Here is a 115,343-nt window from a genome sequence, read left to right as displayed (position 1 = left end):
GAGCGCGCTCAGCAGGAGCATCGCCAGCAGCATCGCCGCCGCGAGGAGGATGCCCGCGCGGCGCATCTTGGCCTGCATGTCGCGCAGGTCCTTGGGCGGGTTGTTCTCGGGGTCGGACCACAGCATGGGTCCGATGGTGCGGCCCGGGTGGGGGCGGCGCCTGAGTACGCGTACTCAATCACCCTGGCCAGGAGGTCCTGGTCACCCCGCCCGGAGGTCCTGCTCACCCCGCCGGGAGGCCCCGGTCATCCCGCCAGCGGGTCCTGCTCACCCCGCCAGCGGGTCCCGGTCACCCCGGCCAGTAGGTGCGGCTCCACGCCGCCGGGCCCGGCTGCGGCAGGCGCTCGCGGGCCACGCGCGCCGGGTCCGCCCAGGCGTCCGGCGTGCGGGGCGCGCCGGACGGCGCGCGCGCGGCCGCCGCGGCGCGGGCCTGGACCACCGCCAGGGCGGCGGCCAGCTCCTCGGGGGTCGGGTTGCCTCGTACGACCTTGATCACGAATGGACTCCTCGGGGGTCGGGACGCAGACGTGTGCGGTCGGGCTACAGCGGGATGTTGCCGTGCTTCTTCGGGGGCAGGGACTCGCGCTTCGTCCGCAGCTGGCGTAGGCCGCGGACCAGGTGCGAGCGGGTCTCGGACGGCATGATCACCGCGTCCACATAGCCGCGCTCCGCGGCCGTGTACGGGTTCAGGAGGGTGTCCTCGTACTCCTGGATGAGGCGGGCGCGGGTCTCCTCCTGGGCGGCCTCGTCGCCCGCGGCGGCGATCGTGCGGCGGTGCAGGATGTTCACCGCGCCCTGGGCGCCCATGACCGCGATCTGGGCCGTCGGCCAGGCCAGGTTCAGGTCGGCGCCCAGGTGCTTGGAGCCCATCACGTCGTACGCGCCGCCGAAGGCCTTGCGGGTGATCACCGTGATGAGCGGAACCGTCGCCTCCGCGTAGGCGTAGATCAGCTTGGCGCCGCGGCGGATGATGCCGGTGTGCTCCTGCTCGACGCCCGGCAGGAAGCCGGGGACGTCGACGAACGTGATCACCGGGACGTTGAACGCGTCGCAGGTGCGCACGAACCGGGCGGCCTTCTCGCTCGCGTCGATGTCCAGGCAGCCCGCGAACTGCATCGGCTGGTTCGCCACGATGCCCACCGGGTGGCCCTCGATCCGGCCGAAGCCGGTGAGGATGTTCGGCGCGAACAGCGGCTGGGTCTCGAAGAAGTCCGCGTCGTCCAGGACGTGTTCGACGACCGCGTGCATGTCGTACGGCTGGTTGGCGCTGTCCGGGACCAGCGCGTCCAGCTCGCGGTCCTCGTCCGTCGGCGCCAGGTCGGCCTCCTCGGGGAAGACCGGGGGCTCGCTCAGGTTGTTCGACGGCAGGTACGACAGGAGGGACTTGACGTACTCGATGGCGTCCTTCTCGTCGCCCGCCATGTGGTGGGCCACGCCGGATGTGGCGTTGTGCGTGCGGGCGCCGCCCAGCTCCTCGAAGCCGACGTCCTCGCCGGTGACGGTCTTGATGACGTCCGGGCCCGTGATGAACATGTGCGACGTCTGGTCCACCATGACCGTGAAGTCCGTGATGGCGGGCGAGTAGACCGCGCCGCCCGCGCACGGCCCGACGACCAGGCTGATCTGCGGGATCACCCCGGACGCGTGGGTGTTGCGGCGGAAGATCTCGCCGTACATCCCGAGGGCCATCACGCCCTCCTGGATGCGGGCGCCGCCCGAGTCGTTGATCCCGACCACCGGGCAGCCCGTCTTCAGGGCGAAGTCCATCACCTTCATGATCTTCTGGCCGAAGACCTCGCCGAGCGAGCCGCCGAGGACCGTGAAGTCCTGCGAGAAGACGGCCACCGGGCGGCCGTCGACCGTGCCGTAGCCGGTCACCACGCCGTCCCCGTACGGCCTGTTGCGCTCCATGCCGAAGTCGGTGGAGCGGTGCCGGGCGAACTCGTCCAGCTCGACGAACGAGCCCTCGTCCAGGAGGAGGTCGATCCGCTCGCGCGCCGTCAGCTTGCCCTTCGCGTGCTGCTTCTCCACGGCGCGCGCGGACCCCGCGTGCTTCGCCTCCTCGATGCGGCGCCGCAGGTCCGCCAGCTTTCCCGCGGTCGTGTGGATGTCGGCCCCCGGATCCGGCGGGCCCGCGGGCGTCTGCGGCTCCTTCGGCTGCGCGGAGGGCTGGTTGGGCTCGTGCGGCTCGGACATCGGGACGCGGCTCCCTGCCTGCTCAGAGGGGACGGTGAGGCTGATGACGCTGGCTACTGACTCGTAGCGTATCGGCGCCGATACGGCTGTGCAGTGCGGCGTTTACCACACCTAGGGTGGCTTGCATGACGCCGTCCCATGACTCCGCGAACCGCTTCAGCGACCTCGACCGCCCGCCCCTGAACGCCGCCGCGCTGCGCCGCGCCCTCGTCCGCGAGGGCGGGCTCTACCGCTCCCTCGACGTGGTCGCCGCCACCGGCTCCACCAACACCGACCTCGCCGCCCGCGCCGATGACCTCCCCGAAGGGGCGGTCCTGGTCGCCGAGGAGCAGAGCGCGGCGCGCGGGCGCCTCGACCGGCGCTGGAGCGCGCCCCCGCGCTCCGGGCTGTTCTTCTCCGTCCTGCTGAAGCCGGACGCGGTGCCCGTCGAGCGGTGGGGGTGGCTGCCGCTGCTCGCCGGGGTCGCCGTGGCGAGCGGGCTCTCCCGCGCCGCGGGCGTGGACACGGCGCTCAAGTGGCCCAACGACCTGCTGCTCACCGTGGACGGCGAGGAGCGCAAGGCCGGGGGCATCCTCGCGGAGCGGGCGGGCTCCGGCGTCGTCCTCGGCATCGGGCTCAACGTCACGCTGCGCGCCGACGAGCTGCCCGTACCCGGAGCCGGGTCCCTCGCCCTCGCGGGCGCGGCCTCCACCGACCGCGATCCGCTGCTGCGGGCCGTGCTGCGCTCGCTGGAGCAGTGGTACGGGGACTGGCGGGGCGCCCAGGGTGACCCCGCCGCCGGGCGGCTCCAGGAGGCGTACGTCGCGGGGTGCGCGACCATCGGGCGGCGCGTGCGGGTGGAGCTGCCCGGGGGGCGGCGGCTCGTGGGGGAGGCGGTCGCCGTGGACGGGGACGGGCGGCTGGTGCTCGCCACGGAGGGTGGGGGGCGGGAGGCCGTCGCCGCCGGTGACGTGGTCCACGTCAGGAAGGCGGAGTGAGTCACCCACCCGCCCACCCGTGACCGTCTCCTGGGAGGTGGGCGCCCCTAGTGAGGGCTGGGCGCCGTTGGCGGGTGCGGGTGGGTGGGGGTGTTGTCTCCCACCCGCCCGCCCGTTGCTCCCTGGTGAAGGGGTGGGCGCTCCTCGTGGGGGCCGGGCGCCGTTGGCGGCTGCGGGTGGGTGGGGGCTGGGCGCCCCCGCCAGTCAGCGGCGCGTGAGGAGCCAGGGCTCCACCACCCCGAGGCCCCGGACCGGGCGCTGCCACATGGGCTGGAGGGCGAAGCGGTAGGAGGGGGGCTGTTCGCCCTCCTTCGCGGCGCGTTCGGCGAGCGCCGCGGCCTCCGTCTCCGACGCGGGCGCGTCCCCGGTGCGGGTCAGCTCCTCCGCCAGCGCCCCGTCGACGAGCACGGCGTCCCGAGGCGCTATCGACGTGAGCCTGCTGGCCAGGTTCACCGTCGTACCGAAGACGTCACCCATGCGCGTGGTGACCGTGCCGAAGGCGATGCCGACCCGCAGCTCCGGCATGGTCTCGTCGTTGGCCATGGTCTCGATGAGCCGCAGGGCGATCTCCGCGGCGATCCCGGCGTCGTCGGCCGCGTACAGGACCTCGTCGCCCAGCGTCTTGATGAGCCGCCCGCCGTGCGCGGCCACCAGGTCGGCGGCGGTGGTCTCGAACGCCTCGACCAGCTCGCCCAGTTCCTCCTCCTCCAGGCGCCGGGTCAGGCGCGTGAAGCCCACGAGGTCGGCGAAGCCCACCGCCAGGCGCCGGTCCACCATCTCCTCGTCGTCCGCGGCCTGCACCACGCGCCCGGTGGCCGCCGCGAGCTGCCGCCGCCAGACGTAGACCAGGAACTCCTCCAGCTCCGGCAGCAGCAGCTCCACCAGCGGGTACGTCACCTCGGTACGGGTCATGCCCGGCTCCGGCGGCTCGGTCAGGCCCTCCAGGAAGGAGTCGATCTGCCACTCGGCGAGGCGCGCCGTGGTCTGCCCCGTCGAGCGGGCCACCTGCACCGCCATCGCCTCGCTCAGCAGCCCCGCCTCCACCAGGCCCGCCAGGCGGCGCAGCGCCAGCACGTCGGCCTCCGTGAGGGCCTTGGCCTGGCCGATGTCGGGGAAGCCCATGGCCCGCCAGAAGCGGGAGGCCAGCTCCATGGAGACGCCCGCGCTGCGGGCCGCCTGGAAGGGCGTGTAGCGGCGGTCGGCGCCCAGGATGAGCTGTTCGAGGCGGAGGGCCAGGGGGTCCTTGTCGTCACCCGGGTCGGGGTCGTCCGGCTTGTCCGACGCCGAGGGTGTGGGCTCCCCGGTGCCGTTCTCACCGTCGGGGGCGGGGAGTGAGCCCTGGCCGGAGCCGGTGTCGTCGACGGTCACGCCTGCTGCCCTTCCGATCTGCCGTGGTCAGATATCGACCGGCGCCAACTTTACGGCAGGTGTGCCGCAGCTCACTCCAGGCGGGCCGCCTTGACCGGTGTCCACCGCCGTCCCCGGCGCCCGGGGCGGGGTACGGGGGGCTGCGATAGGGTCGCGGTAACGATCGTTAACCGAGGGCTGGAGGGGTCATGGGTGAGCGGCGGTTCGGGGAGTTCGTGGAGGTGCGCCGCCACGGCCACGTGGCGGAGCTCGCGCTGGACCGGCCGGGCGCCATGAACGCCGTGTCCAGCGCCATGGCCCGCTCCCTCACCGAGGCCTGCGCGGCCCTCGCGGCCGACCGGGACGTACGGGTCGTCGTGCTCACCTCGACCCATGAGCGGGCCTTCTGCGTCGGCGCCGACCTGAAGGAGCGGAACTCGTTCACCGACGCCGAGCTGCTGCGCCAGCGCCCGGTGACCCGGGCCGCGTACACGGCCGTGCTCGACCTGCCGGTGCCCACGATCGCCGCCGTGCACGGCTTCGCCCTCGGCGGCGGCTTCGAGATCGCGCTCGCCTGCGACGTGATCGTGGCCGACCCCACGGCGGTCGTGGGCCTGCCCGAGGTGTCCGTGGGCGTGATCCCCGGCGGTGGCGGCACCCAGCTGCTGCCGCGGCGCGTGGGAGCCGCGCGGGCCGCCGAGCTGATCTTCTCGGCGCGGCGCGTGGAGGCCGCGGAAGCCCGCGAGTTGGGGCTCGTCGACCTGGTCGCCGGGGCGGGCGAGGACCGCGACGAGGCCCTCGCGATGGCCGCCCGCATGGCGGCGAACTCGCCGGTGGGCCTGCGCGCCGCCAAGCGCGCCCTGCGCCTCGGGCACGGCCTCGACCTGCGCGCGGGCCTGGAGGTGGAGGACGCGGCGTGGCGCTCGGTGGCGTTCTCCGGGGACCGGGCGGAGGGCGTCGCGGCCTTCAACGAGAAGCGGAAGCCGGAGTGGCCCGGAGAGTAGCCCCGCGCCGTCCGTCCGCTGTTCCTGCGCGGGTCCGCGTCGAATGTTCCTGCGCGGGTCCGCGTCGAACTCGGCGAGATCGCGGCGACTGGGCCGTCAGACCCGTGCCCTCCGTCCTCCGTCTCACGCCGTCCGGCGCCGTCCGTTCTCCGTCCGGTGCCGTCGGTTCTCCGTTCCGTGCCGTCCGTCCCGTGCTGTCGGTCCTCTGTCCCTGTGCCGTCCGTCCCGCGTCCTCCGTTCTCCGCCCCTGCTCCGTCCCCCTCCGTCCGCCCCGCGTCCGCCCCACCTCCGTAAAGGTGCGAAATGCCCCTAACCGTGAAATGTCCGTAACCTAGAGCAATGGGCGAGGACGAGCGGCTGCGGGCCGTCGCGGGACTGGCGCAGGGCATGGCCGCCGCGCTCGGCCCCCGCGACGCGTGGCGGGCTGCCGCCCAGGGGGCCCGGCGCGCCCTGGGCGGGAGCTTCGCCGCCCTCTCGGTGTGGGAGCGCGAGCGCGGGCGGCTCCGGGTCCTGGTGAACGCCGGTGAACGGGCGGTGGGGGAGGAGGAGTTCCCCGAGGACGAGGCGTATCCGGTGCACGAGTTCCCGGAGATCACCGAGTTCCTGCACGAGCGGTGGGGCGGCGGCCGGGAGCCGCGCGCCTGGGTGGAGACCGCCGAGGGGCCCGGCGGCGACGAGCGCGCGGGCTACTGCCACCAGCGGGTGGCCGCGCTGCGGCGCCGCGGGCGCGGCTGCTGCGTGGTGGCGCCGGTGGTGCTGCGCGGCCGGGCCTGGGGCGAGCTGTATGTGGCGCGGCCGGTGGGCGCGCCCGTCTTCGACCGGGGCGACGCGGAGTTCGCCACCGTGCTCGCCGCGGTCGTCGCCGCCGGGGTCGCCCAGACCGAGCGCCTCGAGGAGGCCCGGCGGCTCGCCTTCACCGACGCCCTGACCGGGCTCGCCAACCGGCGCGCCGTCGACGTACGCCTGGACGAGGCCGTGCGGCGGCACCGCGCCGAGGGCGTCGTGGTGAGCCTCGTCGTCTGCGACGTGAACGGGCTCAAGCAGGTCAACGACCGGCACGGGCACGCCGTCGGCGACCGGCTCCTGGAGCGGTTCGGGTCGCTGCTCTCGCTGTGCGGGGCGATGCTGCCGGGGGCGCTGGCCGCGCGGCTCGGCGGGGACGAGTTCTGTCTGCTGTCGGTGGGGCCCTCGTCGGACGACGTGGTGCGGGTCGCCGACGAACTGTGCCTGCGGGCGGGGGAGTTGGAGCTGGGGGACGGGGTGGCCTGCGGGGTGGCGTCCACGGGGGATCCCATCGGGGCGGTGCGGTCGGGGCGGCGGCTGTTCCGGCTCGCGGACGCCGCGCAGTACCGGGCCAAGGCCGCGCGGGCCGTGAAGCCGGTGGTGGCCGGGCGGGAGGGGGTCGACGACCCGGTGGTCCGGCTCGCCGACGCGGCCCCGGCGCCGGGGGATCGCCGCCGGTTCCGGGGGCGGTAGCCCTCGCGGGGGGGCGCCCCAGACCCACCCCTTCCCCGAAACCATGGGGCTCCGCCCCCTGGCACCCCCGTTGATCGGCCTTCGGCCTCGTCCTCAAACGCCGGACGGGCTTGGTTTTCGCGGCGGACCGCCGCGAGCCGACGGCGTCGCGTCAGCAGATCTCAGCCCGTCCGGCGTTTGAGGACGAGCCGCGGAGCGGCGATCAAGCGGGGTGCCAGGGGCAGCCGCCCCTGGTTTCGGTGAAGGGGCGGGTCTGGGGCGCCCCCGCGAGGACAGTGACAGCGGGAGTTTCAGTGCGTACGCTCCTGAATATGGATATGCACACGGTGGTGGTGGGGACGTCCGGTACGACCGCGCGGGACGTCGTGTCCGTAGCGCGCCGCGGCGCGAGGGTGGAGCTGGGCGATGACGCCGTCGCCGCCCTGGCCGCGGCACGCGAGATCGTGGACGCCCTGGCGGCCAAACCCGACCCGGTGTACGGCGTGTCCACGGGCTTCGGCGCCCTCGCCACGCGCCACATCGGCCAGGACCTGCGCGCCCAGTTGCAGCGCAACATCGTGCGGTCGCACGCCGCGGGCATGGGCCCGCGCGTGGAGCGCGAGGTCGTGCGCGCGCTGATGTTCCTGCGCCTGAAGACGGTGTGCTCGGGCCACACGGGCGTACGCCCCGAGGTCGCCCAGGCCATGGCCGACGTCCTGAACGCGGGCATCACCCCCGTCGTCCACGAGTACGGCTCCCTCGGCTGCTCCGGCGACCTCGCCCCGCTCAGCCACTGCGCCCTGACGCTGATGGGGGAGGGCGAGGCGGAAGGCCCGGACGGGGTCGTGCGGCCCGCCGCCGAGCTGCTCGCCGAGCACGGCATCACGCCCGTGGAGCTGCGCGAGAAGGAGGGCCTGGCCCTCCTCAACGGCACCGACGGCATGCTCGGCATGCTGGTGATGGCCCTCGCCGACCTCGACGTCCTCTACAAGTCCGCCGACATCACCGCCGCCCTCACCCTGGAGGCCCTGCTCGGCACCGACAAGGTCCTCGCCCCCGAGCTGCACGCCATCCGCCCGCACCCGGGCCAGGCGGCCGCCGCCGCCAACATGCTGGCCGTGCTCGCCGGTTCGGGCCTGACCGGGCACCACCAGGACGACGCCCCGCGCGTCCAGGACGCGTACTCGGTGCGCTGCGCCCCGCAGGTCGCGGGCGCGGGCCGCGACACCCTCGCGCACGCCCGCACGGTCGCCGAGCGCGAGCTGGCCGCCGCCGTCGACAACCCGGTGGTGCTGCCCGACGGGCGCGTGGAGTCCAACGGCAACTTCCACGGCGCGCCCGTCGCGTACGTCCTGGACTTCCTCGCGGTGGCCGCCGCCGACCTCGGCTCGATCGCGGAGCGCCGCACCGACCGGCTCCTCGACAAGAACCGCAGCCACGGCCTGCCGCCGTTCCTCGCCGACGACGCGGGCGTCGACTCCGGCCTGATGATCGCCCAGTACACGCAGGCCGCGCTGGTCAGCGAGATGAAGCGCCTGGCCGTGCCCGCGTCCGCCGACTCCATCCCGTCCTCCGCCATGCAGGAGGACCACGTCTCCATGGGCTGGTCGGCGGCGCGCAAGCTGCGTACGGCCGTGGACAACCTGACGCGGATCATCGCCGTGGAGCTGTACGCGGCCACGCGCGCCATCGAGCTGCGCGCGGGCCTCACCCCCGCCCCCGCCAGCCGCGCCGTCATCGACGCGGTCCGCGCGGCGGGCGTCCAGGGCCCCGGCCCCGACCGCTACCTGGCGCCGGACCTGGCGGCGGCCGAGGCCTTCGTACGCGAGGGGCGGCTCGTCGCGGCGGCGGAGACGGTCACCGGCCCGCTGGCCTAGGGGACTTACGGCACCGGCTCCGGCTCCTCCGGGGCCGGGTCGCCGCCCGTTCCGTCGCCCGCCCCGGAGGGCCGCAGGAAGTCCTCGCTGATCTCCTTCGGCCCGAACGGCCACACCTTCTCCCGGCGCGCCCACACCGCGAACGCCACGCACCCGAGCGCCACCCAGGCCAGGGACCACTCGATGGGGTGGCGGCCGGGCGCGTTCTTGTCGGCGTACCCGTAGATGACCAGCCAGCCCGCGAGCGCCACGAGGCTCGGCAGCGGGTACAGCCACATCCGGTACGGGCGGCGCAGCCCCGGCTGGCGGCGGCGCAGCACGCTCAGGGCGACGATCTGGGCGAGGGCCTGCACCAGGACCATCACCGCCGTCAGGAGCTGGATGAGCGTCGCCAGGTCGGTGTGGCGGCCCAGCAGGAAGCCCGCCGACGTCACCGCGCCCATCGTCGCGAGCCCGAGCACCGGGAAGCGGTGCCGGGGGTGCAGCCGGGCGTACGGGCGGAAGAACACCCGGTCGCGGGCCGCGTCGTAGGGCACGCGGGAGCCGCCGAGCAGGCCCGCGAAGACCGACGCGAACGCCGTGACCAGGATGAGGACGGTGACGGCGTCCGCCGCGCCCCTGCCCCAGGTCTCCTCAAGGACCGCCGACGCCACGGACGTCGAGGCCACGTCGTCGGGGTCCGTCATGCGGTGCCAGTCGACGACGCCGAGCGTGCCGACCTGGAGCAGCAGGTAGATCGTCATGATGCCGAGGATCGAGAAGACGATCGCACGCGGCAGGGTGCGGCCCGGGTCCTTGATCTCGGCGCCCAGGTACGCGGCCGTGTTGTAGCCCAGGTAGTCGTAGATGCCGATGGTCAGGCCGCCCGCGAAGCCGATCCAGAAGCCGTCGCTGGTCAGCGCGAAGGCGTCGGACGGGTAGGTGAACGCCAGGTCGGCGTCGAAGTGCGTGAGCGAGGCGACGATCACACAGCCCACCGACAGGATCATCACGACCCACATCACGGCGGTGATCCGCGCGATGTGCTCGATGCCGCGCCACAGCAGCGCGACGACCAGCGCGATGACGCCGAGCCCGATCAGGTCCCCGGTCGTCCGGTCCATGCCGGGCGCGAGATAGCCCAGGTACTGCACGAAGCCGACGATCCCGGTGGACATGCCCACCGGGATGAACAGCATCGCCGTCCACACGAACAGGAACGGCATCAGGCGTCCCGTGCGGTACTGGAACGCCTGGCGCAGATAGACGTAGCTGCCGCCGGACCCCGGCATGGCGGCGCTCAGCTCCGCCCACACCAGCCCGTCGGCCAGTGCGAGCAGCGCGCCCGCGACGAACCCGGTGACGGCCTGCGGCCCGCCGAACGCCGCGACCATCAGCGGGATCGTCACGAAAGGTCCGATGCCGCACATCTGGCTCATGTTGATGGCGGTGGCCTGGAAGGCGCCGACACGACGGACGAAGCCCTTCTCTGGCATGGGAGCCTCCTGGGCGCGGCGGTCGGGGCACGACCGGTCGTCCACGGTACGGTCGTTCGCCGCCGGGCCCAAGAGGTCCGACGTAAGGAGCGGGGAGCGGGAGGCGGCGCGCGCGGCATACTGCTGGCGTGGCTGAGCACGCACAGGGCCCGCCCCGCTGGCCCGCCGCCTGGGAGGCGGGTCCGGGCGCCGCGCTCGACGACCTCGCGGCCGTGAGCGTCCGCGCCCTCGGCGACCGCGGCCTGCCGCGCGACGTGATCGACGTGTACGCCGCCCACCGGTACTTCTCCGTGCCGGAGCTGGAACGGCTGGGCCTGCGCGGCGGCGCGGAGTTCGACCTGCGGGGGCTGCGGGACCGGCTGGAGGGCGTCGTGTGGGTGAGCGACGAGGAGTTCGCCGCCCACGGGCTCGCCGAGGAGGACATCGCCGCGCTGCGCGCCTGGGCGCTTGACTGGGAGACGGACCTCGGCCTGCGCCTCGCCGAGGACTACGAGGGTTACGAGGCGTACGAGAACGGCGAGGCGTATGAGAACGGCGAGGCGTACGAGGAGTAGGAGACGTACGAGGCGAGCAGTGGGAGGCGTACGAGGGCTACGGGACGCGCGAGGCGTGCGGTGCCCCGGCGCCGACGCCGGGCCGGGCCCCGCCAAGAGCCTCGCCCCGCCGGGCGCCGCCTCCCGCCCGGCTACGCCTCGCCCCGCTCCCGCCGCACCGAGTACGCCACGAAGCCCGCCCCGAGGCCCAGGAACGCCGCGCCGCCCGCGACGTACGGCGTCGTGTCCACGCTGCCGGTGTCCGCGAGGGTGCCCTCATGGGGCGTCTGCTGCGCCGCGCGCGCCGCGTGGCGCTGCTCCGGTGCCGGGGCCGCCTTGGCCGAGGGGACGAAGCACAGGGCGCTGAGCAGGGCCCCGGCTGCGGCTGCGGTCAGCAGCGTGCGACGTGCGGTCACGGGACGTGGATCCCCCTTGTGGAGCTGGTGAATTGGCCGCTTGGGCGATGCCAATGAGGCGATGCTAATGAAAGGCGCGGGTCGCGGGGAAGCGGAGCCGTGAGCGGGCCTTACTCTCCCTCGCATGAGCACAGACGAAACAGCACGGTTCGTACGCCTCCGCGTCGATCTGGTGGTGGAGGTGGACGGCTCCGGTGAGCTGACCGCCACCGCCCTGAAGCGCGTCGCGGACGACCCGCACATGCCGGTGGACGAGCGCGCGCACGCCGAGGCCGCCGTCAAGGAGGACGACGCGGAGGCGCTCGCCTATGTCGTCGACCCGGTCGACCTGGTCAGGGACCTGCCCGGGGTCGAGGTGACCCAGGCGTCGTGGAGCAGCGAGCTGATCGACTACGACCCCGATTCGCCGGAATGGGACCCGGACGGCCATGATGACGACGAGGACGGCGAGGAGCCCTAGGCACGGCCGCGGGGGCCTCGGGCCCACCCGAGGACACGCACCGTGAGCCCCGGGCGGCGACCGCCGCCCGGGGCTTCGCCGTGTCCGTGGGCACGGCCGCTCCGGCGGCACCGTACGGCGTGGTGTTCCCCACATCTTGGGCGGAAATGGAACGCGGCGGACGGGGGACGCGTTAGGGAGCGTGTCACGGGGGTCCTCGGGCGTTGGGTGATGTGGTTTTCGGCAACGATGGAGATTCGTGCAATGACGGAGAGTAGGCGGCGCAGAGGCCTGGTGGCCGTGTCCGCGCTGGTCGGTGGAGTCCTGGTGCTCTCGGCCTGCAGCAGTGACGACGGCGGCGAGGGCGGCTCCGGCGGCAAGGAGTCGCAGAGCCAGGTCGACGAGGCGGCGGCGAAGAAGACGTCCGCGGCCAGGATCGCGATCGCGCCGAAGAACGGCTCCGACAACGCGAGCATCAACAACGACGCCCGGGTCACGGTCCGTGAGGGCACCCTCACCAGCGTCCTCATGAAGGCCGAGGGCGGCGCCGCGGTCGAGGGCCGGATATCGGCGGACAAGAAGTCCTGGAAGCCCGCCAAGCAGCTGGAGCGGGCCACGACGTACAAGATCTCGGTGACCGCCAAGGACACCGAGGGCCGCAAGGCGCACGAGAACTCGTCGTTCACGACCGTCTCGCGGGCCAACAGCTTCATCGGCAGCTTCACGCCCGAGGACGGCTCCACGGTCGGCGTGGGCATGCCGGTGTCGATCAACTTCGACAAGGCGATCAGCGACAAGAAGGCCGTGCAGTCCGGCATCAAGGTGACGTCCACCAGCGGCCAGGAGATCGTCGGCCACTGGTTCGGCAACCAGCGCCTTGACTTCCGCCCCCAGGACTACTGGAAGGCCAACTCCACGGTCACGCTGAAGCTGGCCCTGGACGGCGTCGAGGGCGCCGACGGTGTGTTCGGCGTGCAGCAGAAGACCGTCCAGTTCAAGATCGGGCGCAACCAGGTCTCCGTGGTGGACGCCAAGACCAAGCAGATGAAGATCATGCGTGAGGGGAAGGTCGTCAAGACCATCCCGATCTCCGCCGGGTCGCCCGAGAACAAGACGTACAACGGCAAGATGGTGATCTCCGAGAAGTTCAAGGAGACCCGGATGAACGGCGCGACCGTCGGCTTCACGGACAGCGACGGCAAGGGCGAGTACGACATCAAGGACGTCCCGCACGCCATGCGCCTGTCCAGCTCCGGCACGTTCATCCACGGCAACTACTGGGGCGCCTCCTCGATCTTCGGGAACGCGAACACCAGCCACGGCTGCATCGGCCTGCGCGACGCCAAGGGCGCGAACGACAAGTCCACGCCGGGCTCCTGGTTCTTCGAGAACTCGATCACCGGCGACGTCGTCGACGTGCGCAACACGGGCGACAAGACGATCGCCCCGGACAACGGCCTCAACGGCTGGAACATGAGCTGGGCCGAGTGGAAGGCGGGCTCCGCGCTCTGATCCCCGCCGGATCGGCCGCGCACGCCCGCTGACCTGGGCTCGAAGGCCCGCACCCCGCCCGGGGTGCGGGCCTTCGCCATGTCCGTAACGTTGCGGAACCATGGTGAAATGGCCAACAAGCTCAACTATCCGTTTCTGTCACAGAGTTGAGCGGATATCGTCCCCCTCTACCAAGCGCGTGATCCCGCGCTACCAGCTAGCTAGAGGGGGAAACTTGCCCGGACACATACGGAAAGCGGCCAGACCGGTCGGCGCCCGCCGCGCGGGGGCGGCCGTCATCGCCACGGCGGCGGCCGTGGCGCTCGCGGCGGGCATGACCAGCCCGGCGCAGGCGGGGCCCGGCCCCGTCCAGCGGCCCCTGGCCGACGGCGGCGGCTCGCCGGAGCGCCACCACGTCACGCTCATCACGGGGGACCGGGTCACGGTCGACGCCAAGGGCCGCGTCATCGGATTCGCCGCCGCGAAGGGCCGCGCACACATACCGGTGCAGACGCGCCGCGCCGACGGGCACACGCTCGTCGTCCCGGCCGACGCCCAGCGTCTGATCTCCAACGGGACGCTCGACCAGCGCCTGTTCGACGTCACCGAGCTGACCTCGAAGGCCAACCGCACCGCCCAGAAGCAGGGCCTGAAGGTCATCGTCGCCTACAAGGGCGCGGCCGCCGGGGCCAGGTCCGAGGTGCGCGACGCGGGCGGCACCGAGGTCCGCCGCACCCTGAAGACCCTGAACGCCGACGCCGTCACCACCCCGAAGCGGGACGCCACCGAGCTGTGGCAGGCCCTCACCGACCAGCGGGGCGCCGCGCGCACCGCCGCGTCCGGCATCAGCCGCGTCTGGCTGGACGGCACCCGCACGGCCACCCTGGACAAGAGCGTCAAGCAGATCGGCGCCCCGAAGGCGTGGGACGCCGGGTACGACGGCAAGGGCGTCAAGATCGCCGTCCTGGACACCGGTGTGGACGCCACCCACCCGGATCTGAAGGACCAGGTCACGGCGGAGAAGAACTTCACGCCGTCGCCGGACACCAAGGACCGCATCGGGCACGGCACGCACGTGGCCTCGACCGCGGCCGGTACGGGCGCGAAGTCCGGCGGCAAGTTCAAGGGCGTCGCGCCGGGCGCGAAGGTCCTCAACGGCAAGGTCCTCGGCGACGAGGGCTCCGGCGACGACTCCGGCATCATCGCGGGCATCGAGTGGGCCGCGGCCGAGGGCGCCGACGTGGTGAACCTCAGCCTCGGCGGCGGCGACACCCCGGGCGTGGACCCGCTGGAGGCCGCCGTCAACAAGGTCTCCGCCGACAAGGGCGTGCTGTTCTCCATCTCCGCGGGCAACGAGGGCGAGCCCGGCAGCGTCGGCTCGCCCGGCAGCGCGGACGCCGCCCTGACCGTGGGCGCGGTGGACGACAACGACAAGCTGGCCGAGTTCTCCAGCCAGGGCCCGCGCGTCGGCGACGGCGCCATCAAGCCGGACGTGACCGCGCCGGGCGTGGACATCACCGCGGCCGCCGCGCCGGGCAGCGCGATCGAGAAGGAGGTCGGCCAGAACCCCGAGGGCTATCTGACGATCTCCGGCACCTCGATGGCGGCCCCGCACGCCGCCGGTGCCGCGGCGCTGCTCAAGCAGCAGCACCCGGGGTGGAAGTCCGCCGAGCTGAAGGGCGCCCTGACCGCCTCCACCAAGGGCGGCAAGTACTCCGTGTTCCAGCAGGGCTCGGGCCGCATCGCCGTCGACAAGGCCATCAAGCAGACTGTCATCGCCGACCCGGTCTCGGTGAGCTTCGGCACGCAGGCCTGGCCGCACAACGATGACACGCCGGTCACCAAGAAGCTCACGTACAGGAACCTCGGCACCAGCGACGTCACCCTCGACCTGAAGGCGACCGCGACCGACCCCAAGGGCAATGCGGCGCCCACCGGGTTCTTCAAGCTCGGCGCGAAGACGGTCAAGGTCCCCGCGGGTGGCACCGCGTCCGTCGACCTGACCGCGAACACCAAGCTCGGCGGCACCGTCGACGGCGCCTACTCGGCGTACGTCACGGCGACCGGCGGCGGCCAGAGCGTGCGCACGGCGGCCGGGGTGGACCGCGAGGTGGAGTCGTACGACCTGACGGTCAAGCACATCGGCCGCGACGGCCAGCCGTCGAAGACGTACAACACCACCGCCTTCGGCATCTCCGGCCTCGGCGCCGACCGCACCTTCGACGCCTACGACGAGTCCGGCACCGTCAAGATCCGCGTGCCCAAGGGCCGCTACGTCCTGGACTCCACGGTCTTCGAGAACCCGCAGGACCCGGCGGGCGGCCTCGACTGGCTCGCCCAGCCCAAGCTGACCGTCAGCAAGAACACCACGGTCACGGTCGACGCCCGCAAGGCCAAGCCCGTCGACATCACCGTGCCCGCCGCCGACGCCAAGCAGGAATTCGCGTCGCCCGGCTACCAGATCAGCACCGCCGAGGGCAGCTTCAGCGTCGGCTGGCTCCTCGACACGTACGCGGGCTTCCGCACCGCGCACCTCGGCCCGGAGGTGACCGACGGCTCGCTCCAGCAGCAGTGGGACGCGCACTGGACCAAGGGCGACAAGGCGCAGTACGACGTCGTGCCCGGCGGCAAGGTGAAGAAGCTCGGCACCGGCTTCACCAAGCACTACAAGGCCACTGACTTCGCCACCGTGAAGGCGGGCCTCGGCGCGTCCTCCAGCGGCAAGAAGGCCGCGGTCGCCGCGTTCGGCTGGCTGCCCGACTCCTTCTCCGGCTCCGGCATCCGCGTGCCCCAGAAGGCACCGAGCACCCGCACCCTGTACGTCTCCACGGGCGACAAGGTCAAGTGGGGCCTGGAGTTCGAGCAGCACGGCGGGACCGACCCCGACGGCTGGCCGATCGTCGACGCGTCGTACTCGCTGGGCGCGCCGCAGGCCCTCACCGCGGGCAAGACGTACGAGAAGGTCTTCAACACGGCCGTCTTCGGCCCGCGCGTCGGCGGCGACTACGGCGTCTTCCGCAAGGGCGACAACATCGTCGGGCGCGTGCCGCTGTTCGCCGACGGCAAGACCCACCCGGGCGGCTCCGCCTACACCTCGGTGAAGACCACCCTGTCGCGCAACGGCACCCAGATCGCCGAGAACGACGACCCGCTCACCGGCAAGCCCTTCAAGGTCCCGGCGGGCGAGGCCGAGTACAAGCTGACCACGTCCGTGAAGCGCACGGTCGCGGTCGCGGCGGCCTCCACGCGGATCGACGCGAGCTACACGTTCCGCTCCAAGAAGACCGCCGCCGAGACCCGCCTCGCGGCCTCCGGCGTGCGCTTCAACGCCGCCGTCGACCTCACCAGCCGCGCCCCCGCGGGCGCCGAGCAGTCCATCCCGGTGACCGTCCAGGGCGCCGCCGCCGGTGCCAACCTCAAGTCCCTGTACGTCTACGTCAGCTACGACTACGGGCAGACCTGGGACCAGGTGAAGGTGGTCAACGGCAAGATCAAGGTCAAGAACCCCGAGCAGGGCAAGGGCATCTCGTTCCACGCCAAGATCACGGACAAGAAGGGCAACAAGTCGACGCTGTCGATCTACAACGCGTACTACGGCAAGTGACACCTGCCTGAGTGAGGAGCGGCTCCCGGCGGCCACCGGCCCCGGGGGCCGCTTCGTCGTGTCCGGAGGGCCCGTGTCCGGAGGGCCCGCGTCCCGTGGGCCCGTTCCGGCGGGCCGGTCCGGAAGCCGGTCCGGAAGCCGGTTCGGAAGCCGGTTCGAGGCCCGTTCCGGCGGGCCCTACCGCGGTCCGCGGCCGCCGCCGAACGGGCTGTCGATCACGTAGCGCCAGTGGCCGTCGGGGCCGCGGCGGGCCACGTCCGTGGCTGTGGCGCGTACCTTTCCGGCGATCTCCCAGTCGACGATCAGCAGGGCCGTGTCCCCGGCGACGTGGACGTGCCGGGGCGTGACGGAGATCGGCAGGCCGAGGGCGAGGAACGGGGCGTTCTGGGCGGCGATCGCGGCGGCGCCGTGGACGGGGGCGCCGGACTCGGGGACGAAGGCGGCGTCCGGCTCGTACAGTTCGCGGACCGCGTCCGGATCGCCGCTGTTGAACCGCTCGGCGAACGCCGCGGGGACGTCCTCGGGGCGCTGGGGCAGGATGAAGGTGCTCATGCCCGGCACAGTAGGAGGCGCCCCCGTGGCTCACCGAACGGTAAGGCGGACCCCGTCGGCCCCCGGTCTGCCCGACGACCCCCGCGCCCGCGTTCCCGCGCCGGACCCCGACTGCCCGGTCGAGATCGCCCTGGCGGCGCTGCGCGGCCGCTGGACCACCCTCGTGGTGCGCGAACTGCTGGACGGCGCCACCCGCACGTACAGCGAACTGGCCGCCCGGCTCCCCCAGTTGTCCGACAAGGTCCTCACCGACCGGCTGGCCCAGCTCGCCGCGGCCGGGGTCGTCCAGCGCACCCGCACCCCCGGCTGGCCCCCCGCCGTCACCTACCGGCTCACCCCGCACGGCCGGGAGCTGGGCCCGGTGCTCCAGGCGCTGTGGGACTGGGGCGCCACGCGCCCCCGGCCGGGGGCGTAGAGCAGGCCTAGGACAGGCCCAGGGAAGTCGTCGGACCCGGCCGCTCCGCCTCCTCGGCGGTCCAACTCGCCAGCAGCCGCAGCGCCTCCGCCGACGGCGAGCCCGGCTCGGCGTGGTAGGTGACCAGGGACTGCTCCGTGCCGTCGGTGAAGCGGAGGTTCTCGAACGCCAGGGTCAGCTCGCCCACCAGGGGGTGGCGCAGCTGCTTGGTGCCGTGGGTCTTCTCCCGCACGTCGTGGGTGGCCCACAGGCGGCGGAACGTCTCGCTCTTCACGGACAGCTCCCCGACCAGGGCCGACAGGAGGGGGTCGTTCGGATAGCAGCCCGCGTCCATCCGCAGGAAGCTCACGATGTCCGACGCCTTCTGGTCCCAGGTGTCCGCGAACAGCTCGCGCACGGCCTGGTCCAGGAAGACGAGCCGCGCCCAGTTCCGCCGCTCGCGCGGCAGCGCCGCCCAGTCGCCGAAGACCGCGGCGGCCATGCGGTTCCAGCCGACGATGTCCGTGCGCCGCCCGACGACGTACGCCGGGACCGCGTCCATCGCGTCGAGGAGCTGCCGCACCGCGGGCCGCAGCGACTGCGTGGGCGGGACCCGCTTCTTCTTGTGGGCCGTGGGCCGCGCGAGGTGCGTGAGGTGCGCGTGCTCCGCGGCGGTCAGGCGCAGCGCCCGCGCGATGGCGTCCAGGACCTCCGTCGACACGTTGCGGCCGTTGCCCTGCTCCAGGCGCGTGTAGTACGCCACCGAGACGCCCGCGAGCTGCGCCAGCTCCTCGCGGCGCAGGCCCGGGACCCGCCGGTGCCTGCCGTAGCTGGGCAGCCCCACGTCTCCCGGCTTGAGCCGGGCCCTGCGGGTGCGCAGGAACTCGCTCAGCTCGGCGCGGCGGTCCAGGCCCTCGGCGGGAGCGGGGGTGTCGTCCATGTGTTCCAGTATTCCGGGCCGGACGCGGTCGTACGCCGCCGAGCCTGATACCAGCGGTGGTAGGCACACGGTGCGTAGGCACAGCGGAGGCCTGGGTAACGCTCCGCGCCGCTGCCAGCCTCGATGGCATGACCGCACAGACCACGACCACCATCGACGCCGACGCCGCCGGGACCCGGCACGTCCCCGCCTACGCCGCCCCCGCGGCCTCGGCGCCCCTGGAGCGCACCACCATTCCGCGGCGCCCCGTCGGCGCGCACGACGTCCTGATCGACGTCAAGTACGCCGGTATCTGCCACTCCGACATCCACCAGGCCCGCGACGGCTGGGGCGAGGGCATCTTCCCGATGGTGCCCGGCCACGAGATCGCCGGTGTCGTCGCCGAGGTCGGCCCCGACGTCACCAGGTTCACGGTCGGCGACCGCGTCGGCGTCGGCTGCATGGTCGACTCCTGCCGCGAGTGCGACGCCTGCCGGGCGGGCCTGGAGCAGTACTGCGCCCAGGGCAACATCCAGACGTACAACGCCCTCGACAAGAACGGCGAGCCCACCTACGGCGGCTACTCCGCGCAGATCGTCGTCGACGAGGCCTTCACCCTGCGCATCCCCGACGGCCTGTCCCTGGACGCCGCCGCGCCGCTGCTGTGCGCGGGCATCACCACGTACTCCCCGCTCGCCCACTGGAACGCGGGCCCCGGCAAGAAGGTCGCCGTCGTCGGGCTCGGCGGCCTCGGCCACATGGCCGTGAAGATCGCACACGCCATGGGCGCGGAGGTGACCGTCCTGTCGCAGACCCTGCGCAAGAAGGACGACGGCCTGCGCCTCGGCGCCGAGCACTACTACGCGACCAGCGACGACGCCACGTTCGAGCAGCTCGCGGGCACTTTCGACCTGATCGTCTCCACGGTGTCGGCGCCGCTGCCCTTCGACAAGTACCTGGGCCTGCTGAAGACGGACGGCGCGCTGGTGAACGTCGGCGCCCCCGAGGAGCCCGTCTCCCTCAACGTCTTCTCACTGATGCTCCAGCGCAAGACCCTCGCGGGCTCCGCCATCGGCGGCATCCGCGAGACCCAGGAGATGCTGGACTTCTGCGCCGCGCACGGCCTGGGCGCGGAGATCGAACTGATCCGCGCCGACCAGATCAACGAGGCGTACGAGCGGGTGCTCGCCAGCGATGTGCGCTACCGGTTCGTGATCGACGCGGCGACGATCTGAGCGGCCTCGCCCAGGGGGCGGGCCGGAACGCGGTGACCGGATTCCGACTGCGCCCAGGGGCCTAGGGCACATGGCGCAGCGGGCCCCGAACCGGTGGCCGATGACCGCCCGGATACCCGTCCGTAACGTGGTTCCTGTCAGGCACGGAAAGGTCAGACAGCCGCAGGGCCGGACCACACGGCCGGAAGTACGAGGAGGTCCGCACGATGACCATCGAGCTGAACCACACCATCGTCCACGCCACGGACAAGGCGGCGTCCGCACGGTTCCTGGCGGACGTCCTGGGCCTCGAAGTCGGCCCGCAGTACGGCCCGTTCATCCCGGTGGCGATCCCCAACGGCGTCACGCTCGACTTCTACGACGGCGACGGCCAGCCCTTTGTGGCGCAGCACTACGCCTTCCTCGTCTCCGAGGACGAGTTCGACGACATCTTCGGCCGCATCAAGGAGCGGGGCCTGGACTACTGGGCCGACCCGTACCACCGGCAGCCGCGGCAGATCAACACCAACGACGGCGGCCGCGGGGTCTACTGGAACGACCCCGACGGGCACAAGCTGGAGATCATCACCAGGCCGTACGGCTCCGGCGACGAGTGACCCGCCCCGGCCCGGCGCGGCCTAGGCGGGCCGCTCGTCCAGGAAGTCGAGCACCAGTGGCGTGGCCACGGACGCGAACTCCTCGAAGTACGCGTGCCGGGCGCCCGGCACCAGGTGCGTCCGGGCGCCGGGGATCCGCCCCGCGATCAGCGGGGCGTTGGCCGTGGGATTGAAGGCGTCGTCGCTCCCGTGCACCACGAGCGTCGGCGCCTTGATCCGGGGCAGGGCGTCCCACGCGTCGTGCCGCGCGCTGGCCCGCAGATGCCGCCGCCGCGCGTGGCCCGGCATCGTCGGGTCGCCGAGCGTGGTGAACTCCGTCCGCCCGGCGGCCTCCTGGGCGGCGATCCACGCGGGCGTGTACATCAGCTCGAGCAGCGCGCGCCGGGCGGCCGCCGGGTCGCGCTGGCTCAGCGCGCGCCGCACCTCGGGGCCGCGCTCCACGCCGTGCGGCGCCCCCGGGGACGTACACCCGAGCACCAGCCGCTCCACCCGCGCCGGGTGCTCCGCGGCCAGCCACTGCGCGACCCGCCCGCCCATCGACGTGCCGTACACCCGCGCGCGGTCGATGCCCGCGTCGTCGAGCACCGCCACCACGTCGTCGGCGAACCCCCTTGTGCTGTACGACTCGCTGTCCGGCCGGTCGCTGTCCCCGGTACCCCGCCAGTCGATCCGCACGACGGTGAACCCGGCGGCGAAGTCCTCCACCACGGGGTCCCACCAGCGCCGGTCGTTGGACTGCCCACTGAGCAGCACCAGCGGCTCACCGGCACCGCACAGCTCGTAGTGCAGAGCGGTGCCGTCGGGCGCGTACGCGTGGGGCATGGGGCCTGCTTCTCCTTGGCTGGTGGGGTTGTCCCGGCTGGTGGGAGGACGGCGGCGGCCGGTCATGTGGGGCGGCCGAGCAGGTCCCGCGCGGGGCGCACCCTGCGCACGGGCCGCAGGGGCACTCCGCCCCGAGGCTCCCGCCGCGCGTCGTGGTCCTGCCAGGCGTAGACGAACCGGTTGCGTACGGGGTCGAACGAGACGTCCGGCGGCACCTCCGGGGAGCCCGGGGCGGCCGTGGTGGCGGCGGTGGTGGCGGTGGTGGCGGTGGGCGTCGGAAGGTCGAACTCCGCCTCCGCCCACGCCATGATCGCCCCGGCGAGGCCCTCCTCCTGGAAGTCGGTCCCGGGGAACAGCACGCGGTGCACCGTCACCAGCGTGCGCTCCCCGGGCGGCAGCGCCGCCTCGATGCGCGCGGCCGTCAGGGTGAGCCCGTGCCGCAGCCAGTCGGCCTCGTCCGGGGTGAGCCTGAGGCCCGTGCGGTCGGTCGGCGGATGCCGCAGGACGGGCGCGACGTCGAGCGACACGCGCCCGCTGACGCGGCTCGGCCCGCCGCCCGCCTGGGCCGCGGGCAGCGGGGCCGAGGTCGCCGTGAGGTCGATGGCGATGCCCCAGCCGGGGCCGAGCACGCGGTAGGCGGTCGTACGGGGCTCCAGTGGCGGGCTCAGACGGCGTCGCCCGCCGGGGCGATGCCGGTGGGGCAGGCTCGGCCCCAGTTGGTTTCCGAGGGGCTGCTCAGCTCCACGCCCGTGCCGCCGATGCCGCAGTAACCGTCCGGGTTCTTGTCCAGGTACTGCTGGTGGTAGGGCTCGGCGGGCCAGAAGGGGCGGCCCTCGGCGGGGAGCAGCTCCGTGGTGATCGTGCCGAGGCCCGCGGCCGTGAGGACCTGCTGGTAGGCCTCGCGGGAGGCGGCGGCGGTCTCCTCCTGGACGGGGGAGTGGGTGTAGACCGCGGAGCGGTACTGCGTGCCCACGTCGTTGCCCTGGCGGAAGCCCTGGGTGGGGTTGTGCGACTCCCAGAAGACCTTCAGGAGCTGCGCGTACGTGACCTTGGCGGGGTCGAAGACGACGCGGACGACCTCGGCGTGGCCGGTCAGGCCGGAGCAGACCTCTTCGTAGGACGGATTCGCCGTGTACCCGCCCTGGTAGCCGACGAGGGTCGTCCAGACGCCGTCCGTCTGCCAGAACTTGCGCTCGGCGCCCCAGAAGCAGCCGAGCGCGAAGTCGGCGACCTCCAGGCCCTCCGGGTAGGGGCCCGCCAGCGGGTTGCCGAGGACCGTGTGGCGGGAGGGGACCTCGAACTCGGGGGTCTCGCGGCCCTTGAGGGCCTCCTCGGGAGTCGGGAGCACGGGCGTGCGGCCGAAGATCATCGCGGTCCTCCTGGAGGGGTGGTCGGCTCCTGTACAACGTGTGACCGCTGGCTGGAATTCCCTGGTGGCCGCGCGGCGGGGGAAGTGCCCGAAGGGGCGCGGGGAAGCACGCGGAAGGGGCGTGGGGAAGCACGCCGAAAGGGCGCGGCGAAGCACGCCGAAGGGGCGCGGGGGCCGTGCGGCCAGCCACAACGGCGCCGCGGTCGGCCACCGGCACCCCGCGGCACCCCCGAGCCCCGCGCCTATCGCGGCAGCGTGGCCGGGCTGCCCCCGTTGGCCTCGTAGCCCGCGACCGCGAGGGCGCGGTACACCGCGTAGTCCGCGGCCGGGTCGGCGGAGACGCTCCAGGGGAGCGCGCCCACGTGGCCGTCCACGTGCACCAGCTCGTTCATCGCCTCGCCCCAGCGCTCGCCGCGCACCAGGAAGAAGACCAGCAGGTGCCGCACATGCGCCAGCATCGGGTCGTCGGGGCGCGCCGAGTGCACCGCGAACTGGGCGCCCTCGATGGCCTTGGTCACGACCTCGCTCTCGTAGAACCCCCGCACCATGGTGATCTCCGGCAGGTGCTCGTACACCGCGAACAGGGGCAGCGCCGACAGCAGCGAGCCGCCGGGCGCGCGGGCGGCGGCGGCCTCCGCGAACGCGTACGCCTCCTCGCGGGAGCCGTGCCACTTCTCGCACGCGTAGTGCAGGGCCGCCAGGTGCGCCCCCATGTGCGCGGGCGCGCGGTCCAGGATCTTCAGCCAGAGCTGCTCGAACTCCGTGCGCTCATAGGCGAGGCCGCGGGCGATGGACAGCTCCACGATGTACGGAATCGGGTCCCCGGGGGACAGGAGCGCGGCCTGCGCGCACGCCTCCTTGGCCTCCTCCAGGATGATCCGGAACTCGTCCGTCCCCGGCGTCGCCGTGCGCCACGCCTGCTGCACCAGGAACTCCGCGTGCACCGCCGCGCCGCCCGCGTCCTTCGGAGCCTCGGCCCGCCACACGCGCAGCCACTGCCCCCGGGGGTGTCGCTGACGCCGCCGGGCCGCTGCTGGAGCTCCAGGGACGCCGCGCCCGCGAATGCCTGCACCCGCTGCCAGCGCCGCTCCCCGTGCACCTCGGTGCCCGCGAGCAGCTGGGACGCGGCCTTCCACTCCTGCGTGCGCTGCACCAGGTCGAGCACCTCGACCAGGTCCGCGTCCGGGCCCGGCATGCGGATGTCGAGGTCCTCCTGGCGCGCGAAGCCGTAGTTCGCCGGATCGGCGGCGTCCGGCGCGCCCGGGCTCACCTGGCGGATCCCGGCACGCCTGCGCAGCAGGAACGGCCCGAGCACCGCTCCGATCATGACCAGGGCCATCAGCACCCAGAGAATCTCCATACGTACAAGCGAACCAGACGCCTGTGACAATTGGCCAACCTGGGCGTCCCCGCAGGCCAACCCACCCCTCGCCGGGCCCCGCCGCCCGCTCCCGGTCCGGCCCGCGCCGCCGTCCCGCACTACGCTCAGGCCGCATGAGTGACTCGCACAGCAGCCACAGCTTCGAGACCGTCGCCATTCACGCGGGCAACACCGCCGACCCGCTGACCGGCGCCGTGGTCCCGCCCATCTACCAGGTGTCCACGTACAAGCAGGACGGAGTCGGCGGACTGCGCGGCGGCTACGAGTACAGCCGCAGCGCCAACCCGACGCGCACGGCGCTGGAGGAGAACCTCGCCGCCCTCGAAGGCGGCACCCGCGGCCTCGCCTTCGCCTCGGGTCTGGCCGCCGAGGACTGCCTGCTGCGTACGCTGCTCAGCCCCGGCGACCACGTGGTCATCCCCAACGACGCGTACGGCGGTACGTTCCGCCTCTTCGCGAAGGTCGTCTCCCGGTGGGGGTGGAGTGGTCGGTCGCCGACACCTCCGACCCCGCGGCGGTACGGGCCGCGCTCACCCCCCGCACCAAGGCCGTCTGGGTGGAGACGCCCTCCAACCCGCTCCTCGGCATCACGGACATCGCCGCGGTGGCGCAGATCGCGCACGAGGCGGGCGCGCGGCTCGTCGTCGACAACACCTTCGCGAGCCCCTACCTCCAGCAGCCGCTCTCCCTGGGCGCGGACGTTGTCGTCCACTCCCTGACGAAGTACATGGGCGGCCACTCCGATGTCGTGGGCGGCGCCCTCGTGGTGAACGACGCCGACCTCGGCGAGGAGCTGGCCTACCACCAGAACGCCATGGGCGCCGTCGCCGGGCCCTTCGACTCCTGGATCGTGCTGCGCGGCATCAAGACCCTCGCCGTCCGCATGGACCGGCACAGCGAGAACGCCACCCGCGTCGCCGACATGCTCACCCGGCACCCGCGCGTGACGAAGGTCCTCTACCCCGGCCTGCCCGACCACCCCGGGCACGAGATCGCCGCCAAGCAGATGAAGGCGTTCGGCGGCATGGTGTCCTTCCAGGTCGAGGGCGGCGAGGAGGCGGCCGTCGCGGTCTGCGACCGCGCGAAGCTCTTCACCCTGGGCGAGTCCCTTGGCGGCGTCGAGTCCCTCATCGAGCACCCCGGGCGCATGACGCACGCCTCCGCCGCGGGCTCCGCCCTGGAGGTCCCCGCCGACCTGGTCCGCCTCTCCGTGGGCATCGAGTCCGTCGACGACCTCCTGGCCGACCTGAAGCAGGCCCTCGGCTGAGTCGGCGGCGCCTCCTCGCGCCTGCCCGTGCCCCGCGTGCTGCCGCCGGGGGCACGGGCGGGCGGGAGAGCCCCGGGGGGCGCTACCAGCGGTTGAGCGGCGGCGTCGTCTCCGCTGGCGGGGACACCCACGGCTGCGCGGTCACCGCCCACACCGTGAAGGCGACCACGGCGGCGAGCAGCAGCAGCCACAGGATCCGCCGCGCCACCAGCCGCCGCCGCAGCGCTCGCGCCCCGCGCCGCACCGCCTCTCCGTAGAGGTCGGCGGGCACGGAGGCGGGCGCCCCGGAGTCCAGCAACTGCCGCACCGCGGCCTCGCGCCGCTCCTGCTGGCTCACGGCCGCCCCTCCCGGGGGCTCGCGTGACCGCGCCGGTGCGTGCGGCCGTTCATGAGGCCACCCATGGGGTCGTACACGACGTCGTTCGCAAGGCCGTACACGCGGCCGTTCATGAGGGTGCCGCCTCTCCGAAGGCGGGGGTTGCCAGGGGAGCGGGCCCCCGGGGCGGGTGGAGGACCGACGCCACGGCGCGGGCGCACAGCGTCCGGACGCGCTCGACGGGCAGCCCGAGCAGCGCCGCGGCCTGCTCCTCGGCGACGCCTTCGTAGAGCCGCAGTACGAGCACCAGCCGCTCCTGGGGCGACAGGTGCGACAGCAGCCCCCCGTGGCCGCGGCGCAGCCGCCACGCGCCGCGCGCGAAGCGGAGGGCGAGCGCGGTGCGCGTACGGTCGTAGGGGTCCTCGCCGCGCAGCCGGTCCCAGGAGGCGTACGTGGCGGCGAGCGTGGCGGTCAGCAGGGCCCGCGCGCGGGGATTGGCGTCCGGCGGCTCGCCGGTGAGCAGCGTCGCGGCATGCAGGAGACGCCCTGCCGCGCCCGCGACGAACGCCTGGAACTCCCGGGCACGGCGGGCCTGTTGGGCGGCCTGCCGCTCTCGCACCGCGCCTCCCGCCGTCCGGCGTAGGGGGACTCGGTCTCATCTGAGGCCAGGCACGGTGGCCGGGTCAAGAGCCCTGCGTGACCGGAAAGCGAACGTCCGGGCAACCGGACGACGGAAGGGACGGGTGGGGCGAACGGGACGGGTGAGAGCCGAGCCCTCGCGTGGCGAGGGCTCCGGCCGCGGTGGTCGGCGTACCGCGGCCGGGAGGCTCAGGAGTCGGTGGGGGCCACCGCGTCCGGCATCGCGTGTGCGCTCTGACGTGCGGAGAGCGCGGAGTTGAAGCGGGTGAGCAGGGCGGTGAAGCTGGCCCGCTCCTCGGGGTCCCAGTCCTGGGTCAGCTCGGCCATCAGCTCGCGCCGGGACGAGCGCACCTCGTCAAGCCGGGCCTGGCCGCGCGGCGAGAGCTGGAGCACCACCGCACGCCCGTCCTCCGGGTGCGAGGTGCGCTTGACCAGGCCGGTGTCCACGAGCGGGGCGACCTGCCGGGTCACGGTCGACGAGTCGATGCCCATGCTCGCGGCGAGCGCCTTGACGCCCATCGGGCCTTCCTTGTCGAGGCGGTTGAGCAGGAGGTACGCGGCGCGGTCCATGGAGTTGCGGACCTGTCCTACGCCGCCGAGGCGGGTCTGCTCGGCGCGCCGTGCGAACACCGCCACTTGGTGTTGCAGCGTGTCGAGGAGACCGGGATCGCTGGCGGTCGTCATGTCCGGAGTTGTGGGCATGGCCGGGGGCTCACTTCATGGGAAGGGTGATGGATTGGGGGACAGGGTACGCGGCCACGGCGGCACCCGTACCGGGGCTGCGCAAACCCGTCCCGCCGCGCGGGCACGGCGAGAAGCGGCGCGCGTGAACTGCGAGACTGCCGTTCATGAGCTACCGCACGACACGCTCCTTGCCGACGGTCACCCTGGACGACGTGCGCGGCGCCCAGAAGATGCTGATCGGCGTCGCCCGGGTGACACCCATGGAGGGCAGCCGCCACCTGTCCCGTCTCATCGGCGCGCCAGTGCACCTGAAGTGCGAGAACCTGCAGCGGACGGGTTCGTTCAAGCTGCGCGGGGCGTACGTGCGGATCGCCGGGCTGCTCCCCGAGGAGCGGGCCGCGGGCGTCGTCGCGGCCAGCGCGGGCAACCACGCGCAGGGCGTGGCGCTCGCCTCCTCGCTGCTCGGGGTGCGCTCCACGGTGTTCATGCCGGTGGGCGCGCCGCTGCCGAAGGTCGCGGCGACGCGCGACTACGGCGCTGACGTACGCCTGGAGGGTCAGGTCGTCGACGAGACGCTGGCCGCGGCGCAGGAGTACGCACGCGACACGGGTGCGGTCTTCATCCACCCGTTCGACCACCCCGACATCATCGCGGGCCAGGGCACGGTGGGCCTTGAGGTCCTGGAGCAGTGCCCGGAGGTGCGCACGCTGCTCGTCGGCGTGGGCGGCGGCGGCCTGGCCGCGGGCATCGCCGTGGCGGTCAAGGCGCTGCGCCCCGACGTGCGGGTGATCGGCGTGCAGGCGCAAGGCGCGGCTGCGTATCCGCCGTCGCTCGCGGCGGGCCGCCCGGTGACCGTCGACGCGCCGGTGACCATGGCGGACGGCATCAAGGTGGGCCGCCCGGGCGACGTGCCGTTCGCGCTGGTGCGGGACCTGGTCGACGACGTCGTCACGGTCGCCGAGGACGACCTGTCGAGCGCCCTGCTGCTGTGTCTGGAGCGGGCCAAGATGGTCGTCGAACCCGCGGGCGCGAGCCCGGTCGCGGCCCTGCTGAGCAGGCCGCGCGCGTTCGAGGGCCCGGTCGTCGCGCTGCTGTCCGGCGGGAACGTCGACCCGCTCCTGATGCAGCGCGTGCTGCGCCACGGCATGGCGGCCGCGGGCCGCTTCCTGTCGCTGCGCCTGCGCCTCACGGACCGCCCCGGCGCCCTGGCCACGCTGCTCGGGGTCCTGACGGTGGCGGACGCCAACGTGCTCGACGTGAGCCACGTCCGCACGGACCCCCGGCTCGGGCTCACGGAGGTCGAGGTGGAGCTGCACCTGGAGACGAAGGGGCCCGAGCACTGCGTCGAGGTGTCGGCGGCGCTGCGGGACGCGGGGTACGTGATCATCGGCTGACGCCGGGTCGGAGGACGGGGCGCGGGCCGGGCGGGGCGGGCGGGGCGGGCGGGGCGGGTCGGAGCGCGGACCGGGCTGGGCGCCGGGCCAGCGGGGGACCGGGCGGGGGAGCGAACGGGGCGCGCGGGCGGGGCCCGGTCAGGGCTGGGGCAGGGCTGGGGCAGGGCTGGGGCAGAGGTCGCACGGGGGGCCGAAGGGTTTTCCACAGGCTTGACAAACCCGCTTGAGGACTCGCGATGTATCGCGTTAGTGTGTGATGCGTGCCACCGGCTGTCGGGCGATGGGGGCCCAGCAAACCTAAGCTTTTCGGCACGCGTGGATTTTCCACCCCATAACCAGCCAAATCATAGGTAAGAGCCACCGCAGTCATCAGTCACCGCAGGCAACAGCCCCACCTTGGGAGACCCCTATGCCAGGCGCCATCTACGCCGAAGGCCTGGTCAAGACCTTCGGCAACGTCAAGGCTCTGGACGGCGTCGATCTCGATGTCCCGGAAGGCACCGTGCTCGGCCTCCTCGGGCCGAACGGCGCGGGAAAGACGACGACCGTCCGCTGTCTGACCACGCTGCTCACGCCCGACAGCGGCCGGGCCGTCGTCGCCGGGATCGACGTGCTGAAGCATCCGAACGAAGTGCGGCGCTCGATCGGCCTGTCCGGTCAATTCGCCGCCGTGGACGAGTATCTGACGGGCCGTGAGAACCTCCAAATGGTCGGCCAGCTCTACCAGATGCCCGCCAGGCAGGCCAAGGCCAGAGCGGGCGAGCTGCTGGAGCGGTTCAACCTCGCCGACGCCGCGGACCGCCCCTCCAAGACGTACTCGGGCGGTATGCGCCGCCGCCTCGACCTCGCCGCCGCGCTCGTCGTCTCGCCGCCGGTGATGTTCATGGACGAGCCGACGACGGGCCTCGACCCCCGCAACCGCCAGCAGCTGTGGGAGGTCATCCAGGAGCTGGTGGCGGGCGGCACCACACTCCTCCTGACCACGCAGTATCTGGAGGAGGCCGACCACCTGGCGCACGACATCTGCGTCGTGGACCACGGCCGCGTCATCGCCCGGGGCACCTCCGACCAGCTCAAGGCCCGCACCGGCGGCGAGCGCGTCGAACTCGTCGTGCACGAGCGCGAGCACATCGCCACGGCCCTCGACGTCCTCACCGGCTTCGGCAAGGGCGAGGCCACCGTCGACCAGCACACGCGCAAGCTCACCGTCCCCGTCACCGGCGGCGCGAAGCTGCTCGCCGAGGTCATCCGCGAACTCGACGCCCGCGGCATCGAGATAGACGACATCGGTCTGCGCCGCCCCACCCTCGACGACGTGTTCATCTCCCTGACCGGCCACATGGCGGAGGTCGAGGAAGAGCCCGCCGAGGACACAGGGGCGGCCGGGTCCAAGGGCAAGCACAAGAAGGAAGCCCGGCAGCAACCACAGCCCCAGCCCCAGCAGAAGACGGAGGACACCCAGTGAGCGCCGTCACCGACACCGCGCCCGCCCCCGCCCCCGGGGCGGCCTCACCCAGTCCGTGCGCGACTCCATGGTCGTCGCCCGCCGCAACCTGATCCGGATGACCCGCATCCCCGAGATGATCCTCTTCGGGCTCATCCAGCCGGTGATGTTCGTGGTGCTGTTCAGCTATGTCTTCGGCGGCTCCATGAAGATCGGCACCAGCACCAGCCCCGAGGACTACCGCAACTTCCTCATGGCCGGGATCTTCGCCCAGACCGTCACGTTCGCCACGGCGGGCTCGGGCGCGGGCATCGCCGACGACATGCACAAGGGCCTGATCGACCGCTTCCGCTCGCTGCCCATGGCGCGGGGCGCCGTGCTCACCGGCCGCACCATCGCCGACCTGGTGCAGACCGCCCTCACCCTGCTGGTGCTCGCCATTGTCGCCGTCCTGGTCGGCTGGCGCGTCGGCTCCCACGCCGACAGCAACGCGGGCAAGGCCCTGGCCGCGTTCGGCCTGCTCCTGCTGTCCGGGTACGCCTTCACCTGGGTCGGCGCCCTGATCGGCCTGTCGGTCCGCACACCGGAGGCGGCCACGTCCGGCGGCCTGATCTGGCTGTTCCCGGTGACGTTCTTGTCGAACGCGTTCGTGGACTCCAGCAACATGACCCCATGGCTGCGGCACGTCGCCGACTGGAACCCCTTCAGCGCCACGGTCCAGGCCTGCCGCGAACTCTTCGGCAACCCCGGGGTCTCCACATCCGACGCCTGGCCCATGCAACACCCCGTCTGGGCCTCAGCGATCTACTCCATCCTGATCATCACGGTCTTCCGCACGCTGGCAGTACGCAAGTACCGCTCGGCGGCGGCCTGACGCCTGGCGTGGCCCTGGGCCGGGCTGCGGGGGCGGCCCCCATAGGGAGGGGGTTCGCTGCCCCCCTGCGGGGCCACGCCGCGCACGCGCCGCGAGCCGGGCGCCAGGGCGGACCATGTTCGCGCTATCCGTGCTGGACGCGAAGCCGCTCCGGCACGACAGCGTGAGCGTATTCGTACAGGTCCCGCGCAGTGGAGTTCTTCAAGTGGGGCCGCAGGAGGGTGAAAATGCGCCGCATTCGCTCATCGGCCCGGCCGGACTTGACTTTGGGATAGTCCTCCAACGCCAACCTCCAGGTCTCACAGGCGGCTTCCAAGTGGCCCAGGTGCAACTGCCGTTCGGCAAGCAGCCCGCGCCGGTGGACGCGAGAGCGCTGGTACACGCTGTGACGTGTTCGGTCCGACAGCACCATGGCTTCTACGGCCCCGGCGGTATCGCCCAGCTCCCAGCGCACCTGGCTCACGTGGTAATGCAGCGAAGAAGGATCGTATGACCCCAGCGCTTTTCCGCGTGATTCAGCCCGCTCCATTGCTGTTTCCGCGTCCCTGATGAACCTCTTGGCAGCGCTGGTATCACCAGCTTGCGCCGCCGCGTGGGCCTGCTGGCCCGCCAGGAAGGCGCGCATGCGCGGACCTGCCTGAGGGGCGGCAGCCGCGGCGGCATCAGCTAGCCGGACCGCCTCTCTGCTGTGGCGTAGATCAACAGCTTGGACACTCATGCCCCGCAGGGTGGTGCAGTACGTCAGGTGATCATTTGCCGCGCCTGCGAGTTCCAGAGCCTTGAGGTAGTACCGCTGAGCGGTTCCGTGAAGCCCCTCATCCACTGCCATGTACCCGATCAGGTAACAGAGGTCGGCAGCAGCGGACCGCATGGCGTCCCTCACGGATTCAGCGCCATCGGTTCTCAGCGCGGGAGCGACGACGTTGACGAGAAAGTTGGATCCCATAGGGCGTGCGTAGCGTCCGCCGAACTCATCATCCAGGTCAGAGATGCGTTCGGTCATGGCGGTGACCATGTCTACGTCTGCCATGCCAATGCGGTGTGTCGTCCCCTTCTCCAGGGCCACAGCGCGGCCGACGACGTCTTGCCAATGGGGAACAGTCAGAGCAACGGAGAAGAGACTGGCACCGAGCACACCCCGCCGTGACGGGTCCATGTCGTCCCTCCCTAGCTCGATCAGCTCATCCACGGTATCTGGCTGGTGCGAGAACTGGCCGTGCTGAGGTTCGAATCCTGCCTCCGTATAGGTGACAGGGCGATTCAGCCTCCTGGAGAACGCCTCCACGATGTAACCGGGCACCCGTTCGCCCCGGGAGTCGTGCCGCGAAGCCAGTGGTGGACGGCGGAGGCGTTGTACTTCAACGGTGTGCCGTTCTCACCGCCAACGCGGTTCACCGCTCGTGCGCACTGGCTGAGTGTCCAGCCGCTCATTTCGAAGAGCCGTTGCAGGGCCTCGTTTGGCTTCGGCATAGCCGCCAACTCCCTGCGCCCGCAGGCGCTTTAAACGATTTAAAAACGTCGCTGCGTTGCCACCGTACCGCCGTCTGAAGCGGTGCGGTTACGTACAGGCAGGAGAGAGACCGCAAGGGATCGCGGTCGAGCAGTGAACGGAGTGACGCCATGACCGACGAGCGGCACGGCGCCCCCCGCGGGCGGCTGGGCGGCATGAAGGAGTTTGCGGAACTCACCGGAGAGCTGGAGGCCGTCATCAGGGCGGGTGGCTTCTGGAGGCTGGCGCCCTCCTGGGTGCCCCGCGGTGGCTACGCGACCCCGACGCCCGACTGCCTCAGGGCCGTCGAAGCCGGGCTGAGGAGGTTGGGGTGAGGCCCGCGCTGCACAGCACCGTCTATGACGCGGAGCGTAAGCGCGTGGGAGTGGTGATGGGGTTCGAAGGGCCGTACGTGCAGTTGCGGCCCCTCGGGGGCGGGCGGGAGTGGGACGCGCGGCCGGAGCGGCTGACGGAGGCCCCGGCCGATGCGGCTGAGCTGCGGCCGCCGGGCGGCAAGCGGGGTGGCCGATGACCGCGGGGCACGCGGGTGCGAACCGTGAGCGGCGTTACGCGTGCGGGGACGTCGTCTTCGACTCCTCGGTGAACGCGGCCGGGACGGTCGTGAAGGCGTACGCCCGTGCGCTGCGCCTGCGGGCCGCGAACGGGTACGAGTGGGGGGCGCTCGCCAGGCACTGCCTCCTGCTCGACAAGGAGGCGCCGCCCAACACCCGGCCCCTCCCCGGAACCACTCCCAGCGGCGTGGAACGGGGCGACTACGTGAGCGTCGAGGGCCGCCTGCTCAGGGTGGTCAACATGTGGAGCCCCCGCTCCGGCACCGGAAAGGTCCTCGTCCTGCGCGGCCGTCGACAGCCGTGGCGCCTGGACGGCCCCGTCACCGTTTACCGGCAGACCGGTCGCGAGGCGTCCTGACTCGGCCCGGTGGCCCGGGTGAGCCGGGTGGAATTGCGACCGAGGGCGGGGGCGACGCCCGACCCGCCGGAATCCGGCTGCTCATCGATCCGGCGAATCCACCGGCGTCGCGGCGGGGGTGAGTCGTCCTGCTCCGGAACGCGCACGGGCATGGGCTGATGGTCCGGCCCGCTTGCGAACCCGGCTGGCAGCTCCGGGTGGGCACGCTCGCGAGAACGAGCCCAGTGCGGACGCCGCCGCGCGTGCACTCCTGGCGGCCCATTTCCTCCGCCGAGCACGGAATGAGCATCCCGGTGCACCGGTGCACCGGCTCGGCAGCCCCGCCCCGTCGACCTCGCGCCCGGTTTCCCGGCACGGCCGGGAGGCCTGGCCCCGGCTTCAGCACTCGTAGGCCCCGGCTGGCTGCCAGCCGGTTTCTGTCACTGCCGCTGCTGCATCGAACCGAAAGGAGACGCGATGAACGCCCGCTCCCTTCCGCCTACGTTCGCATGGCTGGAGATCACAGGGTTCTGCAACCTGAAGTGCCGTCACTGCTATGCCGACTCCTCTCCTCAAGGAGGGCACGGGGACATGACGGACGCTGACTGGTTCCGGGTTGTCGATGAGCTGAATGAGCTAGGCGTACGGGATGTGCAGTTCATCGGAGGTGAGCCCACCTTCCACCCCGGTCTGCCCACCTTCATTCGGCACGCGCGCGAGCGAGCCATGCGCGTGGAAGTCTTCTCGAACATGACCCACATCAGCCCGGAGGTGTGGGACGCGCTGCAACTCCCCGGCGTACGGGTCGCCTTCAGCTACTACAGCGACATCCCGGGCGACCACGAGGACGTTACGGAAGGCCGCGGTTCACACGCACGTACGAGAGCCAATATCGCCCGCGCGCAGGAGCTGGGGATCGAGATGCGCGGGAGTGTCATCAACGTTCTCGAAGGGCAGCGCGCCGATTACGCGGAGCATGAGCTGTCGCGCCTCGGCATCCGAGACGTACGAACAGATGCCATCCGGCCCTACGGGCGAGGGGCCCAAGGGACGGCTCCCTCGATCAATCGCCTGTGCGGGCGTTGCGGAAGGCGCAAGTTCGCGATCTCGCCCACGGGAGAGGTATGGCCGTGCGTCTTCGCCAGGTGGATCTCCCTGGGCAACGTCCACACCCAGAGCCTTGCGGAGATCTACGACGGCGACGCGATGCGCAGGACCCGTAGTGTGCTTGAGGAAGCCTTCCCCCACACCAGGCCGCGAGCCCAGGGGTGTCCTCCTGACATGTGCCTGCCCAACTGCAACCCCAGCTTCGAGACCTGTAGTCCGCAACTGGCCTGCGCGCCGGACGCGGCATGCAACCCCACAGAAGACAGCCCGGCAGGGCAGGGACGCGCCGTCGTGCGACCAGGGCGCATGTCGCCGCGCCGGAGCGTCCGGTACCGCGACCCGGGGATCTCCGACACTGACTGTTGACGGTTGCGCTCACAGACCGGTGAATCACGCTATCCCGTGTGATGCAGCGGCGCTGAGCAGTAGCGTGTCGCATCCCAGCCAGCGTGTACCACTGGAGCACCAGGTATGGACGACACTTCGAAGATCACTCTCTACCTTGCCCGGCGCGACGCCTACGCCGAGTTCCTGAACGCGGTGGACGCGGAGCGGACCGTCATCTGGTATCGCGAAGCCGGAAGATACGAGGACGGCCGAGCGGCCGTCGCGGCTGTCGACCGCGCGTACGACGTCACCCGCGCCAAGTTCAATGTCATCGACCTTGAAGGCGTGGGGCCGGTCAAGGAAGGGCGCGCGCTCGTGGAGCGACTCAGGGAGATGGAGCGGGGCGACCCGTCTCGGCCGAACTGGGCCGACTTCAAGAAGGCCCGGGAGGAGTTCGTCAGCGCGGCCAGCCGGTACCTCAAGGGCCTTCTCCCCGAGGCCGCGGCCTGAGGCCCGCGCCCGCCCGCCCCCGGGCACAGCGCGGCCCCCGGTACCTCTCGGGTGCCGGGGGCCGGATGTCGCTGTGGGCGTGCCGCTGCGGGGCGGCGGGAGGGGTCAGCCCTGGTACGGCTTGGCGGCGAGGATCTTGACGGAGGCCAGCTTGCCGTTGGGCAGCTCGTACTCCGCGTTCTCGCCGATCTTCTTGCCGTTCACGCCCGTGCCGAGCGGGGACTGGGGCGAGTACGTCTCGATGTCGTCGCTCGCGTACTCCCGGGAGGCGAGCAGGAAGCTCAGGGTGTCGTCCTCGTCGCCGTCGAAGGCGATCGTGACGACCATGCCCGGCGCGACGACTCCCTCCTCGGCGGGCGCCTCGCCGACCTTCGCGTGCTCCAGGAGCTGGGTCAGCTGGCGGACGCGGAGCTCCTGCTTGCCCTGCTCCTCCTTGGCCGCGTGGTACCCGCCGTTCTCGCGCAGGTCGCCCTCCTCACGCGCCGCCGCGATCTTGGCTGCGATCTCGGTGCGCGCGGGACCAGACAGGTACTCAAGCTCTTCCTTGAGCTTGTCGTACGCCTCCTGGGTCAGCCAGGTGACGTTGTCGCTGGTCTGGGTCACAGGTGCTCCTCGTAGGTACTGGGAATACAAAGCATCGCCCTACCCAGAAGGATGTTCCCTTATGAGTGGGCGAAACCACGAGCCTAACAATTCCGGCGGCGAAGGGGGAGGACATTTGTCATCAGAGTTGCGTTAGCGCAGGTGGGGGCGGGTGAGGGAGGTGGGTTCCATCGAAGCCGGGGGTTGCCGCCCCGAGGCCCCCGAGGCCGAGGCCCCCTGAGACCGCCCCCGAGGCCCGCCCTCGTCGGTGCCGCGCGCTCAGTCGGTGTGGCAGCTCACCAGTTCCGCGCTGGTCGCGCGTTCCGTCGTGCGGAGGGTGACGGTCTTGTCGACGCGGGAGGCGTCCTGGTCGAAGCGGAAGTCGGCGCGGCCCACCTCGGCGCCGTTCTCGGCCTGGGAGCGCAGGGTGCAGTAGCCGTTCACGTCCGCGTTCTTGCGTACTTCCAGGTGAACCTCGACGGCCCGGTCGGAGACGACGTCGAACTTGATGACCTCGGCGCTGATCTTCGTACCCGCGATGGAGTCGTAGCCGAACCAGGCGACGACGGCCAGGAGGCAGGCGCCGAGCACCGCGCCCACGATCTTCAGCTTGCGGTCGGCGCGCTCGTCGGCCGTGCGCGAGCGGCCGTAGCGGCCCTCGGGCGGCCGCTTGGTTCCGCCGCTCACCGCGGTCATCATCGTCCTCCAAGGGAGTGGGGATGCCGGAATTTTCCGCCCCCGGTTCCGTCACTATAGAAGCCGCCCATTGCAGTGGATGACCGAGGGCGCCCAATTCACCGAGGATCGAGTCTTGACTGAGCAGCTTCGACTGATGGCCGTTCACGCCCACCCCGACGACGAGTCGAGCAAGGGCGCGGCCACCATGGCCAAGTACGTGTCCGAAGGAGTGGACGTGCTCGTGGTGACCTGCACGGGCGGGGAGCGCGGCGACATCCTCAACCCCAAGCTCCAGGGCGACGCGTACATCCAGGAGCACATCCACGAGGTGCGCAAGAAGGAGATGGACGAGGCGCGCGAGATCCTCGGCGTCAAGCAGGAGTGGCTGGGGTTCGTGGACTCCGGCCTGCCGGAGGGCGACCCGCTGCCGCCGCTGCCCGAGGGCTGCTTCGCCCTTGAGGACGTGGACAAGGCGGCGGGTGAGCTGGTGAAGCAGATCCGCTCGTTCCGCCCGCAGGTGATCACCACGTACGACGAGAACGGCGGGTATCCGCACCCGGACCACATCATGACCCACAAGATCACGATGGTGGCCTTCGACGGCGCGGCGGACGCCGAGAAGTACCCGGAGGCCGAGTTCGGCCCGGTCTTCCAGCCGCAGAAGCTGTACTACAACCAGGGCTTCAACCGGCCGCGCACCGAGGCGCTGCACCAGGCGATGCTGGACCGGGGCCTGGAGTCCCCGTACGGGGAGTGGCTCAAGCGCTGGGACGAGTTCGAGCGCGTCGAGCGCACCCTGACCACGCACGTGCCGTGCGGCGACTTCTTCGAGATCCGCGACAAGGCGCTGATCGCGCACGCCACGCAGATCGACCCCGACGGCGGCTGGTTCCGGGTGCCGATGGAGGTCCAGAAGGAGGTCTGGCCGACGGAGGAGTACGAGCTGGCGAAGTCCCTCGTCGACACGTCGCTGCCGGAGGACGACCTCTTCGCGGGCATCCGGTAGGGCGGGCACCCGGTAGGCGACCTCTTTGCGGGCATCCGGGAGGCCTGAGGGACAATGCCAGACATGAGCGTGAGCCTGGCAATGACGCACCTCGTCCCCCTCGCCAAGGAGGTGGACGAGAACAAGGTGACCCCCGGAGTCCTCGGCTTCATCGTTTTCGCGGTGATGGCCCTGGCCGTCTGGCGGCTCATGAAGAGCATGAACCGCCACATGGGCAAGGTGGACTTCAAGGAGGCGCCCGACCCGCGGGCGGCGGAGTCCGGCGACACCGAGCCGGTGGACACCGCCGAGGCCAAGGCCAAGCGCGGCTGACTCCGGGCGGTCCGGACGGTCGGCTTCCGGCGGTTCAGGCGGTCGGCTTCCGGCGGTTCGGACGGTCGGCTTCCGGTCGCCCGGACCGTCGGCTTTCGGCCGCCCGGACGGACCGCTTCCGGCCGTCCCGGCCGCTGGTTCCGGCCAGATGACCGCCGTCGCCCCCCGCTGTCACTGCCCCCGCCGTCACTGGCGCGTCACCGAGCGTGACCCTTCCGTGGCGGCGCGGGCCCGGCGTGCTCACGCCGTCCGCTCCAGGCGTGTGTCCATGCCGCTGTGCAGCGCGTACGCGAAGCCCAGCGGGTTGCGGCAGGTGTCGGCGAAGTGGCGGGCCAGGGCGTGGGCTATGGCGCCCGCGGTGTCCTCGCCGGTCAGATAGCGGGTGACGAACGCGAGCGCGTACTCCGCGGCGAACGGCTGCGGCATCTCCACCTGCGGCCCGAGGATCCCCGACGCCCCCGCCGCGAACAGCGCCCGCCCCAGATAGGCCAGGTCCGCGTTCCCCGGAAGCCCCGCGTAGCAGGCGTTGAGCAGCACGAACGGCCGGAACGGCACGCACGCGCCCGGCGGCGGCCGGTGCGCGCGCAGCGTGTAGGCGTCGATGGCGAGCTGATCGGTCAGCTTCAGGACGAGGTACGGGGGCTCGTCGCCGGACGCGGTGAAGTGGCCGTGGCACCAGAAGTACATCAGCTGCTCGTCCAGGCACGGGTCCCGCAGGGCGCGCTCGAGGTCGGCGCGGGTGGTGCGCTCCACGAGCGTGCCGCCGTCGGCGAGCGCGGCGGCGACGTCGGCGGCCCGGGTGCGGCCCTCCGGGTCGACGGCAGTGTCGTGGTTCAGGCTGACGGCGGGCGCGTCGCGGGGCGGCGGGTCGCGGTCGTCGGGGACCAGGGCGTAGGCGTCGCCGCCGGTCTGCTCGATCTGGTGGCGGTAGCCCAGGAAGCGCGCGAACACCTCCTCAAGCGAAGGCTCCCGCTCCTGCGGGGCGGCCGAGAGGCACAGCATCGGCCACGGCAGGTACAGGTCGGAGTGGAAGCGCACGCGCAGCGGCCCGGCCCCGCCCAGCGTGTCCGCGAGCAGCCCCCGGAACAGCTTCAGCGCCTCGTCCTCGCCGCCCAGCAGCACGTCGAACAGCAGCTGCGCGCCGTACAGCGCGAGCCCGTCCAGCGCAGCCCGCAGCTCGGCCTCAGGCCGGGCGGTGAGGTCGACGTCATCGGCGTACGGAAAGCCCTGCGCGAGCGGGAAGCCGTCGGCGTCGACGGGGCGCAGCGCCACGAACTCGTCCCGCCACAGCCGCCGCAGCCGCGCGGCGACGGACCGCACCTCGCGCGGCCGCACCCGCAGCGTCACCTCGTGCTCGTACCCGCTGACCGACGGCACCGCGGGCCCGTACATCCGCGCCCGCACGCACTCGTCCTCGCGGCGCGCGTCGATGCCGACGACCAGGTCGGGGTGCGGGACGAGCGATGTCCTCGGCAGCCGGGTGAAGCCGCGGCTGGGGTCGTGCACGATCCGGGTGGGAAGCTCGTGGGCCATCGCGGTCAGGCCCTCCGGGCGGCTTCGGGCGCGGTGTCGGACCGGGGCGCGCCGCCGTCGCCCTCGACGACGTCGATGTACGTCTCCACTTCCTGGAGGACGGTCGCGGTGTCGTGGTGCTCCACGGTGAACAGCAGCCGGTGCCGTCCGGCGCGGCGCGGCGTGAACAGGAACTCGGCGGCGTCCGTCGCGCGGGCGGAGGGGCGCAGGGTCATGGCGTGGGCGGGTTCGACGTCGGCGGGGGTGAGGGGGGTGGCGCGGACGGTCAGCCAGGGCAGACCGGCGGCGGGGCCCGCCGGGTCCGCCCAGGGGTGCTCGGGGCCCGGCTCCACGCACAGGGCGATGCGGGAGGCGGTGCCGGTGGTGGAGCGGTCGTCGAGGAGGAGAACGCGGATGCGGGAGTGGGTGGCGGGGGAGAGGGCGCCGGTGCGGAAGCGGGTGCCGGGTTCGGGGATGGTGAGGCGGGCGGTGAGGGGGATGGGGTCGGGGCTCCCGAGGGGGCGGATGGCGAGCCAGTGGGGGCCGGAGGGGTCGTCGATGAGGGTGAACAACCGGCCGGGGTCGGGATGTGCCAGGGCCGGGGCCGTGCGGCCCGTGCGTCCCGTGTGGCCCGTGCGCTCGTCCCACTGTTGCAGGTCGGACATTTCCAGGTGGCTCCAGGCGAAGCCGTGGGGGCAGTCGGTCTGGCGGAAGCCCGCCATCGACAGCAGGAGTCGGCTCCTGGCCCCGACAGTGGTCTGCCGCCCTCGTGCCGGGTGCGCCAGCAGCGCGCGGTAGTGCCGCGCCCAGGCGAGTCCCAGATGGTCGGGTACGTCGCGGAAGATCCGCTCCGCGTCCCGTGCCGTGCTGTCGCCGAACAGCGGGGCGCCGCTCTCCCCGGGGATCAGGGCGAGCCAGAGTGACGTCCAGGCTTTGCCCCGCGGGTCCAGGTTCGACGAGTGCAGCCCCAGTGCCGTCTTCAGGCGTTGCGCCGCGTCCTCGTGGCTGCCGTACAGCAGGTGCACCTTGCCGAGTTCCGTCTCGGTCCACGCCTGGCCCTGCTGGTCGCCGAGGTCGGCGAACAGGTGCCGGGCCGTCTCCAGGCGCTTCTGTGCCTCCTCCAGGTCGCCGCGGATCAGCCGCAGGCGGCCGTAGTGGTGGATCGCCCACGCCTCGCCGCGCCTGTCCCCGCGCACCTGGTGGGCCTCCACCGCGCTGCGCAACAGCCGGTCGGCGCCCGCCAGTTCACCCCGGTCGCACTGGACGGCGGCCCGCGTGTGCAGGACCCAGCCGTTCGGTACGTCGCCGGGGATGGCGTCGAGCGTGGTGGTGGCCTCGGCCAGCAGGCCCGCGCAGCGCTGGGCGACGGCCGTTTCGAGGGCGGCGCGGGGGGTGGGCACCGACGCCAGGGCCTCGATGGCCGGGACCGGGTGACCGGTGTCCCGGGCCACGATGGCGGCGATGAGCCTGACGGGCTCCCAGTCGCCGGTGGCGCGCCAGAGGGACTGCTTCAGGCGCAGCAGTCTGAACAGGCCCACACGGCCCGTGAAGTGGGGTTCCAGGAGTGCGAGCAGTTCCGTGGCCCTCGGCCAGGCGACGCACAGGAGGCGGCCCGCGAGATCGACGTACGCGTCGGCGGCGCCCTCAGGGCCCGCCGTGCGGTCGAGCAGCCCGTTGGCCAGGACTTCGTCCAGGCTCCACGCGACACCTGAAGGGGCGTGCCCGTGCGGTCGGTACCAGCCGAGCCGCGTCTGCTGGAGCAGCCCGCTGGCGCGCAGTTCGTGGAAGGCCTCAAGGAAGTGCGTGCGGGGGACGGAGCTGAAGGCGTTGAGGGCCGCGGCCACCGACACGTTGACCTCGTCGCCCCGCCACTGCTCCAGCGTCTCCAGGAGGTCTTCGGCGCGCTGGCTGACGGCCGTCGGGCGCGGATCCTCCCCGGCCGTGTGCTCGTACCGGACCACGAGCACCCGGGAGCTCGTGCCGTCGACGAGCCCGGTGGCCAGGCGCAGCAGGTCGTCGCCGCACGGCCCCTCGGGTACGCCGTCGAGCACCACCAGGAAGCGGCGCTGGGTGAGTTCCTTGCGGCACGGGAGCGTCAGCGCGTCGGCCAGCAGGTCCGGATCGGCCAGCGGCAGGCCGCGCAGGACGTCCAGGTGCTGGGTCCCCGGGAGGCTCTCCAGGAGCCGCAGCAGCACGAACTCGGGGGCCGTGTGGGCCCGCGCGACCGACACCCACCGCACCGTGAACCACTGCTGCGCGAGCCGCGCGACCCGGACCGCGAGCGCCCGCGACGCGGCGCCCGGCGGGCCGTGGAGGACGAGCCGCGTGGGCCCGTTCGCGGCCATGAGAAGGGACCTCAGGTCGGGCGGCAGCTCGTCCAGCGGCTCCAGTGGCACCGCCTCGTCCGGCAGCCAGTCGCCCGTCATCGCCTCACCCCCCGAAGCGCGGCCTCAACTCCCCACTATCCCCGCCCTATTCGCCCCGCGTCACCGAAACCCCCATGATCTCCCGAGCGTGCCGGTTCGGTGTCATCCCGAGCCGCCACGCCTGCCAGCCCGCCTCCAGCTCCGCGCCCCGCTCCAGGAACAGCGCGTACGCGTCCACGTACTCGTCGAGCTTGCCGTCCCGCGCCGGGTGCCCGGAGCGGCCGATCTGGGCCAGTTCCTCCTGGGCGACGGCGACGCCGATCTCCCAGCCGCCGGGGGAGGCGTACGGCAGGAGCGTGGCGCGCAGGAAGTGGGCCCAGTCCTCGCCGCGGCGGTCGCCGTACGAGGCGAACAGGGAGATCGCCTCGTCGCACAGGGCGAGCGCGGCCTGCGTGCGGGCGTTGCCCGCGTCGACGACGGCCAGCTCCAGGCACGTCCACGCCTCGCCGTGCGCGACGCCGATGCGCTGGAAGTCGGCGCGGGCGTCGACCAGGAGCTGCCGGGCGAAGCCGGAGTTGCGCAGCGAGCCGGTCTGGGTGGCGCGCTGGTCGCGGGTGACGCGGGCCGAGTGGTGGCGGGCGCAGGCCAGGCCGTAGACGTCCCGCATCCGGGAGAACATGGTGCGGGCCCGCTCCAGGTCGCGTACGGCCTGGTCGAGGTCGCCGGTCTCCTCCAGGGCCTGGCCCAGGTAGTACAGGGACCAGGCCTCGCCGCGGGCGTCCTCGTTGTCGCGGTGCCGGGCGACGGCCTGGCGCAGCCCGTCGACGGCGGGTTCCGCGTCACCGGCGACCAGGCGGGCGCGGGCGAGCTGGGTGAGGGCCCACGCCTCGCCGCGGGCGTCGCGGGTGCGGCCGTACAGGTCGAGGGCGCGGCGCAGCTCGGTCTCCGCGCGCGGTACGTCGCCCTTGCGCAGGCACACCTGGCCGAGCTGGAAGTGCGCCCAGGCCTCGCCGTGCACGGACTCGCTGTCGCGGTGCAGCTCCAGGGCGGTGGTCAGCATGGACTCGGCCTCGGCGAGGCGGGCGCGGTCGCGTTCGACGGCGGCGAGTGCGTGCAGTGTCCAGGCGCGGTCGCCCGCCAGCTCGTCGGCGACCTGGAGGTCCAGGGCCTCGCGGAGCCGGGCCGAGGCCTCCGTGAGGTTGCCCTGGTGGTGCAGGGTGATGCCGAGGGAGCCCAGCGCGCGGGCGGCGCCCGCGTCCTGGTGGGCCTCGAAGTACAGGTCGACCACGGACGTGAGCGTCGAGCGCGCCAGGTCAAGCTCGCCGAGCTGCCGGGCGGCTATGGCGGTGCGCCACTTCACGCTGCGGCCGAGCAGCCCTTGGTCCACGGACTGCGCCAGCTCGCTGATCTCGCCCAGGCGGTACAGGTCGCCGCGCAGCAGACAGTAGTCGCACAGCGCGCCGAGCAGGCCGAGCACGGTCTGCTGGTCGACGCCCTCGGCGTTGCGCAGGGCCGCCGTGATGAAGCTGGACTCGTCGTCGAGCCAGCGCAGGGCGGCGTCCAGGGAGGTGAAGCCGTGCTGCCCGAAGTGGTCGGCGCGGGTGGAGGTCTTGCCGTCGACGAGGCGGATCACGGAGTCGGCCAGCTCGCCGTAGCTGACGATGAGACGTTCCTGCGCGGCGCTGCGCTCGCCGGGCTCCTCCTCGTCGGCGAGGCGGGCCTGCGCGAAGGAGCGCACCAGGTCGTGCAGCCGGTAGCGGCTGCCGCGCACGTGGTCGACCAGGCCCGCGCGGGACAGGCGGACGAGCTGCCGGGTCGCCTCCTGCTCGTCGGTGGCGAGCAGCGCGGCCGCCGCGGCGGCGCCCAGCGAGGCGCGCCCGGCGAGCGCGAGGCGGCGCAGCAGGCGGCGCGCGGGCTCGGGCTGGTCGGCGTAGCGCAGCCACAGGGCCCGCTCGACCGGCTCGACGGGGCCGTACGCGGCGAGGTCCGCGACCAGCCGCTCCGGGGTGCGCGGCCCGAGCGCGGAGCCCGCGGCGCGCAGCGCCAGCGGCAGGCCCCCGCACAGCTCCCGCAGCCGGTCCAGGGACTGGGCGTCGTACGGCTCCGGCAGGTCCTCGGCGACCTGCCGGATCAGCTGCTCGGCGCCCGCGTCGTCCAGCTCCGCCACCGCCAGCTGGTGCACCCGGGCGGGCAGGTCGTCGGGCAGGCCCAGCGGCTCGCGGGTGGTGACGAGGACGAGGCTGTCGGAGCGCTCCGGCAGCAGCGCCCGCACCTGCTCGGCGTCGCGGGCGTCGTCGAGGACGATGGCCACCTCAAGGCCCGTCAGATGCTGGTGGTACAGCTCGCTGAGCCGCTTCACCTGCTGCTCGGGTGTGGCCCGCTCGCGGAACAGCAGCTGCTCGCGGGGCGCGCCCAATCGATTCAGCAGGTGCAGCAGCGCGTCCCGGGTGGACAGCGGCGGCGTGTCGGGGCTCTCGCCGCGCAGGTCCACCAGGCAGGCGCCGCGGAACTGCTCGCGCAGCGCGTGCACGGCCCGCACCGCGAGCGCCGACCGGCCCGAGCCGGGCGCGCCGTGCAGCACCACGACCGTCGGCTGCGTCTGGGTTCCTGCGCGCGCGGCGTGCACCCACTGGGCGATCCGGCCCAGCTCGGCCCGCCGCCCCGCGAACTCCCCCTCGGGCTGCGGAAGCTGCCCGAAGGACTGCTCGAGCACCGTGCGCCGCCGGGCCGCCGCGCTCTTGTCGGAGCCCCGCAGCCGCGGCGCCGCCTTCGCCGTCGCGGAGGTCCCGGCGCGGGTGCCGGTGGTGGTGCCGGTCGCGGCGGTGAGCACCCGCTGCTGGTCGAGGAACGGCCGGATGCCGCGCACCTCAAGGGCCGTCAGCCAGGCCAGGCGCAGCTGCTCGGGGCCGCCGGGCTGGCTGACCGCGCCCGCGTGCCGGTGCGCGGCCGGGACGTGCGCCGCCGTCACCTTCAGGACGGTCGCGGCCAGGCCCGCCGCCGCGACGGCGCCGCCCGCGCCGAGCGCCGTGGAGCCGTCCGTGCCCAGCACCAGGTCCGCGACGCCCGCGGCGACCGCCGCCACGGCCACGACCAGCAGGGGAGTGCCGGACGCCTCCTTCGCGTAGCGCTGGCCGAAGGTGAGCTGCCCGGCCGCCGCCTCGTCCAGGGCCCGCGTGTACGCCTCGTACTCCTCGGCCGCCGCCCGCTCCATGGAGTCCAGGGCGGCGCGGGCCCGCGAGAGCAGCACGCTCCCGTCGGTGCGGCCACCAGTGCGCCGGACCTCCTCCTCCACCGCCCGTGCCAACAGCCGCTCGGCTTCGGCCCGATGGCCGTCCCGCATGTGGTCCCCCTCCAAGAGCGACACGTTGCCCCTACGTCGTGGGGGTACGTGCCCGCCTGCCGCCGGTTTGCACGTGTCCCCCTACCCGAAGTGACATCCTGCATGTACGTGTCAGTGTCCTGCGTACACGCGGGCACCGCGAGCAAACCGGCACGGCGGACGGCGCGTGCGCGAGGATGGACCCCATGTCGAACCGACTGGCCCACGAGGCGTCCCCTTACCTGCTCCAGCACGCCGACAACCCCGTCGACTGGTGGCCGTGGTCGGCCGACGCGTTCACCGAGGCCCGCGAGCGCGGCGCCCCCGTCCTGCTGTCCGTCGGGTATGCGAGCTGCCACTGGTGTCATGTGATGGCGCACGAGTCCTTCGAGGACGAGGCGACGGCCGCGCTGATGAACGAGCACTTCGTGAGCGTCAAGGTGGACCGCGAGGAGCGGCCCGACGTCGACGCCGTGTACATGGAGGCCGTGCAGGCCGCGACCGGGCAGGGCGGCTGGCCCATGACGGTCTTCCTGACGCCCGACGCCGAGCCCTTCTACTTCGGCACCTACTTCCCGCCCGAGCCGCGCCACGGCATGCCGTCCTTCCGGCAGGTCCTCGACGGCGTGCGGAAGGCCTGGACGGACCGGAACGACGAGGTCGCCGAGGTCGCCGCGCGCATCACCCGCGACCTGTCGGAGCGTCAGCTGGCGTACGCGGACGACGAGCGGCCCGGCGCCGAGGACCTCGCCAAGGCGCTGCTCGGCCTCACCCGCGACTACGACGCGGCGCACGGCGGCTTCGGCGGCGCCCCCAAGTTCCCGCCGTCCATGGTCATCGAGTTCCTGCTGCGGCACTACGCCCGCACCGGCTCCGAGGGCGCCCTCCAGATGGCCGCCGACACCTGCGAGCGGATGGCCCGCGGCGGCCTCTACGACCAGCTCGGCGGCGGCTTCGCCCGCTACTCCGTGGACCGCGAGTGGGTGGTGCCGCACTTCGAGAAGATGCTGTACGACAACGCGCTGCTGTGCCGCGCCTACGCCCACCTGTGGCGGGCCACCGGCTCGGACCTGGCGCGGCGGGTGGCCCTGGAGACCGCCGACTTCCTGGTCCGGGAACTGCGCACCGCCGAGGGCGGTTTCGCCTCCGCGCTCGACGCGGACAGCGAGGACGCGGCGGGCACCCTGAAGGAGGGCGCCTACTACGTCTGGACCCCGGGCAGCTCAGGGACGCCCTCGGCGACGCCGACGCCGAACTCGCCGCCGCCTACTACGGCGTCACCGACGAGGGCACCTTCGAGGAGGGCGCGTCCGTGCTGCGGCTCCCGCCGGACAGTGGGGTCGTGGCCGACGCCGACCGCCTCGCCTCCCTGCGCGAGCGCCTCCTCGCCGCCCGCGCCGAGCGGCCCGCGCCCGGCCGCGACGACAAGGTGGTCGCCGCCTGGAACGGCCTGGCGATCGCCGCGCTCGCCGAGACCGGCGCCTACTTCGACCGGCCCGACCTGGTGTCCGCCGCCGTCGCCGCCGCCGACCTGCTCGTCCGCGTCCACCTCGACGACCGCGCCCGCCTCGCCCGCACCTCGAGGGACGGCCGCGCCGGGGCCAACGCCGGTGTCCTGGAGGACTACGCGGACGTCGCCGAGGGCTTCCTGACGCTCGCGTCCGTCACGGGCGAGGGCGTGTGGCTGGACTTCGCGGGCCTGCTCCTCGACCACGTCCTCGTGCAGTTCGTCGACGAGGAGACCGGCGCGCTGTACGACACGGCCGCCGACGGCGAGCAGCTGATCCGGCGCCCCCAGGACCCCACCGACAACGCCGCCCCCTCCGGCTGGACCGCCGCCGCCGGTGCGCTGCTGTCCTACGCCGCGCACACCGGCGCCGAGCCGCACCGCCGCGCCGCCGAGCGGGCCCTCGGCGTCGTCAAGGCCCTCGCCGCCCGCGCCCCCCGCTTCATCGGCCACGGCCTGGCCGTCGCCGAGGCCGCGCTCGACGGGCCGCGCGAGGTCGCCGTCGTCGGCGCGGTCGGCGGCCCCCTGCACCGGACGGCCCTCCTCGCCCCGGCTCCCGGCGCGGTCGTCGCCGCCGGTCCCGCCGACGGCGAACTCCCCCTGCTCGCGGGCCGGTCGGCGCAGGACGGCGAGGAGACGGCGTACGTGTGCCGCGGGTTCTCCTGCGACCGGCCGACGACCAGCGCGCGGGAGCTGGCGGCGGCGCTGGGGGAGTAGGGGGTCCCGGTGGTGGGGTGTCCCTCGCGGGTGCGCCCCAGACCCGCCCCTCCCCGAACCAGGGGGCCAGCCCCCTGGCACCCCCGTTCATCGGCGCTCCGCGCCTCGTCCTCAAGCGCCGGACGGGCTGGATCGTGGCGGGTGCGCGGAGTTTCGGCTGGCAGGGGCGGGTGGTAGTGGGGCGTCTGCGCGGGGGCCGGTGGCGGCGTGCCCTCGGTATCGCCGCTTCGCGGCTCGTCCTCAAGCGCCGGACGGGCTGAGACTCTGCCGCACCGGCAGAATCCAGCCCAGCCCGCGAAGACCCAGCCCGTCCGACGTTCGAGGACGAGCGCGCCAGTGCGAGGGAAGGGGCGGGTGGGTGGGGAGAAGAGAAGGGAGCGGTCAGCCGGGCGGCAGCGGGCTGTCTGCTTGGGTGCCCGCCAGGGCCTGGTGGACGATGGCCTGGAGGCGGTCGTGGTGGGCGCCCCGCCAGTACACGCGGGAACAGGCACCGCACTCCGCGAACACGTCGTACGTCCCCCGCGTCCCCCCTTCGAGCCGGTCCGCCACGTCCTCCTTGCGCGCCGCCCGCAGGGCCCCGTTGCACGCGGTGCACCGCGTCCACGGCCGCAGCGGCGGCGCGAACCGGTCGAGGACGTCACGGAGCTGGTCGTCGGGGCGGTCGCTGTAGATGTACGCACCGGCCCACAGCTCGCGCCGCCGCAGCAGCCCCCGGTCCCGGCTGAGCAGGACGCGCCGCTCGGCGGCGGACCGCGCCGCGAGCGCGGGATCGCCGATGTCCAGGCTCTCGTACGCGGCGTCGACGCCCAGCAGCCGCAGCCGCCGCGCGAGCGTGCCGAGGTGCACGTCGAGGAGGAACCGCAGCGGCTCGTCGGGCGCCTCCTCGCGCCGCACCCGCTGGGGCCGCGGCACGGACCGCACCTCGACGCGCTGCCCGGCGGCGGGCACGTGCGCCGCGGGCACCTCCCGGCCGTCCACCACGAGCGCGCCGACCTCGGTGAGCGGCACCCCGAGGGACTCCACGACGTGCCCGAGCGAGGACGAGCCGTCGGTGACGGCGGCCGTGGGCCCGCCCCGCCGCTCGCTGGGCACGAAGAGCGCGAGGCCGGGTGCGAAGTCGATGAGGATCTCCGGACCGTTCATCCGGCCAGCATGGCACGCGGGGTACGGGAAAACAGGGGGAACGAGGTCAGGCCGTGAAGCCGGTCGACAGCATGGCGAGCGTGCGGTCCACCAGGTCGCCCAGGTCGTCCTGGTGGCCGTGCTCGGCCCAGTACGCCGTCGTCTCCGTGAGCGCCGCGACCAGGCCCATCGAGAAGGCCCTGACCTCCAGGTCGCCCGCGTCGCGCCCGGTGCGGTCGGCGATGACGCGGCACAGCATGCGGCCGGTCACGGACATGCTCTCCAGCATCCGGGAGCGCACGGCGGGCACCTCGACCATGAGCGTGGTGCGCAGCCGCGACACCTCCGGCTCCTCGGTGAAGCCCAGGCCCACCGCGCGGCGCAGCACGTGCCGCAGCGACTCCACGATCGGCTCGTCGGCGGGCCGCGCGCGCAGCTCGTCCTCCAGGAGCGGGTCGTACTCGTCGGTGAGGACGATGTCCTCCTTGGTCGGGAAGTACCGGAACACCGTGGACGGCGACACCTCGGCGGCCTCCGCGATCTGCTCGACGGTCGTCGCCTCGTACCCCTGCTCGCGGATCAGCCGGTAGGTCGCCTCGCGGATCGCCACGCGAGTCTTGAGCTTCTTGCGCTCCCGCAGGCCGAGGGGGGCCTTGGACGCGCCGGGGGCGGCAGGGGCGACAGGGGCGGCGGGGGAGCGGTACGTGCGGCCGTCATGGGCCTATTGTCGGGCATCGGCGGCGGACCGGGCCATGTCGTCGGCCGTCCCGCCTGCGGCGTCGCGGGGCAGCAGGGCGGCCACGAGCAGCGCCGTGACCAGCGCGGCGACACCGCTGACGAGCAGCACGACGGCCATCCCGTGGACGTACGCGGAGTCGGCCGCGGCGGCCAGGCGCGGGGCGCCGAGGCGTTCGGCGACGAGGTGCGCGGCGACCACCGAGTCGCCCGCCGCGTCGGCGGCCCGCGCGGGCAGGCCACCGGTGTCGAGCCGGTCCTGGTAGACACCGGACAGCAGCGAGCCGAGCAGCGCGATGCCGATGGCGCTGCCCACTTGACGCACCGTCATCAGCAGCCCCGAACCGGAGCCCGCGCGCTCCGCGGGCAGCGCGCCGAGCGCCGTGTCCATCGCCGGTACGACGGCGAAGCCGAAGCCGAGCCCGGCGACGGACAGCCACAGCGCGGTGAAGCCGTAGCCGGAGTCCACGGTGGTACGGGTGCCGAGCAGCGCGGCGAAGGCGAGCACCACCAGGCCCGCGCTGATCACGGCCCGCGCGCCGAAGCGGCGTACGGCGGGCTCGGTGCCCTTGGCCGCGACGACGAGCCCGCCCATCATCGGCAGCAGCCGCAGGCCGGTGCCGAAGGCGTCGTTGCCGAGCACGGCCTGGAGGTACTGCGGCAGCACGAACATCAGGCCGGAGAGCACGAACATCACCAGCGTCGCCGTGAGCGTGTTCAGCAGGAAGCCGCGGTGGCCGAGCAGCGACAGGTCCAGCATGGGGCGCGCGGCCCGGCGCTCGCGCAGCACGAGCGCCGTGAGCAGAGCGGCGGACGCCCCGAGCGGCGCCACGACCAGCGGGTCGCCCCAGCCGCGGTGCGGGGCCTCGATGATCGCGTACACCAGCGAGGCGAGCCCGGCCGCGGTGAGCGCGGTGGACAGGGCGTCGACCTTCGGGGCGGACGGGTCGGTGGTCTCCGGGAGCAGCAGGAGGCAGGCCGTGATGCCGAGGGCGACCATCGGCACGTTGACCAGGAAGATCGAGCCCCACCAGAAGTGGTCGAGCAGGAAGCCGCCGAGGATCGGCCCGAGCGGCAGCCCCAGCGCGGACGCGGCCGAGACCACGCCGATCGCCTTGGTGCGCTCCCCGGGGCCGAAGAGCGCGGGCAGCACGGCCATCGCGAGCGGCATCACCAGCGCGCCGCCCACGCCCATCAGGGCGCGCGCCGCGACGACCAGCGGCACGGTGTCGACGAGCGTGCCCACGACCGAGCCGACCAGGAAGATCCCGAGGCCGGTGATGAGCATCCGGCGCCGCCCGAACCTGTCGCCGAGCAGCCCCGCCGGGAGCATCAGGGCGGCGAACACCACGATGTAGGCGTCGGCCATCCACTGCTGCTCACCGGTGCTCGCACCCATCTGGTCGGCCATGGTCGGCAGGGCGACGTTGAGGATCGTCATGTCGAAGCCGAGGACGAGCATGCTCGCGACCAGCGCGGTGAGCGCTAGCCAGCGCCGGGGGTGCGGGGGTGGGGCCGGCGGGGCTCCGGGTGAAGTGGCAGTCGGCATGAAATGAGAGTAGCTCTCAAAAGGTAGCTAGTGTCAATATGTGCCGGTGGGCTCGGTCGGCGTGGGTTCGCTGGCGTGTGCGGGCCGTGGGTGGTTGCTCGCGCAGTTCCCCGCGCCCCTCCGGGGCGCGCCCATAGGCAACGCCCATAAGCAACGCCCATAAGAGAGCACCCATAAAAGAAGGGAGCCGCGGCGTTGGCCGCGGCTCCCCTTGGGGACTCGGTGGGGGTCAGGCGTGCTGGTAGGCGACCAGGGAGATGCCTACGTAGTGGACCGCGAAGGCGGCCAGGGTGAAGGAGTGGAAGACCTCGTGGAAGCCGAACCAGCGGGGGAGGGGTTGGGGCGCTTGAAGCCGTAGACCACGCCGCCCGCGCTGTACAGCAGGCCGCCGACGACGACCAGGACGAGGACGGCGAGGCCGCCCGTGCGCAGGAAGTCGGGCAGGAAGAAGACGGCGGCCCAGCCCATCGCCAGATAGCAGGGCGTGTAGAGCCAGCGGGGCGCGCCGACCCAGAAGACGCGGAAGACGATGCCCGCGGCGGCCGCGGCCCAGATGCCCCAGAGCAGCCAGGTGCCCTTGGAGTCGGGGAGCAGCAGCAGGGTCAGGGGCGTGTACGTGCCCGCGATGATCAGGAAGATGTTGGCGTGGTCGAGGCGGCGCAGGACGCGGTCGACGCGCGGGCTCCAGTTCCCGCGGTGGTAGAGCGCGCTGACGCCGAAGAGCAGGCAGGCCGTCAGCACGTACACCCCGCAGGCGACGCGGCCGCGGGTGGAGTCCGCGAGCGCGGTCAGGAACAGTCCGGAGACCAGGACCGCGGGGAACATCCCGGCGTGCAGCCAGCCGCGGAGCTTGGGCTTGACCGGGTGGGCGGCGGCGGGCGCGTCGGGCACCGCGCTCACTGGATCGGGTGCGGGCGTCACCGGTTCGAGGGCCGAAAAGGGGCCGTCTGCCGGGGAGTTCGTGATCGCGTCGGGGACGGGAGCGGTCATGGGCCGCATCGTAGCTACGGAACCGTAAGTTAAGTATCAAAAGTGGTGGAACAGGAGCGTACAAGTGGCCATGCTCACGCCGCTCAGGTGTGAGGCCCTCTGGACAGATGCGCAACAGCGACGGATGATCAAATGAGTGCGGTCGGCACCGGATGAGCGCGAGAGCGTCCAGAATGTCCTGAACATCCAGGACGTCTCCGCGCAGTGCAGCGTCCGGGTCGCAGCCCCCACGGGGCCCCAACTCCACAAACCCCTCGTATAGGAGCAATCGTGGCGCGCGACATCGCGGCTCCCCCCGCCAGGGATTCCCTGGGCACCGTCCCCACCGACCACCAGGAGCTGATCTCCTGGGTGAACGAGATCGCCGAACTGACCCAGCCGGACAGCGTGGTCTGGTGCGACGGGTCCGAGGCCGAGTACGAGCGCCTGTGCGGGGAGCTCGTGGCCAAGGGCACCTTCAAGAAGCTCGACCCGGTCAAGCGGCCGAACTCGTACTACGCCGCGTCCGACCCGACCGACGTCGCGCGCGTCGAGGACCGCACCTTCATCTGCTCCGAGAAGGAGGAGGACGCGGGGCCGACCAACCACTGGAAGGCGCCCGCCGAGATGCGGGAGGTCTTCGCGGGGGAGAAGGGGATCTTCCGCGGCTCCATGCGCGGCCGGACCATGTACGTGGTGCCGTTCTGCATGGGCCCGCTCGGCTCGCCGCTGTCCGCGATCGGCGTCGAGATCACCGACTCGGCGTACGTCGCGGTGTCGATGCGCACGATGACCCGCATGGGCCAGCCGGTCCTGGACGAGCTGGGCTCCGACGGGTTCTTCGTCAGGGCCGTGCACACCCTCGGCGCCCCGCTGGAGCCGGGCCAGGCGGACGTCCCCTGGCCGTGCAACTCCACCAAGTACATCTCGCACTTCCCCGAGACCCGCGAGATCTGGTCCTACGGCTCCGGGTACGGGGGCAACGCCCTGCTCGGCAAGAAGTGCTACGCCCTGCGCATCGCCTCGGTCATGGCCCGCGACGAGGGCTGGCTCGCCGAGCACATGCTGATCCTCAAGCTGACCCCGCCGACCGGCGAGTCGAAGTACGTCGCCGCGGCCTTCCCGTCCGCGTGCGGCAAGACCAACCTCGCCATGCTGGAGCCGACGATCCCCGGCTGGACCGTGGAGACCATCGGCGACGACATCGCCTGGATGCGCTTCGGCGAGGACGGCCGTCTGTACGCCATCAACCCCGAGGCCGGTTTCTTCGGCGTCGCGCCCGGCACCGGCGAGCACACCAACGCCAACGCCATGAAGACCCTGTGGGGCAACTCGGTCTTCACCAACGTCGCGCTCACGGACGACGGCGACGTCTGGTGGGAGGGCATGACCGAGGAGACCCCGGCGCACCTGACGGACTGGAAGGGCAACGACTGGACGCCGGAGTCCGGCACCCCGGCCGCCCACCCCAACGCCCGCTTCACCGTTCCCGCCGCCCAGTGCCCGATCATCGCCCCCGAGTGGGAGGACCCCAGGGGCGTGCCGATCTCGGCGATCCTCTTCGGCGGGCGCCGCGCCTCGGCCGTGCCGCTGGTGACGGAGTCCTTCGACTGGAACCACGGCGTCTTCCTGGGCGCGAACGTCGCCTCCGAGAAGACCGCCGCCGCCGAGGGCAAGGTCGGCGAGCTGCGCCGCGACCCCTTCGCCATGCTGCCGTTCTGCGGCTACAACATGGGCGACTACATGGGGCACTGGATCGACGTCGCCAAGGACAAGGACCAGGCCAAGCTGCCGAAGATCTACTACGTGAACTGGTTCCGCAAGAACGAGGCGGGGCAGTTCGTGTGGCCCGGGTTCGGGGAGAACTCCCGCGTCCTGAAGTGGGTCGTGGAGCGGCTCGACGGCAAGGCGGAGGGCGTCGAGACGCCCATCGGCGTGCTGCCCGCGCCCGGGTCCCTCGACACGGACGGGCTCGACCTGTCCGCCGCGGAGCTGGAGTTCCTGCTCACCGTCGACAAGGAGGTCTGGCGGGAGGAGGCGGCGCTGGTGCCGGGGCACCTGGAGACGTTCGGCGAGCACGCGCCGAAGGAACTGTGGGAGCAGTACCGGGCACTGGTGGAACGCCTGGGCTGACCCTCGCGGGGGGCGCCCCAGACCCGCCCCTTCCCGAACCAGGGGCGGCTGCCCCTGGCACCCCGCCCACCGCCCCTAAAAGGGGCGGGTGGGCGGGGAACATCCGCCGCGAAGCGGCGGATCACGGAGAGCCGACGACGGCGAGAAGAACAACATCCAGCCTGTCCGGCGCGTGAGGACGAGCCGCGAAGCGGCGATTTACGCGGCGGTGAGCTGGCCCGCGGCCACGTGGGCGTCCACCCGCTCCGCCGCCAGGATCGCCGCCCGGGTGTCCGCGCGGGACGCGGCGACGACCAGGGCCCGCCCGGCGAGGGCGTGGGCGCGCTGGTGCAGGGCGGACACGTGCGGCTCGTGGATGGCGGTGGCGACGCCCGCCGCCCGCACCGGCGGCAGCCCGCCGCGCAGCCGGGCCACCTCGTCGGCGAGGCGCGCGGCGGCCGCGTCCAGGTCGGCGCCGGGGGTGAGCGCGCGCAGCTCGTCGGTGACGGCGAGCAGCGCCGCGAGGTGCCCGGCGAGCTGGATGTCCAGCTCCTCCTCGCGGCTGCGGTGCGGGAAGTCGCCAGGGTCGGCCATCGTGTGGACCGACTTGGTGCGGATCGGTTCGTACATGAGATGGGTCTCCAAGCTGTCGGACACCCATCCTAGCTTAGATCCTGTCTAAAGTTGAGCCCGATCCGAAAGATGTGGGGCCGAACGTGCCGGAAGGTGTGGGGCCGAACGTGCCGAAAGGCGTGGGGGCCGGGCGCACACCGCGCCCGGCCCCCACGCCTCCCCGCTCACGCACAGCGCGAGCGTCACGGCTGGCCGTAGCCGTCCAGGAACGTCCCGATCCGGGTCACCGCGTCCGCCAGGTCCGTGGCGGTGGGCAGCGTCACGATGCGGAAGTGGTCCGGCTCCGGCCAGTTGAACCCCGTACCGTGCACGACCATGATCTTCTCGGCGCGCAGCAGGTCGAGGACCATCTGCCGGTCGTCCTTGACCTTGAAGACCTTCGGGTCGAGCCGCGGGAAGAGGTAGAGGGAGCCCTTGGGCTTCACGCAGGTCACGCCGGGGATCTGGGTCAGCAGGTCGTACGCGGTGTCGCGCTGTTCGAGCAGGCGGCCGCCCGGCAGGACCAGGTCGTTGATGGTCTGCCGCCCGCTGAGCGCGGCGACCACGCCGTGCTGGCCGGGCATGTTCGCGCACAGGCGCATGTTCGCCAGGATCGTCAGGCCCTCGATGTACGAGGCGGCCCGGGTGCGCGGCCCGGAGATCGCCATCCAGCCGACCCGGTACCCGGCGACGCGGTACGCCTTCGACATGCCGTTGAAGGTGAGGGTGAGCAGGTCGGGGGCGAGGGCGGCGGTGGGGGTGTGCGTGGCGCCGTCGTACAGGATCTTGTCGTAGATCTCGTCGGAGCAGACCAGGAGGTTGTGGCGGCGGGCGATGTCGGTGAGGCCGCGGACCACCGCCTCGTCGTAGACCGCGCCGGTCGGGTTGTTCGGGTTGATGATCACGATCGCCTTGGTGCGGTCGGTCACCTTGCGCTCGACGTCGGCGAGGTCGGGCATCCAGTCGGACTGCTCGTCGCAGCGGTAGTGCACGGCGGTGCCGCCGGAGAGCGAGACCGCCGCCGTCCACAGCGGGTAGTCGGGCGCGGGGACCAGCACCTCGTCGCCGTCGTCGAGCAGGCCCTGCATGGCCATCACGATCAGCTCGGAGACGCCGTTGCCGATGAAGACGTGCTCGACGTCGGTCTCGATGCCGAGGGTCTGGTTGTGCATCACCACGGCGCGGCGCGCGGCCAGCAGACCCTTGGCGTCGCCGTATCCGTGCGCGTCGCCGACGTTGCGGAGGACGTCCTCCAGGATCTCCGGGGGCACTCGAAGCCGAAGGCGGCCGGGTTGCCCGTGTTCAGCTTGAGGATGCGGTGACCCGCGGCCTCCAGGCGCATCGCCTCTTCGAGGACGGGCCCCCTGATCTCGTAACAGACGTTGGCGAGCTTGGTCGACTGGATCACCTGCATGGCCACGAGACTACTCCGGGCACGCTGGAACGCCGGTCCGCTTGGGCGCCCCGAAGGGGCGCGGGGAACTGCGCGAGCAACCATGAACCCACCCGCACGTGACCCTCCGCGGTCTTGTCCCGCTGGCGAGATCCCCCAACAATGCGCATGACAAATCCGAGTCATCGGAGCATCAGAGCATCAGAGGGGACCCCCACATGAGAAAGCCTCTCGTCGCCGCCGCCCTCACCACCCTGCTGGTCGGCGCGACAGCGCTCCCCGCGGTGGCCGTGAGCGACCAGGCGCCCGTACCCGACAAGCGGACCGCGGCGGCGCGGCCCGCGGCGGGCGCCGCGGCCACAGCCAAGGCCGAGGTGAAGGCGAAGGCGGTGACCTTCGCGGGCACCGTGGCGCTGAGCAACTGTTCCGGCTCGGTCGTCCGCGTGCCCAGCTCGCAGCCCACCGACCGCGCGCTCGTGATGTCCAACGGCCACTGCCTGGAGACCGGCTTCCCGGCGCCCGGCCAGGTCATCGTCGACCGGCCCTCGTCCCGCAGCTTCACCCTCCTGAACGCCAGCGGCGGCAACGCGGGCACCGTGCGCGCCAGCAAAGTCGCGTACGGCACCATGACGGACACCGATGTCTCGCTGTACGAACTGACCAGCACCTACCGGGACATCGAGAGCCGCTACGGCATCAAGGCCCTCGAACTCGACGCCGCGCACCCGCAGGCGGGCCGGGCCATCACGGTCGCGTCCGGCTACTGGAAGCGGATGTACAAGTGCAATGTCGACGGGTTCGTCTACCGCCTCAAGGAGGGCCGCTGGACCTGGAAGGACTCCGTCCGCTACACCTCCGCCTGCCAGACGATCGGCGGCACCTCCGGCTCGCCGGTCATCGACGACGCCACCGGCAAGGTCGTCGCCGTCAACAACACCGGCAACGAGGACGGCCAGCGCTGCACGGACAACAACCCGTGCGAGGTCGACGAGAACGGCAACGTCACCGTCCGCCAGGGCATCAACTACGGCCAGCAGACGTACACCATCGTTCCCTGCGTCGGCCCCGGCAACAAGATCGACCTGAACCGGCCGGGCTGCACGCTGCCCAAGCCGTAAGCACGCCGTCCCAGCCGTAGGCACGCCGCGCGCCGCACCCCGCCGCTGCCGCGGGGTGCGGCACCGGCTCCCCTGGGGTGCGGCGCATGCGTGTACCGGGCACCGGATAGGGTCACCCGGTCTGCCGCACCACCAGGGGGAACATGAGGCCGCGCCACCGCGCCGCGTCCGCCGTCAGCACCGCGACGGCCGCCATCGCCGTCATCGCCGCGTCCGCCGTCCACGCACCGGCGTGGGCCGCACCGGCGTGGGCCGCGCCGCGCCACGCCGAGGAGCCGTCGGCGTCGGCGTCGGCGCTCGCGGACTTCTGGACGCCCCGGCGCATGGCCGCCGCCGTGCCCGTCACGCCGGGGAAGACGGCGTCGGCGGCCCCGGCAGCCGCGCCCCGAACGTCCTCGCCCTCGCACCCCTTCAAGGGCATCAAGCAGGTCGGCACCTTCTACTGGGTCGAGGGCGACGGCGCCGCGCGCTACCGCTTCTGCGGCGGCACCGTCGTGCCCTCGCCCGGCCGGAACCTGATCCTGTCCGCCGCCCACTGCTTCGACAACTGGCGGGCGGGCAAGAAGCTGGTCTTCGTGCCGAAGCACAGCAAGTCGAGCCCGCGCCCCTACGGGATCTTCCCCATCGACAAGGGCCAGGTCTACGCCGATCCGCGCTATCTGCGCCCCGGCGGCGTCAAGGCCGCGACCGGCCTGGACTTCGCGTTCCTCAAGGCCGGGCGGCGGGCCGACGGCAAGCGCCTCCAGGACGTCGTCGGCTCTCTACCCATCGGCTACGACACCGGGTTCCGGCACCCGAAGACCCGCGTCATCGGCTACCCCGGTTTCGCCGCCGGGCAGGACCCGCGCGAGTGCGTCACGCGGATGCGGAAGTTCACCACCCGCGACTCGGGCGGCTGGAAGGGCGGGACGTTCTCGCGCGTCGACTGCCGGGGCTATGTGTCCGGCACGTCCGGCGGGCCCTTCATCACCGCGGGCGCCGAACGGCCGCGCGTGGTCGGCCTGATCGGCGGCTGGAAGACCGGCGGGACCTCGCCGGACGTGTCGTACTCCTCGTACTTCGACCGGGACCTGAGGCGGCTCTACGACGCGGCCGTGGCGGGCCGCCCCCCGCGCTAGCCGACGCGTCGGCCGTGAGGGGCGCCCGCCGCGGCGCTCACGCGGGCGTGCGGCGCACCGCCTTGCCCGCGATGACGTCCGTGCGCCGCCCGTCCTCGATCACGAACCGGCCGTCGATCAGGACGTGCGGGATGCCCACGGGCAGGGTGCGCGGCGCCTCGAAGGTCGACCCGGCCGCGACCGTGTCCGGGTCGAAGAGCACCAGGTCGGCGCGGTAGCCCTCGCGCACGTACCCGCGGTCCGGCAGCCGCAGCCGGGCCGCGGGCCGCGAGGTGAGGTGGGCCACGCACTCCTCCAGGGACAGCACCCCCAACTCCCGTACATAGCGCCCGAGGTACTGCGGGAACGTGCCGTACGCCCGCGGGTGCGGCTTGAAGCCCTGGAGGATGCCGTCGCTGCCGCCGGTGTGCACGGGGTGGCGCATGATCGCCCGGACGTTCTCCTCGTGGCCGACGTGCTGGAGGATGGTGGAGCCCAGGCGGTCGTTGATCAGCAGCCGCCGCGCGGTCACCCACGGCTCCTCGCCGCGCATGTCGGCCGAGCGCTGGATGGTCTTGCCCACGCAGGAGGCGAGGCCCGGGTCGGACACCCCGGAGATCTCGATGGTGTCCCACTCGATCGGCACGCCGTGGCAGCCGTCGGCGCCGATGACCTCCATGTGGTGGCGGATCCGCTCGGCGGTCTCGTCGTCCTTCAGCCGGGCCAGGATCGCCTCGGGCCCGCCCTCGCTGGCCCAGCTCGGCAGCATCGCCACGAGCGTGGTGCAGCCCGGGGTGTAGGGGTAGGTGTCGAGGGTGATGTCGGCGCCGTCGGCGAGCGCGCCGTCGAGCAGCGCGAGCAGGTCGGGCGCCTTGCCCTTGTTCACGCCGAAGTTCATGGTGGCGTGCGCCAGGTGCAGCGGACACTCCGCGGTGCGCGTGAGGTCCACCATCTCCTTGTACGCCTCCAGGGCTCCGGCGCCGTAGCTGCGGTGGTGGGGGCAGTAGTAGCCGCCGTAGCGGGCCACCACGCGGCACAGCTCGGTGAGTTCGGCGTCCTTGGCGTACATGCCGGGCGTGTAGGTCAGGCCCGACGACATGCCGACGGCGCCCTGCTCCATGCCCTCCGCCACGAGCTGGCGCATCCGCTCCAGCTCGGCGTCCGTCGCCTCCCGGTCCTCCCAGCCCACCGCGAGCATCCGGACCGTGCCCTGCGGGATGAGGTACGCCGCGTTGACGGGGATGCCCCGGCCGCCGTGCGCCCGGTCCAGGCGGTCCAGGTACTCGCCGACCGAGCGCCAGTCGAAGTCGATGTCGCCGCCGTCGCCGTTCCAGCCGGTGATGGCCTGGCGGACTTGGGCGAGCGTGCGGTCGTCGACCGGGGCGTACGACAGTCCGTCCTGGCCGATGACCTCCAGGGTCACGCCCTGGGCCGCCTTCGCGCTGTGGTCCGGGTCGCGGAGCAGGGCGAGGTCGCTGTGCGCGTGCATGTCGACGAAGCCGGGGGCCAGCGCCAGGCCCTGGGCGTCGAGGGTGCGGGTGGCCGCCGGGCGGGGGCCGGGGTTCCCTCGGGGTGGATCGCCGTGATCCTGCCGTTGTCCAGGGCCACGTCCGCCGTGTACGAGGCTTCGCCCGTGCCGTCTATGACGCGGGCGCCGCGGATGACCAGGTCCATGAGTGTCTCCCTCCGGTAGTCCCTCACGGGTGCGCCCCAGACCCGCCCCTCCCCGAACCAGGGGCCAGCCCCTGGGACCCCGCTTTTCGGCGCTTCGCGCCTCGTCCTCAAACGCCGGACGGGCTGGGTCTTCGCGGGCTGGGCCGGAGGCCGATTTTCGGGGGTGCCAGGGGGCGGAGCCCCCTGGTTTCGGGAAGGGGCGGGATTGGGGAGCCCCCGGCAGGGTCAGAAGTACGTGCGGATGTAGTCCGTGACCGTCCCGTCCCCCTGCACCAGGGGAATGAGCTGCCACTTGTCGAACGACGTACAGGGATGGGAGAGCCCGAACCCCACCCAGTCCCCGACCTGGAGGTCCGCGCCGGGCTCGGTCCGGAGCCACCCGTGCTGGTCGGACAGCGCGTGCAGCTCGACCCCCGTGCCGGGCCGCTCCACCCCGTCCCGCCACACGGCCTGGACCTCCGGCAGGTCCAGGTCGTACGCGGCGTCCCGCTTGCCCGCGTTGACGAAGGCCTGCTCGGGCGTCGGCCGGGAGACGACCTGGGCCCACAGGCGGAAGGCGGGTTCGAGGGCCCCCTCGTCGGGGACGCGGTTGAACGGCGTCAGATGCCGGTAGTGCCCGTCGTCGTGAGACACGTACGCGCCGGAGCGCAGCAGCTTCAGGGCGGGCAGCGACAGCGCGGGCAGCTCCGCGAAGACGTCGGCGACCGCGTCGAACCAGGCGGAGCCCCCGGCGCTGACCACGATCTCGTCGAGCCCGGCGCCCTTGAAGCGGCCCGCCGCGTCGAAGTCCGCGGCGAGTGCGGTGAGCCGCCGCAGCCAGGCGCGGACGCGCTCGCCGGTGGCGTCGGGCACCTCGCCCTCGTACCCGGCGACGCCCACGAGCCGCAGCGTTCCGGTGGCGGCGACCGCGTCGGCGATCGCGGCGCACTCCGCCTCGGTGCGCGCGCCGGTGCGGGCGCCGTCACCGGCGGCCAGCTCCACGACCACGTCCAGCGGACGGCCCGCCCCGGCGGCGCGCAGCGCGGCGTCCATCAGCTCCACGCCGCGTACGGAGTCGACGTACGCGATGAAGCGGAACTCGGGGTCCGCGTCCAGCTCCGCCGCGAGCCAGCGCAGCGCCGCGGCGTCGACCACCTCGTTGGCGAGGAAGATCCGCTGGACGCCGAACGCGCGGGCCACGCGCACCTGGTGGGGCACGGCGAGCGTGACGCCCCACGCGCCCCGGTCGAGCTGCCGCTGGAAGAGCTGGGGCGCCATGGAGGCCTTGCCGTGCGGCGCGAAGGCGAGGCCGTGGCGGGCCGTGTAGGCCTCCATCAGCGCGAGGTTGTGCTCCAGGCGCTCGGCGGACAGGGCGAGGACGGGGGTGCTGAAGCCGCCGGTGAAGAGGTTGCGCCGCTGGGCCGCCAGCTCGCCGACGGTCAGGCCCTCGGCGTCCGGCGGGAGGGCCTTGAAGCGGTGGTCGACCCGTTCGGCGGCGAGCTGCGCGAGGGCGGTCGACGCGCGGTCGGCGGCCTTGGCCGCGGGAGTCACCGGGGTGTCTGTGGGCGTGTCGGCGGCCATGGGCGCCTCCTCAAGACGGTCGTTGCATATACTGCAACGTTCATTGCGTATGTCGCTTACTGCTGTCTAACATCCGAGCCAACGCCGGGTCAACGGATCCCTGGCCCCTGGGCCTTGAACCGGGGGCGGCGCCCCCGGGCCCTGAGTCCTGAGCCGGGGCGAGCCCCGGACCTGGGAACTTGAGGCAGAGGTGATCCCGGCCCTTGGATTCCGAGCTGGGGTGACGCCCCGGACCCCGGACCCGGGCCGGACCATCGGGTGACGAGTACCGAGCGACGAGTACCGAGCGACGAGTACCGAGCGACGAGTGAAGGGCTGACGACAGCGTGACCGGAGCAGACGCAGGCGCGATGGACCTTGTGGCCAACGACGCCGCCGGGGGTGCGCCCGCTCAGGGGTCTCGTGGAAGCGCCCCGGAGGGGCGCGGGGAGCCGCGCGATCAGCCAGGACGGGCGTCCGGCGGACGGGCGGCTCGCGCCGGGGGTGTCGCGCCTGCTCAGGGGTCTTGCGAAGGCGCCCCAAAGGGGCGCGGGGAACTGCGCGACCAGCCACGACGCACGCCCGGGGGACCGACAGCCCACGCCGAGGCCGGGGCCGCCGCGCCTGACGGCACCGAGTCTGGTGGCACCGCCCCCGACGCCACCCCGCACAAGGCCCCGCGGCCAGACGCCGCCGCGCCTGGCGGCACCCCGCACAAGGCCCAGGGGCCAGACGTCGTCGCGCTCGGCGAGTCCATGGTCACCTTCCTGCCCTCGCGGCCCGGGCGCCTCGCCGACGTGCCGTCCTTCGAGCGGGGCATCGGCGGTGCCGAGTCCAACGTGGCCTGCGTGCTGGCCGCCGCCGGGCACCGCGTGCGCTGGGTCAGCCGCGTGGGCGCCGACGGCTTCGGGGACCACCTGGTCGCCGCCATCGCGCGGTACGGCGTCGACACCTCCGCCGTCGGCCGCGACCCTCACCGCCCCACCGGCATCTACTTCCGCACCGCCGACGACCGCGCCACCGACGCCCACGAGGTGGTCTACTACCGGGCGGGCTCGGCCGCCTCCGCGATGTCCCCGGACACCATGGCGCCCGCGGACCTGTGGTGCGGACGCCTCCTGCACCTGTCCGGCATCACCCCGGCGCTCTCCGACGACTGCCTCGCCCTGGTCCGCGCCCTGTGCGACCGCAAACCCGGCCGCCGCTCCCTGGTGTCCTTCGACGTCAACTACCGGCCGGGCCTGTGGCGGGCCGCCGCCGACGGCGAGGGCCCCGCCGTGCTGCTCGACCTGGCCCGCGGCGCCGACCTCGTCTTCGTCGGCACCGACGAGGCCGCCGACGCCTGGGGCGTCACCGGCGGGCCCGCCGCGATCCGCGCCGCGCTGCCCGAGCCCGCCGTCCTCGTCGTCAAGCAGGGCGCGGACGGCGCCACGGCCTTCGCCGCCGACCACGCCACCGGCCGCGACACGGTCACCTTCGTCCCGGCGCTGCACGTCGACGTCGTCGCTCCGGTCGGCGCGGGCGACGCCTTCGCCGCCGGGTTCCTCTCCGCGACCCTGCGCGGCCTGTCCGCCGAACAGCGCCTGCGCCACGGCCACTTGGCCGCCGCCGCGGCCCTCACGGTGCCCGGCGACCTCGCCGAGCCGGTCTCCCGCGAGCACGCCGACGCGCTCGCCGCCCTCGCTCCCGCCGACTGGGAGTCCCTGCGTCTAGGCCCCGGCTGGACGGCCCGACCGCCGTCCGCCACGTCCGGGGCCGACGAGGAGGTACGTACGTCATGAGCCAGACCGTCGACCGCGCCCTGTCGATCCTGCCGCTGCTCGCCGAGGGACCCGCCGACCTGGGCCAGGTCGCCGAGCGCCTCGGCGTGCACAAGTCCACGGCCCTACGCCTGCTGCGCACCCTGCACGAACACGGCCTGGTCTTCCGCCAGTCCGACCAGCGCTACCGGCTCGGCGCCCGCCTGTTCGCGCTCGCCCAGGAGGCCGTCGAGAACCTCGACGTGCGCGAGATCGCCCATCCGCACCTGCTCGCGCTCAACGAGAAGTGCGGCCACACCGTCCACCTCGCGGTGTACGAGGACCACGAGGTCGTCTACATCGACAAGGTCGAGAGCCGCTACCCGGTCCGCATGTACTCGCGGATCGGCAAGCCCGTCGCCATCACCGTCGCCGCCGTGGCCAAGCTGCTGCTCGCCGACTTCCCCGAGCACGAGCGCCGCGTCATCGCGGAGAAGCTCGACTACCCCACGTACACGTCCCGTTCGACGCCCAACGCCGCCGCCTTCCTCAAGGAGCTGGCCCTGGTGCGCGAACAGGGCTGGGCCACCGACCTCGGCGGCCACGAGGAGTCCATCAACTGCGTCGGCGCGCCCATCCGCGGCGCCGACGGCCGCGTCGTCGCCGCCATGTCGGTGTCCGCGCCGAACGTGGTCGTCACGGCCGAGGAACTCCTCACCCTGCTCCCCGCTGTGCGCCGCACCGCGGAGGCGATCAGCCGGGAGTACTCCGGCAAGGCCCCTATCAAGGAAGACTGAGCACCATGAGTGACAACAACGGCACGGCGGCCAAGGTCGCCCTGACGCCCGCCACCCACACCACGCCGCCCGCGAAGTTCTCCCACGGCGTGAAGAAGGGCAACATCCTCCAGGTCGCGGGCCAGGTCGGCTTCCGCCCGGCCAAGGAGGGCGAGCCGCCGACGCCCGTCGGCCCCACCCTGCGCGAGCAGACCCTCCAGACCTTCGCCAACGTCAAGGCCATCCTCGAAGAGGGCGGCGCCACCTGGGACGACGTGATGATGCTGCGCGTCTACCTCACGGACGTCGACCACTTCGCGGAGATGAACGAGATCTACAACCAGTACTTCGAGGAGCAGCAGCTCACCGCTCCGCCCGCCGCCCGCACCACCGTGTACGTGGGCCTGCCCAAGGGCCTGCTGATCGAGATCGACGCGCTCGCCGTCCTCGGCTGAGCCTCCCTCTCTCTCCTTCCTCCCGGGCGGCCCACCCGCGCCCGCCCGGGAGGACCCTCCCTGAGGCCCCTCGCAGCGGGCCCTCCCGGAGGCCCCCCTCGCACGCCACCTGTCGTCACGGCACGACGCCCGACACCCCCTGCGGCGCCGCGCCGTGATCCCCCCTGCCCGAAAGCCCCATGCACTTAGCGCACTCACGAGTACGAGGTCAACGATGTCCCCGTCCACCACCTTCGTGCCGCTCGCGGCCCCCGCCCCTCCGCCCGAAGTCCCGCACACCGGCGGCCTGATGGCCCTGATCGACGGCACGGCGGGCCTGCTCACCGTCGCGGCGCTCGGCATCCTGCTGCTGCTCTTCCTCATCATCAAGGTCCGCCTCCAGCCCTTCGTGGCGCTGCTCGCGGTCTCCATAGCCGTCGGCCTCGCCGCGGGCCTTTCGGTCACCGAACTCTTCGGCACGGTCCAGAAGTCGAGCGCGACCTCGCTCATCGAGAGCGGCATGGGCGGCATCCTCGGCCATGTGGCGATCATCATCGGCCTGGGCACGATGCTCGGCGCGATCCTGGAGGTATCCGGCGGCGCCGAGGTCCTCTCCGCCCGCCTCCTCGACCTCTTCGGCGAGAAGCGCGCCCCCGTCGCCATGGGCCTCACCGGCCTGATCTTCGGCATCCCCGTCTTCTTCGACGTGGGCATCTTCGTCCTCGCGCCCATCGTGTACGCGGCGGCCAAGCGCAGCGGCAAGTCGATCCTGCTCTACTGCCTGCCGCTGCTCGCGGGCCTGTCCATGACCCACGCGTTCCTGCCCCCGCACCCGGGTCCGGTGGCGGCCGCGGGCCTGCTGAAGGTGGACCTCGGCTGGGTCATCCTCATGGGCGTCGTCTGCGGCATCCCGGCCGTCGTCGCCGCCTGGGTGTTCTCCGCCTGGATCGGCAAGCGGATCTTCGTACCCGTACCGCAGGACATGCTGGAGGCCTCCGAGGAGGCCCGCGCGGCGGTGCTCGCCGAGCAGGCCGCGCAGGGCCGCAAGCCGCAGGAGAACCCGGTGGCCCTGTCCACGGTCTTCCTGATCATCGGCACCCCGCTGGTCCTGATCCTGCTCGCCACCTTCTCCTCCATCGCCTTCGACCCGTCGACGGCCCGCAGCGTCATCGAGTTCTTCGGCAACCCCTTCGTCGCCCTGACGATCGCGCTGGTGATGGCGTACTACCTGCTCGGCATCCGCCGCGGCTGGTCCCGCAAGTCCCTGGAGACGGTGTCGACCGCGTCCCTGAAGCCGGTCGGCAACATCCTCCTCGTCGTCGGCGCGGGCGGGATCTTCGGCGCCGTCCTCAAGGGCAGCGGTATCGCGGACGCCCTCGCCGACACCTTCAACGACGTGGGCCTGCCCGTCATCGTCCTCGCCTACCTCATCTCCCTGGTGCTGCGCGTGGCCCAGGGCTCGGCGACGGTCGCGATCGTCACCACCGCGGGCATCGTCGCCCCGATCCTCGCCGACGGCGACTACTCCCACGCCTTCACGGCCCTGGTCATCATGGCCATCTCCGCGGGCTCGATCTTCGCCTCGCACGTCAACGACGGCGGCTTCTGGATCGTCGCCAAGTACTTCGGCATCTCCGAGCGCGACACCCTGCGCACCTGGACCGTCCTGGAGTCGGTCCTGTCGGTCGCGGGCTTCGCGGTCGCGGCGGTGGTGAGCCTGTTCGTGTAGCGGTACGTGGCGGTACGACGGTGGGGTTCCCGGCGAGACGCCGGGAACCCCACCGTCTTTGCCCCATCTAGGCCCGGGGAACCGCCCCCACCGCGGCCCAGGGCCGCCGCGGCGCCCGGGCGGAACGCCCGCACGTTCCGCAACCGCCGCCGCGGGGCGGGGTGTTGGGCCCCTTTCCGCCGGAGCCGCGGAGAGCGGTCGCCGCCAGGGCCAGCAGGGCGCCGGTCACGAGCCCCGCGGCGGCGAGGGGGAGGGAGCCGGGACGAGGGATGCGGCCCGGCCCGAGCCGACTGACACGGCTGACACGGCTGACACGGCTGAAGCGGGTGAGGTGGTTGAGGCGGTTGAGGCGGTGGGCGCACTGGGCGATGCACCCGAAGCGGGTGAGGCGGCCGAGGTCGGACAGGTCGTCGAGTTTCGAGACAAGCGATTCCATTGCGGTCACAGAGGGCTTCCTCTCCGTCCGGTCAGCGGGAAATCCGCTGGTCGGATCATTCGCGGAGAGGCTGCGCCCCACCTGCCCGGGTATGCGCGCACCGCCGGGATTCCCTCCCTCCGGGTGATCGACTCACCCTCGTACGACGCGTGACGCGCTCCGTAGGGCGCGTGGCCGGAACCCGATCGTATGGGTGATCACTCGGCTGCGAAGTGTCAGCCCCCGAGGCTAGAGTTACCGGACAGTTCGCGATCGCTACCGTGTTTGTCGCGATAGCGAACGTGAGGGTGAAGGGGAGCACGGTCGGGCCTGGGGGACGCCGGGGGTGGGCTGCTGATGTCGGGCAAGTCGGGTGAGGGCGAGGCGTCGTGGACGTCCCAGGTGTTCGACGGCGCGCGGGACGCCGTCGCGGACGTGGCCACGGAGCTGTCGTCCTTCGTCAGGTTCCAGCAGCGCGTGGACGAGTTGATCCGTGATCTGAAGGGCTCCCCGGCGGGCCCGGCCAAGGTGGGCCAGGAGCAGCTGGTACGGAACCAGTTCGGCGGCGGGGACGGGGCGTGGGCGGAGGCCGCAGGCCTGTTCGGCGCGTACGGCACGGTGATCTCCGAGCTGGAGACCCTGTCGAAGCTCCTCTCCGACTCCATCGAGGGCATGGGCATCGCGGTCCTCGCCGCGCACAAGGGCTACCGCGACGTCGACGAGGACATTCGCGATCGCATGGCGGAGATCAGCGCGGGGCTCGCGGAGCGGTACGGGGCCCGGGGCGAGGGGAAGCCGGGCCGGGGCCCGGCGGGCGACGCGGGAGGAACGATCTGATGGGCGGCCGAGGCGGTACCGGAGGCACGTCCTTCGAGTCCATGAGCCACGAGCAGATGCTGGCGTGGCTGGACCAGGCGAACAGCGGCCAGGTCCAGGCGGCGGCGGACCGCCTGGTCGCGGCCGCCACGGAGATCCGCAAGATCGCCGACGAGCTGAGGGTGCGCCCGCAGTGGGTGCGCTGGAAGGGCGAGGGCGCGACGGCGTTCCGCACGTGGAGCGGGGACCTGGCCAACACCACGCACCGCCTGGGGGACTTCAGCGAGAACTCCGCGAAGTGGCTGGCCCGCGCCTCGGAGGCCATCGCCACGGCCCAGGCGTCCATCCCCCGCGACAAGGGCGCCGCGGAGGGCAACCTCAAGGCGGCCGCCTCCCACCCCAACGACCCGGACGCGCGGTCGGTCACCACGAAGTCGGCGGACGAACTGGCCCGCCTGGAGGCCGCGAAGGAGAAGGTCCGCCAGGAAGCGGCAGCGGAGATGCGCAAGCTGGGACAGGCGTACCAACTGTCGGCCCAGCAGCTGGAGGGGTTGGAGAGGCCGCGGTTCCCGCCGCTTCCACCGGAGGTGACGCCACCGCCGAGGGAGTCGAGGTTCGTCTACGAGACGGATTCTGGCGGGGGCGCCGGTGGCACCGGGACCGTGCCACCGGCGGGGGCGCCCGGGGGAGTGGCAGCGGGTGCCGCGCCGTCCGGCGCACCGGCACCGCCAGAGGCCACGGGCTCCGGACCCAGTGGGCCGGGGGCCCGGTCCGACCTGCCCCCCGGCGTTCCGGGGCCGGTGCCTCACGTTCCGGACCCCGTGGGCGTCCAAGTCGACGGCACGGGAACGCTCCCCGATGCCCCGCCGACGCCCCCACCGTCCCCGTCGGGGGGTCCGCCGACCCCGCTCAGGCCCGATGGGGGCACCCCACCTCCCATAGGCGTGTTTCCGCCACCTTCGGGACAGCGTCCGGGCCCGCCTGTGAACCCCGCGATTCCACCGGGCCCGGGGCCCGTGGGGCCCGGCCGTCGTCCGCCCCTGCCGCCCGGTGGCGGGCCGGTGGGGCCTTCTCCCGGCCGGGCGGGCGGCGGGCCCGTCGGGCCTTCCCCCGGACGCCAGCCCGGTGGCGGACCGGTGGGCCCGGCTCCCGGACGCGCACCCGGCGGAGGCTCGGCTCTGCCTCCGCGCCCGGCGGGCCCGGCACAGCCGGTGGCCGGTGGCACGCCCGGCGTTCCCCCTGCGGGGTCGCCCCCGGGGCGCACGCCGAGCGGCCCGGGCATCATCGGTGGCCGTCCCACGCCGTCGGCCCCTGGCGGGACGACTGGAGGGATGCCCCGAGGGGCTGTCGTCGGCGGGGCTCCTGCCGGGCCGGGCCGGGGAGGGCCAGGCGCCGGACGAGGAGCGGTAGCGGGCCAGCGGCCCGTGGGCGCGCCCCATGGCGTGGTGGGCGGGCAGCCCCGGCGGCAGGGGCCGCCGCGCGGTGCCACGCCGCCGAACAGCACGCGCCCGTCCCGTACGCGACGTGACGAGGAACGTGACGGAAGACCGGACTACCTCACCGAGGACCAGGAGACCTGGCGCCCGGACGGCCGCCGGGTGGTCCCGCCCGTAGTCGACTGACCACACCCATCCCCCCCACCCAGAAACCACGAGGTCATGAGAGAGCAGATGGCTGCCAGGACGCTGCACCACGGTCGGCGCCGGAGCGTCGTCTCGGGGGCCGTCGGCCTCCTGCTGGTCGGCATCGCGGCCGTGCCCGCCCACGCGGAGTCCATCCGCGACAAGCAGTGGCACCTCAGCGCCATGCAGGCCGAGAAGATGTGGCGGACCAGTACGGGTGACGGCGTGACGGTCGCTGTCATCGACACCGGTGTCAACGCCGACCTGCCGGACCTGCGAGGCCGGGTACTACCGGGCCTGGACCTGGCACCGAACAGCGCGGGCGACGAACGCACTGACCCACACGGTCACGGCACTTACATGGCACTCCAGATCGCGGGAACGGGAAAGGGCCGTGTGGGCCACGGCAGCCTGGGCCTCGCGCCGGGCGCCAAGGTCCTGCCCATCCGAGTCCGAGACGACGGGCTGAACGCCAACCAGCACCTCACCAGGGACAACAAGGAACTCAGCCGCGCCATCCGCTACGCGGCCGACCATGGCGCGAAGGTCATCAACATCTCGATCGCCATGGTCAAAGGGCTGCCGCAGCTCACTTCGGCGGTGCGGTACGCCCTGGACAAAGGCTCGCTCGTGTTCGCGGGAACGGGCAACGAGGGGGCATCGGATCCTCGCTACCCGGCGAGCACGCCAGGAGTGGTCGGCGTCGGAGCCATCGGCAAGAACCTCCGCAAGACGAAGGAGTCCCAGTACGGTCCACAGGTGGATGTCGCCGCCCCCGGTGACGAGATCACCACGGTGTGCGCGAACGGCAAGGGGACATGCGAGGGCCACGGCACCAGTGCCGCCACCGCCCTCACCTCCGCCTCCGCCGCCCTCATCTGGTCCGCGCACCCCACCTGGACCAACAACCAGGTCCTCCGCGTCCTGCTCAACACCATCGGCGCCCCCACGGACGGCGCCAAGCGCAACGACTCCATCGGCTACGGCATCGTCCGCCCCCGCGTGGCCCTCCAGAACCCGGGCGACCCGGGCCCGGCGGACGAATACCCGCTGCCGGACCTGAAGCAGGCCGCGCCCCCCGCCCCGTCGAGGGCAGCGAAACCGGGCGACGACCGGACCTCCGCCGCGGCCCCGCCGACCACCGACGACGACAGCGGCGACTCGAACACAACGACCTGGATCGTCACGGGAGTGGGCGCCGCCGCCCTGATCGGCGGCGCGGCCGCCGCCCTGGCCGTGCGCAAGCGCCGGACCGAGGGGCACGCGCACGCCACGGGGAGGCCGTGAGATGACGTGGGACGAGTGGGAGCGGCTGAAGGCCACGGCCGCGGAGAAGCAGGCGGACGGCACCCGACTCAATAGTGCGGCCCGGCCCAGCGCCGCGGCGGACCTCGTCGTCCACGACGACGAATTGGGCGTGCTCGGCGGCATCGCCTACCGGCTCCGTGACCGCCTCCGGAAGGATTCCGACCACGCGCGTGAAAGCACGTTCGGGGCGGCGGTGGAGCTGTCCGGTGACGGACTCGCCATGGGCGCCGCCCTCACTGAGATGCACGATGCCTGGAACTCGAAATCGAGGACGCTCGTGGACGCGTGCGGTCACATCTCCAACCATCTCGACTTCACGCGCACACAGCACAAAAAGGACGATGACAAGGTGGCGACGTCTGTTTCCGTGTCCGTCATCGACAAGTACATGAAGTGATGGGGACAGGGCGAGGGCATGCTGACCGTTCAGGAACTTCTCGGGTTGAGGCTGGGCAAGCTGGCGTCGGCCGTGGACGACTGGGAGGTCATGGCGCGACGCCTGAGCGAGCTGGCCACCGGTGGGGGCGGTGCTGAGAGCGCTGCCGTGCTCAAGCGCAGGGCGGAGTCGGCCGACTGGAAGGGCGTCAACGCCACCGTGGGCAAGGCGTTCGTGGTGAAGACGGCATCCGAGTTCGACGACGCCGTCACGTCGGCGCAGAGCGTCCTCGCGGTCCTCCGTGGCGCGCTCACGGCGCTCGCCCACCACAAGGAGGAAATGGAGCGTGTGGCGGACAGGGCCGCGAAGCGCAACATCCGTATCACCCCAGCAGGCGGGGCAGAGGCCCGCTCTCCGGGGGACGCGGCCAAGGACGGTGCACCCACCCAGGCGGATCTGCTCGAAACCATGCGGGACGCAACGCGCGTTCTGCGCGAGGCGGATGAGACAGACCGCGTCGCCGAACGGGCCCTGCGGGCCCTGGCGCGCGGCAAACACGACTTCTCCGAAGTCCGTGTGAACAGCCTCGATCACGCCAAGAGCCTGCAAGGCAGGGCGGACGCGGATCGCTGGGCCAAAGAGGTGGCCAAGGGCGGCGTCGACAAGTGGAGCGACGAGAAACTCAAGCGTTTCAACGACGACCTCGCTCGCTACAAGGACACCCCCGCCTTCGGAGAGCGCCTCGCGACCAAGCTGGGCGCCGAGGGCACTCTTCGCTTCTGGCGTGACCTCGCCGCGCCGGCGGGGAGGTTCAGTGTGGTGGGACCTGACCGCGCCGACATCCTCGGCGATGTCCAGGAGAATCTGAGCCTGACGCTCGCCGGGGCCACGCAGGTCGACAGCCCGGAGATGGACGCGTGGAAGAAGGACATGATCGAGGCCGGAGGGAAACGGCTGCCCCCGGCCCCGGGGTTCGGTGTGGGGACTCCGCCGTACGGCTTCGAGGTCATGACGAGCCTGATGCACAAGGGGAAGTTCGAAACCAAATTCCTTCAGGACTACGGCGACAAACTCCTGGAGCACGAGAAGAAGATGCCGCCGTACGGCTCCTGGTCCTACACCGATCTCAACCATCCTCCGGGTGATGCACCCAATGACCCGGTCGCTGGATTCATGGAGTCCCTCGGCCACAATCCAGAAGCTTCCCTGGATTTCTTCCATACAGGCTCCAAAGCCGAGAGCCACTGGGACTACCTCGTCAGCCATGGAGACGGTTCCCGCAACAAGGTGTACACGGCCATGGGCGAGCTGGGGGTGGGCGGCGCCAACCGCGACCAGTACGAGACCAGCCTCGGCCACGCCCTGGAATCCGCGGCCATCGGTACGCCCTACGACACCGATGGCCCACCGAAGCCGCACTCGAACGGCAGCGCGTCCTTCGTCAACCGTCTCGTGGATTACTACGGAAGCAACCCAGAGGTCCTGGAGGGTTCGAAGTTGCGGGGCAGTATGGGGAACATTACGGCGGATTACATGAGGGACTTCCAGGACGGCCTCAACGGTGAGCGGTCTATCGCCACGCACGGTAGCAACGCGAACCTCGGCAACCTCACTGACTCCACTGTAAGGAACTTCCTCGGGGTGGTGGGTACAGACCCCGGGGCCTATGGTTCCATTCTCAATTCCCAGCAGTCCACGACGACGCAGCTCGTCGATGAGACTTTCCGGAACCCCCATGGCCTTTCTGAAGAGACAGTCAAGGACGACTTGGGCAACATGGTCGCTCCGGGTGCTGACATTGCGGGGATCATGGCCGAGGCGAGGACGCGTTCCGTCTACGACGAGCGCATCGCGGCCGACGAGGATTTCAACAGCGGGATTGATACTGCTGGCAAGTGGGTAGAACGAGCAGTCAAGTTCGGTATGAGCGATGTTCCGTATGCCAGCGACGTCGCGGGCTGGATCGTCGAGGACGCGCGTGAAAGCGTCGTTGATAAGTACAGCAGGGATTCCAGCGAGAGCGCGGAGCGGGAACGGAAGGATTTCCTGTACGAGCAGCGCAGAAGTTCCGCGGGTGCCGTGTTCGACTCCGTGTACAGCGCAGCGAGGCAGCACGGGTACAGTCCGGCCGAGGCGGCGTCGCTTGCGGATACCGCACAGCGAAATACGAAACTGCACTACGACATTGCGCGCCAAGATCAGGGTGGAGCGGGTTGATGACCGGGACCGTGGTGCGGAAGCGCAAGGGGAGTTTCTGGATTGCCGTCGCTGCTGCCTTGCTGGCCTCGGCCGGTGTAGCGATATGGAAGCTGTGGCCGACCGACGCGCCCGCCGTCGCGGTGCCCGACCGAGTGTGCGCGAATACGCTGCCGGGGAAGCTCGCGGCCGACCTTCTCCCGAAGAGGGGAGACCAGTATTGGGAGAACGTCGGGCCCGGGGACAGGTTCGATGTCCCCTACACCGGGCCGACACCCGACTGTACCTTCGCCTCCGGCGATCGGGAGGTGTCGGTCATGTACTTCCAGTACGTGGACGTGGACAGGGTCAAGAGCATCGATGAGGCGAAGGAGAAGGTCGAGCGTGAAGCTGAAGGGCCAGGCAGCGCTCCGTTGCGACTCGGCGAGGCCCGGGGATACGCCTCGAAGCGTGCTGCCGTTCTGTTGCTGAACTGCCCAATGAGGGAAAATCCGCGCATCATTGAGGCCAGGGTCTACCACCGCGGGAGCCTCCCATCAGACGGTTTGGGCGCCAAGAAGCTCGCCGCACTGGCCTCTGAAGTGATGCGGTTGGCTGCCAAGGACGTATACAAGTGCGACAGCGACTCGGCTCTCCCGGCTGGTGAGCCGACCCTCGGGCAGCCGCGAGGCGAGTGACCTCGGGCACACGGTGAGGGGTCCGAGAGAGACGCTCTTCCATCTGGCTTCTGTGTCCCTGGCGCGATCGCGGGCCAGTCCGTGCGGCTGTACGCCCCGGCTGTCCGGGGGGTGTGGTGCGGCGCATGAGCCTTCGAGCGTGCCCTTCCGGGACGTCGGCTGGCCCGCCCCCATGGGGTGAGGGCGGGCCGACGCGGCAGCGCGGTGCCCGGAGGCGGGCGTTTCAGCTACCGGAGCAGTACTGCTGTTCCTTGCCGATGGAGCGGTACATACAGTCGGCGTTCTCCAGGAGTTGGAGTACCGCGTCGCGGTTGCGGGAGGTTTCGCGTTCGATGACCTCGTCGGGTGGGTAGAAGCCGCCGCCTCCGGAGCGGGGGTACATCTCGAAGGTGTAGCCGAAGATCTTCTGGTTGCCCCAGAGCCAGTCGTCGATGGTGCCGTCGGTGATGTAGAGGTCGCTGGACTGCTCGGGGGTGTAGCCGTTGCTGGCGGCCATCTTGCGGCCGACCGCGGCGAAGGCGTCGTGGTCGTCCTGGGTCAGGCCCGGTGCCGTGTCGTTGTAGGTGTAGCCGTAGGGCCACAGGACCAGCTCGCTGTAGGTGTGGAAGTCGATGCCCGCCTTGATCTGCTGCTTGCCGCCGATGACCCGGCTGCGTACGAAGTCCGCGACGACCTTGACCTCGGGGGCGGACTCGGCGGCGCGGCCCCGGTAGGTCTCGGAGCCGGGGGTGCCCGAGGAGCCGCCGCAGCAGCCCCACTTGAAGTTCCAGTTGCGGTTGAGGTCGGTGCCGGTGGCGCCGCCGGAGTTGGGCTGCCGGTTCAGGCGCCAGCTGCGGTAGGAGCCGGTGGCGATGTCGTACTCGCCGCCGTCGGGGTTGATGTCCGGCACGATCCAGATCTCGCGCTCGTTGACCATCTTGGTGACGCGCGCGTCGCCGCCGTAGCCCGCGCCCAGCTCGCGCAGCAGATAGAGGGCCATCTCCACCGTGAGGTGCTCGCGGGCGTGCTGGTGGTGGGTGAAGAGGACCTCGGGCTCGTTCTCGTCGGTGCCGACGTTGTCGCTGATCTTGATGGCGACGATGTCGCGGCCCTGGTAGGACTTCCCGATCACGCGCTTGCTCATGATGCTCGGGTACTGCTGGAGCCGCTGGTCGATCTCCGCGTTCATCTCCGCGTAGTTGTGGTAGCGGGAGTCGGCGGGCGGGAAGTCCCGGACCCGTACGGGGCCTTCGCCCGAGCGCTTCGGGGGCGCGGGCAGCGCCTTGAGCGTGTAGCCGAGCGCGCGCAGCTTCCCGGCCTGGGCGGCGTTCGCGGAGACGACGACGCCGTGGTCGTCGGCCTCGTCGATGGACACGCCGGTCGCGGCGAGCGCCGTGCGGGCCTCGCGCGTCGCGGGGCCGGGCACGGAGTACTGGCGGATCTCGTCCTCGGCCGCGGCGGCGGCCGCCGCCTTCCTGACCGAGGGGGACGAGGAGTCGGAGGCGTTGGCGCTGAGGGGCGCCGCGACCGCGAGGGCGAGCACGGCGGTGATGGCCGCTGATCTCTTTCCGCGGATGCGAAGTCGCATGGATGCTCCTGTGGGGGTGGGGTGGAGCAGGTCGGGCGGGGTGGGGTGGGGTGGAGCGGGCACGGGGCCCGTCGGGTGGGCAGGACCGCGCTGGCCCATGGTCGCGGGATGGCATGCTCAGGTCAATGACGTGTTTGAGCCGTCCCCGTCCGAGCCGTCCTCGTCCGCGCCGGGGGCTTCCCCGCGCCGGGGCTCCCCGCGACCGGGGGGGCTTCCCGCGCCATCCCGTCGCCCCCCTTGTGCACCACCCCCCTTTACGCTTTCTTGATCGCATGGCCGAAACCAAGGGTGGACCCACCACAGCCGGGGACGAAGCCTCCGTACCCCGCAAGTCCAGTTGGAAGTACATCGGTCCCGGCATCGTCGTCGCCGCGACGGGCGTCGGCGCCGGTGACCTGGTCGCCACACTGATCGCGGGCAGCAACTTCGGCTACACGCTGCTGTGGGCCGCTGTCATCGGCTGCGTCGTGAAGATCTCCCTCGCCGAGGCGGCGGGCCGCTGGCACCTGTCGACCGGGCGCACGCTCTTCGACGGCTGGGCGAGCCTCGGGCGCTGGACGACCTGGTTCTTCGTCGTGTACGTCGTCGTGTGGGGCTTCGCGTACGGCGCGGCCGCGATGTCGTCCTCGGGACTGCCGCTCCAGGCGCTGTTCCCCGACGTGATGGACCTGAAGTGGTGGGGCGTGCTGACCGGCGTCGTCGGCCTGGTCTTCGTCTGGTTCAACAAGTACGAGGTCTTCGAGAAGGTCATGACGGTGCTGGTCGGCGTCATGTTCGTCGTCACCGTCTACCTCGCGGTCCGCGTGACGCCGAACCTGGGCGACGCCCTCGCGGGCCTGCTCCCCGTGCTGCCCGACGAGAAGGACTCCGTCCTCAACACGCTCGGCCTGATCGGCGGCGTCGGCGGCACGATCACCCTCGCCGCGTACGGCTACTGGGTGAACGCCAAGGGCTGGACGCACACCGGCTGGATGCGGGTGATGCGCCTGGACAACCGCGTCGCGTACATCACCACCGGCGTCTTCGTCGTGGCCATGCTCTTCGTCGGCGCCGAGCTGCTGCACTCCGCGAACGTCGCGATCGCCAGCGGCGACAAGGGCCTGGTCCAGCTGAGCGACATCCTGGAGGAGGAGTACGGCACCGCCACCGCCAAGCTGTTCCTCGTCGGCTTCTTCGCCACGTCCTTCACGTCCCTGATCGGCGTCTGGCACGGCGTGAGCCTGATGTTCGCGGACTTCGTGGAGCGCTACCGCAAGACGCGGGTGCGCGCCGACAGCATCGCCCTGACCGGCGAGGAGGTCGCCTCCGGTGCCCGCGAGCGGTCGGTGCCCTTCCGGGCGTACCTGCTCTGGCTGACCTTCCCGCCGATCATCCTGCTCTTCCAGGGGCAGCCGTTCCGCCTGATCATCCTGTACGGGGTCCTGGGCGCGGCGTTCATGCCGTTCCTCGCCCTGACGCTGATCTGGCTCCTCAACTCCTCCCGTACGCCCGCCGAGTGGCGCAACGGGTGGGTGAGCAACGGCATGCTGGCGATCGCGGGGCTGCTGTTCCTGGTGCTGTGCGTGAAGCAGATCGCGGACCAGGACTGGGGCAGCTTCTTCTGATCCGGCGGTCAGGGTGGTCGTACGGCAGCGCCGCCGGGGGAGCGGCGGCGCTGCGACAGGGGGGTGGGCGCGGGCTTACGGCAGCCCGTGGACGTGCGGCCCCACCGCGTTGGACCAGGCGTTGCCGTTCAGGGCGTCCCAGTTGGTGGACCAGGTCATGGCGCCCCTGATGCCCGGGTAGGTCTTGGACGGCTTGAACGAACCGCAGTTCGTGCCGCGGGCCAGGCAGTCGAGGGCGTTCTTGACGACGGTCGGCGAGACATGGCCGGACCCGGCGCCGCGCGGCGACGCGGGCGTCCCGATGCCCACCTGCGACGGCGCGAGCCCGCTCTCCAGCTGGATGCAGGCGAGCGCGGTCAGGAAGTCCACGCCGCCCTGCGCGTAGACCTTGCCGTCGCAGCCCAGCATCGCGCCGCTGTTGTAGTACTGCGTGTTGACGACGGTGAGGATGTCCTTCACGTTCAGCGCCGTCTTGAAGTAGCCGGAGCCGGTCGACTGCATGTCCAGGGTCTGCGGCGCCATGGTGAGCACGAAGCCGGGCCCGGCCTTCTGCGAGAGCGACCTGAGGGCCTGCGTCATGTACGTGGCGTTGAGGCCGTTCTCCAGGTCGATGTCGACGCCGTCGAAGCCGTACTCCCGCATCAGGGCGTAGACGGAGTTGGCGAAGTTCGTGGCGGCCGTGGAGCTGTTCACGGCCACGGAGCCGCGTTCGCCGCCGACCGAGATGACCACGGACTTGCCCGCCGCCTGCTTGGCCTTCACATCGGCCTTGAACTGCTCGACGGTGTACCCGCCGAGCCCGGCGGAGTCGAGGTTGAACGTCACCCGCCCCGGCTGCCCGGTGGCGTCGGCGAAGGCGACGGCGATGATGTCGTACTGGTCCTGCACCTGGCTGAGCCGCTGCACGGTGGCGCCGTTGTTGAAGTTCTGCCAGTAGCCGGTGACGGCGTGCTTGGGCACGGCCCGGGCGTCCGCGCTCCGGACGCCCGCAGTGCCCGGAGCGTCCGAAGCGCCCGCGGCGTTCGCGCCGAGCGCGTCGGCCGTACCGGCGCCACCGGTGAGCGTCCCGGCGACCGCGAGCCCGAGCGCGGCCAGGATCCCGGCGAGGACGCCTCGTTTGGTCCTTCTCCGTGGGAACGTGCGTGAGCGGTCCACGTCTGCCTCCGTGGGGGATGTGGGGGACGACCCGTCAGGGCCGGAAGAGGCGGTGGCCACCGCAGTGCGCTTGGTCGTCCAAGGTGGTCCAGACCAATAACGTTGTCAAGGGCCCCGGCGCGCCGACCTGTTGTGAGCCACCGCGGCCGGTTCTGTTCGACGCCTTCTGTCAGGCAGTGCGGGGTGGCGTCGCGTCGGCAAAGTGCTGACGCTTTAAACCTTGCAGCGCGGCTGCTCCGAGAATGGCGTGTTCATGCTGTTGACTCAGGGGAAGCGTCACCTTATGTGACGTTTCAGGCCCCTCGGTCAGTGGCTGTGAAGCCTCAATTCGCGCTCTGTTCGCCCCTGCTGGGTGGCGCTGTCGGCGAAATTTGTGTCGCAGTTCACATTGACGCAGGGAACCTGTGCCGCGTTAACTCGCTTCGCCTGCAAAGTGTGAAGCTTTAGTAACTCTGGGGTGGGGACTGTGGAGTTGGGGTGGGGGCATCGTCATGCCCGAAGACGAAGAGGGTTACGCGGCGTAATCGGCGCGGTGTCGACTGCGGCCCTGCTGGTGTCGCTGTTGCCGACGGTGGCCTTCGCCGTTCCCAGCAGCGAGGTACACGCATCGCTGCCGGATGCCGTGCAGACGGAAGAGTCCGCGTCGCGGCGCGCGGCCGCAACCGGTGAGCCGGTCGAAGTGGTCTCGGAACGCACCGAGTACACGCGGACCATGGCAAACCCTGATGGCACCTTCGTCCTGACTCAGTCGACGGAGCCACAGCGCGCACGGGACGAGAACGGCGCGTGGCGGGACATCGACACCACCCTGGAGAAGCGGGCCGACGGCACCGTCGGCCCGAGGTCGGCCGTGGTGGACCTCTCGTTCTCGGGTGGCGGCAGCGGCTCCGGGCTGCTGGCGCTGGGAACGGGGGACCAGCTCCTGAGGCTGGGCTGGCCGACGACCTTGCCGGAGCCGACCCTCGACGGTGCCACGGCCACGTACCCGGACGTTCCGGTGAAGGATGTCGACCTGCAGCTCACCGCGACGGCCGAGGGGTACCGCGAAGTGCTGGTGGTCAAGTCGGCCGAGGCCGCCGCGAGCCCTGAGCTGGAGAAGGTCAGGCTCAGCGTGAAAGGTGAGGGACTGAGTGTGACTCCCGGCGAAGGCGGCGGTCTGCGCGCCGTGGACGCCGACGGCAACGCCGTGTTCCGTGGCCCGGCCGGGCAGATGTGGGACTCCGCGGGCGATGCCGCGCCCCTGCCGCGCAAGGGCCTCCGTTCGGCTGCCGGAGGGGAGCAACCGAAGAGCGACGCCGCCCCAGAGAACTCCTCGCGGCCTGGCCAGGGCGACGCGAGCGCCGAACTTCCCGTGACCGTGGGGGGCGGGGCCGTTACGGTGACGCCGGACCTGGACGTGCTGCGAGGAGAGAAGACCGTGTACCCGGTCTTCATCGACCCGCCCGTGGGCCTGGGCCGTTCCGAGTGGACGAAGCTGTCCTCGGACGGCGACAGGTTCTGGAAGTTCAGCGAGCCCGAGGGCGTCGGCCGGTGCGGTATCGCCGACGGTTACTACTGCAGCGCCAGAGGCAGTTACACGGACCGCATGTACTTCGAGTTCGGCGCGTCCAAGCTCGCTGGCAAGCACGTCCTGGACGCCACCTTCCGCGCGTACGAGACCTGGTCCTTCAACTGCACCCCGTACTGGGTCGACTTGGAGCGCACCGACAACATCTCGGAGGGCACACGATGGCCCGGACCGCGGAAGCTCGACCAGATGGGCGACCGCTACGTCTCGGCCGGTCGCGGCAAGAACTGCTCTCCGGAACAGCCCAACGCCTGGGTGGAGTTCAACGACAACCCCGACGAGCCGGACGAGAACCTCGCCTCCACCGTGCGCTCTTTCGCGAGCGGCAAGTTCTCGCGCCTCACGCTCATGCTCAAGGCGAAGGACGAGAGCGAGCCGCGGGCGTGGAAGCGGTTCGACAACAACGCGGAACTCACGGTCACGTACGTACACAAGCCGGGGGTGCCGACGGCGGTCGGAGTGATTCCCGGTACGGGTGACAGGGCGAGTTGCCAGCCCGCTTCGAGCCCGACGACCGTGACCGTGGACACCCCGAAGCTCCAGGCCCGCGTCCAGACCAAGGTCCAGCCGCGTGACGGCGAGGAGCACGGCAAGCTCCAGGCCGAGTTCGTGATGCAGCGCTCCAGCACGGACACGAGATCGGGATCGTGGTCGAACGTCTGGACGGGGTACAGGCCGAGCTCGGGCTGGGTCACGGACGGCACGACCGAGCGGATCACCACGGACAAGCGCGCCGACGGCGGGTTGTACCGCTTCAGGGCGCGGACGCAGTCGCACTGGAGCGAAGGCAAGGACGGCGACCTCTTCTCCCCGTACTCGAAGTGGTGCTACCTGCGCATCGACTCGACGGCACCGAAGGAGCCGACGATCACCCCGCTGCTGGTGTACAGGGAGTGCACCGCCAACGACTGCGAGGCACGGGGAGGACCGGGCCAGCTAGGCAAGTTCCACTTCAGAGCGAACAGCGCCGACAAGGACGTGCGGAAGTACCGGTGGCGGCTGCTGACGTCGGAAGCGGGGGCCACCAGGACGGTCGAAGCGTCGTCCAGCGGGCAGGCCATCGTCGCGCTCAAGCCGGGCCTGTCGGGGACCCAGACCCTGTCGGTGGAGGCCAGTGACCTGAAGGAGGACAAGGAGGGCCGGGTGCGCTGGGGTCCACCCGCCGAACTCGTCTTCAAGGTCGGCACGGCCGACGGCACCACCGGCCGGTGGCGGTTCGATGACGGCGCACCGGGCTCCGGCAAGACCGTCGCCAACGACACCGGCCAGGTCGGCTCACGCCATGACGTCATCCTGCGCGAAGAGGCCGGTACCGGCTGGTCGACGATGGGCCGACGCGGGGCGGGGACTACTCGCTGCGCCTGAACGACAACCAGAGCGACCCGGACAAGCAGGTCGGCTACGCCTCCACGGACGGCGTTCCGGTCAACTCCCAGGACTCCTTCACGATCTCGGCGTGGGCGTACCTGACCGACGACAAAGCCAACCGTGTGGTGCTGTCGGCCCCGGGAGAGCATGCGTCGGCGTTCACGCTCTACTACTCGGCCGCTCTCAAGACCTGGGTGTTCAACCGCACCGACCAGGACAGGAACGGTCCGGTCTACATCCGCTCCACGGCCAACGACCAGAACCCGCCGCTGAGGGTGTGGACGCACCTCGTCGGTGTCTTCGACACGCAGGGCAACGCCGACAAGAGCGACGACACGATCCAGTTGTTCGTCAACGGGCGGCCCCAGGGCAAGCCGGTGGTCCTCGAGGACGAGGCCAAGACGTACACGCCGTGGACGGCCGACCGGAACATGATGGTGGGCCGCTCCAAGGTGGGCGGTGACTACGGGGAGTACTTCCTGGGCCGGGTGGACGAGGTCGCCGCGTGGCAGCGTCCGCTGGAGCACGAGGAGATCCGGGAGGAGAACCGCCTCGAGCGGAAGGGCGCGCCCAGCAACGAACTCGTCGGCCACTGGGACGCCACCATCTCCTCCGGTGGCCAGGTCGCCGAAAGCCCAGAGGATCCGGACGACCCGGCCAGCACCGCCTTTCCCTATCGCCGTGGTGCGATGGACCTGTCCGACTCGGGCGCCCGACTGACGGGTGAGGACGCGACGTCTCTCGTCCTGGACGGCAAGAGCGGATACGCCAAGGCGTCCGGCCCGGTCGTCGACGAGGCCGGCTCGTTCACGGTGTCGGCCCGGGTGCGGCTGACCAGGTCCGAGTTCGCGGGCAAGCCCATCGGCTACCGGGGGCTCGTGGCCGGGCAGGCCACACCGGTGGGGAAGGAATCGTCGTGGGCCCTGTGGGTGGAGAAGGTCGCCGACAACGCCTACCAGTGGAAGTTCGGACGCACCGCGGTGAACGCCGACGGCAAGGTCGTCGCCTCGGCGGTCGCACCCGCTGAGGACGAGATCGGTGACAAGGAGTGGGACACCTGGGTCGACGTGACCGGGGTCTTCGACTCCGGGCTCGACTTCACCGACGACGAGGGTGAGCAGCGCTTCGGCGTGGCCCGGCTCTACGTCGGGCGCTTCGCCCAGCAGGGCGAGGACGACGCGGGGCTCAGCAGGGCCCAGCGGGGCGACGGCGCCCTGACGGCGGGTCGTGGTTCCGCCAAGGGCGTGACCGCTCACTACCTGCCGGGGGACCTGGCGAAGCTGCGCGTATGGGTGGGGGCGATGAACCGGGAGCAGGTGGCCGAACAGATCGCGGAGCCCTCGACGTAGCCCGAAGGCGGTCTTCCCCGCCCGTTCCCTCTTTCCCACTGGACTTCGACGGCGTGCGGTCGCTCGACGGCGGCCGCACGCGAGGAGACAGCCACATGAAACAGCTTGGCTTCGGGCTGCCCGGAACCAGCAGACCAGCGAGACGCAGATGGAGCCAGCGGATCGCCGCCGTCACGGGCCTCACCCTGCTTCCCGGGCTGCTGTCCCCGGTGGTGTTCACGGACACCGCCTCCGCGGCCACCGATCCCCTGGGCCGTCCGAAGCTGGACGCGCCGCGCTCCGCCCAGGTCTCACCGTTCACCGCGAAGGTCAACGCGGAGAACGCGGCCGCGGTGCGGAAGTCCGCCGAGGCCGACCGCAGGGCGGCCGAGCGAGGTCGCGAGGACCAGCGGCGCCGCGTGACCTGGCCGAAGGGCGGTACGGCGACTCTGAGACTGCCCGAGTCGGGTGCGGCGAAGGCCAGCCCGGGATCGCTGCCGGTCACGCTCGCCGTGCCGAAAGCGGCGAAGGGCGCTCCGCAGCGGGTGGCCGACCGTCTGAGGGTCGAGGTCCTGGACCAGGACGAGGCGCGGCGCCTCGGCGTCAAGGGCGTCGTCCTCACCGCCACGGCACCCGCGGACGGCGGCAGGGCCCGCCTGGACGTCGACTACTCGGCGTTCGCCGCCGCGTACGGCGGTGACTGGGCGGGGCGCCTCCAGGTCCTGCGCCTGCCGGGATGCGCGCTAGACACGCCGGGCAAGGCCGACTGTCGCACTCGGGAACCGGTCGCGTACACCAACGACCGCGAGGACGACAGGCTCAAGGCGGAGCTGTCCTTCCCCGCCACCGGCGCGAAGGCGGGCCGGACGATGGTCCTCGCCCTGGCCGCAGGCACCAAGTCAGGTGCGGGCGACTACAAGGCGACCCCGCTCGCGGCCTCCTCCACCTGGGAGGCGGGCGGCTCATCGGGTTCCTTCACGTGGTCGTACCCGCTGCGCACGCCGCCCGCGGCGGCAGGGCCTTCCCCCGACCTGACGGTGTCGTACGACTCCGGCAGCGTCGACGGCCGCACCGCCTCCACGAACAACCAGGGCACGGTCATCGGTGAGGGCTTCGACCTCACGTCGTCGTACATCGAGCGCAAGTACGGCTCCTGCGACGACGACGGGCACGACAACAAGCACGACCTGTGCTGGAAGTACGACAACGCCTCGCTCGTCCTCAACGGCAAGGCCACCGAACTCGTCAAGGACGACACCAGCGGCGAGTGGCGCCTGAAGAACGACGACGCCTCGGTCGTCAAGCACCACACCGGTGCGACCAACGGTGACGACAACGGTGAGTACTGGACCGTCACCACGGGCGACGGCGCCACGTACACCTTCGGCCAGAACAAGCTGAAGGGCGCGGGCACGGACGACCGCACCGAGTCGGTGTGGACGGTGCCGGTCTTCGGCGACGACGAGGGCGAGCCCGGCCACGCGGACGGCAGCGGCTTCTCGGACCGGGACAAGAAGCAGGCGTGGCGCTGGAACCTCGACCTGGTCGAGGACACCCACGGCAACGCCATGACGTACTGGTACGAGGCCGAGCACAACAACTACGACAAGCTCGGTGACGACAACACCGGCACCGACTACACGCGCGGCGGCTACCTCAAGGAGATCCGCTACGGCCAGCGCGCGGACGCCCTGTTCTCCGCGACGCCCGCCGCGTCCAACAAGGTCACCTTCACCTACGCCGAGCGCTGCCTCGCCCCGGGCACCGGCTGCGACGAGCTGACCGAGGACAAGCGGGACAACTGGCCTGACGTGCCGTTCGACAGCGTGTGCAAAGACGACAAGAAGTGCACCGGCAACGTCGGCCCCTCCTTCTTCACCCGCAAGCGCATGACGGGCATCACCACGTACGCGTGGAACGCCTCCGCGGCCACGCCCGCCTACTGGCAGGTCGACACCTGGCAGCTCAAGCACCTCTACCTCGACCCGGGCGACACCGGTGACTCCACCGACCAGTCCCTGTGGCTCGACGAGATCCAGCACACCGGCAAGCGCGGCACCGACATCTCGCTGGACCCGGTGAAGTTCACGCACGTCTTCCTGCCCAACCGGGTCGACGGCGCGTCCGACGACATCCTGCCCCTGGACAAGCCCCGCCTGCGCACGGTCACCTCGGAGACGGGCGCGCAGACGATCGTCTCGTACAAGCCCGGTGAGTGCGCCGCGGGGCAGACCATGCCCAAGCCGGACGAGAACACCCGGCGCTGCTACCCGGTGTACTGGTCGCCGAACGGCGAGGAGACCCCGAAGCTGGACTGGTTCCAGAAGTACCCGGTCGCCGCCGTCTCCACCACGGACCCGCGCGGCGGCGCGGAGGCCGTGGAGCACGCGTACGAGTACACGGGCGGCGGAGCCTGGCACTACAACGACGACCCGATGACGCCCGCGAAGGAGCGCACCTGGTCGGTCTGGCGCGGCTACGAGAAGGTCACGCACTACACGGGCGCCAAGGACAGCGACCGGCTGAAGACGGTCAACGTCTATCTGCGCGGCATGAACGGCGACCGCGTCGCTGGCTCCGACGGCAAGACGCCCGACCCTGAGAAGCGCAAGACCGCCGAGGTCGACGGCATCAAGGCCGACAAGATCACCGACTCCGAACAGTACGCGGGCTTCGCGCGCGAGACGGTGACGTACGACGGCGACACCGAGGTCTCCGCGACGGTCAACGACCCCTGGTCGAAGCGGACGGCCACGCAGCACAAGTCCTACGCGGACACCGAGGCGTACTACGTCCGCACCGGCGCGGCACACACGCGCACCCGCGTCACCAGCGGCTCCGAGCCTCGTGACCGGGTGCGTACCAGCAAGACCACGTATGACGACTACGGGATGCCCGAGGCCGTCGAGGACAAGGGTGACGACGCCGTCACGGGTGACGAGACGTGCACGCGCACCTGGTACGCCCGCAACGCCGACAAGGGCATCACCTCGCTCGTCTCCCGCACCCGCACGGTCGGCAAGCCCTGCTCGACGTCCGTCGCCGACCTGGACCTGCCCGCCGACTCCGACAAGCCCGGCGACGTCGTGAGCGACACGGCGACGGTCTACGACGACCCGGACGCCACGAAGTGGACGTCCTCCCAGAAGCCGACCACGGGCGAGCCCACCTGGACCGGCCGGGCGAAGGCGTACGGCACGGACAACGTCGCGTCCTGGCAGAAGACGGCGACGACGACGTACGACGCGCTCGGCCGCCCCACCGAGGTCAAAGACACCAACGGCCTGACGACGGCGAAGACCGCCTACACGCCCGCGGCCTCGGGCCCGATGACGTCGAGCAGCGTGACCAACGCGAAGGGCCACAAGACCACCACGGACGTGGAGTTCGCCACGGGCGCGCCGCTGAAGGCCACGGACCCGAACAACAAGATCACGGAGACGACGTACGACAGCCTCGGCCGCACCACCCAGGTCTGGCTGCCCAACCGGCTCCGGGTGCTCGACAAGACACCCAACTACGTCTACGACTACAAGGTCACCAGCAAGGCGATGTCCTGGGTGTCCACCGGCGCCCTCAAGGGCGACGGCTCCGGCTACAACACCTCGTACGAGTTCTACGACTCCCTCCTGCGCCCCCGCCAGACGCAGAGTCCGACCCCCGTCGGCGGCCGCCTGATCGGCATCACCCTGTACGACGACCGCGGGCTCGCCGTCAGCGCGCAGGGCGACATCTGGGACGAGACCTCCGCCCCGAACGGCACTCCGGTGCAGACCGAGGGCAGTCAGGCGCCGCTCCAGACCGACACCGCGTACGACGGCGCGGGCCGCGCTACGAAGGCCGTCACGAAGAACTTCGGCGTGACGCGCTGGATGACCGCGACGACGTACTCCGGTGACACGGTGACCACCAGCGCCCCCGACGGCGGCCAGGCCACGGCCGAGGTCACCGACGCTCGCGGGCAGGTCGTGCTGCGGCGCGAGTACGGCGGTCCGAAGCTGGTCGGCACCGACTTCACCACCACGCGCTACACCTACACGCCCGGTGGCCAGCAGGAGACGATCACCGGTCCCGACAAGGCGAAGTGGTCCTACGCGTACGACCTGTTCGGCCGCCAGGTGAGCGCTGACGACCCGGACAAGGGCGTCACGACCACGACGTACGACAGCCTCGACCGCGCCACCTCGACGAAGGACGCGGAGAACCGCAAGCTGCTGTACGCCTACGACGACCTGGGCCGCAAGACCGGCCTGTGGCACACCGAGAAGACGGATGCCAACAAGCTCGCCGCCTGGACCTTCGACGACCTCGCCAAGGGGCAGCAGGACACGGCCGTCCGCTACGACGGCGGTCTGACGGGCAAGGCGTACACCCAGAAGGTCACCACCTACACCCCCCTCTACGAAATCAAGGAGAGCGAGCTCGGTCTGCCCGAGGACGACCCCCTCGTGAAGGCGGGCGTCCCGCAGAAGCTGTCCTTCAGCACCGGCTACCGCTTCGACGGCACGATCAGCCAGGCGTCGCAGCCCGCCGTGGCGGGCCTCAAGGCCGAGACGATCGGCTACGAGTACAACGCCACGGGCCAGCAGGTCGGCCTGGAGGGCACCACGGGCTACCTCCACGGCGCCGTGTTCTCCCCCAGGGCGATCTGCGCCAGATGACGCTGGGCATGAGCGGCGCCAGCGCGGAGAAGAAGGCGTACCTCAGCTACGACTACGAGGCGGGCACCCGCCGCCTCACCCGCTCGTACGTCACCGACGACGTGCACGGCTACATGCCACAGGAGTTGAAGTTCAAGCGGGACGACGCGGGCAACGTCCTGTCGATCTTCGACGGCACGACACAAGGCGGCACGTCGAAGCCCGACTACCAGTGCTTCGAGTACGACGGCCACAGCCGCCTGACGGAGGCCTGGACTCCGAAGACGGCGGACTGCGCGGTGTCGAAGCGCACCAAGTCCTCCATCGATGGAGCGGCTCCCTACTGGACGTCGTACACGTACAACGCGGCGGGTCAGCGCGCGACGGAGACCCAGCACACGGCCTCTTCGGACGAGACCACGACGTACGACTACGGGACGTCGGCGGGCCAGCCCCACCCGCTCACCAGGACGACGGGCGCACGCCCGGGGGCCTACGAGTACGACAGGACCGGCAACACGACGAAGCGACCCGGGCCGAAGGCCCAGCAGGCCCTGACGTGGAACACGGAGGGCAAGCTGGCCAGGACGATCGAGTCGTCGTCGGAGACGGGCTACCTCTACGACGCGAGCGGCGAACTGCTGATCCGCCGCGCCAAGGGCGACGGCGACACGGTCCTCTACCTGGGCGCCACCGAGGTCCGCCTGACGGTGAAGGGTACGAGGAAGACCCTCTCCGGCACCCGCTCCTATACGGCCAACGGCCAGACGATCGCGGTCCGCACAGCCGCGGGCGGCGCCGCGGAGTCGGACCTCGCCTTCCTGGCGGCCGACCACCACGGCACGTCGAGCGTGGCACTGGACGCGTCGACGTACGCGGTGACCAAGCGCTACACGTCCCCTTTCGGAGCGCCGCGCGGCGAGAAGACCCCCGCCTGGCCGGACGACAAGGGCTTCCTGGGCAAGCCGGTGGACAAGGGCACGGGCCTGACCCATGTGGGGGCCCGCGAGTACGACCCGGTCATTGGCCAGTTCATCAGCATCGACCCGATCCTGAGTGCCGACCGGCACCAGTCCCTGAACGGTTACGCCTACGCCAGCAACACTCCTGTTTCGTTGAGTGATCCCACGGGGCTGAAGGAGTGCGCCGACGACCACTGCCGCCCTGGTAGCGACTGGGTTGACACCTTCGGCGACTTCCACAAGGGGAATCCCAACGGCGGCAGCATGGACAGCGGCCGGGGTACCGCGCCCACGAATAGCTCTGGTTACACAAATACCAGGAACACGTACCAGTGTGGATATTCCTGTGTGGACAGAGGGGTCACTGGATATGGGCCGCGGGTGGACAGGAAGCAGAAACTGCTCAGAAGGGGTCCTAGTGACTCCCTTGGATTTCTTGCTCCGTTTATACCTGACGGTCCCCTTGTAGATCTGATCCAAGGGGACTGGCGAGAGGCTCTGCGTAAACTTCGTGGCGGGGATTGCACTGCCGAGAAGATGATGGACTGTGCGCGGGCAGGCACAGTGGAAATCGGTATCGGCGGGCTGCTGCGAAAAGCCGGAGCCCGTGGACTTGTACCGAAGGGGTCCGCCAAGCCGAATCACGTCATTGGTAAGGGCGATGATCCTCTGGTTCCAGAGCTGGTGGACGATATTAATGCCCGTTACCCCGGTCATGTGCGGGCTCAAGGCGTCGATATCGTAGGGGAGGATGGGAGAGTGCTCACTGACTTCGATATCGTGACCAAGAATGCCGTGGTTCAAGTGAAATCGGGGTCAGGCAAGGGTGCCTTGGGGCAGGCTTTGACTACCCAGCGACTCACAGACTATCCAGTGATTGTCTATCTTCCTCAAGGGCGAGGTACCGTGATCAAGAACATTGAAAAGTCCGGAATAATGGTCACGCGGGACAAGGATGTCTTGCTGGATGTGCTGGCGCCGTAGTTCCGATTGGATATCTGCGTTAGGATCTCCGGGCTTCGTCATTCCTTAGCGAGGAGTTCCCTGTGAATCCCACCATCGTGCTGCTGACTCCATTGGGTGACCATCAGAAACTTGTGGGACGGCTGCGCAAGGCTGGATCCTATGCTGAGGGCGAGATCTTCGATCGACTGCACCGAGGGCCTTGCAGTTTTGGTGTCGATCTCTCTGGGAGTGTTCTGGCAGAGTTTGACGAGGATGAGGTGGAAAAGATCACCGAAGAGCTGGGGGAATTCAGGGCGGTGCTCCTTGAGTATCGCGAGGTGTCATGCATTCGTACCCTGTTGGAAGACGTCCTGCAGGGGCTCGTGGGGCTGCTTGACACAAACTTCGATGAAGTTCTCCCGTATGCTCATGTTCTGGCGCGATTCGGACGTGACCCCGAATGGGATTGGAGAGTTCCAGGTCACTGACTTCGGGTATGTCAGCCGCGCAGGTCAGATAGCGGAACACTCGCCATGGCCGGGGTGGGCGCGAGGCGCTGGAATCCTCCGCCAACTCCACCTGGATCGAGCGATGTCCGTGGTGGCGCTGAGCGACGTGGAAATCCTTGACGTGGCGCTGTGAGGGCGTCGTGGCTGCCGCTCGGAGGTTCCGAGTAGGGGAAAGCAGCGTTCATGAGGGCTGAAGTCCGTTCATGACGGATGCCTGTGCTCTGGTGCCGGTTCCGGCTCGACTGGCTCCAGAGCCGGCCCCCTCTCGGGCCGCGTGCACAGCCGAGGGCGCAGGCGCGTCCGCCCGCCAACTCCCGGGAAGCGAGGCCATCGCGACAACCCGGAGGTGAACACTGGGAAGTTGGGTGTTAGCGCGGCCTCCGCGTGGATATGGTGCTCAAGCAGGAGACGCGCACGTGGACGCCAGCGTGCCGATGGGAGTGTGAGGACCGGAGCCGGGGGTGTGCGCATGCCGACCGCGATAGCCGTCACCAGCCCGGAGCTGGTGTTGCCCTCGCCCGACCGGCACACCCCGACCGCCACCGTGCTGCAGAGCGCCGTGCGGTCGCCGAAGACGTACTCGCTCGACCAGGCGCTCACCGACACGCACCAGCTCATCGAGTACCACGGGTATGTGATCGTGCTGTACCCGGCGTCCCTGCCGGAGGCGGCCCGGCACCGGCTGCACGCCGTGCGCTCCGTGCTCGAAAGCGACCGGATCGCGCTGATCCGCAGCGACCTGCCGCCGCTCGGCCTGTCCGTACTCGCCCTCCAGCTGCGGCAGTTGTCCATCTGCGACTTCAGCCCCGGCGTGCTCGCCTCCGCCGCGCGGCTGCTCAGCCACTACATCTACGCCGGTGCGCTGCTCGGCTCCGTCGCCCGCCTCGACCGCGTGCCCGTCAGCCTCCAGTCCCACGCCAAGTCCTGGGTGCCCGGCAGCCAGTTCGCCGTCCTCGCCGCGCCCGCCCCCGAGCTGGTCAAGGCCGGTGGCGACGCCGTGCCGTCCGGCCCCGGGTTCAGTACGCAACTGACGTACGCCGCCCGGCAGTTGTCCGTCGGCTGGGTTACCGACACCCTCGCCCCCGCCTGGCAGGTACAGGGCCTCGTCGAGGCCCGCCCCTCGGACGAGTCCACCCGCTGGTGGGCCACCGGCAGGCTCGTCGAGTTCGCTGCGGCCATCCCGGACATCTCCGTGCTCTACCAACTCGTGTCGTCCGTGCGCAGGGAGGACTGCCACTGGTGCGGTCTCGAACTCATCGGCGACCGCTGCGCGTTCTGCGCCGCGCCGCTGCTCCCGCCCCCCGAGCGGACCGCCACGGCCGGAGCCCCCGGCGCCACCGGCACCCGGGCCCTGCCGCGCGGCGCCACCTAAGCCCGTCACCGCTCCCACCGCCCCCACCGCCGGGCAACGGCCCCCGCACCACCCCGCTCACCGCCCGTAGCCACACGCACCCGCCGCACGAACGAGGTAGGTAGTCCCGCCCATGAATGCACGCCAGCGCCGCGGAGTCATCCTGCTCGTCCTGTCGGTCCTGTGCGCGATCGGCGCCTTCGCGGGGGTCCTGGCCGTGATCCGCGACGTGAACTCCAAGGTCGGGCCCGAGACCGAGGCGTACGAGCTGAAGACGGACATAGCGCCCTACAAGGAGCTGACCCCGGACCAGTTCAAGAAGGTCGAGATGCCCGAGCGGTGGCTGTCGGAGAACGCCGTCACCGACCTCCGCGAGATCCGCGGCAAGATTGCCGTCACCCAGCTGCGCAAGGGCTCGCTGCTCCAGTCCGACATGATCGTGAAGCGGCCCCAACTGGAGCCGGGGCAGCAGGAGATCGCCATCCTCATCGACGCCGCCACCGGCGTGGCCGGGAAGATCACTCCGGGCTCCACGGTCAACATCTACGCCACCTTCAAGGCCGAGCAGGGCCGCGGCAAGGACCAGTCCAAGGTCATCGTGGAGAGCGCCCGGGTCATCGACGTCGGCAAGCTCACCGCGCTCGACCCCGACCGTGACGACCGCGGCCGCCGCCAGGCCGAGGAGGCCGTCCCGATCACCTTCGCGCTCGACACCCGCGACGCCCAGCGCGTCGCGTACGCCGAGTCGTTCGCCTCGCACGTCCGCCTCGCCCTCGTCGGCAAGGGCGGCGACGCGGACGTGCCGCGCGGGGACCGCACGTACACGTTGGACGAGGACAAGTAGGGGGCCCGCCGTGAACGTTCCCTTGGCTCGGGCGGTACGGATGGCTGGTGCGGTACGGATGTGTCGTACGGCGCGGATGAGTCGTGCGGCCGCCCTGCCACAGGGCGTGCGCACGGCCCCCGCGATACGGGCGCCCCGTACCGCCCGCCCCCAGGGAGGCCGCCCGTGACCATCCGCATCCTGCCCGCCGTCGGCGACCTGGACGCCGCCCGCACCCTGAGCAGCCTCGCCGCGCAGCTGCCGGACGCCGAGCCCGCCGCGCCCGTCGCCGACTCCACCGCGCTGCTCGACACGCTCGCCCACCTCGCCGCCGAGTCCCTCGACGAACTCCCCGAGGTCGTCCTCGTACACGACCGCATCGCGCCCGTGCCCGCCCTCGACCTGATCCGCGACCTGGTCCTGCGGTTCCCGGCGGTCGGCGTCGTGCTCGTCACCGCCGACACCAGCCCCGCCCTGCTGACCGCCGCGATGGACAGCGGCGCCCGCGGCATCGTCGGCTACCCGCTGGCGTACGACGCCCTGGCCGAGCGCGTGCAGGCCGCCGCCGGGTGGGCCACCGGCATGCGGCGGCACCTGGGCACCGGCGCCGTCGAACTGTACGGCGGCGGACCCGGCGCGGCCGTGCCCGGCGGCGGCCACGTCGTCGCCGTCACCGGCGCCAAGGGCGGCGTCGGCACCACGCTCACCGCCGTGCAGCTCGCGCTCGCCGCCCAGGCGTCCGGCCGCAGCGTCGCCCTGGTCGACCTGGACCTCCAGTCCGGCGACGTCGCCTCGTACCTGGACGTGCAGTTCCGCCGCTCCGTCGCCGACCTCGCCTCGATCAGCGACATCACCCCGCGGGTCGTGCAGGACGCCGTGTACGCCCACGAGACCGGCGTCGGCCTGCTGCTCGCGCCCGCCGAGGGCGAGCGCGCCGAGGAGATCACCGACCGGGTGGCCCGGCAGACCGTGAACGCGCTGCGCGGGCGGTACGACCTCGTCGTCGTCGACTGCGGTACGTACGTCACCACGGCCAGCGCCACCGTCGTCGAACTGGCCGACCAGGCCGTCCTGTTGGTGACCCCCGACGTCGTCGCCGTACGCGCCGCCAAGCGCATGGTCCGCCTCTGGGACCGGCTCCAGATCCGCAAGGCCGAGGAGACCGTCACCGTCGTCAACCGGCAGACCAAGGGCACCGAGATCCAGCCCGCCCTCGTCGCCCGCGTCACCGGCACCCGCGCCGCCCGCACCGCCGTCCCCGACGTGCCCAAGGAGCTGCACACCGCCGTCGACGCCGGGCGCCTGCACGACCTCGACGCCAAGTCCACCGTCAAGCAGGCGCTGTGGGGGCTCGCGGGGGAGCTGGGCCTGGTCGAGGCGGAGGCCGGGAGCAGCGGTAGGAAGGGCGGCCGGGGGCTGCGGCGCGCCGCGGCCAAGTCGGACCGGGGCGCCGTGACCCTCGAATTCGCCGGGCTGTTCCCGCTGCTCCTCGTCGTCATCGGGCTGCTGTGGCAGTGCGCCCTGTACGGCTACTCGTACTCCCTGGCCGGGAACGCGGCCGACGAGGCGGCGCGCGCGGCGACGGCCGCCGCCGCGCTCGACGGGGACTACGAGGGCGCCTGCCAGGCCGCCGCGCGGAAGAACCTGCCCGGTGCCTGGAAGGACGCGGTGGTCTCCTGCGCCCCGCAGGGCGACGTGTGGAAGGCGACGGTGGACGTCGAGGTGCCGGTGTTCTTCCCCGGGGTGGAGACCGGGTGGACGGTCACGGCGGAGGCCGGGGCGGCGGATGAGCGGGGGGAGGGGCGGTGAGGCGCTTACGCCGTGGGAGCCGTGGGAGCCGTGGGAGCCGTGGGATTCGTACGAGTCGTGGGATTCGTACGAGTCGTGGGACTGGCGCGAGTCGTGCGAGTCATGGGATTGGTGCGAGTCGTGGGAAGCGCCGTCGGGTCTGCGGCGACGCCGGGGTGTCGATCCTCGAATTCGCCGGGTTCCTGCCGTTCCTGCTGCTCGTGGGCCTCGCCGCCATCCAGCTCGGCCTGGTCGGCTACGCCGTGAACCAGGCGGGCTCCGGCGCCCGCGCGGCGGCCCGGGTGGCGTCGCAGGGCGGCGACGGGTACGCCGCGGGCCGCGCCGCCGTCGACGACGGGCTCACGGCCGACGTCTCCGTCTCCGACGAAGGTGACACATCGACCGCGACCGTCACGGTCGACGTCCCCACGCTGCTCCCGTTCGTCGACACGGGCTGGAAGGTCAAAAAGTCGGCGACGATGCCCAACGACGAGACGGCCGACGGCACCGACAGGGCTGCCCCTCGGACAGGAGGCTGACGACCGCATGAGCCTGCGTTCCCGCATCGCGTCCCCGGCGGACGCCACCGCGCCCAACCGCGACGAGGGCCTCGTCGCGACGTACCGCGCCAAGCTCCTGGAGGAGATCGACCTCGCGGAGATGTCCTCCCTGGCGGCGGCCGACCGCCGGGTCCGCCTGGAGCGGGTCCTCGGCCACATCATCAGCCGCGAGGGCCCGGTCCTGTCCGCGTCCGAGCGGGCGCACCTGATCCGGCGCGTGGTGGACGAGGCCCTGGGGCTGGGCGTCCTGGAACCCCTCCTCGCCGACGCCTCCATCACCGAGATCATGGTCAACGGCCCCGACTCGATCTTCGTGGAACGAGCGGGCCGCGTCGAACAGCTCCCGCTCCGCTTCGCCTCCGAGGACCAGCTGATGCAGACCATCGAACGCATCGTCTCCACCGTCAACCGCCGGGTCGACGAGTCGAACCCCATGGTCGACGCCCGCCTGCCCACCGGCGAGCGCGTCAACGTCATCATCCCGCCGCTGGCCCTGACCGGCGCGACCCTGACCATCCGGCGCTTCCCGCGCGCGTACACGCTGCCCGAGCTGATCGGGCTCGGCTCGCTGGACGAGCACATGCTGATGCTGCTCGCCGCGTTCGTCCGCGCCCGCTTCAACATCATCGTCAGCGGGGGCACGGGCTCCGGGAAGACCACCCTGCTCAACGCGCTCTCCGGTCTGCTCCCCGCCCACGAGCGCATCATCACCATCGAGGACTCCGCGGAACTCCAGCTCCAGCAGGACCACGTCATCCGCCTCGAATCCCGCCCGCCGAACGTCGAGGGCAAGGGCCAGATAACCATTCGCGACCTGGTCAGGAACTCCCTGCGCATGCGCCCCGACCGCATCATCGTCGGCGAGGTCCGCGGCGGCGAGACCCTGGACATGCTCCAGGCGATGTCCACGGGCCACGACGGCTCCCTGGCGACGGTGCACGCGAACTCCGCGGAGGACGCCCTGACCCGGCTCCAGACCCTCGGCTCGATGTCCGAGGTCCAGGTCCCCTTCGAGGCCCTGCGCGACCAGATCAACTCGGCCGTGGACGTGGTCGTCCAGCTCTCCCGCCACGCCGACGGCTCCCGCAAGGTCGCCGAGATCGTGCTCCTCGTCTCGCACGGCCGCCAGCAGTTCCGCATCGCGCCCGTGACCCGGTTCGTCCCCCACCCGGTGGGCCCCGACCGGGTCGTGCACGGCTACTTCGAGCACCTGCCGCTGCCCCGTCCCGTCGCGGAGCGGCTGTACGTGGCGGGGGAGCCGGTGCCGCCCGCGTACGGGGTGGCGGAGGCCATCGACGTACTGAACACCAGGGAAGCGATCGGCTGAACGGGGGAGGGTACGGGACGGGGCGGGCCCCGAAGGGCACGCGGGACGCCGCGGGCCCTGAAGGAAACACGGAACGCCGCGGGCCCCCGAACGAAGCCGAACGAAGCCGAAGGTCAGCCGAACTAAGCCGAAGGTCAGCGGAACGAAGCCGAAGGACACCGATGGACAACCCCACGCTCCTGGCCCTGGGAGCCACCCTCCTCACCGGAGCGCTCGCCGTCGCCGGTCTCCAGACGTACGCCTCGGGGCGCGCCCAGCGGCAGGCGCTGGAGGACCGCCTGACGGGCGGCGCGTCCGCGCGGGAGCTGGAGTCCGGCGGCCGCAGGCGCCGCTTCACCGGCGTCGACCGGCGCCTGCGCCGCACCCGACTGGGCCGGGAGCTGCAGCTGCGCCTGTCGGCGACGGGTCTGGACGTCACGCCCGGTGAGTTCTTCACGTACGTGGTGGTGGTCGTGGCGGCGGTGTGGCTGATCGCGGCGGCGTCCCTGGCGCCCTTCTTCGGGCCGATCGCGGGCGTGGTGGCGGTGTGGGGCGCGGTCATCTTCCTCAACTGGCAGCGCCAGAAGCGGATCGAGGCGTTCATCAACCAGCTCCCGGACGTCGCCCGCATCCTCGCGAACGCGACCGCGGCGGGCCTGGCCCTGCGCACCTCCCTGGCGATGGCGGCGGAGGAACTCGAAGCCCCCGCGGGCGAGGAACTCTCCCACGTCGCCCACCAGCTGACCCTCGGCCGCTCCATCGACGACACCCTGGAGGAGCTGGCCCGCCGCCTGCCATCGCGCGAACTGATAGTCCTCGTCACGACCCTGGTCCTCTCCAACAAGGCGGGCGGCTCGGTGGTCAACTCCCTGCGCAACCTCACCCAGACCCTGGAGGACCGCAAGGAGACCCGCCGCGAGGTCCGCACGATGCTCTCGGAGGTCCACGCGACGGCGTTCACGGTGCCGCTGCTGGGGCTGGGGTCGCTGCTGATGATCAACTCGACGAACGACGGTGCCTTGGAGCGCGTCACCGGCTCGCCGCTCGGGCAGACGCTGATCCTGATCTCCCTGGGCCTGTACGCGACCGGGTTCTTCGTGATCCGCCGCCTGGGCAAGATCGAAGTATGACCCGGTACGACACGACTCCGGGAAGGGAGTTGACCGCGCGATGACAGCCCTGCTCCTGGCCGCGCTGATGGGCCTCGCCGTGGCCGGGGCCTGCCTGGGCATCCGCATGTACCGGGCCGAGGCCAAGCTGCCGCCGGACCTGGCGGTGGCCCTGGAGGTCGGGTCGTCGCGCGTGTCGGTGGCGGGCGGCGCCGTGGACCGCCTGGGCATGCGGTTCGCGCCGCTGGTGCTGCGGATGATGGGCCCCCGGCGGGTGGCCGCCAAGCGCCGCCGCATCGACATGGCCGGGAACCCCGGTGGCCTCACCATCGACCGCTACGCGGCCCGCCGCGCGGTGTACGGGGCCTTCGGCCTCGTCCTCGGCCTCCTCTTCCTCAGCGCCGGTCAGTACCTCTTCACGCTGATCACGCTGGGCTTCGGCGCCGTCGCCGCGGACGCCCTGATCTGGCAGGCCGTCCGCGAGCGCCGCGACGTCATCGACCGCACGCTCCCCGACTTCCTCGACGTCCTCGCGGTCGTCGTCTCGGCGGGCCTCGGCTTCCGCCAGGCGCTGGACCGCGTCGCGGAGAAGTACGAGGGCCCGTGGGCGGACGAACTGCGCATCACCCTGCGGCAGATGGACATGGGCGTCAGCCGCCGCCAGGCCTTCGACGACCTGCGCCGCCGCAACGCCTCCGAGCAGGTCGCCCAGTTCGTCTCCGCCCTCCAGCAGGGCGAGGAACTCGGCTCGCCCATCGCCGAGACCCTGATCCAACTGGCCACCGACATGCGCCGCACCGACGCCCAGAACGCCCGCCGCCGCGCCGCGAAGACCATCCCCAAGGCCACCATGGCGACGCTGGTCTTCATGCTGCCCGCGACGATGATCCTCGTAGCGACAGGCATGTTCATCGGCTCGGGCTCGGACTTCGGGTCGATTCTGGGGACTAAAGGGACTAAAGGGACTAAAGGGACTAAAGGGACTAAAGGGGCCAAGGGTGCTAAGGAGGCTAGGGGGGGCAAGGCGGTCTAGGGGCACCAGGAGGGGCTGGGGCCGGGCCGATGGGCCGACGGGTCGGCACCGCCGGGCCAGTCCGACCGCCAAGCCGCCCAGCGCCACCATCAGGCCCTCGAACGGCTCCGCTAGGCACTGGAACGGCCCCGCCCGGTCCTCGAACCGCTCCGCACCGCGCGCTCCCGCGCCGAAGTCCCGCGCGATGCCTTCGGGCGCCGAGTCGCGCCGCCGTCGGCGAGCGATGCCGGGTGCGCTGGTCACCCCTGCGGCAGCCCGAGGTCCTCCTCGCCCATCCGCCGCCACCTGATCGCCACGCCTCTTGGACACGCCTCACCGAGCGGCAGATCCCGGCCACTCACACCTGAGACCAGGGCCGACGCTCGGGCCCCTTGGCTACGATTGGCAATCGTAAAGGCCCATGGGGCCGTCTACACGCGGGAGTTGAGAGTGTCGGACGACTTCACGCGCGAGTGGGAGCAACTCAAGCAGGAGGCCAAGGACCAAACCGCGCAGGCGGCCCAGGACCAGGACGCGGGGACGCCGTCGATGCGGCTGGCCAGGGCGGACGGCCCACCGCCCGGCCCCGGCCCGCTCGGTGTCGGCACACCTGACCTGGGCCTGTCCTCCGCCCCGATCCGCAAGACGGCGTCGCACTTCCACACCGTGAAGTCCGGTGCTCGGGACAAGTCCAGGCTGGACGACTGCGAGGCCGTGGGCAGGACGCACGCCACGTGGGCGGCGGGCGCCGCGAGCAAGGACTGCGTCGACGCCTGGCAGAAGCATCTGCACCACCTCGGCGACCTGGTGGAGGACGCGACGAAGGCGCTCACCAAGGCGATGGACCAGCACATCAGCGACGACACCTCGGTCGCTGCCCGCCTCGGAGCCGCGGGCAACTGGCTGGAGGAGGCCTGATGGTCCGGCCGGGCCCTGGATGCGGCCGGTGATATCCGTCGAGGAGCTCGACTCCGCACGGTCCTCGCAGTGGCGGGACGCGGCTGACGACGCACTCCGCGCGGCGAAGCAGTGCGCGACGATCGCCGGTTACGCCCGTGACGAGATCGCCAGAACCCTCAAGGCGAACTGGTCCGGCGACGCCGGGCGCGCGGCCCGCGCCTCCTTCGTCAAGCACGCGGACGACTACGAGGCGGCGGAGGTCGCGCTCAAGGCCATGGCCAAGGCATACGACGACCTGGCCGAGGCCATCACGGACGCCCAGCGGGATCTGCGCAGCGGCCTGGACTACGCATCCAAGCACGGGCTGAGGGTCTACCCGAGCGGCCGAGTCGAGCTCGCGCAGCCGATGGCCACCGAGCCGGGCTACGACAAGGACGAGGCCGAAGCGGACGCGCACGTCCAGCACGCGCATGAGGTGGTCTCCGCCGCCCTCACGAAGGCGCCCCGTGCCGATACGGAGGTCGCGGGCCGTCTCCGCACGGTCGAGGGCCTGACAGCCGTCAAGGACCCCAAGCTGGCCCGCGAGGCCCTGGAACCCGGGAGCCCTCTCGCCATCGCTCTGCGTCTGAGGGGCGGCTTGGGCGGCGTGCACCGCATCAACGTCCCGCCGTCCGTGCTCGACGCGGTGGACAGGGCCGCCAGGGAGACGGGTGTGAGCCGCAAGGTCATTCTCGCGACGCTGTGGCAGGAGCAGCAGTGGTACCAGAACCATGAGCCCCGGCTGAGGGGCCCGTTGAGCGAGATCGGGCGGTTCGGCGAGTGGCTGTGGTCGCAGACGGTCGACCCGGGTAAATCGCTGGGAATCACGCATATCAAAATGCCCACGGCGCGGAAGGTCTTCGAGCAGAATCCGGGTGTGTTCACCATGGCTGACGGCAGACCGATGAGCACGCTCAACGACCGAGAACTCGCCGCGGTGATCGAGCACAACCCGGAACTCAGCGTGCGCATCAGCGCCCACCTGCTGGCGGACTTGCGGAAGAATCCCGAGGGTTCTGACACGGACAAGCAGCTCTTCGTCCTCTACGCGGCGGACACCGGGCAGGTGCGCGGGGACAACGAGAGGTACGGAGACGAGGCGGAATACCGCAGGAACATCGTCCATACCCGGAGCAAGAGCTGGGACGAGGTCGAACCTCATATCGACGATGCCATGGCGTGGCACGGTCTGACGGATGAGGAACGAGCCGGAGCCCTCCGTAAGCTGGAGTCCCAGGCACCGCCCGGGAGCCACGTGCACCTGGAGCCGATCTACGGTGACCAAGTCGGCGGTGTGGGCACGGGCCCGCCCGAACCCCCCTCGCCCCCTGCCGAGCCCGCGCCCGAGCCTGGCGCTCCGCCCACGCCACCCGAAGGCGACTGACACATGAACCGAGCCCTGGCCGCCGTGAGCTCTTGTCTGCTCGTAGCCCTGCTCGCGGCGTGCGACGTCGAGTCCGAGCCGCGCGGCGTGCCCAGCGCGCCGATCCCGGACAACGTGCCGAAGGAGCCGCGCTACGCCCGAGCGAGCGAGGTGGTGCGGGCACTGGGCGAAGCGGGTGTGAAGTGCGAGGTCATCCGCAGTACCGAGCACGCGGGAAGCTCGGAGGCGGACTGCGTCGCGACGGTCGACGGGGCGAAGGTCGAGAACCACATCTCGGTCTTCGATCCGGCGGTCGTCTCCGAAGGAGAAATCGGTGCCGCGATCGCCTCACGCCGGAAACCCCCGTCCGCCCAGACCCTCGTAGTCGCCGGAAACTGGTACATCCGGGTCCTGGCCGCCGATTCCGCTCCCGCGATCGCCCGCGCCCTCGATGCCGTGGTCCTGAAGGGCGACGCACCCAAGACCCCGGAACGTCCGCTCCCCGAGATCCCTGACAAGCCTCGCTACAAGGACGTGAACGACCTCGCCGACGACTTGGACGAGTCGGTGGGCTGCACGAAGCGGAAGACGAACGCCGTCGGCGCCGTGGAGTGTCTGACCGGGCAGCCCGGGATGACTCACTGCGCGGTGCTCGCCCTGCACGAGACGCAGGCACGGCGGGACAAGGTGCTGCGCGAAGCGTTCAGGCACGAGGGAGCCCCCGCCACACTGGTCACGGCCGGTAACTGGACGATCAACCTGTGCGATACGACGCTCGGCCCGCTGGTGGCGCAGGACTTGGACGGCGTCGTCGTGAGCCAGGACGGCCGATGACCCGGATGCGCGAAACGTGGACGCGTTCGGTTCGCGCGGCGGGTCGGACTGCTCGCGGTGCGCGATCGGCTCCGTCAGTGCCCGCGCGTCAAGGGGACAAGGGGGAGCCGTTGGCCGGACCGGATCCGACCGTCCGCGGCAAGAGCGGATCGGAAATCCACCTCAGTCCGGAGCACCGCGTACAGCTTGCTGATGGTGTCGTTCTCCGAGTGGCCGAAAATAAGACATTCTGCTGTGAAGAGAGAGCTGTAACAGCAGTTATGTCCGACATCTAACTCGATGCATCGGCGCGGATGTTGAGCGGTGTGGCAGCTGGGATCGCTACTGAGGGATTTCGGTCAGCTGACCATGGCGTGTTTCTGGCCAACGGGGCACCTGGCTTACGGTCTCGTCCGGAAGATCCCGGTTCTGGCCACTCGACCAGGTCCAGAACTGCAGGTCTGCGTCCCTGCACGGGGTCTTGGTCGAATTCACGGAGGGGAACCTATGCGCGTGCGCACCGCAAGCCGTGCTGCGTTCGTAACGCTGGCTGCCGCTGCTCTGGTCATGGGCACCATGTCCACCAGCCACGCTGACTCGAAGGATGATCCACGGATCGTCGATGCCGCGACCTATGACAAGGAGGGCGGGACGGACCCCCGGTCCATGCTCCCGAAGGACGAAGCGACTCCCGCCGCGGGCCCGGAGGTGGAGGCGTTCGCAGATCTCCTCATGGACACCTCGGGGCTCGAACTGTTCCAGGCGCCCGCCAAGGAGAGCTATGAAGGGGTCGGTCAGACGCTGCGCCTCAACATGGGTGATAGGGACTACGCCCATCCGCTCATCGTCACCCGGGTGACGGTCGACGAAGATGTGCCTGAGTCCGTTATCGCCTCCCAGGGGGACGAAACGCATCGGGCCACGCTTCCCAACGGGACGCAGCTCATGACCGCCAAGGGCAGCGACGGCATCATGGTGGCCACGCTCAACAAGACCGGTCAGTTGACGGCCTGGGAGGCACCCGGAGCTACGGGAGCCGCTCCGTTCACCGTGGAGAAGCTCACCGAGTGGGCGACGACCGTCGACGCCCGGCAGCCCGGCCGCGTTGCCATCGCCTCCGCCATGGCTCTGCGTGCCAAGCCCAAGTGCTCGCTCTACCTCACGAAGCCGTATACACACGGAGGTCCCAAGAACATCGCGGCTGACGCCTCGATGAACTGCGACCAGAAGGGCAAGGGCAACTTCACCGCCAGCCTGCGGCAGTACCACGGGCTCGGTCTGTGGAAGAGCAAGAGCGTCAAGGGCTACACCAACGAGCAGGGCAAGAACTTCCCTGTGACCCTGGGCTGGACGTGCAGCAAGCTGACCGTCTCCAACTGGGTGTACCGCGCGGACATAGGAAACGCCACACTGCGTAACGGCAACGGATACTGGGGCGCGCACAACGTGCACTCGGCCACCAGGGTCATCCACTGCGCCTGATCAGGCCGAAGAGCGCGGTGTGAAGGGCGTGAGCTGGCACCGCGTGTCCTGCGCGCAGGCCCTGCTAACGTGCGGATGAGTCAAGCAAGCGGCTGCCGTGCCGCCGACAGTCACGCCGTGGGAGGGAGCCGGGTGCGCAGGCAAGAGCGAAGCCGTCCAGACCCGGCCGATCTCACGGTAGTCGGCTGTGGGTGGGTCCTCATCGTCGCGTTGGTGACTCTGCCAGGGCTCATCGCGAAGGACGGTGCCCTCACTGCATACATGGCCGTTCTCGGCATGGTGATCGGGTCTCTCTGGGCCAGGAAGAAACTCCGGCGCTGATCCGTTGCCTGTCAGCGGCCCGTTGACACACGGCGCCCCGGTGGCTCCTCATCTGCACCAGTGACGGAGCAGGGAACCGCGGGCGTCGTGTGGAGCGGGGTTGTCGCACACGCTGCGGAGTCAGATACGCGACCGATATCTCATGGTCTCCTCGCGACGATGTCCTCCGCCCCACGGCCATTCCGGAGTTCGCGGGACCACCCGCTGAGGAAACTCCCTCAAATCTTCCGCCGCCAACCGTTCAACAAGCGCAGCAGCCATCGCCCCGGAGTGCCGCAAGACCACACCAACTGAACTGAGGACGTAGTCACGGTGGACAACTGAGCGATCAAGCCGCGCTGGATACCGGGATGTGGGAAACCCCGTAGCCGCGACAACCGGATGTGGGACAGTCAGCCCGAGGGAAGTTCGGGTTCAGGTCTTCCGGCGGTGCATGGTGACCTCGCTGAGAGGGAAGGGAACTCGCCAACTTGCCCACCGGGGTGGGTGTTGGTTGCGCGGAGTCTCGGCCGGTGCACGTGATGTGGCGTACCTTGCCTCTGGCGACAGTGGCCTCGGTCGCGCTAGGGGCATCGGTACCGAGCCGGGTGCCGGGTGGGAGAGAAGGGTCGTCCGTCGTGCTGAAGGATCGCGTGCTGAGGGCGTGGGTGACGTGGACGCTAGCGGCGTCTTCCCGGGTGAGCCGGATGTCCGGCAGGACGCGGGACCGGGGAGCGGGGTTCGTGGAGTACATGGGCCTGATCATTCTGGTCGCGGGGATCTTCGTGGTGTTGGACAACCTCGCTCTCGGCGACAAGATCGGCGACGGCATCAACAAGGCGGTGAAGTCCATCACCGGCGGCTGACGGGCGGCCGGTCGTGGCGGGATGACCAGGGGCAGGCTCTGCCCCTCTACGTCTGGGTGACCGCCATCATTCTGTTCGCGGCGTTCGCCTTCTTCGCGTTCGGCCAGGCGGCGTCCGCGCGAAACGGTGCCCAGTCGGCGGCGGACGCGGCCGCTTTGGCGGCGGCCCAGGATTCCAGGGACGAACTGCTGGAGGGACTGGGGGACGCCATTGAGAACGGTGAGGACGGTGAGTGGGTGGACTGGCTCACCGGCAAGGGCCCCCTCCTTCAGGGCGGACCCCAGGGCGCGGCGCAAACACTCGCGTCCCGGAACGACTCGAAGGTGACCGGCTTCGGACCGGCCGAAGTGCGGGGATATCCAGGATGGCGAGTTCAGATCACCACGAACTACACGGTGGGTGAGTCGATTATTCCTGGTACTGAGTCGTATCACGCCAAGGCGGAAGCCACGGCCGTCATCAAGCCCCGGTGCGACGTCGAGCCCTCTGACGCCACAGAGGACACCTCAGAGGACATCCCAGAGGACACCTCAGGGGACACCCCGCAGAACGGCTCGGAGGACGACCGGGACGACTCTGCGGACGATCCCCCCAAGGCTCTGGTGGAGTTCACCTGCGACGACGCGAGCGAACCGGTCAAGATTGATCCGGAGGACTTCGAACTGGGCGACTTGCCGGATGCCTCCGACATGTTCTCCGTGCACCTGGTCAAGTGACGAGCGACGAACGAGACAAGGAAGCCTTTGACATGAGGTTCCGGCGCATCACGAAGACCCGCAGGGCCATGACTGCGGTGGCGATCACGGCAGGGCTGGTCCTCACGGTGGTCGGCTGCGGTGGCGGCGACGACGGCGATGCGGGGTCGGGCAAGGAGAAGTCGTCGGCGCCAGCGCCGGACAACGGTGCTCAGCAGGACCAGAATTCTCAGGAACCCACTGACGACGAGCCGTTGGCCGAGATGAAGGGGGACGGCGTCAGCGTCGCCATCCAGTCGGCGAAGCGAGACGAAGGCGGCTTCGTCACGGTCACGGGAAGGGTGACCAACACCTCGTCGAGCCTGTGGACGGGTTCCGCCTGGCGCAGCCAGGAGAGCGAACTGAAGTACAACGGAGGCTCTGTCGCGGGCGCGAGCCTGGTCGACAGCAAGGGCAAGAAGAAGTACCTCGTCCTGCGCGACACCAACGGCCGCTGCCTCTGCACCACCTTCAAGGGCCTGGATCAGGGCCAGAGCGCCGAGTGGTTCGCCCAGTTCCCCGCCCCGCCCGAGGGCACCACGAAGGTCACCTTCCAGGTGGGGACGATGCCACCCGCCTCCATCGAGATCTCCGAGGGCGAGTGACCCGCCCATGACCCCGACCTCCCCCATCCGGAAGTCCGCCATGGCCACCGCCACGCTCCTGGCGGCCGCCCTCACCCTCGTCGCCCCCGAAGCGTGGGCCGACGACGGGCCGTCCGCGCCCCCCGGCTCCACCACCACCTCCCCGCCCCCCAAGGTCGACGCCAACAGCCCCGGCCTGAAGCTCGCCGACGGGGCCACCCTCGCCCCCGCCAAGGTCCTGGACATCAAGTCCGTCGTCGAGGACCTCGGCGGGGAGGAGCGCCGCGAGGACACCAACACCGACGTGAAGTTCGCCCTCCAGGCGGAGGTCCTGTTCCCCAAGGACAGCTCCACGCTGAACCCGGAGGCCAACGCCCGCATCAAGGCCATCGCCGACGAGGCCAAGGCCCAGAAGGCCACGGACGTCCGCGTCTTCGGCTTCACGGACAACCTCGGCTCGTACGCCCACGGCAAGAAGCTCTCCAAGGAGCGCGCCGAGGCCGTCCACGACAGGCTCGCGAGCTTCCTCGGCCCGGAGGTCACGTACTCCGTACGCGGCTACAGCGAGGACTACCCCATCGCGGACAACACCTCGGAGGAGGGCCGCAAGAAGAACCGCCGCGTCGAGGTCTCCTTCCCGCGCGGCGCCGCCTCGACGGACGCGCCGTCGGGCACCGACAGCTGACCGGGGCACGCGCCGGGCCGCCCTCAGCCGCCGTCGGCTGAGGCGCGGCGCGCCGCCTAGAGCAGGTGGTCGGCCTTCCCGGCCTTGATGTCCCGGATGAGCGCGCGCAGCGCTTCGCGGCTGTCGGTGAGGTACGTGTGCTCGGCACCGGCGACGGCGATGTAGGCGTTGCCTTCGGGGTCGGTGCCTATGCGGAAGCAGTTGTTGCCTTCCGCGCAGAAGGGTTCTTCCCAGGTGATGTCGGCCATGGCGGCGGCTCTCCTCAGAGTTCGTGGGCGATGGAGCGCATGAGGTCGCGGGACTCCTGCTGGCCGAGCGATTGCTCGTGCCACCAGTCCATGTGCGCACGGTACTTGGCGAGCTGTGCCTCGGCGTGGGTGAACTCCCCGCCGTGTGCGGAATCCAGCTGTACGGTGTCCAGCTGCGGTACGGCGCCGTGTGCGTACAGCACCGCGTGTCCGGCTCCGGGAAACGCGCCGACCCGGGTCGGCAGGATCCGGACCGTCACGGCCTCGCGTTCGGACATGGCGCAGAGGTGCTGGAGCTGCTCCCGCGCGGTGCGTCGCCCGCCGAACTGCATGCGCAGGGCCATCTCATGGACGTAGGCGACGTACTCGACGGGGTCGCCGCGTTCGAGGACCTGCTGGCGCTGCATGCGCTGGGCCACGCGCAACTCCACCTCTGAGGTCGGCAGCGGCGGAAGCGCCGAGCTGAAGATCGCGCGGGCGTACCCGCTCAGCTGGAGCAGGCCGGGCACGTGGATGGTCTGCAGGCTCCGCAGCCGCGTCGCGAACCACTCCAACTCGGATACGTCCAGCAGGCCTTGGGCAGATTGCCCCGGTACTGCTCCCACCACCCCCGCTGGCGGTACGCGGCCATGTCGGCCAGCGCGTCGACGTACGCGGCGTCCCCGCACTCGTAGTTGCTGGCGAGTATCCGGACGCGGTCCGCGGAGGTGGGGCGGATGCCAGCCTCCATGTTGGACACCCTGGTCCTGTCGATCCCGAGCAGCCCGGCCGCGTACTCCGTGGTCCGGCCCGCCGCCAGGCGCATCTTGCGCAGTTCGGCGCCCAGCCGCTTCTGGCGCTCCGTCGGCATGGTCCGTGCGGCCATCTGCACCTTCCTCCCGCGTGCTCGCGGTCAGTTTGCCCACCGCGCCGGGGCGCGGTCCAACCCGATAGGGGTCAATGTTCCAGAGAGAGTGGCACATGTAACCCCTTCTGTCCTACCGTCAGTGATGAACCGCTTACGCGCGACGCAGTCGGAAGCGCGTCGCGCGGGGCTGCCCGGACGTCTGCCGCCGTGGAGGCGTCGCGGCCCGCGCCCCTGAGGTCCAACCCGCCCACCCCCACCGGAGGTTGACCATGCCCGTGACCCTGTACCCGACCACCTGCGTGGACCGGGACCCGGCGGCTGACACCCTCGTACCGCACGACCCCCCGGCCCCCGACGACCTGAGCTACAGCCTCACCCTCCCCGCGAGCCGCACCAGCCCCGCCGTGGCCCGCCGGGCGACGGCCGCGATCCTGCGGGCCCACGCCCTGCACGACATGACGGACGCCGCCGTCCAGGACATGGCCGAACTGGCCGCCTGCGCATGGCGGTTCACTCCGGTGGAGGAGGTGTACGCCTGCCTGCGCTACCGCTGCGACGCGCTGCGGGTGATCCTCTACGACGGCCACCCGCGGCACACGAACCCGCGACTGGCGGCGATCTGCGACGAGCGCCGCCGGGCGTCGCTGAACCTGATGGCGTGCGTGGTGCGCGCGTGCGTGGGGGAGTGGGGGTTCGACGACGCGCGGGAGCCGGGCGGGGGGACGCGGATGTGGGCGGTGCTGCCGAGGGAGGGCGCGCGGGCCTACGGCTCGCCGCGGCCCTGACGCGGCCCCCTCGCGCCCGTCCGAACCGGATGGTGACGATGGCGGTGCCATGTATGGCGGGCGCGGGGGGCAGTTCAAGCCAGCCTGGGGGTGGGGGTTTGACCGGTAGTAGGGGGTGAGGGCGCCGTGTGCCCGGTTCCTGGCGGGTGGGTTGTGGTCGCCTGCTGGGGGCTGGCGACGGGATTCCGCCATCGCCCGCCCAACTGCATTGCGTTTGCAATGGTCTATGGGAGAGCATGTTCGATGGGCTATGTGTCGTGAGCGGCGTGTGAGTGCGCCGGGGGTGCGGTCAGCAGGAGCGGGGTGTGGGTTCGTGAAGTTCGACATGGGCGAGACGACGCTGGCGACGTTGGGGCAGCAGACGTCGGGGTCGAGTGATGACCTGGGTGCGTTGATCAGGGCGTTGGTGTCGGCGGCGGAGCCGTTGGAGGGGAAATTCAACGGGGCGGGGAAGGCGACGTTCGACTCGTTCAAGCTGCGGGCGGATGAGATCACGGCGGCGCTGAACGGGTCGCTGCGGTCGATTCTGGGTGGTCAGGCGGGGATGGATGAGGCGTTCGCTACGGGGACGCAGGAGCAGTCGGACAACGCTCAGCGGAACATGGGCGTGGCGAACTTCGAGGCGGCGCGGTTCTCGGGTTGAGCGGGCCGGTTCGGCCGTGTTCCTTTTCGGTTTGGTTGATACGGGGAGTTGATCTGGCATGGCCGGGAATCAGGACCGGCGTTCGTACGACACCGGCGCCTCCGCCGACGTACAGAGCAGCCTGCACATCATCATCGGGCAGCTGGAGCGGGTGCTCGGAGACCGGGATCGTGCCGTGAAGGCGGCGATGGCGGACTACCAGGCCGATGGGGTCTCGGATGAGTACCACGGCAAGGAAGTGCGCTGGAACAAGGCGGCGAACGAGGTGCGGGAGATCATCCGTCTGGTGCGGTCGACGCTGGAGGACAACGACGGGACGGCGCAGTCGACGCTGGCCAAGGCACGGGCGGCCGTCAACAACATCGGCTGACCCGCGCGGCCGGTCGCGGAGCTTTGGCAGGGGGCCGACCGCCGGGCGCGGTACGGCTGACGGGGATCGAGGGGGCGTGCGGTGACGGGGTGGGACATCCAGCCGGGCGGCGTCGGGAGCGTACTGAAGCGGGCCGGAGGCGCGGCCGAGCGCATGGCGAAGGCCGGTCAGAAGATGCAGAAGACGCTGCCCAGCGCGGCGGCGTCGGCGGGCACGATCGCCGAGGGCGGGCACGAGGGCGACGGCAAGTCCCGCGAGGACGGCGGGGACGGGAAGCAGGGGCCGGTGGCGTCCGCCCTGGGCGTGTTCGCGCGGCAGTGGGACAAGGAGCTGGCGCACGTCTCCCGGCGGGCGGCGAGTTCGCTGCTCGGCGCGCAGCTGGCCACGAAGGAGTACGTGGAGGGCGACCTGAGGATGGCCGCGAGCAGGAACCGCGACGCCATCAACGGCATCGTGCCCGACATGCCGGGCGTCAAGGGCGGCGGCGGTCACGGGGGCGGAGGCAGTGGCAGTGACGGGGGCAGTGGCGGGGGCGGCGAGAAGTGAGCAACGACCCCATCGACCCCAACGGCATACCGCAGTTCACCGGCGACCTGGAGCAGTTGGAGCGGGACGTGGCGGACCTGCGGCGCGAGGCGTCGCAGTTCCGCGGCGCGGGCAGCGACGTGCACACCGACTTCCAGGGGCTCTCGGCGTTCTACGAGGCGCCGGAGGCGGAGGACCTGTTCGCCACGACGAAGCCGGTGAAGACGAAGACGGACGCGTTCGCCGACGACCTGGAGCAGGTGGCCCAGGCGCTCAGCGAGTACGCGACCGAGGTGCGGCCGATCGTGGCGAGGCTCAAACGGCTGCGGACCGAGGCCAGCGCCTTCTACATCGACGAGATCTCCACTGACGAGGACTGGCGCAAGGACGACGACAAGTACACGCACAACAACCGTCTCGTGGAGGAGGTCAAGGCCGCCACGCAGGCCTTCTACGCGGCGGAGATCAGCTGCCACAACAAGATCACCGGGCTGGTCGACGGGGTCCAGCTCAGGCCCAGCAGCGACGGAACGACCAGCTGTGACACGTACGGCTACACCGACGAGGTGCTCGACCAGGTCGAGACGTTCCCGTGGGGCGGGAAGGTCGAGAAGGACCGGGACGGGATCGACTGGCTGATCCACAAGGCGAAGGACGTCGGCAAGGGCTTCTTCGTGGACGGCCTCGGCGGCACGGTCAAGGCGCTGGGCACGCTGGTGGGCAGGGACGGCTGGGGCGCGGCGGGCGAGGCGTGGACCAACCTGGGGAAGCTCGCCACCGGGCTCTCGCTCAGCCTCGGCCCGACGGCCGGGATCTTCTGGCTGGCCAAGGACGAGCAACTGCCGCCGTGGCTGCGGGACTCCCGGCGGGCGGTCGTCGACACGGGCAAGGGCCTGATCGCGTACGACCAGTGGTCCAAGAACCCGGCGCGGGCGGCGGGGCTCGTCGGCTTCAACGCGCTCACGATCGTGGCGACGCGCGGCGCGGGTTCCGCCGCCAAGGGCGGCGCGATGGCCAAGACCATCTCGGGGGTCGGCAAGGTCGGCCGGGCGGTGGATCCGTTCACTTATGCGGCCAAGGGGGTGCAGTTCGGGGCGACGAAGGTCGGGGACCTGGGGAAGCTGCTGAAGAACGGACGCGTGGACGTGGGCGCGGGTACTGGCGAGGGCCTGGGCCTCGCCGACGACGCGGTCCGCCCGCCTGCGCCCGGGAGGGGCGCGGGTGCGCCCGTGCGCCCTCCGTCCGTGCCGGACGACGCGAAGCTGGTCGGCACCGATGCCAAGGGCAACCCGGTCTATGTCACAGACAGGGGAGTCACTGTTGTGGCCACGCCTCTGGACGATCTGAAGCGGTCAGATCCATCCGGTAGCGCATCCGGCGCGGAACGTGCTGGCGGCGCCAGGCCTGAGGCATCGTCCCCCATCAAGGCCTCGGAGCCGCGGTCCGCGCTGGCGACAGCTCACACAGGTGACGGGTCAGCAGGAGCCGCCGGACATGTGCGTGAGGCATCGCCGGGACACAGCGCGGTGCGTGGTGGCACCCAGAGTCATGGGACTCCGACGAGCGGAGGTGGCTCCCAGTGGGCGGACGCACAGCGAAGCCAGGTCGCTCATGACTACGCCGTCGACCATGCCGGAGAAGGCCGAACCGCTCACGACGAGGCACACGCAGGCCACGGCGCGGACGACGCGAACCAGGCTGACCTGGACGTCGTGCATCGTGCCCAGAACGGACAGGGGCTCCACAACAGAGGCACCCCGTCTCCGACCCCGCAGACACATACTCTTGGCCCGGACCGCCCCGGATTTTCCATTATGAGAGAGAACGATCTCTTCTACAGGAGTGCGCTGAGGTCCAAAGCGTTCCCGGGGCACTACGACGTCGTGGCACACGGCACGCAGCACAGTACGTTGATGGACACAGCAGGAAGAGAGCTGACTGCGCGTCAGATGGCGGACATTATCCGTAGGCGTCCGGACTACGAACCGGGGATGCCTATCCGGCTCCTGTCCTGTAATACGGGGCATGTTGACGGAACTTTCGCGAGACAGCTTGCTCGCGACCTGGGTGTCCCTGTCCTGGCGCCCGATGGTTTCCTGCACGCTGACGGTTTCGGGCGGTTCGGCGTAGACCGAGAGGCTCGCCTTGACGCGGCTGACGTGACGCGTCTCCCTGATTCCTTCTACAGGTATCATCCCGGCGGGTATGTTGAAGAGATTCCCCGGTCCGAGTGGGTCGTTGAATAGAAGGCTGGAGTCCTGGTGCGCATCTTCCCAGTAATTAAAGAGATCCCTTCTGCTAACCAGTGGAAATTCGGCCAAGTGTCACTTGACGAGTGTCACGAGAGTATCGATCCAAGCCTGCGCGGCCCGTTGGGGCACTACCTTCTTGAATCTACGTTCCTTGTCACCGTCGGGAACGTCGTCGACCCGCTTGCTCCCGAGAAGGGGCCGATCGTTCCGATGGGGATGTCCACGGACGGGGAGTGGGCCTGGCCGACGTACTGGAGCTACTTCGTTCGCGAATACGGGTTCTCTATTCCTGAGGAATTTATCGAGCATGCGCGGCGGCGTGAATTCGTTCCAGCTGAACTGAGCCTGGATGAGGCCCAGGTGGCACAGGCCGAGATTCAGCAGATCCTGGATGGTCAACCCGAGCGCTAGGGACACCTTGACGCGATGGGAGCGTCGTGGCAGGCCGGGTAGGTGACAGTTTTCCATTCCCTAGTGGTGCCGATGTTTCGGACCGGGGGGTTTCCTTGCTTGAGTGGCGTCCCGCAGTGGCCTCGTCCCTGCTGATCGGCGGCACTGCCGTCAGCCACACCAGCCTCGTCGAGGCGGGGGAGGTGAAGCCGCATCCGGCTGTGCGCGAATTCGTGAAGGGCCTTCCCGTGGAGCAAGGCGTCGCGTTCACGCGGGGGATGTGCCGAAGTGGCGCTCGTGTCCGATCAGTTCTGGCGACTGAATGCGGAACGGGGCGACGGCCGTGTCGCGACCATCGCGGGAGGCGTCCCGCGCTTCGAGGGCGCCGCGATGATGTTCCGGCTGATTCGTCCCGGCGGCGGCCCTGAGCACGGGAAGTCCGCGGGGCCATGTGCGGTGTGTGGGGCGCTTCTTGAGGTGCTGCGCGTGGCCTTCGTCCGGTGCGTGCCCGTGCTTCGTGGCAGCCAGTCCCCTTGAGTGACGACTTAGAGGAGAGCATGTCTCAGCCGACTTCTTCCGCTGACGGAACTCCGGTGGCCGGGCCGGGCCTACCGCCGTATCCGCAGCCCTCCGGAGGCTGGTACGCCGCACCCGGGCCGTACCCGGCGTGGCCGCGGCTGGCTGAGCGCGGGGCGCGACTGGGCGCGCGGCTCTTGGACCTGGTTTTCTGGCTGGTCGGATACTTCGCGGTGGGGATTCCCGGCACGATGTGGATCGACGAGTCCGACTGGGGCCTGGCCCAGGTCGTCTTGGGGCTGTGGCTCGCCGGTTCTTTTGTTCTGTACTTTCCGCTGTCCCTTTCCCGCTTTGGTTCGACCCTCGGCAAGCGGGTGTGCGGTGTGCGGGTCGTGCGGGCGGCCACCGGGGCGCCCGTGGGGTTCTTGCGGGCAGCGGGGCGGGAGTTCTTCTGGGCGTTCGCTGCGATCGTGCCGGTGCTGAGCCTCCTTGATCCGCTGTGGTGCTGTTGGGACAAGCCGTCGCGGCAGTGTCTGCATGACAAGGTCGCGGGCACCGTGGTCGTGACACGTGAGGCGGTGTGATGGCGGCTCAGGATTACGACAGTCAGTTGTTGGAGTCCGTTTCCGTTCGGCGGCGGCGGCTTCGGGACGCGTTGTTGTTCGGTGGGGAGCGGCAGCGGCGGTCGGTGGATGAGCGGTTGGGGAAGGTGTTCGGGGGGATCGTGATCGCCGCCGTGTTGTGCGCGGGGTGCGTGGGGTGGTCCTTCGTTTCCGAACGGGTGTTGAAGGAGAAACCGGGGGCGGGGACTTCCGTTCCGCGTTCCGCGCCGTTCGGGGCGGCCGAATCGGGCCCCGTGGCCGCTCCTTATCGATGATAGGTTCGAACTCGTGACATCTGCGGTGGCGTTGAGCCGGGTGACCCTGGTGGGGGAGCGGCGGCGCGTGGACCTCGTCCTGCCGTCCCAGGAACCCGTCGGGGTGCTGCTGCCCGAGGTGTTGCGCCTCCTCGGCGACCGGGTCGGCGAGCGGCCCCAGCCGCGGTACCTCGTCGGCGTCGACGGGACCGCCCTCGCGCACGACGCCACCCTGGAGTCCGCGGGCGTCGCCGACGGCGCGGTACTGCGCCTCGTCCGCGCCGAGGACGCCCCCTCCGCACCCGTCGTGCACGACGTCACCGACGAGGCCGCCGACGACCTCGACGCCCACGCCTGGCGCTGGGGCCCCCGCGCCCGCAGCGTGGTCTGCGGGGCCGCCGCGGTCGCCTGGGCCCTGGCCGCCGCCGTACTGGCCCGGCAGGAGTTCACCGACGCCCGCGCGGGCGCCGCGCTGCTCGCGGCGGCCGCCGTCGCCGCCCTCGGCGGCGTCCTGTGCGGACGGCTGCGGCACACGCCGCTCGCCGCCACGCTGATCGCCGCCACCGGCGCCCTGGGCGTCCTGGGCGCCTGGTGCCTCGCCGACGCCCACGGCTGGCCGCCCGCCGGACGGCTCGCCGCCACCGGCGGCGCCCTCGCCCTCGCCCTGCTGCTGCTCGGCTGGTGCACCCCCCTGGGCCGCGGCGCGTACACCGGGGCCGGGGCGCTCGTCGGCTGCCTGGCCGCCTGGGAGACCGCCCTCGCCGTACAGGGCACCGCCGTACAGGGCACCGACAGCGCGCCCCGCGTCGGTGCCGTCCTCGCCGTCCTCTCCGTGGTCACCCTGGGCGTGCTGCCGCGGCTCGCCCTGATGGCCTCCGGTCTCTCCGCGCTCGACGACCGCCGCTCCGCCGGAGCCTCGGTCAGCCGGTACCGGGTCGGCGTCGCCCTCGCGGCCACGCACCGCGGCCTCGCCCTCGCGAGCCTCGTCCTCGCCGCGTCCGCCGCCGTCGCGGGCGCGCTGCTGCTCGCCGAGGTGTCGACGTGGTCGGTGCTGCTCGCCGTGGTCACCGCGCTGGTGCTCGCCCTGCGGGCGCGCGCTTACCCGCTGGTCGCGGAGGTGGTCGCCCTGCTGCTCGCCGCGGGCGTCGTGGCCGTGCGGCTCGCCTGGGTGTGGCTCGGCCACGCCGGTGCCGCCGGGCCGCTCGCGCTGCTCGCCGCGCTCGCCCTCGCGCCGCTGCTCGTCCTCGCCGTCCGGCCCGCCGAACACGTGAGGGTACGGCTGCGGCGCGTCGGCGACCTGCTGGAGTCGGTCGGCGTGATCGCCCTCGCCCCGCTGCTGCTCGGCGTGTTCGGCGTGTACGGACGTCTCCTCGACACCTTCGCGTGACGGCGGGAGGGAAGCGACATGGCCGCTGACGGCGACGGGCGCGAGGGCCGGTCCGAGGACCGGCGCGAGGGGCTCCAGGGGTGGGGGCCGACGCCCGGGCCCCGGCCCGCACCCGGGCATGGGCGCGGGCAGGACTGGCAGCGCGACGTGCTGCGGGACCTGAGCGGCGGCCTTCGCACCGGGACGGGTTCAGCGGGTTCAGCGGGTTCGGCAGGTTCTGCGAGTTCCGCCAGCTCCGCCGGTTCTGCCAGCCCCGCCGGTTCCGCCAGCTCCGTGGGTTCTGCCAGCTCCGCCGGTTCCGCCAGCCCCGCCGCTTCCCGTACGGGTACCAGCCCGCACCCCGACGCGGACGGCCCCCGTACCGATCCCCCCACGGGCACCCCCGTGCCCCGTACGACACAGCCGCCCACCCCCCAGCCGCGACCACCCGCCCCCTCCACCCCGCGCCTCCCCGCGCCCCCCACCCCCCACCCCGCCCCCACCCTCGACCCCCGCCTCGCCCTCGCCCAGGGCCGCCCCCAGCACGGCGACTCCGCCCTGTGGCGCGCGGGCCGCACGCTGCGCGGGCTGACGGCGTCCGCCGCGCGGGAGGTCGCCGAGGAGGCGCGTACCGCGCAGGAGATCCAGCGGCCGGTCACCACCGGCAGGGTCGTCGCCGTGACCTCCATCCGCGGCGGCGTCGGCAAGACGACCGTCGCCACGCTGCTCAGCCGGGCGTTCACGCACTACCGGCACGACCCGGTGCTCGCCCTGGAGGCGGACGCCGCGCTCGGGACGCTGCCGGTGCGGATGGGGGCGGAGTCGGTGCGCTGGGCCTGCGGCGACCTCGCCCGGATCCTCACGCCCGCCATGCGGCTGACCGACGTCACGGGCTACCTGGTGCCGGTCAGCGACGGCGGCTGGCTGCTGCCCGCCAGCCGGGGCCGGGTCGGCGCGCCCCTGGACGTGGCGACGTACCGCACCGTCACGCTCGCGCTGCGCCGCTACTTCGCGGTGACCGTCGTCGACTGCGAGACGCTCCCGGGCGACGTCGCGCGGACCGCCATGGACACCGCGCACGCCCGCGTGGTCGTCGCCCCGATGACGCCCGAGGGCGTGGGCGGGACCCGGCTCGTCCTGGACTGGCTGGGGCAGCTGCCGCACTCGGCGCTCGCCACCACCGTCGTCGCCCTCACCGCCCCCGCGCCCGACATGACCCTCGACGCGAAGGCCGCCGCCGGGCACCTGCGGGAGACCGGGGCCACCGTCGTGCCCGTGCCGTACGACCGGCACCTCGCCGGGGGCGGCGCCGTCGACCCCGCCCGCCTCGCCGCCGCGACCCGGCAGGCGGCCACCCGGCTCGCCGCCGAGGCCATGCACCGCGCCGCCAAGGTCAGGTGACCCCCGTGACCCACCGCCTCGTCCACCGCCCGGCCCGCTCCACCCGCCCCCCGGCCGAGCCCGCCCCGCACACCATCGAGCCGCCGCCGAACCTGCCCGAGGGCAAGCTCGGCAACGCCGCCACCGCGCTGCTGCCCATGGCGGGCGTCATGGGCTCGGTGGTGATGATGACCGTGATCCGCTCCAGCCAGTTCGCGGCGCTCGGCGCGGTCGTGCTGGTGTTCGCGCTGCTCGGCGCGGTCGCCCTGTTCCTGTCGCAGCGCGGCAAGGCCCAGCGCACCCGGCGCACGCAGCGCGAGCGGTACCTGGAGTACGTGGAGGAGCAGCGCCACGAACTCGGGCGCCGGGAGCGGGAGTCACGGCAGGCGGCCCGGCTGCTGAACCCGCCGCCCGAGGCGCTGTACGACCTGGCGCGCGACCCGGCCCGGCTGTGGGAGCGGCGCCGCGCCGACGCCGACTTCCTCGCCGTGCGCGTCGGCACCGGCGACGTACCCGTCCAGGACGTCGTGATCGGGCAGCACGGCGGGAGCGGGGTGCTCACCCCGCCCGACCCGTTCATGCTGAACGAGGCCCGCGCGCTCCAGGCCCGGTTCACCACGGCACCGGACTTCCCGCTGACCGTGCCGCTGGACCGGGCGGGCAACGTCAGCGTCGTCGGCGACCGGGAGGGCGTCCTCACCGTCGCGCGGGCACTGCTCGTCCAGACCGCCGTCACGCACGCCCCGGACGACGTGG

General features: G+C 71.5%; 88 protein-coding genes and 12 pseudogenes (2 of these 100 only partly in view). 66 read left to right on the top strand and 34 right to left on the bottom strand.

The window, feature by feature from the left end:
* The 3 genes from mmpB to ACOBQU_RS14380 form a co-directional block, all read right to left on the bottom strand.
* Window positions 1-126 carry the 5' portion of a morphogenic membrane protein MmpB gene (mmpB, locus tag ACOBQU_RS14390; protein ID WP_423627202.1) on the bottom strand. Its footprint begins 3 nt before the window's first position, so 126 of the gene's 129 nt are visible here — the first part of the coding sequence; the start codon lies at window positions 124-126; its stop codon lies beyond the left edge, outside the window.
* A 163-nt stretch (window positions 127-289) separates the two neighbouring features.
* Window positions 290-496 carry an acyl-CoA carboxylase epsilon subunit gene (locus tag ACOBQU_RS14385; RefSeq protein ID WP_423627200.1) on the bottom strand — a complete coding sequence of 69 codons (207 nt, stop codon included), beginning with the start codon at window positions 494-496 and terminating at the stop codon, window positions 290-292.
* A gap of 44 nt (window positions 497-540) precedes the next feature.
* Entirely contained in the window at window positions 541-2,196 is a 1,656-nt protein-coding gene (locus ACOBQU_RS14380) for an acyl-CoA carboxylase subunit beta (protein WP_423627199.1), read from the bottom strand.
* Window positions 2,197-2,321: 125 nt separating this feature from the next.
* Here ACOBQU_RS14380 and ACOBQU_RS14375 point away from each other — a divergent pair, with 125 nt between their 5' ends.
* Window positions 2,322-3,173, top strand: a complete 852-nt coding sequence (locus ACOBQU_RS14375) for a biotin--[acetyl-CoA-carboxylase] ligase (RefSeq protein WP_423627197.1) — start codon at window positions 2,322-2,324, stop codon at window positions 3,171-3,173.
* A 204-nt stretch (window positions 3,174-3,377) separates the two neighbouring features.
* Here the strand turns inward: ACOBQU_RS14375 and ACOBQU_RS14370 are convergent, their stop codons facing one another.
* Window positions 3,378-4,541, bottom strand: coding sequence for an adenylate/guanylate cyclase domain-containing protein (locus tag ACOBQU_RS14370; protein WP_423627195.1), 1,164 nt, complete (start codon window positions 4,539-4,541; stop codon window positions 3,378-3,380).
* 188 nt (window positions 4,542-4,729) lie between these two features.
* Between ACOBQU_RS14370 and ACOBQU_RS14365 the strand changes: the two genes are divergently transcribed.
* From ACOBQU_RS14365 to hutH, 3 genes are all read left to right on the top strand, one after another.
* Window positions 4,730-5,524, top strand: a complete 795-nt coding sequence (locus ACOBQU_RS14365; protein ID WP_423627193.1) for an enoyl-CoA hydratase/isomerase family protein — start codon at window positions 4,730-4,732, stop codon at window positions 5,522-5,524.
* A gap of 339 nt (window positions 5,525-5,863) precedes the next feature.
* Complete coding sequence (locus ACOBQU_RS14360) at window positions 5,864-7,000, top strand: diguanylate cyclase domain-containing protein (protein ID WP_423627191.1); 1,137 nt, start codon at window positions 5,864-5,866, stop codon at window positions 6,998-7,000.
* A gap of 317 nt (window positions 7,001-7,317) precedes the next feature.
* On the top strand, window positions 7,318-8,856 hold the full coding sequence (gene hutH / locus ACOBQU_RS14355) for a histidine ammonia-lyase (RefSeq protein ID WP_423634472.1): 1,539 nt from the start codon (window positions 7,318-7,320) through the stop codon (window positions 8,854-8,856).
* A gap of 5 nt (window positions 8,857-8,861) precedes the next feature.
* Here hutH and ACOBQU_RS14350 read toward each other — a convergent pair whose 3' ends face one another.
* Window positions 8,862-10,331, bottom strand: a complete 1,470-nt coding sequence (locus tag ACOBQU_RS14350; protein ID WP_423627189.1) for an APC family permease — start codon at window positions 10,329-10,331, stop codon at window positions 8,862-8,864.
* A gap of 128 nt (window positions 10,332-10,459) precedes the next feature.
* Between ACOBQU_RS14350 and ACOBQU_RS14345 the strand changes: the two genes are divergently transcribed.
* A complete protein-coding gene (locus ACOBQU_RS14345; protein WP_423627187.1) occupies window positions 10,460-10,885 on the top strand; it encodes a hypothetical protein in 426 nt (141 codons plus the stop codon).
* Window positions 10,886-11,016: 131 nt separating this feature from the next.
* On the opposite strand, the gene ACOBQU_RS14340 is transcribed toward ACOBQU_RS14345, so the two are convergent.
* On the bottom strand, window positions 11,017-11,280 hold the full coding sequence (locus ACOBQU_RS14340) for an LAETG motif-containing sortase-dependent surface protein (RefSeq protein WP_423627185.1): 264 nt from the start codon (window positions 11,278-11,280) through the stop codon (window positions 11,017-11,019).
* Between the two features lie 124 nt (window positions 11,281-11,404).
* Here ACOBQU_RS14340 and ACOBQU_RS14335 point away from each other — a divergent pair, with 124 nt between their 5' ends.
* From ACOBQU_RS14335 to ACOBQU_RS14325, 3 genes are all read left to right on the top strand, one after another.
* Entirely contained in the window at window positions 11,405-11,740 is a 336-nt protein-coding gene (locus tag ACOBQU_RS14335) for a hypothetical protein (protein WP_423627183.1), read from the top strand.
* 243 nt (window positions 11,741-11,983) lie between these two features.
* On the top strand, window positions 11,984-13,231 hold the full coding sequence (locus ACOBQU_RS14330) for a L,D-transpeptidase (RefSeq protein WP_423627181.1): 1,248 nt from the start codon (window positions 11,984-11,986) through the stop codon (window positions 13,229-13,231).
* Window positions 13,232-13,544: 313 nt separating this feature from the next.
* Window positions 13,545-16,814 (top strand): S8 family peptidase, encoded by a 3,270-nt coding sequence (locus ACOBQU_RS14325; RefSeq protein WP_423634470.1) that lies wholly within the window; start codon window positions 13,545-13,547, stop codon window positions 16,812-16,814.
* 177 nt (window positions 16,815-16,991) lie between these two features.
* Here ACOBQU_RS14325 and ACOBQU_RS14320 read toward each other — a convergent pair whose 3' ends face one another.
* Window positions 16,992-17,366 (bottom strand): YybH family protein, encoded by a 375-nt coding sequence (locus ACOBQU_RS14320; RefSeq protein WP_423627179.1) that lies wholly within the window; start codon window positions 17,364-17,366, stop codon window positions 16,992-16,994.
* A 25-nt stretch (window positions 17,367-17,391) separates the two neighbouring features.
* On the opposite strand from ACOBQU_RS14320, the gene ACOBQU_RS14315 reads away from it, so the two are divergent.
* A complete protein-coding gene (locus tag ACOBQU_RS14315) occupies window positions 17,392-17,781 on the top strand; it encodes a winged helix-turn-helix transcriptional regulator (RefSeq protein WP_423627177.1) in 390 nt (129 codons plus the stop codon).
* 7 nt (window positions 17,782-17,788) lie between these two features.
* On the opposite strand, the gene ACOBQU_RS14310 is transcribed toward ACOBQU_RS14315, so the two are convergent.
* Window positions 17,789-18,700 carry a helix-turn-helix domain-containing protein gene (locus ACOBQU_RS14310; RefSeq protein WP_423627175.1) on the bottom strand — a complete coding sequence of 304 codons (912 nt, stop codon included), beginning with the start codon at window positions 18,698-18,700 and terminating at the stop codon, window positions 17,789-17,791.
* A 128-nt stretch (window positions 18,701-18,828) separates the two neighbouring features.
* Here ACOBQU_RS14310 and ACOBQU_RS14305 point away from each other — a divergent pair, with 128 nt between their 5' ends.
* Both ACOBQU_RS14305 and ACOBQU_RS14300 read left to right on the top strand, forming a co-directional pair.
* Window positions 18,829-19,914: an NAD(P)-dependent alcohol dehydrogenase gene (locus tag ACOBQU_RS14305; protein WP_423627173.1), complete on the top strand. Its 1,086-nt coding sequence runs from the start codon at window positions 18,829-18,831 to the stop codon at window positions 19,912-19,914.
* A 206-nt stretch (window positions 19,915-20,120) separates the two neighbouring features.
* On the top strand, window positions 20,121-20,510 hold the full coding sequence (locus ACOBQU_RS14300) for a VOC family protein (protein ID WP_423627172.1): 390 nt from the start codon (window positions 20,121-20,123) through the stop codon (window positions 20,508-20,510).
* A gap of 21 nt (window positions 20,511-20,531) precedes the next feature.
* Here the strand turns inward: ACOBQU_RS14300 and ACOBQU_RS14295 are convergent, their stop codons facing one another.
* The 4 genes and pseudogenes from ACOBQU_RS14295 to ACOBQU_RS14280 form a co-directional block, all read right to left on the bottom strand.
* Window positions 20,532-21,332 (bottom strand): alpha/beta fold hydrolase, encoded by an 801-nt coding sequence (locus ACOBQU_RS14295; protein WP_423627171.1) that lies wholly within the window; start codon window positions 21,330-21,332, stop codon window positions 20,532-20,534.
* 62 nt (window positions 21,333-21,394) lie between these two features.
* Window positions 21,395-21,961: a hypothetical protein gene (locus ACOBQU_RS14290; protein WP_423627170.1), complete on the bottom strand. Its 567-nt coding sequence runs from the start codon at window positions 21,959-21,961 to the stop codon at window positions 21,395-21,397.
* A 35-nt stretch (window positions 21,962-21,996) separates the two neighbouring features.
* The gene (gene msrA, locus ACOBQU_RS14285; RefSeq protein ID WP_423627168.1) at window positions 21,997-22,701 is read right to left on the bottom strand and encodes a peptide-methionine (S)-S-oxide reductase MsrA; all 705 of its coding nucleotides are present in this window, start codon (window positions 22,699-22,701) and stop codon (window positions 21,997-21,999) included.
* A 242-nt stretch (window positions 22,702-22,943) separates the two neighbouring features.
* Window positions 22,944-24,061 (bottom strand): annotated as a pseudogene (locus ACOBQU_RS14280) (hypothetical protein).
* 134 nt (window positions 24,062-24,195) lie between these two features.
* Between ACOBQU_RS14280 and ACOBQU_RS14275 the strand changes: the two are divergent.
* Window positions 24,196-25,349, top strand: a pseudogene (locus tag ACOBQU_RS14275) (cystathionine gamma-synthase).
* An 82-nt stretch (window positions 25,350-25,431) separates the two neighbouring features.
* On the opposite strand, the gene ACOBQU_RS14270 reads toward ACOBQU_RS14275, so the two are convergent.
* The 3 genes from ACOBQU_RS14270 to ACOBQU_RS14260 all read right to left on the bottom strand — a co-directional run bounded on the left by ACOBQU_RS14270 (window position 25,432) and on the right by ACOBQU_RS14260 (window position 27,006).
* Window positions 25,432-25,686, bottom strand: coding sequence for a hypothetical protein (locus ACOBQU_RS14270; RefSeq protein ID WP_423627167.1), 255 nt, complete (start codon window positions 25,684-25,686; stop codon window positions 25,432-25,434).
* Between the two features lie 109 nt (window positions 25,687-25,795).
* Complete coding sequence (locus tag ACOBQU_RS14265; RefSeq protein WP_423627165.1) at window positions 25,796-26,284, bottom strand: sigma factor-like helix-turn-helix DNA-binding protein; 489 nt, start codon at window positions 26,282-26,284, stop codon at window positions 25,796-25,798.
* Window positions 26,285-26,493: 209 nt separating this feature from the next.
* Complete coding sequence (locus ACOBQU_RS14260) at window positions 26,494-27,006, bottom strand: MarR family winged helix-turn-helix transcriptional regulator (RefSeq protein ID WP_423627163.1); 513 nt, start codon at window positions 27,004-27,006, stop codon at window positions 26,494-26,496.
* A gap of 146 nt (window positions 27,007-27,152) precedes the next feature.
* On the opposite strand from ACOBQU_RS14260, the gene ilvA reads away from it, so the two are divergent.
* The 3 genes and pseudogenes from ilvA to ACOBQU_RS14245 all read left to right on the top strand — a co-directional run bounded on the left by ilvA (window position 27,153) and on the right by ACOBQU_RS14245 (window position 30,700).
* Window positions 27,153-28,382 carry a threonine ammonia-lyase gene (ilvA, locus tag ACOBQU_RS14255; protein WP_423627162.1) on the top strand — a complete coding sequence of 410 codons (1,230 nt, stop codon included), beginning with the start codon at window positions 27,153-27,155 and terminating at the stop codon, window positions 28,380-28,382.
* A gap of 409 nt (window positions 28,383-28,791) precedes the next feature.
* Window positions 28,792-29,847, top strand: a complete 1,056-nt coding sequence (locus ACOBQU_RS14250; protein WP_423627160.1) for an ATP-binding cassette domain-containing protein — start codon at window positions 28,792-28,794, stop codon at window positions 29,845-29,847.
* A pseudogene (locus ACOBQU_RS14245) lies at window positions 29,844-30,700 on the top strand (ABC transporter permease). Before ACOBQU_RS14250 ends, ACOBQU_RS14245 begins: the two are co-directional and overlap by 4 nt.
* A gap of 124 nt (window positions 30,701-30,824) precedes the next feature.
* Here the strand turns inward: ACOBQU_RS14245 and ACOBQU_RS14240 are convergent.
* Window positions 30,825-31,889: a transcriptional regulator gene (locus tag ACOBQU_RS14240; RefSeq protein ID WP_423627158.1), complete on the bottom strand. Its 1,065-nt coding sequence runs from the start codon at window positions 31,887-31,889 to the stop codon at window positions 30,825-30,827.
* A 431-nt stretch (window positions 31,890-32,320) separates the two neighbouring features.
* Between ACOBQU_RS14240 and ACOBQU_RS14235 the strand changes: the two genes are divergently transcribed.
* From ACOBQU_RS14235 to ACOBQU_RS14220, 4 genes are all read left to right on the top strand, one after another.
* Window positions 32,321-32,524: a hypothetical protein gene (locus ACOBQU_RS14235; protein WP_423627156.1), complete on the top strand. Its 204-nt coding sequence runs from the start codon at window positions 32,321-32,323 to the stop codon at window positions 32,522-32,524.
* A gap of 193 nt (window positions 32,525-32,717) precedes the next feature.
* The gene (locus ACOBQU_RS14230) at window positions 32,718-33,119 is read left to right on the top strand and encodes a hypothetical protein (RefSeq protein WP_423627154.1); all 402 of its coding nucleotides are present in this window, start codon (window positions 32,718-32,720) and stop codon (window positions 33,117-33,119) included.
* A gap of 456 nt (window positions 33,120-33,575) precedes the next feature.
* On the top strand, window positions 33,576-34,571 hold the full coding sequence (locus tag ACOBQU_RS14225; protein ID WP_423627153.1) for a radical SAM/SPASM domain-containing protein: 996 nt from the start codon (window positions 33,576-33,578) through the stop codon (window positions 34,569-34,571).
* Window positions 34,572-34,676: 105 nt separating this feature from the next.
* Window positions 34,677-35,042, top strand: a complete 366-nt coding sequence (locus ACOBQU_RS14220) for a hypothetical protein (RefSeq protein WP_423627151.1) — start codon at window positions 34,677-34,679, stop codon at window positions 35,040-35,042.
* A gap of 105 nt (window positions 35,043-35,147) precedes the next feature.
* Here the strand turns inward: ACOBQU_RS14220 and greA are convergent, their stop codons facing one another.
* A complete protein-coding gene (gene greA / locus ACOBQU_RS14215) occupies window positions 35,148-35,645 on the bottom strand; it encodes a transcription elongation factor GreA (protein WP_423627149.1) in 498 nt (165 codons plus the stop codon).
* 258 nt (window positions 35,646-35,903) lie between these two features.
* On the bottom strand, window positions 35,904-36,320 hold the full coding sequence (locus ACOBQU_RS14210; protein WP_423634468.1) for a DUF4307 domain-containing protein: 417 nt from the start codon (window positions 36,318-36,320) through the stop codon (window positions 35,904-35,906).
* 115 nt (window positions 36,321-36,435) lie between these two features.
* Between ACOBQU_RS14210 and mca the strand changes: the two genes are divergently transcribed.
* A complete protein-coding gene (mca, locus tag ACOBQU_RS14205) occupies window positions 36,436-37,308 on the top strand; it encodes a mycothiol conjugate amidase Mca (RefSeq protein ID WP_423627147.1) in 873 nt (290 codons plus the stop codon).
* Between the two features lie 54 nt (window positions 37,309-37,362).
* Entirely contained in the window at window positions 37,363-37,620 is a 258-nt protein-coding gene (locus ACOBQU_RS14200) for a hypothetical protein (RefSeq protein WP_423627146.1), read from the top strand.
* 240 nt (window positions 37,621-37,860) lie between these two features.
* On the opposite strand, the gene ACOBQU_RS14195 is transcribed toward ACOBQU_RS14200, so the two are convergent.
* From ACOBQU_RS14195 to ACOBQU_RS14185, 3 genes are read right to left on the bottom strand one after another with little or no spacing between them, the layout of a single operon-like run.
* Window positions 37,861-39,153: a CHAT domain-containing protein gene (locus tag ACOBQU_RS14195; RefSeq protein WP_423627145.1), complete on the bottom strand. Its 1,293-nt coding sequence runs from the start codon at window positions 39,151-39,153 to the stop codon at window positions 37,861-37,863.
* Window positions 39,154-39,158: 5 nt separating this feature from the next.
* Entirely contained in the window at window positions 39,159-41,558 is a 2,400-nt protein-coding gene (locus ACOBQU_RS14190) for a hypothetical protein (RefSeq protein WP_423627143.1), read from the bottom strand.
* Between the two features lie 46 nt (window positions 41,559-41,604).
* Window positions 41,605-44,838: a tetratricopeptide repeat protein gene (locus ACOBQU_RS14185; protein WP_423627142.1), complete on the bottom strand. Its 3,234-nt coding sequence runs from the start codon at window positions 44,836-44,838 to the stop codon at window positions 41,605-41,607.
* Window positions 44,839-45,023: 185 nt separating this feature from the next.
* On the opposite strand from ACOBQU_RS14185, the pseudogene ACOBQU_RS14180 reads away from it, so the two are divergent.
* Window positions 45,024-47,041: pseudogene (locus tag ACOBQU_RS14180) on the top strand (thioredoxin domain-containing protein).
* Window positions 47,042-47,422: 381 nt separating this feature from the next.
* Here ACOBQU_RS14180 and ACOBQU_RS14175 read toward each other — a convergent pair.
* The 4 genes and pseudogenes from ACOBQU_RS14175 to trhA all read right to left on the bottom strand — a co-directional run bounded on the left by ACOBQU_RS14175 (window position 47,423) and on the right by trhA (window position 51,437).
* On the bottom strand, window positions 47,423-48,184 hold the full coding sequence (locus ACOBQU_RS14175; RefSeq protein WP_423627140.1) for a Mut7-C RNAse domain-containing protein: 762 nt from the start codon (window positions 48,182-48,184) through the stop codon (window positions 47,423-47,425).
* 46 nt (window positions 48,185-48,230) lie between these two features.
* A complete protein-coding gene (locus tag ACOBQU_RS14170; RefSeq protein WP_423634466.1) occupies window positions 48,231-48,803 on the bottom strand; it encodes a TetR/AcrR family transcriptional regulator in 573 nt (190 codons plus the stop codon).
* An 81-nt stretch (window positions 48,804-48,884) separates the two neighbouring features.
* Window positions 48,885-50,447: an MFS transporter gene (locus ACOBQU_RS14165; RefSeq protein WP_423627138.1), complete on the bottom strand. Its 1,563-nt coding sequence runs from the start codon at window positions 50,445-50,447 to the stop codon at window positions 48,885-48,887.
* Between the two features lie 229 nt (window positions 50,448-50,676).
* Window positions 50,677-51,437, bottom strand: a pseudogene (gene trhA / locus ACOBQU_RS14160) (PAQR family membrane homeostasis protein TrhA).
* Window positions 51,438-51,707: 270 nt separating this feature from the next.
* On the opposite strand from trhA, the gene ACOBQU_RS14155 reads away from it, so the two are divergent.
* The gene (locus tag ACOBQU_RS14155) at window positions 51,708-53,549 is read left to right on the top strand and encodes a phosphoenolpyruvate carboxykinase (GTP) (protein WP_423627136.1); all 1,842 of its coding nucleotides are present in this window, start codon (window positions 51,708-51,710) and stop codon (window positions 53,547-53,549) included.
* Window positions 53,550-53,747: 198 nt separating this feature from the next.
* Here the strand turns inward: ACOBQU_RS14155 and ACOBQU_RS14150 are convergent, their stop codons facing one another.
* Together ACOBQU_RS14150 and ACOBQU_RS14145 are read right to left on the bottom strand one after the other, a co-directional pair.
* A complete protein-coding gene (locus ACOBQU_RS14150; RefSeq protein WP_423634464.1) occupies window positions 53,748-54,158 on the bottom strand; it encodes a hypothetical protein in 411 nt (136 codons plus the stop codon).
* A gap of 185 nt (window positions 54,159-54,343) precedes the next feature.
* Window positions 54,344-55,554, bottom strand: a pseudogene (locus ACOBQU_RS14145) (pyridoxal phosphate-dependent aminotransferase).
* A gap of 197 nt (window positions 55,555-55,751) precedes the next feature.
* Between ACOBQU_RS14145 and ACOBQU_RS14140 the strand changes: the two are divergent.
* Both ACOBQU_RS14140 and ACOBQU_RS14135 read left to right on the top strand, forming a co-directional pair.
* Window positions 55,752-56,651 carry a S1 family peptidase gene (locus tag ACOBQU_RS14140; RefSeq protein ID WP_423627134.1) on the top strand — a complete coding sequence of 300 codons (900 nt, stop codon included), beginning with the start codon at window positions 55,752-55,754 and terminating at the stop codon, window positions 56,649-56,651.
* 143 nt (window positions 56,652-56,794) lie between these two features.
* Window positions 56,795-57,769: a trypsin-like serine peptidase gene (locus ACOBQU_RS14135; protein ID WP_423627133.1), complete on the top strand. Its 975-nt coding sequence runs from the start codon at window positions 56,795-56,797 to the stop codon at window positions 57,767-57,769.
* Between the two features lie 37 nt (window positions 57,770-57,806).
* On the opposite strand, the pseudogene ACOBQU_RS14130 reads toward ACOBQU_RS14135, so the two are convergent.
* Both ACOBQU_RS14130 and ACOBQU_RS14125 read right to left on the bottom strand, forming a co-directional pair.
* Window positions 57,807-59,422: pseudogene (locus ACOBQU_RS14130) on the bottom strand (N-acyl-D-amino-acid deacylase family protein).
* 225 nt (window positions 59,423-59,647) lie between these two features.
* The gene (locus ACOBQU_RS14125; protein WP_423627132.1) at window positions 59,648-60,982 is read right to left on the bottom strand and encodes an alanine racemase; all 1,335 of its coding nucleotides are present in this window, start codon (window positions 60,980-60,982) and stop codon (window positions 59,648-59,650) included.
* 710 nt (window positions 60,983-61,692) lie between these two features.
* Here ACOBQU_RS14125 and ACOBQU_RS14120 point away from each other — a divergent pair.
* The 4 genes and pseudogenes from ACOBQU_RS14120 to ACOBQU_RS14105 form a co-directional block, all read left to right on the top strand.
* Window positions 61,693-62,742: pseudogene (locus tag ACOBQU_RS14120) on the top strand (sugar kinase); the annotation flags it as partial.
* Complete coding sequence (locus tag ACOBQU_RS14115) at window positions 62,739-63,497, top strand: IclR family transcriptional regulator (protein WP_423627130.1); 759 nt, start codon at window positions 62,739-62,741, stop codon at window positions 63,495-63,497. The pseudogene ACOBQU_RS14120 and the gene ACOBQU_RS14115, both read left to right, overlap by 4 nt.
* A gap of 5 nt (window positions 63,498-63,502) precedes the next feature.
* Entirely contained in the window at window positions 63,503-63,931 is a 429-nt protein-coding gene (locus ACOBQU_RS14110; protein WP_423627128.1) for a RidA family protein, read from the top strand.
* A 214-nt stretch (window positions 63,932-64,145) separates the two neighbouring features.
* Entirely contained in the window at window positions 64,146-65,639 is a 1,494-nt protein-coding gene (locus ACOBQU_RS14105) for a GntP family permease (protein WP_423627126.1), read from the top strand.
* Between the two features lie 67 nt (window positions 65,640-65,706).
* Here the strand turns inward: ACOBQU_RS14105 and ACOBQU_RS14100 are convergent, their stop codons facing one another.
* The gene (locus ACOBQU_RS14100) at window positions 65,707-66,084 is read right to left on the bottom strand and encodes a hypothetical protein (RefSeq protein ID WP_423627124.1); all 378 of its coding nucleotides are present in this window, start codon (window positions 66,082-66,084) and stop codon (window positions 65,707-65,709) included.
* Between the two features lie 327 nt (window positions 66,085-66,411).
* Between ACOBQU_RS14100 and ACOBQU_RS14095 the strand changes: the two genes are divergently transcribed.
* The 5 genes from ACOBQU_RS14095 to ACOBQU_RS14075 all read left to right on the top strand — a co-directional run bounded on the left by ACOBQU_RS14095 (window position 66,412) and on the right by ACOBQU_RS14075 (window position 73,049).
* Complete coding sequence (locus ACOBQU_RS14095) at window positions 66,412-66,891, top strand: hypothetical protein (RefSeq protein WP_423627122.1); 480 nt, start codon at window positions 66,412-66,414, stop codon at window positions 66,889-66,891.
* Between the two features lie 1,649 nt (window positions 66,892-68,540).
* Window positions 68,541-69,779, top strand: coding sequence for a type VII secretion-associated serine protease mycosin (gene mycP, locus ACOBQU_RS14090; protein ID WP_423627120.1), 1,239 nt, complete (start codon window positions 68,541-68,543; stop codon window positions 69,777-69,779).
* Window position 69,780: 1 nt separating this feature from the next.
* A complete protein-coding gene (locus ACOBQU_RS14085; protein WP_423627119.1) occupies window positions 69,781-70,197 on the top strand; it encodes a hypothetical protein in 417 nt (138 codons plus the stop codon).
* 18 nt (window positions 70,198-70,215) lie between these two features.
* Window positions 70,216-72,393: a hypothetical protein gene (locus tag ACOBQU_RS14080; protein WP_423627117.1), complete on the top strand. Its 2,178-nt coding sequence runs from the start codon at window positions 70,216-70,218 to the stop codon at window positions 72,391-72,393.
* Complete coding sequence (locus tag ACOBQU_RS14075) at window positions 72,393-73,049, top strand: hypothetical protein (protein ID WP_423627115.1); 657 nt, start codon at window positions 72,393-72,395, stop codon at window positions 73,047-73,049. The genes ACOBQU_RS14080 and ACOBQU_RS14075 overlap by 1 nt, the downstream gene beginning before the upstream one ends.
* Before the next feature lie 223 nt (window positions 73,050-73,272).
* On the opposite strand, the gene ACOBQU_RS14070 is transcribed toward ACOBQU_RS14075, so the two are convergent.
* On the bottom strand, window positions 73,273-74,616 hold the full coding sequence (locus tag ACOBQU_RS14070; protein ID WP_423627114.1) for a M14 family metallopeptidase: 1,344 nt from the start codon (window positions 74,614-74,616) through the stop codon (window positions 73,273-73,275).
* Between the two features lie 272 nt (window positions 74,617-74,888).
* Here ACOBQU_RS14070 and ACOBQU_RS14065 point away from each other — a divergent pair, with 272 nt between their 5' ends.
* Entirely contained in the window at window positions 74,889-76,220 is a 1,332-nt protein-coding gene (locus tag ACOBQU_RS14065; RefSeq protein WP_423627112.1) for an Nramp family divalent metal transporter, read from the top strand.
* A gap of 75 nt (window positions 76,221-76,295) precedes the next feature.
* Here ACOBQU_RS14065 and ACOBQU_RS14060 read toward each other — a convergent pair.
* Window positions 76,296-77,183: pseudogene (locus ACOBQU_RS14060) on the bottom strand (chitinase); the annotation flags it as partial.
* Between the two features lie 904 nt (window positions 77,184-78,087).
* Between ACOBQU_RS14060 and ACOBQU_RS14055 the strand changes: the two are divergent.
* From ACOBQU_RS14055 to ACOBQU_RS13965, 19 genes and pseudogenes are all read left to right on the top strand, one after another.
* On the top strand, window positions 78,088-80,307 hold the full coding sequence (locus ACOBQU_RS14055; RefSeq protein WP_423627110.1) for a hypothetical protein: 2,220 nt from the start codon (window positions 78,088-78,090) through the stop codon (window positions 80,305-80,307).
* Complete coding sequence (locus ACOBQU_RS14050; RefSeq protein WP_423634462.1) at window positions 80,259-81,659, top strand: LamG domain-containing protein; 1,401 nt, start codon at window positions 80,259-80,261, stop codon at window positions 81,657-81,659. The genes ACOBQU_RS14055 and ACOBQU_RS14050 overlap by 49 nt, the downstream gene beginning before the upstream one ends.
* A gap of 95 nt (window positions 81,660-81,754) precedes the next feature.
* A pseudogene (locus ACOBQU_RS14045) lies at window positions 81,755-87,414 on the top strand (RHS repeat-associated core domain-containing protein); the annotation flags it as partial.
* A gap of 872 nt (window positions 87,415-88,286) precedes the next feature.
* On the top strand, window positions 88,287-88,673 hold the full coding sequence (locus ACOBQU_RS14040; RefSeq protein WP_423627108.1) for a hypothetical protein: 387 nt from the start codon (window positions 88,287-88,289) through the stop codon (window positions 88,671-88,673).
* Window positions 88,674-89,163: 490 nt separating this feature from the next.
* Window positions 89,164-90,066 carry a hypothetical protein gene (locus ACOBQU_RS14035; RefSeq protein WP_423627106.1) on the top strand — a complete coding sequence of 301 codons (903 nt, stop codon included), beginning with the start codon at window positions 89,164-89,166 and terminating at the stop codon, window positions 90,064-90,066.
* 112 nt (window positions 90,067-90,178) lie between these two features.
* Window positions 90,179-90,889 carry a Flp pilus assembly protein CpaB gene (gene cpaB, locus ACOBQU_RS14030; protein WP_423627105.1) on the top strand — a complete coding sequence of 237 codons (711 nt, stop codon included), beginning with the start codon at window positions 90,179-90,181 and terminating at the stop codon, window positions 90,887-90,889.
* 165 nt (window positions 90,890-91,054) lie between these two features.
* Entirely contained in the window at window positions 91,055-92,677 is a 1,623-nt protein-coding gene (locus ACOBQU_RS14025; protein WP_423627103.1) for an AAA family ATPase, read from the top strand.
* Window positions 92,678-92,739: 62 nt separating this feature from the next.
* Window positions 92,740-93,195: a TadE family protein gene (locus tag ACOBQU_RS14020; protein WP_423634460.1), complete on the top strand. Its 456-nt coding sequence runs from the start codon at window positions 92,740-92,742 to the stop codon at window positions 93,193-93,195.
* A gap of 7 nt (window positions 93,196-93,202) precedes the next feature.
* Window positions 93,203-94,543 (top strand): CpaF family protein, encoded by a 1,341-nt coding sequence (locus ACOBQU_RS14015; RefSeq protein WP_423627101.1) that lies wholly within the window; start codon window positions 93,203-93,205, stop codon window positions 94,541-94,543.
* Window positions 94,544-94,704: 161 nt separating this feature from the next.
* Window positions 94,705-95,652: a type II secretion system F family protein gene (locus tag ACOBQU_RS14010; RefSeq protein ID WP_423627100.1), complete on the top strand. Its 948-nt coding sequence runs from the start codon at window positions 94,705-94,707 to the stop codon at window positions 95,650-95,652.
* Window positions 95,653-95,692: 40 nt separating this feature from the next.
* Window positions 95,693-96,664, top strand: a complete 972-nt coding sequence (locus ACOBQU_RS14005) for a DUF5936 domain-containing protein (protein ID WP_423627098.1) — start codon at window positions 95,693-95,695, stop codon at window positions 96,662-96,664.
* A gap of 429 nt (window positions 96,665-97,093) precedes the next feature.
* On the top strand, window positions 97,094-97,561 hold the full coding sequence (locus ACOBQU_RS14000) for a hypothetical protein (RefSeq protein ID WP_423627097.1): 468 nt from the start codon (window positions 97,094-97,096) through the stop codon (window positions 97,559-97,561).
* Between the two features lie 28 nt (window positions 97,562-97,589).
* The gene (locus tag ACOBQU_RS13995; protein WP_423627095.1) at window positions 97,590-98,966 is read left to right on the top strand and encodes a hypothetical protein; all 1,377 of its coding nucleotides are present in this window, start codon (window positions 97,590-97,592) and stop codon (window positions 98,964-98,966) included.
* A 3-nt stretch (window positions 98,967-98,969) separates the two neighbouring features.
* Window positions 98,970-99,779: a hypothetical protein gene (locus ACOBQU_RS13990; protein WP_423627094.1), complete on the top strand. Its 810-nt coding sequence runs from the start codon at window positions 98,970-98,972 to the stop codon at window positions 99,777-99,779.
* Between the two features lie 486 nt (window positions 99,780-100,265).
* Window positions 100,266-101,240, top strand: coding sequence for a hypothetical protein (locus ACOBQU_RS13985; RefSeq protein ID WP_423627092.1), 975 nt, complete (start codon window positions 100,266-100,268; stop codon window positions 101,238-101,240).
* A 1,007-nt stretch (window positions 101,241-102,247) separates the two neighbouring features.
* Window positions 102,248-102,406: a hypothetical protein gene (locus ACOBQU_RS13980; RefSeq protein WP_423635023.1), complete on the top strand. Its 159-nt coding sequence runs from the start codon at window positions 102,248-102,250 to the stop codon at window positions 102,404-102,406.
* Window positions 102,403-103,122 carry a pilus assembly protein TadG-related protein gene (locus ACOBQU_RS13975; protein ID WP_423634458.1) on the top strand — a complete coding sequence of 240 codons (720 nt, stop codon included), beginning with the start codon at window positions 102,403-102,405 and terminating at the stop codon, window positions 103,120-103,122. The genes ACOBQU_RS13980 and ACOBQU_RS13975 overlap by 4 nt, the downstream gene beginning before the upstream one ends.
* A 32-nt stretch (window positions 103,123-103,154) precedes the next feature.
* Window positions 103,155-103,745, top strand: a complete 591-nt coding sequence (locus tag ACOBQU_RS13970; RefSeq protein ID WP_423634456.1) for a hypothetical protein — start codon at window positions 103,155-103,157, stop codon at window positions 103,743-103,745.
* 7 nt (window positions 103,746-103,752) lie between these two features.
* Window positions 103,753-104,409 carry an OmpA family protein gene (locus ACOBQU_RS13965; protein WP_423627090.1) on the top strand — a complete coding sequence of 219 codons (657 nt, stop codon included), beginning with the start codon at window positions 103,753-103,755 and terminating at the stop codon, window positions 104,407-104,409.
* Between the two features lie 56 nt (window positions 104,410-104,465).
* On the opposite strand, the gene ACOBQU_RS13960 is transcribed toward ACOBQU_RS13965, so the two are convergent.
* Both ACOBQU_RS13960 and ACOBQU_RS13955 read right to left on the bottom strand, forming a co-directional pair.
* Entirely contained in the window at window positions 104,466-104,657 is a 192-nt protein-coding gene (locus tag ACOBQU_RS13960; protein ID WP_423627088.1) for a hypothetical protein, read from the bottom strand.
* Between the two features lie 14 nt (window positions 104,658-104,671).
* Window positions 104,672-105,522 (bottom strand): annotated as a pseudogene (locus tag ACOBQU_RS13955) (helix-turn-helix domain-containing protein).
* Window positions 105,523-105,773: 251 nt separating this feature from the next.
* On the opposite strand from ACOBQU_RS13955, the gene ACOBQU_RS13950 reads away from it, so the two are divergent.
* The 12 genes and pseudogenes from ACOBQU_RS13950 to eccCb form a co-directional block, all read left to right on the top strand.
* A complete protein-coding gene (locus ACOBQU_RS13950; protein ID WP_423627086.1) occupies window positions 105,774-106,289 on the top strand; it encodes an ATP-binding protein in 516 nt (171 codons plus the stop codon).
* A 313-nt stretch (window positions 106,290-106,602) separates the two neighbouring features.
* Window positions 106,603-106,932: a hypothetical protein gene (locus tag ACOBQU_RS13945; RefSeq protein ID WP_423627084.1), complete on the top strand. Its 330-nt coding sequence runs from the start codon at window positions 106,603-106,605 to the stop codon at window positions 106,930-106,932.
* Between the two features lie 58 nt (window positions 106,933-106,990).
* Entirely contained in the window at window positions 106,991-107,302 is a 312-nt protein-coding gene (locus ACOBQU_RS13940; protein ID WP_423627083.1) for a pore-forming ESAT-6 family protein, read from the top strand.
* Window positions 107,303-107,383: 81 nt separating this feature from the next.
* Entirely contained in the window at window positions 107,384-107,848 is a 465-nt protein-coding gene (locus ACOBQU_RS13935; RefSeq protein ID WP_423627081.1) for a DUF6507 family protein, read from the top strand.
* Window positions 107,845-110,073 (top strand): hypothetical protein, encoded by a 2,229-nt coding sequence (locus tag ACOBQU_RS13930; RefSeq protein ID WP_423627079.1) that lies wholly within the window; start codon window positions 107,845-107,847, stop codon window positions 110,071-110,073. Before ACOBQU_RS13935 ends, ACOBQU_RS13930 begins: the two co-directional genes overlap by 4 nt.
* A gap of 15 nt (window positions 110,074-110,088) precedes the next feature.
* On the top strand, window positions 110,089-110,490 hold the full coding sequence (locus ACOBQU_RS13925; protein ID WP_423627078.1) for a hypothetical protein: 402 nt from the start codon (window positions 110,089-110,091) through the stop codon (window positions 110,488-110,490).
* A gap of 261 nt (window positions 110,491-110,751) precedes the next feature.
* A pseudogene (locus ACOBQU_RS13920) lies at window positions 110,752-111,006 on the top strand (YwqJ-related putative deaminase); the annotation flags it as partial.
* A 20-nt stretch (window positions 111,007-111,026) separates the two neighbouring features.
* Entirely contained in the window at window positions 111,027-111,569 is a 543-nt protein-coding gene (locus tag ACOBQU_RS13915) for an RDD family protein (RefSeq protein WP_423627076.1), read from the top strand.
* Window positions 111,569-111,862, top strand: coding sequence for a hypothetical protein (locus ACOBQU_RS13910; protein WP_423627074.1), 294 nt, complete (start codon window positions 111,569-111,571; stop codon window positions 111,860-111,862). Before ACOBQU_RS13915 ends, ACOBQU_RS13910 begins: the two co-directional genes overlap by 1 nt.
* Before the next feature lie 13 nt (window positions 111,863-111,875).
* On the top strand, window positions 111,876-113,228 hold the full coding sequence (eccD, locus tag ACOBQU_RS13905) for a type VII secretion integral membrane protein EccD (RefSeq protein ID WP_423627072.1): 1,353 nt from the start codon (window positions 111,876-111,878) through the stop codon (window positions 113,226-113,228).
* A gap of 384 nt (window positions 113,229-113,612) precedes the next feature.
* On the top strand, window positions 113,613-114,608 hold the full coding sequence (locus ACOBQU_RS13900; protein ID WP_423627070.1) for a type VII secretion protein: 996 nt from the start codon (window positions 113,613-113,615) through the stop codon (window positions 114,606-114,608).
* A 5-nt stretch (window positions 114,609-114,613) separates the two neighbouring features.
* Window positions 114,614-115,343 carry the 5' portion of a type VII secretion protein EccCb gene (gene eccCb, locus ACOBQU_RS13895; RefSeq protein ID WP_423627068.1) on the top strand. 3,353 nt of this gene lie beyond the right edge of the window, so only the first 730 of its 4,083 coding nucleotides appear in the window; it begins with the start codon at window positions 114,614-114,616; its stop codon lies beyond the right edge, outside the window.

This window comes from Streptomyces sp. G45 (genome assembly GCF_049542095.1).
In the GTDB taxonomy this organism is placed as follows: Bacteria; Actinomycetota; Actinomycetes; order Streptomycetales; family Streptomycetaceae; genus Streptomyces.
This window is presented reverse-complemented; position numbering and strand designations above follow the sequence as displayed.

What these genes read in the sequence shown, in the direction of transcription:
- ACOBQU_RS14380 (WP_423627199.1), bottom strand. Translation starts at nt 2,196, where the DNA reads ATGTCCGAGCCGCACGAGCCCAACCAGCCCTCCGCGCAGCCGAAGGAG.
- ACOBQU_RS14375 (WP_423627197.1), top strand. Translation starts at nt 2,322, where the DNA reads ATGACGCCGTCCCATGACTCCGCGAACCGCTTCAGCGACCTCGACCGC.
- ACOBQU_RS14365 (WP_423627193.1), top strand. Translation starts at nt 4,730, where the DNA reads ATGGGTGAGCGGCGGTTCGGGGAGTTCGTGGAGGTGCGCCGCCACGGC.
- ACOBQU_RS14360 (WP_423627191.1), top strand. Translation starts at nt 5,864, where the DNA reads ATGGGCGAGGACGAGCGGCTGCGGGCCGTCGCGGGACTGGCGCAGGGC.
- hutH (WP_423634472.1), top strand. Translation starts at nt 7,318, where the DNA reads ATGCACACGGTGGTGGTGGGGACGTCCGGTACGACCGCGCGGGACGTC.
- ACOBQU_RS14350 (WP_423627189.1), bottom strand. Translation starts at nt 10,331, where the DNA reads ATGCCAGAGAAGGGCTTCGTCCGTCGTGTCGGCGCCTTCCAGGCCACC.
- ACOBQU_RS14335 (WP_423627183.1), top strand. Translation starts at nt 11,405, where the DNA reads ATGAGCACAGACGAAACAGCACGGTTCGTACGCCTCCGCGTCGATCTG.
- ACOBQU_RS14330 (WP_423627181.1), top strand. Translation starts at nt 11,984, where the DNA reads ATGACGGAGAGTAGGCGGCGCAGAGGCCTGGTGGCCGTGTCCGCGCTG.
- ACOBQU_RS14325 (WP_423634470.1), top strand. Translation starts at nt 13,545, where the DNA reads ATGACCAGCCCGGCGCAGGCGGGGCCCGGCCCCGTCCAGCGGCCCCTG.
- ACOBQU_RS14320 (WP_423627179.1), bottom strand. Translation starts at nt 17,366, where the DNA reads ATGAGCACCTTCATCCTGCCCCAGCGCCCCGAGGACGTCCCCGCGGCG.
- ACOBQU_RS14310 (WP_423627175.1), bottom strand. Translation starts at nt 18,700, where the DNA reads ATGGACGACACCCCCGCTCCCGCCGAGGGCCTGGACCGCCGCGCCGAG.
- ACOBQU_RS14305 (WP_423627173.1), top strand. Translation starts at nt 18,829, where the DNA reads ATGACCGCACAGACCACGACCACCATCGACGCCGACGCCGCCGGGACC.
- ACOBQU_RS14300 (WP_423627172.1), top strand. Translation starts at nt 20,121, where the DNA reads ATGACCATCGAGCTGAACCACACCATCGTCCACGCCACGGACAAGGCG.
- ACOBQU_RS14295 (WP_423627171.1), bottom strand. Translation starts at nt 21,332, where the DNA reads ATGCCCCACGCGTACGCGCCCGACGGCACCGCTCTGCACTACGAGCTG.
- msrA (WP_423627168.1), bottom strand. Translation starts at nt 22,701, where the DNA reads ATGATCTTCGGCCGCACGCCCGTGCTCCCGACTCCCGAGGAGGCCCTC.
- ACOBQU_RS14260 (WP_423627163.1), bottom strand. Translation starts at nt 27,006, where the DNA reads ATGCCCACAACTCCGGACATGACGACCGCCAGCGATCCCGGTCTCCTC.
- ilvA (WP_423627162.1), top strand. Translation starts at nt 27,153, where the DNA reads ATGAGCTACCGCACGACACGCTCCTTGCCGACGGTCACCCTGGACGAC.
- ACOBQU_RS14250 (WP_423627160.1), top strand. Translation starts at nt 28,792, where the DNA reads ATGCCAGGCGCCATCTACGCCGAAGGCCTGGTCAAGACCTTCGGCAAC.
- ACOBQU_RS14235 (WP_423627156.1), top strand. Translation starts at nt 32,321, where the DNA reads ATGACCGACGAGCGGCACGGCGCCCCCCGCGGGCGGCTGGGCGGCATG.
- ACOBQU_RS14230 (WP_423627154.1), top strand. Translation starts at nt 32,718, where the DNA reads ATGACCGCGGGGCACGCGGGTGCGAACCGTGAGCGGCGTTACGCGTGC.
- ACOBQU_RS14225 (WP_423627153.1), top strand. Translation starts at nt 33,576, where the DNA reads ATGAACGCCCGCTCCCTTCCGCCTACGTTCGCATGGCTGGAGATCACA.
- ACOBQU_RS14220 (WP_423627151.1), top strand. Translation starts at nt 34,677, where the DNA reads ATGGACGACACTTCGAAGATCACTCTCTACCTTGCCCGGCGCGACGCC.
- ACOBQU_RS14210 (WP_423634468.1), bottom strand. Translation starts at nt 36,320, where the DNA reads ATGACCGCGGTGAGCGGCGGAACCAAGCGGCCGCCCGAGGGCCGCTAC.
- ACOBQU_RS14200 (WP_423627146.1), top strand. Translation starts at nt 37,363, where the DNA reads ATGCCAGACATGAGCGTGAGCCTGGCAATGACGCACCTCGTCCCCCTC.
- ACOBQU_RS14195 (WP_423627145.1), bottom strand. Translation starts at nt 39,153, where the DNA reads ATGGCCCACGAGCTTCCCACCCGGATCGTGCACGACCCCAGCCGCGGC.
- ACOBQU_RS14190 (WP_423627143.1), bottom strand. Translation starts at nt 41,558, where the DNA reads ATGACGGGCGACTGGCTGCCGGACGAGGCGGTGCCACTGGAGCCGCTG.
- ACOBQU_RS14185 (WP_423627142.1), bottom strand. Translation starts at nt 44,838, where the DNA reads ATGCGGGACGGCCATCGGGCCGAAGCCGAGCGGCTGTTGGCACGGGCG.
- ACOBQU_RS14175 (WP_423627140.1), bottom strand. Translation starts at nt 48,184, where the DNA reads ATGAACGGTCCGGAGATCCTCATCGACTTCGCACCCGGCCTCGCGCTC.
- ACOBQU_RS14165 (WP_423627138.1), bottom strand. Translation starts at nt 50,447, where the DNA reads ATGCCGACTGCCACTTCACCCGGAGCCCCGCCGGCCCCACCCCCGCAC.
- ACOBQU_RS14150 (WP_423634464.1), bottom strand. Translation starts at nt 54,158, where the DNA reads ATGTACGAACCGATCCGCACCAAGTCGGTCCACACGATGGCCGACCCT.
- ACOBQU_RS14140 (WP_423627134.1), top strand. Translation starts at nt 55,752, where the DNA reads ATGAGAAAGCCTCTCGTCGCCGCCGCCCTCACCACCCTGCTGGTCGGC.
- ACOBQU_RS14135 (WP_423627133.1), top strand. Translation starts at nt 56,795, where the DNA reads ATGAGGCCGCGCCACCGCGCCGCGTCCGCCGTCAGCACCGCGACGGCC.
- ACOBQU_RS14125 (WP_423627132.1), bottom strand. Translation starts at nt 60,982, where the DNA reads ATGGCCGCCGACACGCCCACAGACACCCCGGTGACTCCCGCGGCCAAG.
- ACOBQU_RS14115 (WP_423627130.1), top strand. Translation starts at nt 62,739, where the DNA reads ATGAGCCAGACCGTCGACCGCGCCCTGTCGATCCTGCCGCTGCTCGCC.
- ACOBQU_RS14110 (WP_423627128.1), top strand. Translation starts at nt 63,503, where the DNA reads ATGAGTGACAACAACGGCACGGCGGCCAAGGTCGCCCTGACGCCCGCC.
- ACOBQU_RS14105 (WP_423627126.1), top strand. Translation starts at nt 64,146, where the DNA reads ATGTCCCCGTCCACCACCTTCGTGCCGCTCGCGGCCCCCGCCCCTCCG.
- ACOBQU_RS14095 (WP_423627122.1), top strand. Translation starts at nt 66,412, where the DNA reads ATGTCGGGCAAGTCGGGTGAGGGCGAGGCGTCGTGGACGTCCCAGGTG.
- mycP (WP_423627120.1), top strand. Translation starts at nt 68,541, where the DNA reads ATGGCTGCCAGGACGCTGCACCACGGTCGGCGCCGGAGCGTCGTCTCG.
- ACOBQU_RS14085 (WP_423627119.1), top strand. Translation starts at nt 69,781, where the DNA reads ATGACGTGGGACGAGTGGGAGCGGCTGAAGGCCACGGCCGCGGAGAAG.
- ACOBQU_RS14080 (WP_423627117.1), top strand. Translation starts at nt 70,216, where the DNA reads ATGCTGACCGTTCAGGAACTTCTCGGGTTGAGGCTGGGCAAGCTGGCG.
- ACOBQU_RS14075 (WP_423627115.1), top strand. Translation starts at nt 72,393, where the DNA reads ATGACCGGGACCGTGGTGCGGAAGCGCAAGGGGAGTTTCTGGATTGCC.
- ACOBQU_RS14070 (WP_423627114.1), bottom strand. Translation starts at nt 74,616, where the DNA reads ATGCGACTTCGCATCCGCGGAAAGAGATCAGCGGCCATCACCGCCGTG.
- ACOBQU_RS14065 (WP_423627112.1), top strand. Translation starts at nt 74,889, where the DNA reads ATGGCCGAAACCAAGGGTGGACCCACCACAGCCGGGGACGAAGCCTCC.
- ACOBQU_RS14055 (WP_423627110.1), top strand. Translation starts at nt 78,088, where the DNA reads ATGGCAAACCCTGATGGCACCTTCGTCCTGACTCAGTCGACGGAGCCA.
- ACOBQU_RS14035 (WP_423627106.1), top strand. Translation starts at nt 89,164, where the DNA reads ATGCCGACCGCGATAGCCGTCACCAGCCCGGAGCTGGTGTTGCCCTCG.
- cpaB (WP_423627105.1), top strand. Translation starts at nt 90,179, where the DNA reads ATGAATGCACGCCAGCGCCGCGGAGTCATCCTGCTCGTCCTGTCGGTC.
- ACOBQU_RS14015 (WP_423627101.1), top strand. Translation starts at nt 93,203, where the DNA reads ATGAGCCTGCGTTCCCGCATCGCGTCCCCGGCGGACGCCACCGCGCCC.
- ACOBQU_RS14010 (WP_423627100.1), top strand. Translation starts at nt 94,705, where the DNA reads ATGGACAACCCCACGCTCCTGGCCCTGGGAGCCACCCTCCTCACCGGA.
- ACOBQU_RS14005 (WP_423627098.1), top strand. Translation starts at nt 95,693, where the DNA reads ATGACAGCCCTGCTCCTGGCCGCGCTGATGGGCCTCGCCGTGGCCGGG.
- ACOBQU_RS13990 (WP_423627094.1), top strand. Translation starts at nt 98,970, where the DNA reads ATGAACCGAGCCCTGGCCGCCGTGAGCTCTTGTCTGCTCGTAGCCCTG.
- ACOBQU_RS13985 (WP_423627092.1), top strand. Translation starts at nt 100,266, where the DNA reads ATGCGCGTGCGCACCGCAAGCCGTGCTGCGTTCGTAACGCTGGCTGCC.
- ACOBQU_RS13980 (WP_423635023.1), top strand. Translation starts at nt 102,248, where the DNA reads ATGTCCGGCAGGACGCGGGACCGGGGAGCGGGGTTCGTGGAGTACATG.
- ACOBQU_RS13970 (WP_423634456.1), top strand. Translation starts at nt 103,155, where the DNA reads ATGAGGTTCCGGCGCATCACGAAGACCCGCAGGGCCATGACTGCGGTG.
- ACOBQU_RS13965 (WP_423627090.1), top strand. Translation starts at nt 103,753, where the DNA reads ATGACCCCGACCTCCCCCATCCGGAAGTCCGCCATGGCCACCGCCACG.
- ACOBQU_RS13960 (WP_423627088.1), bottom strand. Translation starts at nt 104,657, where the DNA reads ATGGCCGACATCACCTGGGAAGAACCCTTCTGCGCGGAAGGCAACAAC.
- ACOBQU_RS13950 (WP_423627086.1), top strand. Translation starts at nt 105,774, where the DNA reads ATGCCCGTGACCCTGTACCCGACCACCTGCGTGGACCGGGACCCGGCG.
- ACOBQU_RS13940 (WP_423627083.1), top strand. Translation starts at nt 106,991, where the DNA reads ATGGCCGGGAATCAGGACCGGCGTTCGTACGACACCGGCGCCTCCGCC.
- ACOBQU_RS13915 (WP_423627076.1), top strand. Translation starts at nt 111,027, where the DNA reads ATGTCTCAGCCGACTTCTTCCGCTGACGGAACTCCGGTGGCCGGGCCG.
- ACOBQU_RS13910 (WP_423627074.1), top strand. Translation starts at nt 111,569, where the DNA reads ATGGCGGCTCAGGATTACGACAGTCAGTTGTTGGAGTCCGTTTCCGTT.